Origin of the sequence: Exiguobacterium sp. s149, from assembly GCF_018618395.1 — a bacterium.
Classification (GTDB): Bacteria; Bacillota; Bacilli; order Exiguobacteriales; family Exiguobacteriaceae; genus Exiguobacterium; species Exiguobacterium chiriqhucha.
This window is the reverse complement of sequence record NZ_JACSLZ010000001.1, coordinates 230,355-345,697: the sequence shown is the minus strand read 5'-3', so window position 1 is coordinate 345,697 and position 115,343 is coordinate 230,355. Positions and strand designations below refer to the sequence as shown.

Sequence of the window (115,343 nt, the reverse complement as noted above, 5' to 3'; positions counted from 1 at the left end):
CCTCGCCGACACGGACTCGCTCAAAGTCGGCGACTACGGTGAGGCGGTGTCGAACCTGCATACGGTCTTGTCGGGCATCGGCTATGATCCGGGCGGACAGCCGGGATATTACGGTGACACGATGGCCCGTGCCGTCAGCGACTTTCAAGCCGCCAACAATTTGCCGGAAGACGGGGTCGTCAATGAGGCGACGGCGTCGGCGCTCGAGTCACGCTTACTCGAGGTGATTCAAGATGAGGCGAACGATGCCCAATTGAACCGAGCGCTCGAAGAAGCTGCAAAATAAGGATTAGGGAAAGGATTGGACAAGTGTGGACGTTCTACGAATGAGTTTTACTGCTTTGTTGACCTTGATCGGTAGTCCGCTACTCTGGGCGACGCTCGTCGCCCTCGCTTACATATCCATGACGCGCATCAAACGGGAGCGGGGCATGTTCCGCTCACGGCGACGTTCGCCGAAGTCGGACTGGCGCCATTTTGTATGGCCGAGCCTGTTGCTCGCCGTCATCGGTTCAGCCGCATTGATTTTGCTCGAGACGACCGTCAACTGGGAATGGCTCGTGACGTTCAGCGTGCTGTATGCGCTCATCGTCTTGACGATGCACCCACGTTTCAGCAGCCCGGCGTTCCCGTTCCTCTTCATGCTGACGGCGGTCGCGCTGCGTGACGTCGTCGACTATGGCGCCGTCTCGGGCTGGATGGACCGGCTATCCGAGGTCGAGTGGCCGGTCTATGCGCTCGTGTTCGGCGTCGTCACATTGGCGGAAGCGATTTTGTTACGTTGGAACGGGTCGATTGAGACATCACCGACGCTCATCTTGTCCAAACGTGGCCAGTTCATCGGCGGACACGTCGTCAAACGGCTTTGGTTTTTCCCGCTCGTCGTCTTTTTGCCACCGTCGTTCGGTCTTGACATGCCGGTGCCGGTCATCTTGCCGATTCCAATCGGGGTCAGTCTGTTATCGACCGGAGCCTTGCCAGGGACGCTCCTCGGTCGCCTGAGCCTGTATCGCGGCCTGCTTGCGCTCGTCGCCCTCGGTTTGTTCGGGGTGTCGTACGTCACCGACGTGCCGTATGCGGCCTATGGATTGCTCGTCGTGTTCGTCTTGTATGAGCTAGCGCTTCAAATGATCAAGCGGGAGAACCGCGGGACGACACCGGTGTTCATCAACGGCAACCGGGGCGCGGTCATCATCGACACGCTCCCAGGCTCGCCGGGTGAATCGATGCAACTCATCCCGGGCGAGTCAATCTATAAAGTGAACGGCACGGTCATCACGGGCGGGAGCAGCTTCTATGAGGCGCTCCAGCTCCATAAGCCATACATCAAGCTCGAAGTGCTCAATTTGAACGGAGACATCCGATTCGTGCAACGGGCGATGTATGAGACCGACCCGCACGAGCTCGGCATCTTGTTCGTCGCGGAGCCGGCGAGTCCGCGTCTGCGGTTAAGGAAATTATAAAAGGGAGCATCCTTGGCGGATGCTCCCTTTCGTGCGTTCGATTAAAGTTCAAGTTTCGACGGTTTAAAGCCCATCGTCGCTTCGACGGCGTGTTGCCAGCCTTTATACAGATTTTCGCGGTGTGCCTCGTCCATGTTCGGTTCGAACTGGTGGTCGAGTTTCCACTGCTGTTTAATCTCAGCTTGGTCTTTCCAGAACCCGACGGCGAGTCCAGCGAGGTAGGCGGCACCGAGGGCCGTCGTCTCGCTCACTTCCGGACGTTCGACCGGCACGTTCAAGATATCCGCTTGGAACTGCATGAGGAAGTTGTTGTTGACCGCACCACCATCGACGCGGAGTGTCTTCAACTCGATGCCAGAATCTTGTTCCATCGCCGTCAAGACGTCGCGCGTCTGATAAGCGAGTGACTCGAGCGTCGCCCGGACGAAGTGTTCTTTCTCCGTACCGCGTGTGAGGCCGAAGATGGCACCGCGGACGTCCGAGTTCCAATACGGCGCACCGAGACCGACGAAGGCAGGGACGACGTAGACGCCGTCAGTCGTTTCGACACGGTTAGCGTACTGTTCCGTATCTTTCGCCGACTTGAGCATGCGGAGTCCGTCACGAAGCCATTGGATGGCTGAACCAGCGACGAAGATTGATCCTTCGAGCGCGTATTCGACTTTGCCGCCGTAACCCCAAGCGATTGTCGTGAGCAACCCGTGGTCCGATTTAACGGCTTCTTCGCCCGTGTTCATGAGCATGAAGCAACCTGTCCCGTACGTATTTTTCCCTTCGCCAGACTCGAAGCAAGCTTGACCGAAGAGGGCAGCCTGTTGGTCACCGGCCGCACCGGCAATTGGTACTTCGAATCCGAAGAAGTGGTACGGGATTGTGTTGGCATATACTTCACTCGACGGTTTGACTTCTGGGAGCATCGATTTTGGTACTGTCAAAATCTCGAGGAGCTCATCGTCCCACTTCTGTTCATAGATGTTGTACATGAGCGTCCGTGAGGCGTTCGAGTAATCCGTGACGTGGGCGTGACCGCCTGACAGTTTCCAGATGAGCCATGTGTCGATTGTCCCGAAGAGGAGGTCGCCGGCTTCCGCTTTCTCGCGCGCACCTTCGACGTTGTCGAGAATCCATTTGACTTTCGTTCCTGAGAAGTAGGCGTCAATCAAGAGGCCTGTCTTGTCGCGGAATAAGTCACCGTGTCCGGCCGCGTTCAGCTCGTCACAGATGCCAGCCGTTTGCCGCGATTGCCAGACGACCGCGTTATAGACTGGGCGTCCTGTCGACTTCTCCCAGACGACGGCCGTTTCCCGTTGGTTAGTGATTCCGATGGCCGCGATCTCTTTTGGATCGATATCAGCCGACCCGAACGCCTCGGCCATGACGGCGAGGACAGAACCCCAAATCTCGTTGGCGTTATGCTCGACCCAGCCCGGTTTCGGGAAGTATTGTTTGAACTCACGTTGCGCGACTGTGACGATTTTCCCGTCATGGTCGAAGATGATGGCCCGTGAGCTTGTCGTTCCTTGGTCAAGTGCTAAGATATAACGTTTTTCTTTCTCCATATGAGAGTGCCTCCTTAGAAATTAGAAAGATTATGGGACAAGAATGCCGTAAACCAATGCGGCGATGACCGCCCCGATGATTGGTCCGACGACCGGAATCCATGAATAGCCCCAGTCCGACGTCCCTTTGCCTTTGATTGGAAGAATCGCATGCGCAATCCGCGGCCCGAGGTCACGTGCCGGGTTGATGGCATATCCCGTTGTACCACCAAGTGAGAGACCGATTGAGACGACGAGGAAACCGACGATGAGCGGATTCAAGCCGTCCGTGAACGTGTTGGCCCCGAATGACAAAATTCCGAAGACGAGAACGAACGTACCAATGATTTCCCCGATCAAGTTGAACGGCGTGCTACGAATCCCTGGTGCGGTCGAGAAGGTGGCCAGTTTGGCACCTGGATCGTCGGTCACATCATAGTGCGGTTTGTAGTGCACGAACACGAGGACGGCCCCGATGAACGCCCCGATAAACTGTGCCAAGATGTAGGCTGGCACATCAGCCCAAGGGAATGAGCCTGCTGTCGCGAGCCCGACCGTGACGGCAGGGTTCAAGTGCGCCCCTCCATAAATTCCGGCTGCGTATACCCCGATCATAACGGCGAAGCCCCAACCGAACGTGATGACGACCCAACCTGCGTTCTCCGCTTTCGAATGACGGAGGACGACGCCGGCGACGACACCGTTACCGAGCAAAATGAGTAGCATTGTACCAATAATTTCGCTGACGAATGCTGACATGTGATACTCCCTTCCTTCCATATTAAATTTGGCTTACCACTTCATTATATGCCCCAAATGTAAGCGTTTCAAAACTGAATATGCAAAAAAATCCACTTTTCTTATGAAAAGTGGTTTTGATTGACAATACGCCGTCTGAAGTCGAGTCCAATCCCGACAAGAAAAGCGAGCAGGATCGCCAAACTGACGTATGCAAGCGGCGCGTAGAGGGCGGCACCGAGCTCGAGCGCAATCGAGACGATGACGGCCACATACAACCAGGCGAGCCGGGTGGAAATCTCTTTATCGTGATAACGATTCGTGAGCGAAGCGCCGAGTGGGGCCCCGATGAACGCCCCGACGACCAACGCGAGCGGTGTCATATAGTCGAGCGACAGCGACGGGAGATAGCCGACGAGTCCGCCAAGCGAGATGAACAGGACGGCGGCCAGGCTCGTCCCGACCCCGCGATGCGTCGAGAAGTCGAGCCAACTGACGAGGAGCGGGACGATGATGAAGCCGCCACCGATGCCGAGCAGAGCCGACAACAGTCCGGCCATCATCCCGAGGACGAGAGCCGCGACGAGCGATGATTTTTTCGGCTTCTGCGGTTTCGATGTTTTCTTTAATAGCGTAACGGCAAAATAAGATAGGATAGCCAGATAAAATAGGTTAAGCAACCAGTCGTATGTCCCCGAGATCGAGAGGACGAGCCGGCTAGACAGTTGCGCCGTGACGGCACCGGCCAAACCGACCGTGATGCCTGTCGACCAGGACACGTTGCCGAGCGATGTATGTTTCTTGGCGCCGGACAGGCTCGTCCCGACGACGAACAAGAGCGACGTAGCGACGGCCTCGGCCGCCGAGTATCCACTAAAGAGCAGCACCGGGACGATGATGACACCGCCGCCGATGCCGAAAAATCCGGACAAGGCGCCGACAATGGCACCGAGCGGGATAAAGAGAAGCGACCACATGACGACCAACTCGTTTCTGTTTAGATTCACTCTCCATGATAACGAAAAGCGGAACGATTTGGGAAGCATGTCAGAAGCGAATATTTGTTCGTGTATGTGATATAATCAAGGTACTATGCAAGGTACAGAAAGCGAGGAATATACATGGATAAGATTAGCGTTCCGTTTGACTTACAATCAGAATATAAGCCGGCCGGCGACCAACCGGAAGCGATTCGTCAGCTCGTCGAAGGAATCAATCGCGGCGACCGATATCAGACGTTGCTCGGGGCGACCGGTACAGGGAAGACGTTCACCGTATCAAACGTCATCCAAGAAGTGAAGAAGCCGACGCTCGTCTTGGCCCACAACAAGACGCTCGCCGGACAGCTCTACTCCGAGTTCAAAGAGTTCTTCCCGAACAATGCCGTCGAATATTTCGTCAGTTATTATGACTACTATCAGCCGGAGGCGTACGTGCCGTCGACCGACACGTTCATCGAGAAAGACGCCTCGATTAACGATGAAATCGATAAACTCCGCCACTCGGCGACATCGGCCTTGTTCGAGCGCGACGACGTCATCATCGTCGCTTCCGTCTCCTGTATTTACGGTCTCGGTAACCCGGAAGAATATAACAGTCTCGTCTTGAGTCTCCGTGTCGGGAAAGAGATGGGGCGCGACCAGATGCTCCGCAAACTGATTGACATCCAATATGAACGGAACGATATCGATTTCCAGCGCGGCCGGTTCCGTGTCCGCGGCGATGTCGTCGAGATTTTCCCGGCGTCACGCGACGAACAGTGCTTGCGCGTCGAGTTTTTCGGTGACGAAATCGACCGCATCCGCGAGATGGACCCGCTCACCGGTGAGATTATCGCCGACCGCGAGCACGTCTCGATCTTCCCGGCGTCCCACTTCGTCACCCGTGACGAGAAGCTGCAAAAAGCGATCGTCAACATCGAGGCCGAGCTCGAGGAACAACTCGCGAAGTTCCGCGAGGAAGGCAAACTGCTTGAAGCTCAGCGTCTCGAACAGCGGACGAACTATGACCTCGAGATGATGCGTGAGATGGGCTACTGTTCAGGCATCGAGAACTATTCGCGTCATTTGAACTTGACGGAGGCCGGTGCGACACCGTACACGCTCATCGACTACTTCCCGAAAGACTTCTTGCTCATCGCCGATGAGTCGCACGTGACGTTGCCGCAAGTGCGCGGCATGTATAACGGGGACCAGGCCCGGAAACAAGTGCTCGTCGACCACGGTTTCCGCCTGCCTTCAGCTAAAGATAACCGTCCACTCAAGTTCGACGAGTTCGAGAAGAAGTTGTCGCAAGCAATCTTTATCTCGGCGACACCAGGTCCGTTTGAGCTCGAACACACTCCGCACATGATCGAACAGATTATCCGGCCGACGGGACTGCTCGACCCGACGATCGAGATTCATCCGATCAAAGGACAAATCGACTACTTGATGGATCAGATTCGCGACCGCATCAAACAGGACGAACGCGTCCTCGTGACGACGCTCACGAAAAAGATGGCCGAGGACTTGTCGGACTATCTACGGGAAGCGGGCATCAAGGTCAACTATATGCACTCGGAAATCAAGACGCTCGAGCGGATTGAAATCATCCGTGACCTGCGTCTCGGGAAATACGACGTCCTCGTCGGAATCAACTTGCTGCGGGAAGGACTAGACATCCCGGAAGTGAGTCTCGTCACGATTCTCGACGCCGACAAGGAAGGATTCCTCCGTTCAGACCGGTCGCTCATTCAGACGATTGGGCGGGCTGCCCGGAACTCGAACGGGCACGTCATCTTGTTCGCTGATAAGATGACCGATTCGATGACGCGTGCGATTGAAGAGACCGACCGTCGTCGCTCGATTCAACAGGCTTATAATGAAGAACACGGCATCACGCCGCAGACGATCCGCAAAGAAGTACGTGGCGTCATCCGCGCGACGGTCGACGCCGAGGAGGATGTGCTCGAATCACTCAGCTCGATGAAACCGGCTGAACGTGAGGAAGCCATCGCCAAGCTAGAAGAAGAAATGAAACAAGCGGCCCGCGACCTCCAGTTCGAACGGGCGGCCGAATTGCGTGACTTAATCTTGGAGTTGAAGGTAGGGAATTAAATGGCTGAAAAGAAAAATGCGATCGTCATCAAAGGGGCGCGCGTCAACAACTTGAAAAACATTGATATCGATATTCCACGGGACCAGCTCGTCGTCTTGACGGGCTTGTCCGGTTCCGGGAAGTCGTCACTTGCGTTCGACACCATCTACGCCGAGGGGCAACGCCGTTACGTCGAGAGTCTATCGGCCTACGCCCGCCAGTTCCTCGGACAGATGGACAAGCCGGACGTCGATACGATTGAAGGGCTGAGCCCGGCCATCTCGATCGACCAGAAGACGACGAGCCGTAACCCGCGCTCGACCGTCGGGACGGTGACGGAAATCTATGACTACTTACGTCTTTTGTTCGCCCGTATCGGGAAGCCGGTCTGTCCGCGTCACGGTATCGAAATCTCGAGTCAGACCATCTCGCAGATGGTCGACCAAGTGATGGAGCTGCCGGAGAAGACGCGCCTGCAAATCCTGGCGCCCATCGTCTCGGGCCGCAAAGGGACGCACGTCAAAGTGTTCGACTCGCTCAAAAAGGAAGGGTTCGTCCGCGTCCGTGTCAACGGCGAGACGATTGAACTGACAGATGAGATCGAACTCGATAAGAATAAGAAACATTCCATCGAAGTCGTCGTCGACCGTCTCGTCGTCCGCGCCGACGTCGAAGGCCGTCTTGCCGACTCGCTCGAGACGGCGCTTCGCCTTGCCGACGGTCGGGCCATCATCGATAAGATGGACGGCACCGAGCTCCTGTTCAGCGAGCATCACGCTTGTCCGATTTGTGGGTTCTCGATTGGCGAACTTGAGCCGCGCATGTTCTCGTTCAACTCACCGTTCGGCGCCTGTCCGACGTGTGACGGGCTCGGTACGAAACTCGACGTCGACCCGGAACTCGTCATCCCAGACCCATCGAAGACGCTGAAGGAAGGCGCAATCGTCGCCTGGCAGCCGACGAGTTCGCAGTATTATCCGCAACTGCTCGCCTCGATGTGTAAACACTTCGACATCGACATGGATGTGCCGTTCGAACGCCTGTCCAAGCGGGACCAAGACCTCGTCTTGCACGGAACGGATGAAGAGTCGTTCTTGTTCCGTTACGAGAACGATTTCGGACAAGTCCGGACGAACACGATCTTCTTCGAAGGGGTGCTCCGTAACATCGAGCGCCGCTATAAAGAGACGACGTCGGACTATATCCGTGAACAGATGGAGACGTACATGGCGACACACGCCTGTCCGACATGTAGCGGCTATCGGTTGAAGGAAGAAACGCTCGCCGTCAAAATCACGGGCCACCATATCGGCCAAGTGACGAACTTGTCGGTCGTCAACGCCATCGACCTGTTCGATTCGATCATGTCGGAACTGAGCGAGAAAGATATCGCCATCGCCCGTCTCATCTTGCAAGAAATTTGCGAGCGGCTCAGCTTCTTGAACAACGTCGGTCTCGACTATTTGACGTTGTCACGCGCCGCTGGGACGTTATCGGGCGGAGAAGCGCAACGGATTCGTCTCGCGACGCAAATCGGTTCGCGACTCACGGGCGTGCTCTACGTCCTCGATGAACCGTCAATCGGGTTGCATCAACGGGACAACGATCGCTTGATTGCGACGCTCAAACAGATGCGTGATATCGGCAACACGCTCATCGTCGTCGAACACGACGAGGACACGATGATGGAGGCCGATTATTTGATCGACATCGGACCGGGCGCCGGGGAGCACGGGGGTCAAGTCATCGCCGCCGGCACACCGAAGCAACTCATGAAAAACAAAAACTCACTGACGGGCCAATATTTGTCAGGCAAGAAGTTCATCCCGCTCCCGGCCGAACGCAAAGTGCCGGATGAACGCTTCTTGAAGATCTTGAAGGCGGAAGAGAACAACTTGAAAGGGGTCGACGTCTCGATCCCGCTCGGTATGTTCATCGCTGTCACCGGTGTGTCCGGTTCCGGGAAGTCGACGCTCATCAATGAGATTCTGTATAAATCGCTCGCCCATCACATCAACCGGGCCAAAGCGAAGCCAGGGAAGCATAAGAAGATTGAAGGGCTCGACCATATCGACAAAGTCATCGATATCGACCAGTCACCGATTGGACGGACGCCGCGATCGAACCCGGCGACATATACCGGCGTGTTCGATGACATCCGCGACGTGTTCGCCTCGACGAACGAGGCGAAGATGCGCGGCTACAAGAAGGGCCGCTTCAGTTTCAACGTCAAGGGTGGCCGCTGTGAGGCGTGTCGCGGGGACGGAATCATCAAAATCGAGATGCACTTCTTGCCGGACGTCTACGTGCCGTGTGAAGTGTGTCACGGGAAACGCTATAATCGTGAGACGCTTGAAGTGAAATATAAAGGCAAGACGATTGCCGACGTGCTCGATATGACGATCGAGGAAGGGCTCGACTTCTTTGATAAGATTCCGAAAATCAAGCGCAAGATTCAGACGATTTATGACGTCGGTCTCGGCTATATGAAACTCGGCCAACCGGCGACGGAACTGTCGGGCGGGGAAGCACAGCGCGTCAAGCTCGCCTCTGAGCTCCATAAACGTTCGACCGGCAAGACGATTTATATTTTGGACGAGCCGACGACGGGACTTCATGTCGATGATATCGCCCGGTTGTTGAAAGTGCTGCAACGCCTCGTCGAGAACGGGGACACGGTACTCGTCATCGAGCATAACCTCGACGTCATCAAATCGGCCGACTACTTGATTGACCTCGGACCTGAGGGCGGCGACGGTGGCGGTACAATCGTCGCGACCGGGACTCCGGAAGAAGTCGCTGAAGTGGCAGCCTCGTATACGGGCAAGTATTTGAAGCCGGTGTTAGAACGGGATTCGGCCCGAGCGAAACCAAAAGCAGGAAAACGGAAGTAAGGTATAGAAATGATGAGAAACGGGAACATGATTGACGTGTAACCAAATCGAAGGGGGAAACGAACAGTGAAACAAGAAATGCGTGAACTGATTCTCCAGCAAGTGAAAGATGGAAAGCTGACGATTGAAGAGGGCATGACCCAACTCGAACGACTGGAACGGCTCGAACCTGAGCGCGTCCAAGCGCTCGAGGAACGTCAAGAGACGGAGAAAGTCGATGCGTATTCGGTCGAGTCGCTCACGACGAAACTGACGTCGGCCGTCGAAGGACTCGTGACGAAACTTCGTGACAGCGACTTCACGTTCAGCTCGAACTTCGGACCGGAAGTGACATATTCGAAATCGTTCCCGTTTACCGGGAAAGACATCTCGCTCGACTTGTTCAACGCCTCGGCGACAATCGTCTCGTCCGACAACGACGAGTGCGAACTGATCGTCACCGGCCGTCCGCTCCGTCAACAAGACGCGGACAAGGCACTCGAACAGCTCCAATCGGCGGTCAAACACTCGGTCATCGGCGACCGTCTCGTCGTGTCGCTCCGTGATAAGCTCGTCCGGGCCCACGTCGAACTGTACGTCCCGCATCATCATTTCGATCACCTGCACGTGCAGACGCTCAACGGGGAAGTCCGCGCGGACGGCCTCGACGTCGAGAGCGTTCGCATCCAGACGGCGAACGGCCGGGTCGTGCTCCATGATGTGCACGCCTCAGAGCTGCTCCTCAATACGGGGAACGGCACGGTCGAGGTCGAAGCGGTCGAGTCAGAACTCGTCCACGTCCGGACCGGCAACGGTGCCGTCATCGTGAACGGGAAATATGACAAGGCATCGCTCAAGACCGGCAACGGGAATATCCGGGCCGAACTCGCGACGGCCCGCCCGGCCAAGTTCGAGCTCGTCTCGCTCGCCGGCAACATCCGCCTCGTCTTGCCGCACGGCGTCGAGGTGGAAGGGGAACTCGAGACGAACTTCGGTGGTCTCCACTGTAACTTGGACGAGCTCGAGTTGATCCGTGACCGGAAAGACGTCGCCCAGCGTCGTCTTGAATTCTTGTCGGGACGCGGTCAGACCCCGCGCATCGAAGTCGAGGCCGGAACACGTACCGGTACGATTGACCTCGAGCACGGCTCGCTCCACACGCCGTCGACGTTCCTCGAAGAGGACAAGCATGAACCGGTGGAACCGATCGACCCGGTCGACCCGGTCAATCCGGCCGACTTGAACAACCCGTTCCATCAGCAATGACCAACTACCCGAAGGCCTCTCGCCTTCGGGTTTGTTTCAACTTGATAGATGAGGAGGGACGGGATGAGGCGATTCGTGTCCTCGTACGGATGGATGATGATTGCGGTACTGTTGCTCAGCGGATGTGACGACGAACAGCGCATCGTCAATGGGAATGAGCCGGTTGACGATGAGGCAATCGTCGTCGCCTGGGCATATGTTACCGCGCGCAACTGGCAAGAACCTGCACTCGATGCGGGAGCAAGTGCCGAGGTGGACCGTGTCACGGTCGATGACGGCTATGAATTGTTGGACGATGTGTATGCGGGCACCGAAGCGCTCGCCGTCTCGTTCGAAGCGGACCCGAACAGCAGCGTCGGTGTCCCGACAATTTTAGTCGCACCGGAGTCGGATACCGTGATCGGCTATTTGCCGGGCGAATGATAAATCCAATCGAAAACCCGAAGGCGATTGCCTCCGGGTTTTTGTCATGTCATAGATTCATTTGATACTCCATCTGTTCCCAATCCATCATTTGACCGTCATACAGCGTGAATGAGCCGATGATGAACAAGATGAAAAGGACCGGTCCGGCGATGAGCAAGAAAATCCCGAGGTTCCGCATCGACTTCGACCGGTTCCAATAGAAGATGATGGCGACGATCATCGATAGGAGCGACCCGGACAAGAACAAGCCGACGATGTTCAAGATGAACAAGAGCAGCACCGTCTCGTTCTTTGTCGCGGCATACTCGCGCCACATGTCAAACAGTGACTTGACCAAGTAGACGAGCGCCGCGATCCCGACGATAAAAATAAAGACAATGGCAATCCAAAATAGTGAATTCATTTCATTTCACCTCCCTATTCGTCTATACCCGTTCTACGGATTTGCCACAATTTAGTTTCACCCCATTTTTTCGACACGCTTCGGCTCACTTTCGTTGACGCTTCTGAAGAAGAGCTATGATACAATAATGAGCGTGAAAGGGGCAGATTACTCATGCAAAATATCGTACGCACGGCTCAACTCGTTGAGCGCTTCAAACTTCAAGTCATCGCCGGGGAAGAGGGACTTCACCGTCCCGTCGCCACACCGGACCTCAGTCGACCGGGACTCGTCCTTGCCGGCTACTATACCCACTATGCGAAAAATCGGCTTCAAGTGCTCGGGAAGACGGAGCTCACGTTTTATGCGAGCTTGTCGGAAGAGAGCCGCCGCGAGCGGGCGAAGATTTTATGCACGGAATTGACACCGGGCATCCTCATCACGCGCGGCTTCGACATCCCGAAAGAGATTGAACAGGAAGCCGAGGCGGCGAACGTACCGCTCATGCGCACGAACGCGATGACGACGTCGATCGAGTCGCAAATCACGAACTTCCTCGAGATGGAACTTGCACCGATGACGGCGATGCACGGCGTGCTCGTCGATATCTACGGTGTCGGTGTCCTTATCAAAGGGCAGAGCGGCGTCGGGAAATCCGAGACAGCCCTCGAACTCGTCAAGCGAGGCCACCGCCTCGTCGCCGATGACTCGGTCGAGATTCGCCAGACCGGGGACCAGTTGCTCGTCGGTTCAGCGCCGAAGCTGATTCGCCATTTGCTCGAGATTCGCGGAATCGGTATCATCGACGTCATGACGTTGTTCGGCGCCGGCGCCGTCCGTTCCCACAAGAAAATCAGCTTGATCATCAACCTCGAGAACTGGGATGCGGGCAAAGTGTATGACCGCGTCGGGCTCGATCACAACACGATGAAAATCATCGACAGTGAAGTGCCGATTTTGACGATTCCGGTCCGTCCGGGACGTAACTTGGCCGTCATCGTCGAAGTCGCGGCGATGAACTACCGCCTGCAGAACATGGGCATCAACACGGCCGAAGAGTTCGCGGAACGGCTCGCGAACGCTATCCATGACAACGAAGGGGACGTGGAATAATGGTAGAGCCAACATTTGACCGCGTCGCGTTTGAAATCGGGTCGCTCCCGATTTATTGGTACGGCATGATTATCGCCTTCGGGGCGATGCTCGGCCTCGTTCTCGCCTTGTTCGAAGCGAAACGACTCAATTACGATTCAGAACGGGTCGTCGACGTCATCATCTGGTCGATTCCGATCAGTATCGTCTTTGCCCGGATTTACTATGTCACCTTCCAATGGGACTACTATAGTCAGAACCTCGGTCAAATCATCGACATCCGTCAAGGCGGCATCGCCATTCACGGGGCCATCTTCGGGGCGCTGCTCGTCGTCGTCATCTATTGCATGCGCAAGTCGATGTCGTTCTGGAAAATCACGGACATCCTCGCACCGTCGCTTCTCCTCGGACAGGCGGTCGGACGCTGGGGCAACTTCATGAACCAAGAGGCGCACGGGGCCGAGACGACGAGCCGTGTCTTGAAAGAGACGCTGTTCCTCCCGGACTGGATCGTCAACCAGATGTATATCGACGGGGCCTACTATTTGCCGACGTTCCTGTTCGAGAGCGTCTGGAACATCATCGGCGTCATCTTGCTCGTCGTATGGCGTATGGTCGGTAACCCGCCGCGCGGCTATATCTTCTTGTCGTATCTCGTCTGGTACTCGATCGGTCGCTTCTATATCGAAGGACTGCGGACCGATAGCTTGATGGCCGGTGATCTCCGGACGGCACAACTCGTGTCGATCGCGATGATCGTGTTCGGTATCGTCATGATGATCGTCCGCCGTAAAGCGAAACGATACGACGACCCTTCAGAGAAAGGACTGTTTGATTGATGGATACACTTCTATTCGATTTGGATGGCACGTTGCTCGATACGAACCCGCTCATCATCGCGAGCTTCCGTCACACGCTCGGGTATTACTTCCCGGACGAGACGTATCGCGACGAGGACATCTTCCCGTTCATCGGACCGACGCTCGAGAAGTCGTTCAAAGCGCTCAATGAGCCGGAATGGAAAGAGATGCAGGCGTTCTATCGCAGCTTCAACATCGCGATGCACGACCAGCTCGTCGCCGAATATCCGGGTGTGATCGAAGGGCTGTACCGCCTTCACGCCAAAGGCTTCAAGATGGGCGTCGTCACGTCGAAAGGCCGTCCCGTCGTCGAGCAAGGATTGCGCTTGTTCAACATCGACCACTTGTTCGACGTCGTCATCACGGCCGACGATGTCATTCATGAGAAACCGCACGCCGAACCGGTCGAGCGGGCGCTCCACGCGCTCGGGTCGACGGCGGACCGCGCCGTCATGGTCGGAGACAACGACACGGACATCTTCAGCGGCAAAAACGCCGGCACGAAGACAGTCGCCGTCGGATGGGCGCTCAAAGGCCGTGCGTTCTTAGAAGCGCTCGAGCCGGACGTCATCATCGACTCGATGGAACATTTCGAGGCGTGGCTCGACGAGGTCACGGTCCATGCGTAAGACGGAACGGTTTCGTCTCGACGGCCCGAACCCGCTCTGGCAGATGTATCGGACGATCCGATTCCTGCGCGTCTTTAAAAACACGACCGTCGTCTTGATCGGCCGCTACTTCCCATCCGTCAAAGCGAAACGCTGGTTGTACCGGACGTTCCTCGGCATGGAAATCGGCGAGTATAGCGCGCTCGCCCTCATGGTGACACCGGACGTCATGTTCCCGGAGCGAATCTCGATCGGCCGTAATACGGTCATCGGGTTCAATTCGACGATTCTCTGTCACGAGTACCTCGTGGACGAGTACCGGATCGGGGATGTCCGCATCGGGGACGAGGTGTTGATCGGGGCGAACGTGACGATCCTTCCTGGCGTCACGATTGGCGACCGGGCCGTCATCGGTGCCGGTGCCGTCGTGCATCGCGACGTCCTGCCCGGAGAGCGCGTCGTTGGCGCAAAGCTCCAAACCGTCGACACAAAATAGACACAATTTAGCGCGAAATCATTTTGAGGTCAAGACATGTCCGTCCTCATAAAATTACTAGAGCGGTATCACTTTTTTTAAAGGGGATGCCGCTTTTTTGTGTCTGTGGGCGCTGACACAAAACCCTCATATTTTTGTCAAAAAGCATTTAGTGGACCTAGCAAAATATATTCATTATAGAAGGAATATAGTCCCGATTTTTTTTAAGTTTTTCAGTTGCCCTCACTGAATGAGTGCGGTATTCTTAACCCTGCAACTAAAAAAAGATTTAGAGATGATGTGGAGGATTTAGAATATGGAAGCGAACTATGAAGCAGTAATGACGCTACCCGAACCAGAATCTCCGCTCGCCGCGGAGCTCCACTACTATAGAGGTCGTCGTGCGTTACGTGAAGGTCGCCTAGATGAAGCGACTTTTTTCATGGCTGAAGCCACTGCCGCTGCAGCCCACCGCGTCGACTATCACAAACAGTACGCTGAACTGTTATTTGAAGTAGGGGAGATCTACCACGCCAATGACGTGTGGAAACGGGTGCTTGAACTCGATGAAACGTCAACAGAGGCCTTATATCACCTTGCGAGCAACTGCGCCTATATCTCTTTATATGAAGAAGCAGCGATGTATGCAAACCGCTACCTCGAAGTCGAGGCACACGGACGCTACGCGGACTCGGTCCAATCCCTGTTAGAACTGATTGAACTCGAACAAGAACTCGAGGATGACGAGGAAGACGAGCTGATCACGTGGCACACCGAGGCCCAACAGCATATCGACAAAGGCCGCCTGTTCGCAGCCAAGTCGACGCTCGAACGGTTAATCGATCGCTATCCGCGCTTTTGGCCGGCGTTCAACAACTTGGCCGTCGTCAATTTTTATCTCGGCAACGATGAAGCGGCGTTCGAGACGCTCGAGTACGTGCTCGATGAGAACCCGGGCAACTTGCATGCGCTCTTGAACACGATTCTGTTGCTGCATGAAGCCGGACAATCGGACGCGGCGCTCCAACTGTCGGTCCCGCTGACACGTGTCCGTCCGCTCCAGTTCGATTTACGCTACAAACTCGCCACGACGCTCGCGCTCGTCGGTCAATATGACCGCGCGTACGAAGAACTTCGCCTGTTGAAGGAACGCGGATTCCGTGGGGATTCACTGTTCGGGCATTGGCTCAGCGTATCCGCCTACAAGACCGGGCGTCTTGAAGAAGCGGCTACCTATTTGAACAGTGACGAGTTGAAACGATTCGAAGAGAAGAGCCCGTACGACATCCGCGACAATCTCGAGTTCCGTTCGGCGCTCGTTCAAGGATTGCGCCAAGAAGAAGACGCGGCTCGAATCGAGATTATCCGAATCATCTCGAAGCTCGCCGATGACGAGGCGTTCGAAGCGCTCGCATTGACGAGCGGCATCACCGACAACGAGACGGTGATCGCGTTCGCCGAGAAGTGCCGCGCCGAGATTTGCCAGGCCCCGTTCACAGGCGACGTCCGCATCGCTCGGGCGTATGACGCGCTCCTGCTCGCCGAGACGGAAGTGTCGGAAGCAGAACAGATGAGCCTCGACGGCGACTTTTATGAACGGTTCGCGCTCTTGCTGCTCGCCGGTGCATCATTCGAGGACACAACGGCATCGGCCGCTGCCCTCGTCTGGATGTTCTATGCGAAACGGGACGCTCTCGTCCTCGACGACTGTGCCGACGCGTTCGGTATCGATGTCGCGACGCTCACGGAGACGATCCGTTCGTTCAAACAGACACTAGAACAAGCATAAAGATAGACGATACCTCCCTAGGTTTCTTATACTGAAGTCAATCAATTTCATGCAGAGGTGGAATCATTATGACAGAAGAAAAAATCTATGACGTCATTATCATCGGGGCCGGCCCAGCCGGAATGACGGCGGCACTCTACGCGTCGCGTGCCAACTTATCGACACTTATGATCGAACGCGGCATCCCAGGTGGACAGATGGCGAACACGGAAGATATCGAAAACTATCCGGGCTATGACAGCATCCTTGGCCCAGACTTGTCTCAAAAAATGTTCGACCACTCGAAAGCGTTCGGTGCGGAGTACGCCTATGGCGACGTCCAAAGCATCTCGGACGAGACAGAGTATAAAGTCGTCCACGCCCACAACCGCGACTATAAAGCGCGGGCGATCATTCTCGCCTCAGGCGCGCAATACAAGAAAATCGGTGTCCCGGGCGAAGAAGAGCTCGGCGGCCGCGGTGTCTCGTACTGTGCGGTCTGTGACGGAGCGTTCTTCAAAGGCAAGAACTTGTTCGTCATCGGTGGCGGTGACTCGGCAGTCGAAGAAGGCGTGTTCTTGACGCGCTTCGCTGACAAAGTCACGATCGTCCACCGTCGCGACGAGCTTCGTGCGCAAAAGATTCTTCAAAAACGGGCGTTCGACAACCCGAAAATCGACTTCATCTGGAACCACACGCTCAAAGAGATCGTGGAAGCAGATGGAAAAGTCGGTGGGGCGCGTCTCGTCAGCACGGTCGACGGGACCGAGTCGGACCATGAGATCGACGGCGTGTTCATCTATATCGGCATGAACCCGATCACTGGTTTCGTCAAAGACCTCGGCATCACGAACGAGCAAGGCTATATCGTCACGAACGAAGCGATGGAGACGACAATCCCTGGGATTTTCGCAGCCGGAGACGTTCGCGACAAGACGCTCCGTCAAGTCGTCACCGCGACGAACGACGGATCGATCGCCGCTCAAAACGCGCAACATTATATCGAGGGACTCCTCGAGGCGTTGCACGAACAAAACGCGTGACTAGAGACAGAAGGGATTGCGGGCGACCGCAATCCCTTCTCTTTTTTTCAGGCGTTCGTTATACTAAAGACAGAAGAGAGCTACACACACGGCTCGGTTGTCAATTTTAAGGGGGCGTCAGTGACATGGAAGACTTTAAAGGATTAGAAGAATTGATTATCATCAGCGGGATGAGCGGGGCCGGGAAATCGGTCGCGATGAACAGCTTTGAGGACCTCGGCTATTTTTGTGTCGATAACTTGCCGCCGGTGCTATTGCCGCAATTGATTGACGTCATCAGCTCGGTCCGACCGAAAATCGCCGTCGCCATCGATACGCGCACGCGTGACTTCATCGACAGCCTGTTCATCGTCATCGACGATTTGGAACAGAAGAACGTGCATCCGCACTTGCTCTATCTCGACACACGGGACGAAGTGCTCGTGCGCCGCTATAAAGAGACGCGCCGGTCGCATCCGCTCGCCCCGGAAGACGCACCGCTCGTCGGCATCGGTCTCGAGCGCTCGTTGCTCGAAGGCTTCCGTGACCGGGCCCATACGCTCTATGACACGACCGACTTGAAACCGCAGATGCTCAAAGACCGCATCCTGCTCCAATTCAACGAGGAACGGATTCCGTTCACGGTCAACTTCATGTCGTTCGGGTTCAAGCACGGCGTCCCGCTCGATATCGATCTATTGTTCGACGTCCGCTTCATCACGAACCCGTTCTATATCCCGGAGCTCCGTCCGCTCACCGGGCAGACGGAAGAAGTCCAGAATTACGTCATGTCGCACCCCGAGGCGCGGGCGTTCTATAAGAAACTGATCGACATGCTCGAATTCCTGTTACCGCAGTATAAGCGCGAAGGGAAGACACAAGTCGTCGTCGCCTTCGGCTGTACGGGCGGGAAGCACCGTTCGATCACGTTCGCCGAGAAAGTGTCGGCCCATTTCGCCGAGCGCTATAACGTCAAGACCGTCCATCGTGACCTCGCACATGCGACGAAGGAGAAGTAAGATGAGACGCGACAGAAAAGTTACGGCCATCGGTGGCGGTACGGGCCTCTCAACGCTCGTACGGGGCTTGAAACACTATCCGCTCGATATCACGGCCATCGTCACGGTCGGGGACGACGGGGGCAGCTCGGGACGCCTCCGGGATGAGTTCCACATGTTACCGCCGGGCGATATCCGGAACGTCATCCTCGCCTTGTCCGAGGTCGAACCGCTCATGGACAAGATTCTGCAATATCGGTTCGACAGCGGCTTTGGGCTCGAAGGCCACTCGCTCGGCAACCTCATGCTGACGGCGGCGACGCACATCTGTGAAGGCTCGTTCGTCAAGGCGGTTGACGTCTTGTCGCAGCTGTTGAACGCCCAGGGCAAGGTGCTCCCGGTGACAGAGACGCTCATGACGCTCGCGGCCGAGTTCGAGGACGGGACGATCGTCAAAGGCGAATCGAAAATCCCGCTCGTCGAAAAACCGATTAAGCGCCTATTCTTGCTCGAAGAGGGCATCAAGCCAGCGGCAGGTGTCGTCGAGGCGATTGAGGACGCGGATTTGATCGTACTCGGACCAGGGAGCTTATATACGAGTATCATCCCGAACCTGTTGATTCCGGAAGTGCGCGATGCCATCGTCCGCTCCGGGAAGCCGGTCGTCTATATTTGCAACGTCATGACGCAACCGGGCGAGACGAAAGGGTACGACGCGATGAAGCATTTGAAATCGATTGAGGCGTATCTCGGCAAGTCGACGGTCGACACGATTGTCGTCAATAACGAGCCGATCGAGGACATCTACTTGGAGCGTTACCTCGAGGACGGCTCGGAAGAGGTCCGTTTCGATCGCAAGAAGCTTCGGAACTATGGCACGAACGTGCTCGCCGGTGACATCGTCGACTATAACCGCGATTACATCCGCCACGACTCGGACGCCATCGCCGGCCTCGTCATGCAGCGCGTGTTGCGCATCAAGAAACCACGCTCGTTCCAAGAGCTCGAGCTGAAATAAGTTGTGATTGAACAGAAAGGAGGGGACTGACATGAGCTTTGCCTCTGACGTCAAAAAAGAACTGACGCAACTCGTTGTGACCGATGCCGAGGCGAAAGCGGAACTGTCCGCGCTCGTCCGGATGAACGGGGTCATCTCGCTCGCCTTAGGGCGGGGGATGACGCTCGACGTCTCGACCGAGAACGCCGCCATCGCACGCCGAATCTATTCCCTCATGAAACGGCTGTACGACCATCATCTCGATTTGTTCGTACGGAAGAAAATGCGGTTGAAGAAGAACAACGTCTATATCGTCCGGGTCGCCCAGCGCGCCGAGACGATGTTGAAGGACCTCGAGATTCTCGGGGAGAACTACGAGATGATTCGGACGCTCAACTCGGATATGACGCGCGACGAGAATCTGGCCCGGGCGTATTTGCGCGGGGCGTTCCTCGCCGGCGGGTCGATCAATCATCCGAAGACGTCATCGTATCACCTCGAGGTGTACAGCCTGTACGAGAACCATAACCAGGCGCTCCGCGACCTCGCCAACCGCTTCGGCTTGAACGCGAAGACGCTCGAGCGGAAGAAAGGACATATCCTCTACATCAAAGAGAGCGAGAAAATCTCGGACTTCCTGAAACTTGTCGGGGCGACGCGCGGCATGCTCGACTTCGAGGACGCGCGCATCATCAAGGACATGCGCAACTCGGTCAACCGGCTCGTTAACTGTGAGACGGCGAACTTGAACAAGACCGTCGGGGCGGCACTCCGCCAAGTCGAGAACATCAAGTTCCTCGAGCGCACGGTCGGACTCGAAATCTTACCGGTCAAACTCCGGGAAATCGCCGAACTCCGAGTCACTCATCAAGACGTCTCGCTCCAAGAACTCGGCGAGATGCTCGAGACGGGACCAATCTCTAAGTCAGGAATCAACCACCGGCTCCGTAAAATCGACCAGATCGCGGACAAGGTGCGCAACGGTGAAGAAATCAGCTCATCGTGACGTTGGTTGCGCCAAAACCATTCTTCCTATATAATTAGCAATTGTGTATAGGACTTTAGAAATGTAACTTAAAGGAGCTTCATGATTATGTCGAATGCAAAGAAAAGAATCTCGCTCACGATTGACGCTGACTTAGACCAGGTCATCACGGAGCGTGCGAAACAAATCGGAATCCCGAAAAGTGCCCTCGTCACGTTCGCGACAAGCCTCTTCCTCAACCAATTACGGGCCGAAGAAGTATTGTCAGGCGACACGAATGCCATCTATCAGGTCATCCGTAAAGACTATGAACTGCTCACGAGCGTTGATAACTTAGACAAATAATTGCGAAAGGCTGACTCCGGTCAGCCTTTTTTGGTTGCATCCCGCCCTGAAATTTGGAATAGTGGTTATATTGAATTCGAATGGAGGTCGTTCCAATGGGGCAAATCTTGCTCATCCTAGTATTACAACTCGTCTATGTACCGGTGCTGACGCTTCGTACCATCATGCTCGTCAAAGGAAAAACGATGATTGCAGGGCTGTTCGGTACGCTTGAGACGCTTATCTATATCTTCGCGCTCGGCATCGTGTTCCAAGATTTGACGACGCTCGGGATGATCGTCTATGCGGTCGGCTTCGGGCTTGGGATTCTCGTCGGCGGTTACGTCGAGCGGAAGCTTGCGATCGGCTACAACATGATTCAAGTGCATACGCAAGAGTTCCCGGCCGAGCTCATCCAGAAGATGCGTGACAGCGGCTACGGGGTGACGCACTACCAAGGTCAGGGACGTGACGGCATCCGCTATCGTCTCGATGTCTTGGCAGCGCGGACACGGATGAAAGATTTGCGCCAAATGGTCGAGGAGTATGAACCGAAAGCGTTCCTCGTTGCTTTCGATCCAATCGACTTCAAAGGCGGCTATATGATGAAAGGGCTCCGACGCCCGAAATGAACAGGACGACTCACGGAAGTGGGTCGTTTTTTCGTGGAACGGGGAATAGACGTACAAAGGGGATGAGCGGGTTGAGACGAAAAGGATTATGGATTGTCGTGATTGGGTTGCTCGTGGTCGGCGGGATTTTATATGCCACCTCGTTTTGGAAGTCGGAGTCGTCACTGAAACCACCGCTCCCGACGGTCCGGGTCGGAACCGTGACCGCGGAAGTGAAACAGTCGACATTCTGTTGGTCGGATGGGGGTGAGGCGGTATGCGAGGACCATGCTCTGCCGGAGGTGGACGACCTACAGCTCGTACCGGTCGAAGCAGGTGCCGAGATTGATGTCGAGTTCCACGCCGAGCCGTCGAACGCTTCGTTCCATCAAATCGTCGATGGGGAACTTGTCCCAGCTGAACCGGTCGTGCCAGACGAGCCGGGCGTTTATGTATTCGAGACGGGCGGGGATTGGCCGCAAGGCGATAGCCGCTATGTATTCGGGGTCGAGGTCAAAGAATAAAGATGTTGACCTGTCCGCTACGGCCGGCTTTATGATAAACGAGAAGGGGGGACGCCAATGATTCAAATCGGAAAAGTGGTCCATCTAACGGGGTTGTCCACTAAAGCAATAAAATGGTATGAAGCAAAAGGACTTGTCCAACCGACTCGTTTAGAGAATCAGTATCGGTTATACGGGATGGAAGAAATAAGGCGCCTGAACGAAATCAAGTTACTACGTCAAATGGGCATCTCGCTCGAACAAATTCAAGCGGCAGAAAGTGTGAGCGGGTTACTCGACAGCAGACTTGACGAGGTTCAACGTGAGATCGAGGCGTTGCGACAAGTCGAGCAACAAATTAAATGGATGCAAACAGGGGGAGATTCAATGAAAGTACGTTATGAGAAGTGGGACCAACCGAAAATCGTAAACGGCTATGTATCCGAACTCACCAAAATCCCATTCGTTTGGGAAAAACTGCAACCAGAGCTGACAACAGACGAATCATATGGCGTCTGTTTAGCGAAAGAAGAAGCCTATTTAGCAGGGATGACTAATCCTGTGACAGGTAAAGACGGAAGACAGGTTGAACTGTCGGCAGGACGGTATCTTGTCGCCACGGTCGAAGGGGGAATTCCAGCTATCCCTACGACATATAATCAACTTCTAGCATTGCCGGATGTAACGTTGCGAGATGCACTCGATTTTGAGCGCTATATTCATGGACAAGACGGAGCCGACGACTTGATTGAAATTTGGTTGCCCGTCCAATAACAAAGAAGTGCCTTTCCCGAAGTCGGGAAAGGCACTTTTGGATTAACGCGTCATGACTTTGTCGATGAGACCGTAGTCTTTCGCTTGTTCAGCTGACATGAAGTAGTCGCGCTCTGTGTCGCGCTCGATGACTTCAAGCGGCTGGCCAGTGTTGTCGGCCATGATTTGGTTCAATTTCTCACGCATCTTGATAATGCGCTCGGCATGGATTTTGATATCCGATGCTTGACCTTGCGTACCGCCGAGCGGTTGGTGAATCATGATCTCCGCGTTCGGAAGCGCGAAGCGTTTACCTTTTTCACCGGCTTGGAGCAAGAAGGCACCCATCGATGCGGCCATTCCGATACAAATCGTCGACACGTTCGGCTTGATGAAGTTCATCGTGTCATAAATCGCCATTCCGGAAGTGATCGAACCACCCGGGCTGTTGATGTAAAGTGAGATGTCCTTATCTGGGTCCTCGGCTGCAAGGAAGAGCAGCTGGGCGACAATCGAGTTGGCGACGTTGTCGTCGATCGCACTTCCGAGCAAGATGATGCGGTCCTTGAGCAAGCGTGAGTAAATATCGTACGCGCGTTCCCCGCGACCTGTTTGTTCGATAACTGTTGGAATTAACATTGAATCTGCCTCCTTTATGTAGGTTGTAAACTTATCATACCGCTATAGTCAATGTTGGTCAAACGATAGTCATCGTTTTTGACCTATTCCACGGTTTGACGATTCTAAAACGACAAAAGAGGCCAGGCATCTGCCTGACCTCTTGCTATGATACACCCGGAGAGATTCGAACTCCCGACACCTGGCACCGGAAACCAGTGCTCTATCCCCTGAGCTACGGGTGCATGTTCTCTGACACGATTTATTATACATTTGTTTTTTTAAAAAAGCAATCCTGTTCGACTCACTTTTTTTCGAGCACGATTTCGCGCTGTTCGCTACAATAGGAAGCGAGAGGGGTGTGACCGATGCAACGGCAAGAACAGCAACAACTTCAGACACAACAGCTGACCCAGGACATGGTTCGGCGGCTGCCGATTCTCGAGGCGGACCGGACCGCGATCGCCTTTCAGCTCGGCCGGTTGGCCCGACGCAATCCATGCATCGCCACGGGGAGCGGTGCGGTCGAATGGGTAGCCGATACGGCGAGCGGGTTCGAGGAGCGATTGTTCGAGCAAATCGAGGAAGGGAGCGGGACTGAGGCCCAGCGTGCGCTCCAGAAACGGCTCGTCCTCGCGCTCGACCATCGTGGTCTGCTACCGGAGAGCGACTTCGTGCTCGCTCATCGTTTCGAGGTCGATGTGGCGGACATTGAGGCGGCGCGCCAAGCGCTCTTGTTTCTAGAACCGACAGGGATTGGGGCGAAGAATGAGCACGACTGCCAATACCGGCATGCGATTGAACATGACGACCCATTCGTCTTGGACGTGTTCGAGGCGCTCGACGCGAACCTTGATGACATCCCGGGACGACTCGACATCTCGGTTGCCGAGTACGAACGGGTGACGCGTATCGTAGCGACGCTCCGGAAGACGCCATTATTATATGAAGGAACCGAACACGTCGTCCCGGAACTTGAAGTCGTCCGTCGTGACGGCGAACTCGTGACGACATGGTTCAGCCCGACGCTCGATGCGGCTCGAATAGGGGACGACCGCGAGGCGAAATGGTGGCACGAGACGCTCGAGATGCGGAACGCGACGCTTCGATTGGTATGGGCCGTCATCGCCGAACGCCAACGCGATTGGTTGGACGGGAAGCTCATCTTGCACCCGTTGACGCGAAAAGAAGTCGCCGAACAGATCGGCAAGCACGAATCGACCGTCGGCCGGGCGATTCAAGGCAAGTATGTGACGACCGAAGGCGGCGTGATGGCATGGCGTCACTTTTTCGTCCGGGCGACGCATGGGCAATCGCCGTTCATGGTGAAGAAGGCGCTCGCCGAACTAATTCAACAAGAGACGTCGCCGCTGAGCGATGCCGCACTCATGCGCGAGCTGGCCCGGCTCGGCTATACGGTGACACGACGGACCGTGGCGAACTATCGGGAGGCGCTCGGTTTTGGAAACTCGCGGGAGCGGGAACGACAACTATGGAAAGGAGGGGACTGACATGGTCCTGACGTTATACCGCCGCGCCAACTGTTCGCTTTGTGAGGAGGCGCTCGTCATGCTCGAATGGCTCATGGAAGACTATCCGTTTGAGCTCGAGCAGATTGACATCACCGGCAACGAAGAACTCGAGGCGAAGTACTTGTTTGAGATCCCTGTCGTCTTACACGAGGGGCGTGTCATTAGTCAAGGTCGATATGATGACAGTAAAGTTGAAGATTTTGTTAAGTATACGCTTACACCGAAAAAAAACGTTTGAAGGGGTTGCAAGACGGAAAGGTGATTGATAAGATGAAGTCGTAGCGGTGGGACGCAAATATAAAAGTGGGACAAAAATTGTCCATGCTTTAAGTCGAGGGGGAATGAGTATGATCCAGCAGCTGATTCAAGTTCAGAAGCAAATCGTTCCCGACATGCTCGATACGCTCCGACATCGTTACGATATCTTACATTATGTCCGTTTGATGCAGCCGATCGGCCGCAGGACATTGGCAACAAGCCTCGGACTGACGGAACGAATCCTAAGACGAGAAGTTGACTTTTTGAAAGACCAAGGTCTATTGATGGTCGCTACTCAAGGTATTTCCCTTACGGAATCGGGCCGAAACGTTCTCCGGGACTTGCACGAGGTCATGGGAGAGATTCTAGGCATCTCGGAAGTCGCACGAGAACTCGAGCGCAAACTAGGCGTTCGCCAAGTCGTTATCGTACCGGGTGATTCCGACGAGACGTTCTGGGTCCAGCGAGATATCGGTCGGGCCGCCGTCACGCAACTGAAAGCGAGACTGGCACCGGACGACAATATCATCGCGGTCACAGGCGGGACGACGATGGCATCGGTTGCGGCCATGATGTCGCCCGATAAAAAAGAACGGCCGATGCATTTCGTGCCAGCACGCGGCGGACTCGGAGAGACGCTCGAGTTACAGGCGAACACCGTCTGTTCTCGAATGGCCGACCGGGCCCATGCCGACTATCATTTACTCCACATTCCGGACGAGGTTTCGCAAGAGACGTTCGAGCGGATGGTGGAGGAACCTAGCATTAAAAATGTACTGGAAATGATTAGAGCGGCGCGAATTGTGGTACATGGAATTGGTGAGGCGGAAACGATGGCGAAACGCCGTCACGCGTCACCAGAGCATTTGCGGATGATCGAACGGCACGATGCCGTCGCCGAAGCGTTCGGATATTATTTCAACGCGGAAGGTGAAATCGTGCACCGGGTCAAGACGGTCGGGATCCAATTGGAGGAGCTCGACGATATGGACACGGTCATCGCTGTCGCCGGAGGGAAATCAAAGGCACAGGCGATCGCCGCATATGCGAAACACACGCCGAACATCATCCTCGTCACAGACGAAGGTGCGGCGACAGAATTATTAAATCGTTATTAAAGAGTTGACCCCCGTTGGCTCTTCAATAAATAGCTTCTACCCTAAGGAGGAAATTAACTATGGCAGTAAAAGTTGGTATTAACGGATTTGGACGTATTGGTCGTTTGGCATTCCGCGAGATCATCAAAAACGAAGGAATCGAAGTTGTTGCAATCAACGACTTGACTGACACGAAGATGCTTGCTCACCTTCTCAAGTACGACACGACTCAAGGTCGTTTTGACGGAGACGTTGAAGTACACGACGATCACTTCCTCGTAAACGGAGAGAAAGTCATCACACTTGCTAACCGTAACCCAGAAGAACTTCCATGGGGCGAGCTCGGTGTTGACATCGTACTCGAATGTACTGGATTCTTCACAGACAAAGAAAAAGCGGAGCTTCACTTGAAAGCTGGCGCGAAAAAAGTTGTCATCTCGGCTCCAGCTACAGGTGACATGAAAACTGTCGTTTATAACACAAACCACGACATCCTCGATGGTACAGAGACAGTAATCTCTGGTGCTTCATGTACGACAAACTGCTTGGCGCCAATGGCTAAAGTTCTCCAAGATCAGTTCGGAATCGTTGAAGGTCTCATGACAACGATCCACGCTTACACAGGCGACCAAAACACGCTTGACGCTCCACACCCGAAAGGCGACTTCCGTCGTGCGCGTGCGGCAGCAGCGAACATCGTACCGAACACAACTGGTGCGGCTAAAGCAATCGGCCTCGTTATCCCAGAACTTCAGGGTAAACTTGACGGTGCGGCACAACGTGTACCAGTTGCTACAGGTTCACTCACAGAGCTCGTAACAGTTCTTGAGAAAACTGTATCTGTTGACGAAATCAACGCAGCAATGAAAGCAGCAGCGAACGAGTCTTACGGTTACACTGAAGACGAAATCGTATCTTCTGACATCGTCGGAATCACTTACGGTTCACTCTTCGATGCTACGCAAACTAAAGTAATGACAGTTGGCGACAAGCAACTCGTTAAGACAGTTTCTTGGTACGACAACGAAATGTCTTACACTGCACAATTGGTTCGCACACTCAAGCACTTCGCTGAAATCGCGAAGTAAGTTCGTGAACTAAATAGAATCAAATAGGAGCGGAAACAAGAGATTGTTCTCCGCTCTATTTATGAAATTGACACGCACGACATATGGAGGCGAAGGTTATGAACAAACAGTCTATTCGTGACATCGATGTAAAAGGGAAACGCGTCTTTTGCCGCGTTGACTTCAACGTTCCACTCAAAGATGGCGTCATTCAAGATGAAACGCGGATTCAAGCGGCACTCCCAACGATCAAGCACTTGATCGACGGCGGCGCGAAAGTCGTTTTGGCGAGCCACCTCGGCCGTCCAAAAGGCGAGAAGAACCTCGAGTTCTCACTCGCACCGGTCGCTACACGTCTCGCTGAACTTCTCGGCAAAGAAGTACCCCTCGTCGAAGAGGCGTACGGTCCAGTCGCAGAAGAAGCCGTTTCAAAACTTGGTGAAGGTGACGTCGTCGTTCTCGAGAACGTCCGTTTCTACCCTGGTGAAACGAAAAACGATCCAGAACTCGCGAAAGGTTTCGCGGCACTCGCTGATATCTTCGTCAACGACGCGTTCGGTGCGGCTCACCGTGCCCACGCTTCGACAGAAGGCATCGCGCACCACGTCGACCACGCGGTTGCTGGTTTCTTGATGGAGAAAGAACTTGAAGTCCTCGGCAAGGCACTCTCGAATCCTGACCGTCCGTTCACGGCGATTATCGGCGGATCGAAAGTTGCTGACAAGATTGGGGTCATCGACCACCTTCTTGACATCGTGGATACACTCATCATCGGTGGCGGTCTCTCGTACACGTTCTCGAAAGCACTCGGGCACGAAGTAGGGACATCACTCCTTGAAGAAGACAAGCTCGACCTCGCTCGTCAGTTCATGAAAAAAGCAGAAGACAAAGGCGTGAAATTCTTGATGCCAGTCGACTGTGTCATCACGAAAGAATTCGGCGAAGAGACATACGTCGGACCAGTCGATATCGACTCGATCCCAGCGGATCACATGGGTCTTGATATCGGACCGAAGACAGTCGAACTTTACGCGGCAGCGATTCGCGAATCGAAACTTGTCGTTTGGAACGGACCGATGGGCGTATTCGAACTTGATAAGTACGCCAACGGAACGAAAGGTGTCGCTCAAGCACTTGCAGATAGCGATGCATATTCAATCATCGGTGGTGGGGATTCAGCGGCAGCAGCAGCCAAGTTTGGCCTTGCTGACCAAATGAGCCACATTTCAACTGGTGGCGGCGCTTCACTCGAATTCATGGAAGGCAAGAAACTTCCAGGCGTCGAAGCGTTGAACGACAAGTAAAACAGAGGAGGGTTATCGATGCGTAAACCGATTATTGCAGGTAACTGGAAAATGAACAAAACACTCTCGGAAGCCGTCGCTTTCGTAGAGGAAGTTAAAAACAATATCCCGTCAACGGACAAAGTTGACGCGGCGATTGGTGCACCAGCAGTATTCTTGGCCCCAATGGTAGAAGCGGCTAAAGGATCGAACTTGAAACTCAGTGCACAAAACATGTACGACAAAGACAGCGGGGCATACACAGGCGAAATCAGCCCGGCCATGGTCGCTGACCTCGGCGTGACATATGTCATCCTTGGACACTCAGAGCGTCGCGAATATTTCGGCGAATCAGATGCGTTCATCAACAGCAAAACGAAAAAAGCGTTCGAACACGGTCTTACGCCAATCGTTTGTGTCGGTGAGACATTGGAAGAGCGTGAAGGCGGCAAGTTCGAAGACGTCATCAAGACGCAAGTCGAAGGTGGCCTCGCGGACCTCTCTGCTGACCAAGTCAAACAACTCGTCATCGCGTACGAGCCAGTTTGGGCAATCGGCACTGGTAAATCAGCGGACGAAGCAGACGCGCAAAGCTCATGCAAATATGTTCGTGACGTGGTAAAAGGTCTTTACGGTGAAGACGTGGCGGCTGCGGTTCGCATCCAATACGGCGGTTCTGTAAAACCTGAGAACATCAAGGAGTATATGGCACAAGAAGACATCGACGGCGCGCTCGTCGGCGGTGCTTCACTTGAAGCTGCTTCGTTCCTCAAGTTGTTGGAGGCGATTTAAATGGCAAGACCAGTCGCCCTCATCATCTTAGATGGTTTTGGAATGCGGAACGAGACGTTCGGTAACGCGGTCGCTGCGGCGAACAAACCGAACTTCGACCGCTTCTGGGAGCAGTATCCACATACGCTCTTGAACGCGAAAGGCGAGTACGTCGGCCTTCCGGAAGGACAGATGGGGAACTCGGAAGTCGGTCACTTGAATATCGGTGCCGGCCGGGTCGTCTATCAGTCACTTTCACGCGTCAACAACGCCATCAAAGACCGTTCACTCTTCGACCGCCAAGCGATGAATCACTTGGCCGGACATGTGAAAAAGTATGACTCGAGTCTCCACATCATGGGCCTCGTCTCAGACGGTGGGATTCACTCACACATCAACCACATGTACGCCATCGTCGAGTTCGCGAAACTCCACGGCATCGAAAAAGTTTACATTCACGCTTTCACGGACGGCCGTGACTGTGATCCGAAATCAGGCGCTGGCTTCCTCGAACAGACAGAAGCGAAGCTCGCTGAACTCGGACTCGGTCAAGTCGCTAGCGTGTCTGGACGTTACTATGCCATGGACCGCGACAACCGTTGGGAACGCGTCGAGAAAGTATACGACGTGCTCGTCAACGCGAAAGGCGAAGTCGGTACGAATGCAGTCGACGTTCTTAAACAGTCATATGCAGACGGCTTGACGGATGAATTCGTTCTTCCGACGGTCATCGAGAAAGACGGTCAACCGATTGCGACGATTAAAGACAACGACGCAATCATGTTCTTCAACTTCCGTCCGGACCGGGCGATTGAACTGGCGAAAGTGTTCAAAGAGAAGACCGGCTTCAAAGGCTTCGAACTTTCGAGCGCACATCCAGAGAACATCTTGCTCGTCTCGATGACAAAATTCTCGGATGAAATCGACACGGACATCGTCTTCCCACCAGAAGATTTGAAAAACACGCTCGGTGAGACTCTCGCCGCGCAAGGGTACAAACAGCTCCGCGCTGCGGAAACTGAGAAATACCCGCACGTCACGTTCTTCTTGAACGGACAACAAGAAACACCGTTCGAAGGTGAAGATCGTTTCCTCGTACCGTCACCGAAAGTGGCGACGTACGACTTGAAGCCAGAAATGAGCGCATACGAGCTCACGGAAGGTCTTCTCGAACGCATCGAATCGGACACGTATGACACGTATATCATCAACTACGCGAACCCGGACATGGTCGGCCATTCCGGTATGCTCGAACCGACGAAGAAAGCTGTCGAAGTCGTCGACGAATGCCTCGGTAAAGTAGTGGACGCACTCATTGCCAAAGGCGGCGCGGCGATCATCACGGCGGACCACGGGAACGCTGACCTTGTCACGAACCCGGACGGCTCACCGATGACGGCCCACACGACGGAACCAGTACCATGTATCGTCACGAAAGAAGGGGTGGAACTGAAACCAGTTCTAGAAGGCGCCTTGTGCGACCTCGCCCCGACGCTCCTTCACCTTCTCGGTGGAGAGCAACCGGCAGAAATGACCGGCACATCAATCGTCACGAAGTAACTCAAAAAACTTTCCAAACAAAAAGGAGCGAATTTTCATGTCAATGATTACAGAAATTTACGCACGCGAGATTTTGGATTCACGCGGTAACCCAACAATCGAAGTAGAAGTCTTCACAGAAGACGGCGGTTTCGGCCGTGCCCTCGTCCCATCAGGCGCATCAACTGGTGAGCACGAAGCAGTTGAACTCCGTGATGGCGACAAGTCACGTTACCTTGGTAAAGGCGTACTCAAAGCCGTTGCTAACGTAAACGACACAATCGCACCAGAACTCATCGGCTACGATGTATTCGACCAAAACGCACTCGATAAGAAAATGATCGAGCTCGACGGTACGAAAAACAAAGGTAAACTCGGCGCAAACGCGATCCTTGGTGTCTCTATGGCAGCAGCACACGCAGCAGCAGACGAGCTCGGCCTTCCACTTTACACGTACCTCGGTGGATTCAATGCGAAGACGCTTCCAACTCCAATGATGAACATCATCAACGGTGGTTCGCACGCTGACAACAACGTTGACTTCCAAGAGTTCATGATCATGCCTGTTGGCGCGCCAACGTTCCGCGAAGCGCTCCGCATGGGTGCAGAAGTATTCCACGCCCTCAAATCAGTTCTTTCTGGTATGGGTCTTAACACAGCTGTCGGTGACGAAGGTGGTTTCGCACCAAACCTTAAGTCTAACGAAGAAGCGATCACAGTTATCCTTGAAGCGATCGAAAAAGCTGGTTACAAAGCTGGCGAAGACATCTACCTCGCAATGGACGTTGCGTCTTCTGAGTTCTACGACAAGTCAACTGGCAAGTACGAACTCGCTGGCGAAGGCAAGTCTATGACAACTGCTGAGCTCGTAGACTTCTACGCTGAGCTCGTAAGCAAGTACCCAATCATCTCAATCGAAGACGGTTGCGACGAAAACGACTGGGACGGCTTCAAATTGCTCACTGACAAAATCGGTGACAAAGTTCAGCTCGTAGGGGATGACCTCTTCGTAACGAACACTGAGAAATTGGCTGAAGGTATCGAAAAAGGAATCTCGAACTCGATCCTCATCAAAGTTAACCAAATCGGTACGCTCACAGAAACATTCGACGCGATCGAAATGGCTAAAAAAGCTGGCTACACAGCTGTTATCTCACACCGTTCTGGTGAAACAGAAGATGCGACGATCGCGGACATCGCTGTTGCGACAAATGCTGGTCAAATCAAAACTGGTTCGCTCTCGCGTACAGACCGTATCGCGAAGTACAACCAACTTCTCCGCATCGAAGACATGCTCGGCGATGTAGCGAAATACGACGGTATCAAGTCGTTCTACAACCTCAAAAAATAATTGATTGTTTCAGGTCCGCCTCGTGCGGGCCTGTTTTTTTTGTTGGTGGATCAGACGTTCATCAGACGGTGGGACGCTTTCCTGGGGTGATGCGGATGCCTCCGCAGCGCATGCGCGCTTTACGGGGTCATCCTTGCATCACTCTCCCCAAGGAGTCGCCCACCGTCTGATTCAGTCGCGCGCCAATCTATCGTCTTGCAGGATTCGACAATGGGTGTATGTATATTCCGAGATTCGCCTGTCCGCGCGGCAGCGATGCTTTCTGCAGGGAATCTACAGTGCCGCTTGGACGGGGCGCGAACGCTCCGTGTCGAGGCTCATGGTCATCGGTACCCCTTGTTGCGGTATACTGAACGTGACTGATGAAGAGTAGGGGGGATTAGATGGACCGATCAAATGAGCAAGAGGAGAGATTGCATGGCGGGAACGTGTCGACCGTCTATAAAAAAGGGAATCATGTCTATCGTACATTGAAAGACGGCAGTGAACACATCCATCGATTGTTAACGCACTTAGAGGCGAAGGGGATATCGGGCGTGCCGCGATTTGTCGGAGTGGATGAACAGGGCCGAGAGGTGTTGACGTATCTCGAAGGCGAGACGGCCGATTATCCGTTGAAAGCCTACATGTGGTCAGATGAGGCGATTCAAGACGCCGCTCGATTGATGCGCCGGCTGCATGACGCGACGGCGGATGTCGCATGGCCATCGGACTGGCAACCGCTCGACGATACGCCAGAACCGTTTGACGTGATTTGCCACAACGACTTTGCCGTCTACAATACGATTTTCCATGACGGCAAAATGGAAGGGGTCATCGACTTTGATTTGGCGGCACCTGGACCACGTGCCTGGGATATCGTCTACGCGCTCTATACGTTCGTTCCGCTCAGCCGGCGTCATCAAGCCGAGTCGGGAGAGGTCGTCCACTATGAGGCGGAGCGCGATGATGTGAGATACAAACGACGAGTCGCGCTCTTCTTAGAAGCGTACGGCTGGGAAGGTTCGACATCGGAGTTGTTGGACATGCTGCTATTGCGGATTGAGGCGCTCTATCGGTTAATCGAACGAAACGCCTCAGAAGGGGACGTCGCTTTCCAAACGATGATGGATGAAGGGCACCACACGCATTATCAAGAAGAATATCGTTTTATCGAGGGGCATGGACGGAAGTGGTTCTAAGAAAGGTTTGAGCCGAACGCTTGTCGAGTGCTCATTCCGGGAATAGAAGAGTGTAGGTGAAAGGAGGCGTTCGTCATGATGATCAGCGGTTTTCTCCTTCTTCTCATTGCGCTCGGTGTCGGTGGTTGGTTCCTGTATAAGTATATGGACGACCGGAAATGGTCGTGACGTATGTCACGGCCGTTTTTTTGTGTGCGTGAACGCTAGGAAATTGGGTATAATCATCAGATACAGCATAAAAAAGGAGAGACGTCCATGACACGCGTACGGAAAGCCATCATCCCGGCCGCCGGGCTCGGCACCCGCTTCTTGCCGGCGACGAAAGCGATGCCGAAAGAGATGCTCCCGATCGTCAACAAACCGACGATCCAATTTATCGTGGAAGAAGCCGTCGCTTCCGGCATCGAGGACATCATCATCGTGACCGGGAAGAACAAGCGCGCCATCGAGGACCATTTCGACCGGGCCATCGAGCTCGAACAGAACCTTGAGTCAAAAGGCAAGACCGAGCTCCTCGAGTCGGTGCGCCACTCTTCGAACCTCGCCAACATCCACTACATACGGCAACAGGAGCCGAAAGGGCTCGGCCACGCGATTTGGTGTGCCCGCAAGTTCATCGGCGACGAACCGTTCGCCGTCCTGCTCGGGGACGACATCATCGAGGCGGACGTGCCGGCGACGAAGCAATTGATTGACCAGTACGAGCAGTATGAGCGTTCGATTATCGGGGTACAGCGCGTCCCGTATGAAATGACGAATCGATATGGTATAATTGACCCGCTTGCCGTCGAAGGGAAGCTGATCCCGGTCCGGACGTTCGTTGAGAAACCGGCCGTCGGTGAAGCCCCATCGAACCTCGCCATCCTCGGCCGCTACATTTTGACGCCGGACGTCTTCGAGGCGTTGTCGGCGCAAGAAATCGGGACGGGCGGCGAGATCCAACTGACGGACGCCATCGCCCGCTTGAGCGAGGTGGAGACCGTCTTCGCCTATGAGTTTGACGGGCGTCGCTATGACGTTGGGGAACCGATCGGCTTCATCGAAGCGACGATTGCCCACGCGCTCTGCGACCCAGATTTAAAAGCCAACGTCCACACGCTCTTGAAGCGCTTCGTGGACGAACTCGAACAACAGTAAGGTGTGTTATTTTTGAAAACAATGTTAATGGTCTGTCAAAACTATTATCCGGAGATCGGCAGTGCCGGTAACCGGATGCAAAATATTACGCATCTCATGAAAGAACGCGGTTACGAGGTGGAGGTCATCACGGCCGCCCCGTCGTATCCGAACTTCAACTTGTATAAAGACGACCGCTTCTGGAACGACAAGGCGCTCAACAACCAGCCGTTCATCAAGCGTCTCATCACGAAGAAACGCAAGCATACGTCGAACATGGTGAGCCGGCTCGCTTTGTTTTTGGAACAGATGATTAAAGGCGTCGCTGCCGTCCAAAAGCTCGACTCGAAACCGGATGTCGTCTTTGCGACGACCCCGTCTTTTTTTATGGCGTTCGTCGGTGTGTATGCGAAACGCAAATACGGCGTCCCGTTCATCTTGGACGTCCGTGACCTCTGGCCAGAGTCGGTGAAAGGTGTCGGCGTGTTCAAACACGACTGGATGCTCGCCCCGGCGTTTTGGTTTGAGAAGCGGCTATATAAGGCGGCCGATGAAATCATCATCAACTCGGAAGGGTTCCGCAGCTATCTGCGCCAACGTGGCGTCGACAACGACATGATTCACTATATGCCGAACTCGATTCGAGAGAGCGAGCGCAACCTCGAGCGGACCGTCCCCGAGGACGACCGGATGGAGATTCTGTACGCCGGGAACATGGGTCTCGCCCAAGACGTATCGCTCTTGCTCGAACTTGCGGAGCGGTTCCGTGACGAGCCGCGCGTCCATTTCAAATTGATCGGCTACGGATACCGGAAGAACGAGTTGAAAGACATGATTAAAGCCCGCGGTTTCAAGAACTTCCTCTTCCTCGAGGCGATGCCTCGGACGGAGGCGTTCCAAGCCATCAAGAACGCGGATGTCGCGTTCGTCAGCCTGATCGAGCAAGAAATGTTCGATACGGTCATCCCGGGCAAACTGATCGATTATATGGCGGTCGGCAAACCGATCGTCGCGGCGGTGTCAGGCCATGCGGCGAATGTCATCGAAGCGGCCGAGGTCGGTTACGTGTCACGGAAGCGTGACATCAACGAGATCGAGCTCATGCTCCGGAAACTGCTCGAACGTCCCGAGTTGCGTGAGAAGTACGGCGTGAACGGGATCCGTTATGTGAAAGACAATCTGTGTTGGGAAAACAACATACACGTCCTCGAAGACGTGATAGAAAAAGTAACGATGGAGGAAACACGATGAAGTCAGTATGTATGTTTGTATGGAACCATTTTACGAATGATGCGCGCGTCTTGCGCGAATGCTCGGCGCTCGCCGAGGCGGGCTATGAAGTCGATTTGATCGCGCTCCAAGACCCGAAAAATCCGTCGCTCCCGAAAGAGGAGATGCGTCCGGAAGGATTCCGCGTCATCCGCGTCAAACGTCAGCCGTCGATTCTCGCCAACGGGATGAAGGCGCTCAAATCGGTCCGCACATGGGTCAGCGCAAAGAAGACGCGTCAACTCGGGGCCGGACTCGTCGGCGCGGGACTGCTCGTCCTCGCACCACTGACGATGCTCGGACTCGGCGCGGCAGCGGGTGCGATTTTGTTCCCACCGGTGCGTAAAAACATCGTCAACGCGAGCGCGATGCTCGAGATGGTGTTCACTTCGACGAAGAAGTCGTACGATTTCTATCACGCCAACGACTTGAACACGCTCCCGCAGGCATTGATCGCCGGGAAACTCGTCAACAAAGGTAAAATCGTCTACGATTCGCACGAAGTCCAGACGGACCGGACCGGTTACGGTTATATCCAAAGTAACCTCGAAGGCTGGCTCTTGCCATACGTCGACTCGATGATGGTCGAGAACCACACGCGCGCGGCGCACAACGAGGAGCTCTACGGCTTCTATCCGTACGTGCTCCACAACTATCCGTTCTATCGTCCGCTCGACTTCACGCTCCGCAAAGACTTGCATGCGCTCCTCGACTTGCCGAAAGATGAAAAGATACTCTTGTACCAAGGCGGCATTCAAGCCGGCCGCGGACTCGAGCAACTCATCCTCGCCGTCAAGGACTTCAAGGAAGGCACGCTCGTCATGATCGGGGACGGGAAACTGAAGCCGGTGATTAAACAGATGATCGAGGACGAAGGCGTCAGCGACCGCGTCAAGATGATTGACAAAGTACCGGTCGAGGCGTTACCGTACTATACGATGAACGCGTATCTCGGTTTCCAAGTGTTGAACAACGTCTGCTTCAACCACTACTCGGCGTCATCGAACAAGCTGTTCGAATATTTGATGGCCGAAGTACCGGTCGTCTCATGTGACTTCCCGGAAATCGAACGTGTCGTCGCCGGCAACGACGTCGGTGTCGTCGTCGATTCGCACGACCCACAATCGATCGCCGAAGGCGTCAACCGCCTGCTCGACGATCAAGCACTCTACGCCCGTGTCAAAGAGAACACGAAGACGGCGCGTGAGCAATATAACTGGGATTTGGAAAAAGAGGCACTCTTGAACGTCTACACGAACGTCGTGGACCGCAAGTTGCCGATTATGAAAGACGGTGCGCCAAAGCCAGTTCAACAGTAAGACTTAGACTGCGGCTTTGTGCCGCGGTCTTTTTTATATGGAAGGGGGACAACCAATGAAACGTCAACAACAACATCTATTGCGTCAACAAGTCTGGAAGAAGCTCCAATCGATTTCCTTGAAGGATATCGCCTGGATCGTCGCCGGCTCATTCATTCTCGCGTTCGGGGTGAACTACTTCACCGTGCCGAACGATTTCTCGGAAGGCGGCCTGCTCGGGGTCACCATCATCCTGTACTACATGTTCGGCTGGGACCTCGGGGTCACGTCGATTATCGGGAACGGGATTTTATTCATCGTCGGCTATAAGCTGCTCGACCGCCGGACGATGGTCTATTCGGTCGTCGCCGTCATCGCGACGTCATTCTTCCTCAGCTTGACCCATGACTGGGGCAGCCCGGCCGAGGACAAACTGCTCGCGGCCGTCTACGCCGGAATCATGATCGGTGTCGGCATCGGCATGGTGCTCCGTGTCGGCGGGACGACCGGGGGCGGGGTCATCATCGCCCGCCTCATGGAGCGGTATTTGCATATGAGCGTCGCCGTGTCGATGTTCATCATCGATGCCATCGTCGTCGGGGCGTCGGGCTTCATCCTCGGGGAACAGATCGTGCTCTATACGTTGATCGCCATCATCATCGGCTCGTGGGTCATCGACCTCGTCGCCGAAGGGCTCAATATCCGTAAGGCTGTCACGATCATCAGCGACAAGCAAGAAGAGCTTGCTGTCGTATTGACGGAGACGCTTGGCCGCTCGGCGACGATTATCCACGGTCACGGCTACTATACGAAGCAGGATAAGAACATGCTGTATATGATCGTCGACAAGCGCCAGGTCGGTCCACTCAAGAAAATCGTCGAAGTGACAGACCCACGTGCCTTCGTCGTCATCCACCAAGTGAAAGAGGTCATCGGGGAAGGGTTTAGCTACCCGTCCCGATAATTTGAAAGCTGGTGTTTTGACGCCAACTTCTATATAATAAGAAGCGTGTAAAAAGAAGGAGGAACTGACTACTATGCAAACGATCGCTACAATCAGCCTACTCGTCGTGGCTGTTTTATTGATTGTCGTCGTACTGCTCATGTCAGGTCGGTCGCAAGGTCTTGGGGCGATTGCAGGTGGCGCGGAGCAGTTGTTCGGCCGCCAGAAAGCGCGCGGCTTCGACGCTGTTTTGAACCGAACTGCAGCTGTACTAGGCACATTGTTTTTCATTTTAGGATTACTAGTCGCATCACTATGATGAAAGGCTGATCGTTCTCGATTTTCACGTGAGGCGGTCGGCTTTTGTTTTTTTCAATTATTTTTTGGGAATAATGGATTGTATGAGGAGATGACGTTAGCAATGAAGATTACAGCACCGAAACCGTTCTTCTTTGAAGGCGGACCACGTGCCGTGTTGATGTTACATGGCTTTACCGGATCGAGCGCGGATGTCCGCATGCTCGGTCGTTTCCTGCAAAAAGAAGGCTATACGTGTATGGGTCCCCAGTACCGGGGCCATGCCGTCCCGCCGGAAGAATTGCTTCAGTACGGACCGGCGGACTGGTGGGAGGACGTCTTGAACGCCTACCAGTCGTTGAAAGAGAAAGGCTATGAGGAGATTGCCGTCTGTGGCCTCTCGCTCGGCGGCGTCATGTCGCTACGCCTCGCTTCCCAGGAGAACGTCAAAGGCGTCATCCCGATGTGCGCCCCGACCGGAATCGATGCCGAGGACCGGTTATACAAAGGAGTCAAAGCCTACGCTCGAGAATATAAATCTCGAGAAGAAAAATCACCTGAACAGATCGAACAGGAGATGGCGGACTTCAAACCGATGCCGACGCTCAAAGACCTCCGTGCCTTCGTCCGTGACACGACGACAAAACTGGAAGATATTTTCGTCCCGGCGCTCGTCGTCCAAGGGGCGAAAGATCAAATGGTCGATCCTGAATCTGCACACGAAATTTACGAGGCGATTAACGCGTTCCAAAAAGAACTGCTCATTTACGAGGAGTCGGGACACGTGATCACGCTCGATAAAGAAAAAGAGAAACTGCACCAGGACGTGCTCGATTTTCTCGAAACGTTAGACTGGTCAGTCTAAAAAGGAGGTGTCACGTTGAATTTACGTGACCAACTACTAGAAATCATCCAAGCCAGTGATAAAGCACTGACAGTGGACCAATTGACCGAGCGTCTTGCGCTCGAGTCGACGGATGCCTTTAAAGAGCTCATCCGCACCTTGAACACCCTCGAAGAAGAGGGCTTAATCGGCCGCACACGGACGAACCGTTACGGGACGCTCGCCGTGCTCGGCCAAGCAGCGGGAATCATTTCGATTCACCAACGCGGCTTCGGCTTCTTATCGGTCGAAGGGGAGACGGAGGACGTGTTCCTTCCGCCCGACCAATTGAAAGACGTCTACCACGGGGACACGATCCTCGTCAAAAAACGCGAGGACAACCGAGGCAAGACCGAGGGCGTGCTCCTCAAAGTCTTGAAGCGCGGCTTGTCGGAGTTCGTCGGGACGTATACGCTCCCGAGCGGACGCCTCGACCAGTTCGCCTTCATCGAGCCGGACGACAAGCGCATCAACTTCTGGCCGGTCGTCAACCCGGACAAATCGCTCGGTGCCGTCGATGGCCATAAAGTCGTCGTCCGCATCACGAAATATCCGGACGGACGTTTCGCCGGAGCGTGTGACGTCGTCCGCATCATCGGACACAAGAACGACCCAGGCGTCGACATCTTATCAATCGTCTATAAGCATGGCATCCCGACGGAGTTCCCGGAAGATGTCATCGACCAGGCGAATGCCGTACCGGACGAGGCCGACGAGAAAGACTTCATGGGCCGTGTCGACCTTCGTAACGAGACGATCTTCACGATTGACGGCGAAGACGCGAAAGACTTGGACGATGCCGTCCACGTCAAAAAACTCGACAACGGTAACTATGAGCTCGGCGTCCATATCGCCGACGTGTCACACTACGTGACGGAAGGGTCACCGCTCGACGTCGAGGCGTTCGAACGGGGGACGAGTGTGTATCTCGTCGACCGCGTCATCCCGATGCTGCCGCACCGTCTCTCGAACGGAATCTGTTCGCTCAACCCGCACGTCAACCGGTTGACGCTCAGCTGCGTCATGGAGATCTCCCCGCAAAACGGGAAGGTCGTCAATCATGAGCTGTTCCCGAGTGTCATCAAGACGACGGAGCGGATGACGTATACGAACGTCCGTGAAATCATCGAACGCGATGACGAAGCGACGCTCGAACGGTACGAGCCGTACATCCCGTTGTTCGACCTCATGGCCGAACTCGCGGAAGTGCTCCGTACGCGCCGTAACTCGCGCGGTGCCATCAATTTCGATTTTGCCGAGGCGAAAGTCGTCGTCGACGAAGAAGGCAAACCGGCCGACATCGTCTTGCGTCCGCGCTCGGTCGCCGAGAAGTTGATCGAAGAGTTCATGCTCGCGGCCAACGAGACGGTCGCCGAACACTTCCATAAGATGGACGTGCCGTTCATCTATCGTGTCCATGATAACCCGAAACCGGACAAGCTCGATTTCTTCTTCGACTTCGTCGCGAACTTCGGTGTGCACATCGAGCGCTTCAAAGGACAGAAGGTCGAACCGAAGACGCTTCAGAAGATTTTGAAGGCAATCTCGGGTGAACCGGAAGAGCCGGTCATCAGCACGATCATGCTCCGTTCGATGCAACAGGCGAAGTACGATGACGTCTCGCTCGGCCACTTCGGCCTCGCGACCGACTTCTATACGCACTTCACGTCACCGATCCGCCGCTATCCGGACTTGATCGTCCACCGTCTCATGCGCACGTATGCTTTCAACGGCGACATGTCCGAGAAGACGATCGCCAAGTATGAGGACCGTCTCGGTTCGATCGCCGAACAGGCGTCGAAACGCGAGCGTCGTTCGGTCGATGCCGAACGTGAGACGCAAGCCTTGAAGAAAGCCGAGTACATGGAATCACGTCTCGGTGAAGAGTTCGATGGCGTCGTCAGCGGTGTCACGAACTTCGGGATGTTTATCGAGCTTCCGAACACGATCGAAGGACTCGTTCGTCTCCAGTCGATGGATGACTACTACCACTTCGACGAGTCGCAACTTATGTTGCTCGGCGAGCGGACGAAACGTCAGTTCCGCATCGGTGACGCGGTGCGCGTCAAGGTCGACGCCGTCAACTTGGACGAGCGCACGATCGACTTCACCGTCGTCGGCATGCCGAAACGGGAACAGTCGCGCCGTCGCCAACCGACGACGATCAAAGCGACGGAAGGCCGTCCGAAGAAAGACGACAAGCGCGGGGGACGCGGTCGCGATGACAAACGTCCGAAGCGCGGCAAGCCGGGCAAACCAGGGAAACCTGGTCAGGCCGGGAAACCGTCTAAACCAGGTGAGAAGCCGAAGTCGTCGCAAGGACGTTCGGCACTCGACTTGAAGAAGAAAGACGGTCAAAAACGAACAGGCGACGCCAAACGCGGAGCGAAAAAGCGTCGCTGACGGGAGGGGGCGACCCCTCCTCTATATTGAAGTAAAGGACTGAATGTCTATGGCCAAGAAGAAAGATTTGAACGCGCTCGCACAAAACCGAAAAGCGTCCTTCGATTATGCGATCGAAGATACGATTGAAGCCGGCATGGTGTTGACGGGGACCGAGATTAAATCGGTGCGCCAGTCGAAAATCAACATCGCCGACGCGTATGTCCGCTTTGACGGTGGCGAGGCGACGCTTCACAACTGTCATATCAGCCCGTTCGAGCAAGGGAACCGGTTCAACCATGAGCCGCTCCGTGTCCGAAAGCTATTGTTGCATAAGAAGCAAATCAATCAGCTCATCGGCGCGCAAGGCCGTGACGGGTATACGATCATCCCGCTCAAAGTGTATCTTAAGAACGGCTTCGCCAAATGTCTTCTCGGCATCGGGCGCGGGAAGAAGAAGTATGACAAGCGCGACGACTTGAAGAAGAAAGACGCGAAGCGTGACGTCGACCGGGCACTCCGGGACCGGCAAAAATACTGACAGCGAGACCTGATTGTGGTATAGTTGTTGTAGTACCAATTACCACCTCGGGGACGTTATGGATTCGACGGGGGTAGGTCGGTCGTATGTGGCGTGTCGAGGGGTCGGCCTCGTTAAAACGCAAACGCCTATAACTGGCAAAACTAACACACAACTCGCAGCAGCCTAAGTGCCCTGCGGATCCTGACATCCATCGCTTGTGTGGATGACTTTCAGGGTCTCAAACTAAGCAAGCTACGCTTCAACCTCGCCGTCTGAGGGCGCGAAGAAGAGATGAATCAGACTGGATGCGACAACGCCTGTTTATCGGCAGTGTCACATTGAGATCCAATAGATAAACTACACACGTAGAAGCATGCGTTACGATGCCTTCGGACGCGGGTTCGACTCCCGCCGTCTCCATTTTTAAACAGTCTACACGGACTGTGATCAATGATATTTCATGAAGACCTTCTAATTTCATTGAGATTAGAAGGTCTTTTGATTTTTATGGAGCAACTCAATCACAATGAAATGAAAGCAGGTGAATCGAATGGGAAAATATCAGTTAGATACGAAAAGTAAAGTGGCTGCTGCCAAGTATCAAGACGGTAAGAAACCAGCTGTGTCGAATAAAAAAGATAAGATCAATCAGATTCGAGAAGCATATTTGCAGAAGCAACAAGAGAAGAAAGAAGCTGGGGAATGATCAGACAGTTTAGCTGACTTTAAATGTCATGCTATAAGAAGTTGAGCTAAATGAAGAGGGTCATCCGTACGTAGTTTATGCATGGGTGGCCCTTTCTTGTTTCTCTATTCGTCAATCGGCAGTTTCTTATTGATGAAATCCATTACATAATCTACACATTAGTAGCATGTGTTACTATTCCTTTGGACGAGGGTTCGACTTCGACCCTCTTAAATAGCAGTACCAGAGTGAACTCATAACAACTTTAGTTTTGCTTTTTTTTGTTCCGGATACGTAATAATTAATGATATGAATCACAAATTTTAATTGTTTTTATTTTCGATCATTATTAATAAAATTTACGGTTAATATAGTGTACGATTTGATGCCTTTTGATAATCACACCTTAAAAAAGTAAGTAATATTATATACAAAAAATGTAAAACGGAGGTTTGATATGTTGAGAATTAAGGAAGTTATGATATAATTGAAAAGAAAAAGAGGGGAGTGAAATTGATTATGTTGACTAGTTTAAAACGTATTAGGGAACAACAGTCTTTAAGTATTGAATTTGTTACTTCAATCTTAAACATTGAGACAGATGTTTATTATTGTATTGAAAATGGCACTCAAGAAATTCCTAAAGAAATTAAAGATAATGTAATTAAGCTTTTTGGAATTGAAGAATCGGATTTGTACCCTAAGAAAATTGAACTTGAAGATTGCTCGAATATCGGATTGGCTAGAACATATTCAAATATCACTGAAAAAGATAAAATAGCAATCTCAAAATTACTCAACTTAAGAAGACACTACAATTACAACTAGAGGGTATAAAATGAAAAAAATTTTGGAAGAAGTAGGATATGATTTATTTCAACATAATGATACTCCTGAAAAATTAGCTGAAAAAGTTTTGCACAAAGCTTATTCTCCTGAAATTTCTATTTCTGACTTACCAATTGACCCCTTTAATATTTTGAAGTCTAGTGGTGTTAAATACACTTTATCTGACTTCGATAAATTAGAGGGGCTTTATTTGTTACCAGAGGATATGGAGTCGCCTCATTCGTATGGTGTTGTTGGTATAAACAAAAACAGGCCAATTAGCAGGCAGAGGTTTACTGCAGCCCATGAATTATGTCATCACTTGAAAGACTGTGAAAATATTATTTGCAAACAGGGCGATATGCACGATATAGAAATATACGCCAACAAATTTGCTGCTGAATTACTTATGCCAAGTTTTATTTTAAATATTTTGATTGAAGAGATGGAATTAACTTATCGCACGCCGGATTCAATCTTTTTGGAAAAAGTATTGAATTTGTCAGTTCTATTTGGAGTTAGTTTTCAATCGATTTTAATTAGAGTATCTTATACGGTAAACAAGAAATTTTCTTCATCGCTTGCCAATGTAAGTAAAAAGTTTAAACCTGAGTCTAAAAAGAAAGAATTAGACTTGAATAATGATTATACTCTTTATAGACAAGTCTTTGACAGTGTGGATTTTATTGGATGGGATCCAAATAAAAAAGTACAAAATGATTTCCTAAGACTACTTATTGTAAATGATCACAGAATGGAAAACGGAAACTTAGAAGTTTCAGAAATTTCTGAAGTGATTGCTAAAATTAGATTTTTTGATGATGGCTCGTACAAAGGGAAATTAAGCGATTCAGAATTGGACGTTTTAGGTCAATACAACATGTACTCTCTAGTCTTTAAAGAATTTGAAAGAAGTAAAGTATTTACTGAGTTAATTCTTTTACATAAAGAATTATATAGATTTGCACATTTTCCAGACGCAGGTGGAAGTTTTAGAAATGCTGGAGCAAGAATAAGCCAAAAAGCTGTTAAAACTAGTGACTATCGTGATATTCCTTTAAATATGTTTAATCTCGCTAATGAGTTTGAAGAGATTTTAAACAGTTTACCACGATACAGTAACAGCGATTTACTTGATATTTTTGTAAAAAATCATCATGACTTTACTGTTATACATCCATTTATTGACGGGAACGGTAGAACGTCTCGTGCATATTTTAATAAAAAATTGTACTCATGTGGTTTACCACTTTTTTATGTCGAAGCTGATAAAAAAGCTCAATATCAACATGCCTTGGAAAAATGTGATAGCTCAAATGACTACAGTGAATTATTTGTGTTTTTCGTCAAGGATATATTCAATGTATATGATAAAATAATCAAACCCTTTGCAGAAATTAATAATTCGAATAATGGGCTACTCGAAAAGTAGAACATTATTTTTTTGTAAAAAAAAAGAAAATTTGTTTGCTCTGCATCACGTGATAGTTATATATGAAAAGACACAGAGGCATGCTAAGGGACGGATTAAGCTGTATTTCGCTACTAACAGTCAATAATATTATGTTTATAGCTAAAGAAATGAAAACGAGTCGAACTTTGTTCAGAAGGTTCGACTCGTTTTCATTTTAGGCGCGAAGATGTAATGAACTTAATTCAGAATTTTAAACCTCACCACAAGTTAAACAAATCCGCCACAATCGCATCACTTCCATCTTGGAACATGAACAGTCCGAGAGCAATCAACAAACCTCCAATGACGAGTGTGCCGAACCGCATCAGTCCGTTCGTGCTCTTTTTGAATAAACCGCAAATTACGAGCGCTCCACCGATCAATAGCATCAAGAAATACCAAAACCCCATAGCCATTCCTCCTCTGCCAGTAGTTGAGTTTAGTTTACGTATATTTTCCAGTATATACTGTAGGGCGTGAGACTGATTTAATCTCAGTCCAAGACGGGTACAGTACCTTTATGTGTAAATGAAGGGGAGAGTGACCACTATGCGGAAAACGATCGTCATCGCGGGCGCGAGCGGCTATATCGGCTCGAACGTGATGGACCATTTAAAAGAAGAATACGACATCATCGCCTTATCCCGCTCGACGAAGAACAAAGAAGACGAGGACCACATCACGTGGCGGTCGTGCGATTTGTTCTCGTATGAACAGACACGTGAGGCGTGCGAGGGGGCGGACTACGCCATGTTCCTCGTCCACTCGATGATTCCGGACGGTGGGTTGACGCAGGCGACGTTCGAAGATATGGACGCGCTCATCGCCGACAACTTCGCCCGGGCGACGAAAGCGAACGACATCGAACAAATCGTCTACTTGAGCGGCATCATTCCGAAAGAGTCGAAGACGTTGTCACGTCACTTGAAGAGCCGGCTCGAAGTCGAACGGATTCTCGGCGGGCAAGGGGTGCCGGTGACGACGATTCGGGCCGGGCTCATCATCGGTCCAGAAGGCTCGTCGTTCCCGATTCTCGCGAAGCTCGTCAAACGGTTACCGGTCATGATTCTCCCGAACTGGACGAAGACGGAGACGCATCCGATCGATTTGCGTGAAGCCGTCCAGGCGCTCATCTCCGTCGTTGGGGCCGAGGCGCTGTACGACCATCATATCGACATTGGTGGACCGGAAGTGATGACATATCGCAAGATGATTGAAGATACGGCTGACGTTATGGGCAAACGTCGCGTCATGATCGACTTCCCGTTCCCGACGATCAAACTATCCCGATTATGGGTCATGGCTGTGACGGGTGAACCGAAAGACACTGTCTATCCACTCGTCGAGAGCATGGGCCACGCCATGGTCGCGAAAGACACGACCGGCGTCAAGCAAGGCGAGATCCCGTTCAAGGAAGCGGTGGAGCACGCACTCGAAGAAGAGGAGAAACAGAAATCAGGCGGCGGCAAGAAGAAAAAAGCGCCGCAACAGTATACCGTCCGCTCGATTCAACGGTTCGGCCTGCCGGAGAACAAGTCGGCGCTTTGGATGGCCGACACGTATTTCGAGTGGCTCGGCCGGCTCGCGTATCCGCTCATCCAGACGACAAAAGAAGACGATGACTGGGAGATTTCGTTGCTTCGTCCGTCATTCGTCGCGCTCCATCTGTCGCTCGAGGACGAGGCGACGGATGATATGGCATCGTATGAAATCGATGGTGGTCTGTTCACGAAACTGAGTGAGGACGACAAGACGGGACGACTCGAGTTCAGACGGCTTCCGGAGTCGGACGAAGGGCTCGTCGCCATCCACGAGTTTGTGCCGGCGCTACCGTGGTGGTTCTATACGAAGACGCAGGCGAAAGCCCATCTCGTCGTCATGTGGCTGTTCGGCCGTCACGTCCGTCTGCTCGGGGAAGATGCGAACGAGGGCGACCAAGTCGTCGAAGCACCGGCGAATTAACAAAGACGCATCCATCGCGTGATGGATGCGTCTTTTAGATTCTTTAAATTTTTTCGTACAAGCGCATAGTAGTACTCATTTTATTTTAAGGATTTTCGAACCAACTGTATGACTATCTTTACCGTCTTCGACAATTAAATAAATATGTTTTGCTCTAAATGGGGTCATCTGTATGAAGTTAACCAAGCTTTCGATTGAAAATTCAGGTCTAGTGTTCAATACAGGTGAGAATTGAAAGGTAGTGACACTGAAAATTAAAGAAATGCCTGTATAGTCTTTCATGGATTTGTTTTTAATATTGCTTTTTGTTCTCTCCATATAGGTTGCCATTCTATCTTCCAAATTCTCATAACTTCTTAAGCGTGAACTCCACACTCCAACCTCATTTAAAGCCTTAGCGATTTCTACCTCTTGCTCTCCGTCTATGTAAGAACTCACTTCGTATTTTTCCTCAACACCGTCAGGGCGTAAAACCACAAAATCGTAATTTTGATTTCCTATAATGATTTTGACTTTTGCATCTGCAGGAAAATAGGGGGAAAGTGAAAACACGTATGCTGGAACAAACTCTTCTTGAAACTCCTTAAACCAACCTTTACGTAACCTTGAAACTGCTAAAGCACGCCGATCACGTTTTAGAAGTTCAATTATTTCTTTGAAGTAACTATCCATTTCACTTGGAGAACGGTACTTTGAAAGGTCTTTTAGAATGTTTAGCTGGTTTTTCATAAGTAAATCCCTTTCTTGATTAATATTATTGCCGATATGTCCAAACAGTTTTTCTCATTGTATATCAATTCAGTTCTATACGTTTTGATTATAAGTAAGATTATTATCTCTGTTTGTTTTGTCGATTATGTTAACGTTTCGCTAGAGTCGTTTACAAAGGTAAGGGACAGGCGTACACTGAACTCGTTTTCGACCTCATTGAAAGAAGGAATGCAAGAATGGACAACTTCATGACATCACGCCAAGGATGGCAAAAAGACATCTCGGCCGGGATCACCGTCGGGGTCGTCGCCGTGCCGCTCGCGATGGCGTTTGCGATCGCCTCAGGTGTCGGACCGGTGTACGGCCTGTACACGGCCATCATCGCTGGGATTCTCGTCAGCCTGTTCGGGGGCTCGACGTTCCAAATCGCCGGACCGACCGGCGCCTTCATCCCGATTGTCTCGGGCGTCATGCTCGCGCACGGCTATGAAGGGCTGCTTGTGACGACGTTCCTCGCGGGGATCCTGTTGTTCCTCATGAGCGTACTCCGCGTCGGACGACTCATCCGCTTCATGCCGCGCGCTGTCACCATCGGGTTCACGGCCGGAATCGCCGTCGTCATCTTCGTCGACCAGCTCGATGAACTGTTCGGCATCACGTTCGAGAAGGCACCGCACTTCCACGAGAACTTACTGAAGCTCGTGACGTCGTTACATGAAGCGAGCTTATGGCCTGTCTTCATTGCCGCCATCGGTTTCTTGACGCTCTGGCTCGTACCGAAACTGCCCGTGAAATTGCCGCTGTTATTGATGGCGATGCTCGTGCCGACGTTCGTCAGTCTCGTCATCCCAGGGGAAGTCGCGACGATTGGTAGTGCCTATGGCGGCATCCCGAGCGGACTGCCTGAGTTCAACTGGCTCGTGATCGACCTCGATTTGATTGCGACGCTGTTGCCATCGGCGTTCGCCATCGCCTTCCTCGGGGCGCTCGAGTCGCTATTGTCGGGTGCGGTCGCAGACGGCATGGCCGGCACGAAGATGAACCCGGACAAGGAACTGTTCGGGCAAGGGCTCGCCAACGTCGTCGTCCCGTTCTTCGGCGGGATTCCAGCGACCGGCGCCATCGCCCGGACGGCGACGAACATTCAAGCCGGGGCCGTCAGCCGCCGCTCCGGTGTCATCCACGGGTTGACGGTGCTCCTCGCCGTGCTCGTGTTGGCACCGCTCGCGAGCTATGTCCCGCTGGCCGCACTCGCCCCAATCTTGATGCGCGTCGCTTGGAACATGTCGGAGCGGCACCACGTCTTCGAGATGCTCAAACATCGGTCGTCCGAATCGCTCGTCCTGCTCGTCACGTTCGGGCTGACCGTCTTCGTCGACCTCGTCGTCGCCGTCGAGGTCGGGGTCATCTGTGCACTCGCCTTGTTCGCGAAACGGATGGCCGATACGATCGACGTCCGCGAACAGACGGAACGGTACGTGACGCGCGACGGCCAAGTCGTCTTCAGCGTCGAGGGACCGCTCTTCTTCGGGGCGATTGAGATGTTCGAGCATGTGTTGAATCATATCCATGACGAGCCCGACGTGTTCATCTTCAACTTCCACCGTTGTCCGGTCATCGATGTGACGGCCGTCGAAGAGATTCGCCGCGTCGTGCGGGAATTGAAAGCGGCCGACCGTCGTGTCGTCTTTGCGCACTTGTCGACACCGGTGCGCCAGACACTCACGCATTACGGCGTGCTCGACCACGTCGACACGTTCGAGACGACGCAGGAAGCGATTGACGCGTCTTAACGGACGGACAGTATCTGACCGAACGGGATGCGGCGCACGTCCGTGTCGAACAGCTCGACTTCACGCTCCGCATAATAGATGGCATGAACGTAGCCGCGCACCGTATGGGTCATGCCGTTGTCGAACAGCGTCAGCTCAACGGCGTCACCTTCACGGATGGCGCGTTCGAGCTCGGTCTGCCACAAGTAGAGCAATTGCTCATCCAAGTCGGGCAGCTCAATCTTTTGGACGTGGGCGTAATATTTCTTCAGCAGCGCCACGTGCTCGGGCATGAGGAACGGAATCCATTTCAATTCACCGCGGTCTTTGTAGCGGGTCTGGCTCATGACGATTCACCTCCTTGTTTATGTCCGCCGATGAGGCGTTGCCGCGTCCGGAGCGGACTGTCTTTCAATAAACTCGATGCTGGGCGGATCGTGCCGCGTCCGAAGCGGACGTTCAAGCTATCGACGAGATCGAGGAAGTCGAACCGGCGCGCCCGGGCCCACTCATCCTCGAAGAAGGAGAGTTGGACATGGTCGCTCCTTGGCTCGAGCTTGCCGAGGGCGACCGAGACGTAACGGACTGCCTCCGTCTCGTCCCAGGCGTCGAGGAAAAGCGTCAACAACACCGGCAAGAACTCGCGCTCGTCCGCTGTGAAGCGGGCGAGCTTTTTTTGTTTGCTGAAGCCGCGCCGCTCGCTCGTCCGAGTGTAGCGGACGCCGAGATGGATGCTGCCGCCGACGAGTCCAGCCTGTCGCGTCCGCATCCCGACCTCGACGGCGATGGCTTGTAAGACGAGCCGGATGGCCGCGTACGTCGTATAGTCTTTCATGAGCGTGATGCCGTGGCCGATCGTCCGGGGCCGCTGCCGCTTCGCGCCGAACAAAGAGCTCGGTGGGAGGATTGTCGGCGACTCATCGATACCCCAGGCGTGATGCCACAGCTCGGCGCCAATGACGCCGAATTTCTCATGGAGCGTCTCGAGCGGATAGCGGGCGAGGTCGCCGATCGTGTCGATGCCGAGCCGCCGGAGATGGACTTCCATCTTCGCACCGACGCCCCACATCTTGCCGATCGGGGCCGGGTGAATTAATCGTTCGACGTCGTGGAGGAAACAGCTGGCGACACCCGTCTTCTTCCCATGAAGGTCGAGGACGAGCTTGGCGAGGACGTTGTTCGGACCGATGCCGATCGTGACCGGGATGCCGGTATAGCGGAAGACGGTCGAGCGGATGAGGCGGGCGAGGTGCGCATCGTTCCCGAACAGCCGCTCCGTCCCCGTCAAGTCGACGAGCGTCTCGTCGACCGAGTAGACGCGGATTGCCTCCGGGGGTGCGAACTGATGCAAGATGTGGACGATTTGCACGGATACGTTCAAATAGTGGCTCATCCGGGCCTCGGCGTAGATGATGTGCCGCCGCTCGTGCCACGGCAACCGGTCGATGTGGAAGCGCCGGGAGCCGGTCTTGATCCCGAGTTGTTTCATCGGCGGTGTCGCGGCGAGGACGAGGGCGCCGTGATCTTGGAGGTTTGATAAGACGACGAGCTTCGTCTTGTACGGGTTCAACTTGCGGGCGGCGCACTCGCAACTGGCATAGAATGAGACGCTGTCGATACAAAAAATCCGACGTCGCATAGCCACCTCTCCTTTTTTACGAACAAGCGTTCTGTTTTTCTCATCGTATCACGGTCTCACGCCGTCTCAAATAGAAATTGAAAAAGAATTTGTTAGATTTGAAATTTGAGGATTAATTTACAAAAAACAGATGGTTGCGTTTACAAGCTGATGATATAGTAAAAGATGTTGGGACATTTTTAGAAAAAGGGGAAATGGATATGAGAACAGCTTTAAAATGGACGATTGCGACAGCGCTCGTATTACCGGCGACGTTACCGCTCCACGCACCGAACGTGCTCGCGTCAGAAGACGTTGTAAAGCTCCGCTTCTTGGAGACTACAGACTTACATACGAACATCACGAACTACGACTATTTTCAGGACAAAGTCGACAACACAATCGGGTTGACGAAAGTCGCGACGTTGATTCAGCAACATCGCACGGACGCCGGCAAGCCGAACACGTTCCTATTCGATAACGGGGATACGCTTCAAGGGACGCCGTTCGGGGATTACGTCCGCGAGCAACACCAAAAAGCACCAGGCGCGTTCGAGCATCCGATGTATCAAGCGATGTCGGCGCTCGAGTTCGACGCCGTCACACTCGGGAACCACGAGTTTAACTTTGGGCTCCAGTTCTTGTATGACGCGATGCAAGGGTCGAAAGGAAAGCTTCGCTTCGTCAACTCGAACGTGAAGGACTTGTCAGGTGAGCCGATCGTCTCGAAATACAATGAAGACGGACAAGAAGTCCAAATCATTGAGCGCCAAGTCGTCGACGGGGACGGTGAGACACATACAATCAAAGTCGGTGTCTTCGGTGTCGTGCCGCCGAAAATCATGTCGTGGGATTCAGGGAACCTCCAAGGCAAGGTGACGGCAGATGATATGGTACCGGCAGCAAAAGCGGCCGTCGCCAAATTGAAAGAGCAAGGTGCGGACGTCGTCGTCGCGCTCGCGCACTCAGGGATCGGGGAAAGTGCGGCACTTGCGGAAGAACAGTCAGATGGGGAAGAGAACGTCGGCTATGCGCTCACGAAAATCGAAGGGCTCGACATGGTCATGACCGGTCACCAGCACGGTCGTTTCCCAGACGCGAATGGCATGTTCACTTCATTCCCGAATGTGGATATGAACAAAGGGACAATCAACGGCAAGCCGGTCGTCATGGCGAACAACCAGGGGAAAGACCTCGGTGTCATCGACCTCGACCTCGAGCTCGTCGACGGCAAGTGGAACGTGCTCGACGCGAACGCGAAACTCGATACAGTCAAGGCGGACACACCGGTCGACCCGACGATCGCCTCACTCATCGACGCGGACCATAAGGCGACAATCGAATACATCAACCGCCCGGTCGGTGAGATTCAAGACGACATCCAAAGCTACTTCGCGCTCGTCCGTGACGACGCGTCGGTCCAGTTCGTGACGAACGCGCAGAAATGGTACGTCGAGAAAGAACTCGCGACGAACCCAGAGCTCGCGGCGTATAAAGAGCTCCCGATCCTTTCAGCAGGGGCACCATTCAAAGCCGGTAACCGTCAGTTGACGGACGCCAGCTATTACACAAACATCCCGAAAGGCTCAATCGCATTGAAAAACGTGGCCGACCTATACGTCTTCCCGAACACGCTCGAAGTCGTCAAAGTGACAGGCGCGGACGTGATGGACTGGCTCGAGATGTCAGCTGGGGCTTACAAACAAGTGTCGGATACGAACGATGAATTGCTCAACTTGGAGTTCCGCAGCTACAACTTCGATATCCTTGACGGCCTCACGTATGAGATTGACGTGACGGGTCCAGCCAAGTTCGATGCGGGCGGGAAATTGATTCCGGAAAACAAAGATGCGAACCGCATCAAGAACGTGAAGTACAACGGCAAGCCGATCACACTCGACCAAGAGTTCCTCGTCGCGACGAACAACTATCGGGCTGGCTCGACATCGTTCCCAGGTCTCGGTGGCGGGAAGAACATCGTCTATCGTTCGGCGTATGAGACACGGAACGTCATCTCGGACTATATCGTCTCAGGCAAGCTCGAATACAAAGCGGATGACAACTGGAAGATCGTCGCTGATGCGAAACGGACAGCCAAGTTCGAGACGGCAGACGCCGGCAAACAGTACGTCGACCTGTATGAAGGCATCGAAGCGACCGAGACGACACGTCCGGATGCGGCGAATCGCTTGTTCCGCACATACACGATCGAACTCGATCAAGCGGCAGTCGAACTCGCCCTCACGGTGAACACGATCAAGCCTGGCGCAAAAGCGGTGACAGGGACGACGACACCGAACGCCAACGTCACGTTGAAAGATGGCGACAAAGTGCTCGCGACAGCGAAAGCGGATCAAGACGGCGCGTACACACTCGTGACGAAACCGCTCAAGCTCCGTCAACCGCTCACCATCGTCTCTGAACTCGATGGCGCTTCAGTCACGGAAACGAAAGTCGTCGGAGCTGGCTTCGTCGGCACGCCGGCGCTCGCGTCGAAGTTGACGTACGCCAACACGAACGTCATTACCGGTAAAGCGACACCGGAGACGAAGTTGACGCTCAAGCGTGACGGCAAGACAATCGCCTACGCGACGGCTGACAAGAACGGATCGTTCGAATTCACGAAACGGGCCGGCTTCATCTATGGCGACTATGAAGTCGTCGCCAAAGACGTGACGGGAACGGTCGTCAAAGCGAAGGCATTCACGCTCAAGAAAGCGGCCATCGCGACACCGAAGAACACGAAAGGTGTGAAAGCCGGCACGAAAGCAATCATCGGGAAAACGACACCGGGAGCCGTCGTCGTCTTGAAAGACGCGAAAGGCAAACAAGTCGCCAAAGTGAAAGCGAGCTGGGCCGGAACGTATACATTCACATTCAAAAAAGGTCTCGCCAAAGGAAGCTACGCGGTCATCGCGAGCGACTATACTGGCGCAGGGGCGAAGCAAGCGAAGTTCGCCTTGAAATAAGTGATTCAACCGAGACGGCGTCCTGCGGGGCGCCGTTTTTTCGTGTTCGAAAAAGTGTCAAAAAAATGAACGAAACCCCTTACAAAAAAGTGGTAACTGCTGTATAATCAGTCACGTAAGCGTTTACATTATACGCGTAAAACAACGGGATTCATTTTTCGGGGCCGACGGGGATCGGCTACATATGCACAAAAGGGGACAGCACACATGATTACATTCTTTATTGCCTTGGCGATTTTATTCGTCGGGTACAAAGTGTACGGCAGCTATGTCGAGAAGACGTTCGGCATCAAAGAAGAACGCACGACGCCTGCCTATGCGTCACAGGACGGCATCGACTACGTGCCGATGGGGAAAAAACGGAACTCGATGATTCAGTTGTTGAACATCGCCGGCGTCGGACCGATTTTCGGACCGATCATGGGGGCGCTATACGGACCGGTCGCTTTCCTCTGGATCGTCTTCGGGTCGATTTTCGCGGGAGCGGTACACGACTATTTGACGGGCATGATCTCGCTTCGTAACAACGGAGCGCACTTGCCGCAACTCGCTGAGAAGTTCCTCGGCCGCTCGCTCCGCCACGTCGTCAACGGGTTCGCACTTTTGCTTTTACTCTTGGTCGGGACAGTATTCGTCACATCACCGAGTAATATGATCAACAACTTGTTCGACGGCAATGCGACGACGCTCACAATCGTCATCTTCGCCGTGTTCGCCTACTACATCTTGGCGACGCTCCTTCCGGTCGATAAAATCATCGGACGCATCTATCCGTTCTTCGGGGCGCTCCTCATGATCAGCGCCGTCGGGATCGCTGTCAGCCTGTTCGCACAAGGCTACCAGATTCCAGAGATGACACTCACGAACATGCATCCGGATGGCTTGCCGATTTGGCCGCTCCTCTTCTTCACCATCTCATGTGGGGCGTTGTCTGGTTTCCACGCCACGCAGTCACCGATCATCTCGCGGACGACGATGAAAGAAAGCAATGGCCGTGAAATCTTCTACGGCATGATGATCGTCGAAGCGGTCATCGCCATGATTTGGGCCGCGGCAGCCATGGCCATCTTTGAGCCAGGCGAATTGCTCGGGTTGATTCAAACGGGTACACCGGCACTCGTCGTTCAAGAAGTGGCGACACTCATGCTCGGCAGCATCGGCGGCACACTCGCCATCCTCGGTGTCATCGTCTTGCCAATCACGTCAGGTGACACGGCGTTCCGTAGCGCGCGGATGATTATCGCCGACTACATGAGCATCGCGCAGAAGAAATTCTCGTCACGCCTTTGGATCGCACTTCCGTTGTTCGCGATCTCATACGTGCTCACGAACATGGACTTCCAGATGCTCTGGCAATACTTCAACTGGGCCAACCAGACGACGGCGGTCATCGCCTTGTTCGTCGGGGCGATGTACTTGTACATTAAAGGGAGCAATCACTATATCGCGCTCATCCCGGGGACGTTCATGTTGTACGCCGTCTGGTTCTACATTTTGACGGCGCCGATCGGCTTCAAGATGGACGGGGTCATCCCGTACGTCATCGCCACGATCGGCACAATCACGTTGCTCGTCTTGTTCCACATGCGCGCCAAAGCGATGCGGGCACAAAATATGGAATGTGACGTTCCGGTGAAGGATGTCGCATAATTCACGGACATGGGTCGCTACGGCCCATGTTTTTATTTGCGTTGAAACCGGGAAATGACCATACTAGAGGGATAAATGGGAAGGTGGGACGCGAATGGAACAAGAGAAACTAAAAGAGATGCTCCATGCGGATACGCTTGGGGAAGAGATTGCAAGCGCCATCACCCACGGGCTCGGCATCATCTTCAGTATCGTCGCGCTCGTCTTGCTCATCATGACGGCGACGGAGACGGGCAGTACCGGCAACGTCATCGCGGTGAGCGTGTTCGGGGCATCGATGATTTTATTGTACCTATTCTCGACACTCATGCATGCGATTCCGCATCCACGGGCGAAACGCGTGCTCCAAGTGTTCGACCACGCCGGGATTTACTTACTCATTGCCGGTAGTTATACGCCGTTCGCGCTCGTCTCGCTCAAAGGGACGCTCGGTTGGACGTTGTTCGGCATCGTGTGGGGTGTCGCCGTGCTCGGAATCGTCTGGAAGTTGTTCTCGACGGGCAAATACATGTGGGTGTCGAACGTGACCTATCTCGGCCTCGGCTGGATTTGTCTCATCGCCATCCGTCCACTGTACGAGTCGCTCGGTCATAACGGCTTCATGTTGCTCCTGGCCGGCGGGATTGCCTATTCGGTCGGAATCATCTTCTACGTATGGCAGAAGCTGCCGTTCAACCATGCGATTTGGCACCTGTTCGTGCTGGCAGGAAGCGTGTTCGTTTTCCTCAGCATCTTGCTTTACGTGGCACCGAATACGGGTCTTTGAAACGGACGTCCTGCGGGGCGTCTGTTTTTTCTAAATAGAGGGAAATGAAATCCTGAAAACGATTACAAAATTACAGACGAATTGACGTTTGTATGTCATAATAATTTCAGACATCGTCATAGAGATAGATGGGTGTAAACGTAAGGGGGAAAATCAGATGGAAAAAGTGTTGCGCGATGGATTTATCTACATGTCTCAAAACAAAACACTCAACAGTTTGGCTAAAAAATACGGGCTTCGGTTCGGGGCTTCGCGCTTTGTGGCGGGGGAAGATTTTAAGACGTCGGTGCCGACGATTCGCGAGTTGAACGCGAAAGGGTTGGCGGTCACGGTCGACCATTTAGGAGAGTTCATCACGACAGTCGCGGAAGCGAACGAGAACCGCGATGAAATCATTCGGGCGATTGAAATCATGGCAGAAGAGAAGCTCGACGCCTACATGTCGCTCAAGCTGACGTCACTCGGGTTCGACATCTCGGACGAGTTGATTGAAGACAACATGCGTCAAATCTTGACGGCGGCGAAAGCAGTCGGCGTGTTCGTCGCCATCGATATGGAAGACGAGACGCGCTGCGAGAAGACGCTCGACTTGTTCAAGAAGTTGAAAGCAGACTTCGACGGCCTCGGGACGGTCATCCAGTCGTACTTGTACCGCTCGGAAGATGATATCAACCATCTCGCACCGCTTAAGCCGAACCTTCGCATCGTCAAGGGGGCTTACAAAGAGCCGGCGACGGTCGCATTCCCCGAAAAGGAAGACGTCGACCACAACTACTTGAAGCTCGTCAAACTCCATCTTGCGAACGGGAACTACGCCTCTATCGCGACACATGACGACCACATGATCGATGCGGTCATCGAGCATGTGAAACTGAACAATATCCCACTCGACCAATTCGAGTTCCAAATGCTGTATGGCATCCGGGTCGAGCGTCAACTCGAACTCGTCCGCCAAGGCTACAAAGTCCGCGTCTACGTGCCATACGGCCGTGACTGGTACGGCTACTTCATGCGTCGCCTTGCGGAACGTCCGGCGAACGTCGCGTTCGTCTTAAAAGGAATGGTCAAGAAATGAGAAAAGCACGAACGTCCGTCGAGGGCGTTCGTGCTTTTTTGATGCGTTCTCTATTATTTGATGACGTCGATCCGTTCGGCCTTCCTTACAGTAAGATGGTCTTCCGCGACGGGACCGCCTAACCAGACGTTGATCTCGACCGGGCTGTGCAGCTGTTCCAACTCATCATTCAGGCCAGACACATCCACCCAGATTTGACCTTGCTTTTGATCTTCAACTAACATCATCGACTTATCAGCACTCACCTCTACAATGTGCCCTTGAAGATCAACCCCACTATAATCTGTGTCTTGGGTAGAAGAACAGCCTGCGATTAAACCGAAACAGAGTGGGGCTACAAGGAACAAGCTGATTCGTCCTTTAAAGAAGGTCGTGTCATTACGCATGAATGGATTCTCCTCTTTTGCGCGACGTCTGGAAGTGAGTATTCTTCTAAGTCGAATTCATATAACGCATGGATACATCTTAAGACAACAACGATTCCGTTACTGTACCCTGTCATTGTTTCTTGGTCTCGTCGTCATTCACCCAAAAATCGGGACCGATTTGATTGGATAGCCAAAAGAAAAGTTCTTTCTCGTATTCAGGGTTCACATCTTGCAAGGCGCCTGGTGTAAACAGGTACTGTTTATTTTGAATGAACGCATCTCGGATGTAATCGGTCATATGATATGGACCATACCCAATAGGAAGTATTTATGTCAGGCGAAGGATTTTCTTCCATGCGAATAGACATATGCGTTTCAGCTAAAAACGTGAACATTCTTGCAAGGGCGAGATAGCCTTCGGCGTTGCCGACGAAATTGACACCGGAATCGTTCAGATTGACTTCCGGTTTGGCTTCATGGGAAAAACGCGGGTCGAACTCTAAAATGTCTTCGTCGTACTCTTCTTCATCGTCATGCTGATTTGTCATCGATTGGCCTCCATTTTTACTTGTTAGCATTAGTGTACATGTGTAATGACAGAGGGTGTTGCTCGTTTTCAATGTCAGGGAAATGCGTCAGTCAACGTCCTGAAAGTATGGGCACCGACGGGATGCATGGCACAAAAAGAAGCCTCAGTAAATTACTGAGACTCCAAACATTCTTAGCCGTTAACGACCGTTCCACCGTTAACGTGAATGACTTGCCCGCTGACGTATGTCGAATCGTCACTTGCGAGATAGACATAGGCCGGGGCGAGTTCCGCCGGCTGGCCCGGACGTTTCATCTCGGCTGAGTCACCGAACGAGGCGACTTTGTCTGCCGGGAACGTCGAAGGAATGAGCGGTGTCCAAATCGGGCCTGGTGCGACACCGTTGACGCGAATCTTCTTCTCGGCAAGGTTGCTCGCGAGCGCACGCGTGAACGATGTGATTGCACCTTTCGTCGACGAGTAATCGATCAACTGGTCGTTTCCTTGATACGCTGTGATGGACGTCGTATTGATGATGCTCGCGCCTTCGTTCAAATATGGAAGGGCGGCTTTCGTCAAATAGAACATGCTGAAGATGTTCGTCCGGAACGTCTGCTCGAGTTGCTCATCCGAGATGTCAAGGAGCGACTCTTGTGGATGTTGCTCGGCGGCATTATTGACGAGGATATCCAAGTGGCCGAACGTCTCGAGCGTCTGTTTGACGACATCTTGGCAGAAGTCCGAATCGCCGATGTCTCCTTGCAACAAGAGGCAGGCCTGCCCGAGTTCCTCGATGCGCTCTTTCGTCGCCTCGGCGTCCTCGAGCTCGTTTTGATCTTTATAGACGATGACCGTGTTCGCGCCTTCGTGGGCGAAGAAGATGGCGACCGATTTCCCGATTCCCGAGTCGCCGCCTGTGATGATGGCCACTTTGTCTTTCAGTTTGTCGCTTCCTTTATATCCTTCACGCTCATAGATCGGGAACGGCTCCATCTTCGAGTCGATTCCCGGTTGATGGGCCTGCTCTTGGCCGTCCTTTTTGAACGACTCAAAATCGTGTCGGTTCCCCACTGTGTTTAAACGATTCTCACTCATGTATACATTCCCCTTTCTCAAATTGACTCTTTCTGTCTATACCACACTCATCAAAATGTAATCGTCCTGAGCGAAATTGGAACGAATTTGAAAAATGAACGCTTGCGAATGAATTGTCATTCATTTATGATAGAAGAGTAAACACGATGGTGATTGCGATTTTTTTTACGCTTGAAATGAATCACTATTCATTCTCATTGAGGGGGGAACAATATGACGAGTCACATCGAACAATCAGCCGACCTCCGTTTGACGAGTAACATCCGTTTTGCGGTCGTCATCGGTTCAGGAGTAATGGGGGCGGGGATTGCGGCTCACTTGGCGAACGCGGGGATTCGTTCGCTAATGCTCGACATCGTACCACGTGAATTGACGTCGAAAGAAGAAGCGAAAGGGCTCACGCTCGAGTCACCAGAAGTGCGGAACCGCATCGCTTCCGAGAACCGTCAGAAGCTATTGAAACAGAACCCGGCACCGCTCGCGACAGCGGATCATTTGAACTTCATCGACGTGGGGAACTTAGAAGATGATCTCGAGCGCTTGAAGGAAGCGGACTGGGTCATCGAGGTCGTCGTCGAACGGCTCGACGTGAAACAACAGCTGTTCGAGAAAATCGCTCCTTACATCCGTGAAGACGCGATTCTCAGCTCGAACACGTCAGGCATCTCGATCGAGGCGATGGCGAGCGTATTGCCGGAAGGCTTGAAGACACGTTTCCTCGGGACACACTTCTTCAACCCGCCACGTTATTTGAAACTGCTCGAACTCATCCCGACGGAGCAGACGGCACGCCCGGTCATCGACTTCATGGCCCGCTTCGCGGAGGACCGTCTCGGGAAAGGCGTCGTCGAAGCGAAAGACACACCGAACTTCATCGGTAACCGCATCGGTACGTACGGACTCCTCGTCACGTTCGAAGAGATGCTCAAACAGAACGCCTCGATCGGCGAGATGGACTCGATCACCGGACCGCTCATCGGGCGGCCAAAATCGGCGACATTCCGCACGCTCGACGTCGTCGGCATCGACACGTTCGTCCACGTCGCCGGCAATGTCTATGAGACGCTCGACGCAGGTGAAGAGAAGGACACGTTCGACGTCCCAACTGAAATGAAGACGCTCGTCGAGAAGGGCTGGATCGGTCAAAAGGCCGGACAAGGCTTCTATAAGAAAGACGGCAGAGTCATCCAGGAGCTCAACCTTCACACGTTCGAGTACGAACAATTGAAAGCGATTACAGGTCCGGAGCTCGACCAAATCAAATCGCTCCCGGGCTCGAAGGCGAAGTTGAAAGGCGCCATCTTGAACAAAGGACGCATTGGACAACTGCTCTGGCCGGTCACGGCGAAGACGCTCGTCTACTCGGCGCGTCTCACAGGCGAAATCAGTGACTCGATCGTCGCCATCGATGACGCGATGAAGTGGGGCTTCGGCTGGAAGTTCGGACCGTTCGAGACGTGGGACGCACTCGGCGTCGAGAAATCGGTCGCCCGCATGAAAGCGGAAGGGTATGACGTCCCGGCGTGGATCGACGAGATGCTCGCTGCCGGACACACGACATTCTATAAGGGAGACCAGTATTACGACCAAGCGTCACAGACGTACGTTGAGAAGACCGTCAACCCGAAAGAAGTGAAACTCGCACCGCTCGCCAAATCGAACGGAATCGTGCTCGAGAACGGCGGGGCCCGCCTCATCGACATCGGTGACGACGTCGTCGCCCTTGAGTTCACGTCACCGAACAATGCGATTGGTGTCGACATTATGCAGATGATTGAACAGTCAATCGACCTCGTTGAGACCGACTTCAAAGGACTCGTCCTCGCCAACGACGGCAAGAACTTCTGTGTCGGCGCCAACCTCGCGATGATGCTCATGGAAGCGGAAGACGAGAACTGGTACGAGCTCGACTGGATCATCAACAAGTTCCAACAAGTCGTCCAGAAGATTCGCTACGCGGGTCGCCCGGTCGTCGTCGCGCCTTACGGCATGACACTCGGAGGTGGGACAGAAATCAGCTTGCCGGCCGCACGCATGCAGGCGGCGCTCGAGACATATATGGGTCTCGTCGAAGTCGGTGTTGGCCTCATCCCAGGTGGGGGCGGAAACGTCAACACGTACCGTCGACTCCTCGAGCAGACGCCGAAGTCGATGCAAAACATCGAGAAAGCGGCGCAACAGACGTTCGAAAACATTGCCATGGCGAAAGTATCGAAGTCGGCCTATGACGCGAAAGCGCTCGGCTATCACCGTCCGGTCGACGGCATCTCGATGAACCGCGACCACTTGACGTTCGATGCGAAACAGACGGTACTCGGTCTCGCTGACGGCTATACCGCACCGGTTCGTGAGAAGTTGCCGGTCGTTGGTCAAACGGGGAAAGCGACGCTCGAACTCGCGGCGTACGAGATGTTCTACGGTGGCTATATCTCTGAACACGATTTGAAGATTGCGAAAAAACTTGCCCACGTCATCAGCGGCGGCGATTTGGCATACGGCACGATGGTCGACGAGCAGTACTTCCTCGACATCGAGCGCGAGGCGTTCCTAAGCCTCATCGGGGAACCGAAATCGCAGCAACGGATGCAACATATGCTCGTCAAAGGCAAGCCACTTCGGAACTGACAAAAGGGGGACTTAACAGATGAGAGAAGCAGTCATCGTGGCCGGCGCACGGACGCCGGTCGGAAAAGCAAAACGCGGTTCGTTCCGAAACGTTCGCTCGGACGAACTCGCGGGTCATGCGATTAAAGCGACGCTCGAGCGGTCTGGCTACACGGGACCAATCGACGACGTCATTATGGGATGCGCCATGCCGGAAGCGGAGCAAGGCATGAATATCGCCCGCTACGCGGCCGTCCGGGGTGGCTTGTCGCACGAAGTACCGGCCATCACGATCAACCGTTATTGCTCGTCAGGCTTGCAAGCCATCGCCGACGCGGCAGCGAAAATCATGATTGGTCAAGCGACGGCGGTCATCGCTGGTGGTATGGAATCGATGAGTCTCGTCCCAATGGGCGGACACGTCATCCGTCCGAACCCGACAATCATGGAGACGGCTCCGGAATACTATATGAGCATGGGCCACACGGCAGAACGTGTCGCGGCCGAATATAACATCTCGCGCGAAGATCAAGACTTGTTCGCGATCGACAGCCACCAAAAAGCGGCGGCAGCAATCGCCGGCGGCAAGTTCGAAGAAGAAATCGTCCCGGTCACGGTCGTCGAGCACGTGCTCGGTGAAGACGGGAAAGTCGCGGAACGTGAATTCGTCGTCAAACACGATGAAGGCGTTCGTGCCGACTCGACGCTCGAGGCGCTCGGTAAACTGCGCCCGGCCTTTAAAATCAAGGGTTCGGTGACGGCGGGGAACGCGTCACAAGTATCAGACGGCGCGGCAGCCGTGCTCGTCATGGAGCGCGAAGAAGCGGAACGTCAAGGCTTGAAGCCGATGGCAAAATTCCTCTCGTTCGCGGTCGGCGGTGTCCGTCCAGAAGTGATGGGCATCGGACCCGTCGTCGCCATCCCGAAAGCGCTCGAGATGGCCGGCGTGAAGTTGGAAGAAGTCGGATTGTTCGAATTGAACGAGGCGTTCGCGAGCCAATCGCTCGGCGTCATCCGTGAACTCGGCATCGACCCGTCGAAAGTGAACGTCAACGGCGGCGCAATCGCCCTCGGACATCCGCTCGGTTGCACGGGCGCGAAACTCGCGGTCTCGATTTTGCATGAGATGAAACGACGCAATGAAAAGTATGGGGTTGTGACGATGTGCATCGGTGGCGGTATGGGTGCTGCTGGCGTCTTCGAATTACTATAAGGGGGAATTGACAATGGAACGTACAGAACACGAATTGATTAAAGGCGGTAGCTTCGTCATCGACGCACTCGACGCGGATCGTTTGTTTACACCGGAAGACTTCTCAGATGAGCACAAGATGATCGGCGACACGACGGCGAGCTTCGTCGACGACCGTGTCATGCCTGTCCTTGGACGCATCGAGAAACACGAGTTCGATCTCTCGGTCGAACTGTTGAAAGAAGCGGGCGAGCTCGGCCTCCTCGGCGCGGACGTGCCAGAAGAGTACGGCGGTTATCAGCTCGATAAAATCTCGTCATCGATCATCACGGAACGGTTCGCCAAAGCGCGTTCATTCGCCCTCAGCTACGGCGCCCACGTCGGCATCGGGACGCTCCCGATCGTCTTCTTCGGGACAGAAGAGCAAAAGCATAAGTATTTGCCTAAGCTCGCGACTGGTGAATGGATCGCCGCATACGCGCTCACAGAGCCAGGCTCAGGGTCGGACGCGCTCGGTGCGAAAGCGACGGCCGTCTTGAACGAGGCCGGCACGCACTACGTCTTGAACGGGGAAAAACAATGGATCACGAACGCCGGTTTCGCGAACGTGTTCGTCGTCTACGCGAAAATCGACGGCGACAAGTTCAGCGCCTTCATCGTCGAGCGTGACTTCAACGGTGTCTCGACAGGCGCCGAAGAACAGAAGATGGGCATCAAAGGCTCATCGACACGGACGCTCATCTTAGAAGACGTCGAAGTCCCGGTCGACAACCTCCTCGGAGAAATCGGCAAAGGCCACGTCATCGCCTTCAACATCTTGAACGTCGGTCGTTATAAACTTGCGGTCGGTGCGGTCGGTTCGTCGAAACGTGCGTTCGATCTCTCGGTTCAGTACGCGAACGAACGCAAACAGTTCAAGACACCGATCAGTCAGTTCCCGCTCATCCAAGAGAAACTCGCGACGATGGCGGCGAACATTTATGCGATGGAGAGCTCAGTCTACCGGACGGGCGGTCTGTTCCAAGACAGCCTCGACGCTCTCGGCGACGACAACATGCGTGACGGGTCGAAAGTCGCCCAAGCCATCGCGGAATACGCGATTGAATGTTCATTGAACAAAGTGTTCGCCTCGGAGACGTTCGACTACGTCGTCGACGAAGCGGTCCAAATCCACGGCGGTTATGGCTTCATGACGGAATATGAAGTCGAGAACTTGTACCGTGACTCACGCATCAACCGCATCTTCGAAGGAACGAACGAAATCAACCGCTTGATCGTCCCAGGTACGCTTCTCAAGAAGGCGATGAAAGGCGACTTGCCGCTCCTCGCGGAAGCGCAGAAGCTCCAAAAAGAGCTCATGAGCTACATGCCGCAAGAACTCGACGGGTCACCGCTCGCACGCGAGAAGATGCTTCTCTCGAACATGAAGAAAATCAACTTGATGATTGCCGGAACGTCCGTCCAGAAATATCAGCAGGCCCTCCAGAACGAGCAAGAAATCCTTGCGAAGATTGCCGACATCATCAGCGCTATCTATGCGCTTGAAGCGGCCATCGCGCGGACGGAGAAAGCCATCGCCCGTACAGGCGCTGAGAAGAACCAGCAGAAAGTCCGCTATACAGAAATCTTCGCCGAGCAAGTGTTCAAGCAAGTCGAACTCATGGCGAAAGAAGTCTTGTATGCGGCCGCATCGGGCGACGAGCAGCGCATGCTCTTGTCGGCGATGAAGAAGTTCAGCCGCTATCAGCCGATCAACGTCATCGGCACGAAGCGCGAAGTCGCAGCGAGCCTCATCAAAGCGAACAAGTTCATCGTATAAGCAAGCGAGAGAAAGGGTGGCCGGACGCGGTCGGCCCTTTCTTTTTGCTGTCTGCGGACGATACAATGGACAAAGGAGGGGATACGCATGAAACGAGATGACTTATTAGAACGGATGGATGCGATCGGCCGCTCGGTCGCCAAGCATGAGGGCACGCTCATGCTGCTCGCACTCGGTTCAATCGGACTTGAGATGGATCGGCTCGACGACTATTCGGACCTCGATTTCTTTTTGATCGTCGAGGACGGGCATAAGGCCCGCTTCATCGACAACTTGGACTGGCTCGCGGTCGAGCCGTTGGCGTACCAGTTCCAAAACACGAAAGACGGGCACAAGGTCATGTATGAGGACGGCATTTACGCCGAGTTTGCCGTGTTCGAGATTGTGGAGATGCCTGGCATTGCCTATACGCCGGGACGTGTCGTCTGGCAGCGTGATGAGGCGCTCGACACGTTCGCCACGCCGAAGCTTGTCACACGCCATGCAGACGCCGCACATCGTTACGAGGAGGCGCTGACGAACCTATACGTCGGACTGCTCCGGGAACGGCGCGGCGAACAGCTCGCCGGCTTTGAGCTGATTCAAGTCGCGGCTGTCAACAACGTGTTAATCGCGTATGGCGAGACGAGTGACCCGTTCAACCCGACACGTCGGGTCGAAGTGACGCATCCCGAACTCGTCGCACGGCTACAGGAGTGGTTACCCGGTTACGGAAAATCGGTCGAGGCGGCCGCGGCCATCCTCCACCACATCGAGGCGCACCACTCGGTCAATCCGGCGCTCAAGCATGAGATTGTGCGCTTGCTTGAAGCGTGAAGGGTTGAAGCGGAATATGCTACAGTAACAGGAGAGGTGATGAACATGGTGACACTATATGGCTATCCGCCATGCAGTACGTGTAAAAAAGCAGAGAAGTGGTTGAAAGAGAACGGCATCGACTATACATATGTCCATATCGTCGAGGCGACGCCGTCGCAAGACGAGTTGGCTGAGCTATGGAAACAGTCGGGCCTGCCGCTCAAAAAATTCTTCAATACGAGCGGACAAGTGTATCGGAACGAAGGCATCAAGGACAAGCTACCAAATCTGTCAGAAGACGAACAACTCGAGCTTCTTGCGAGCAATGGTATGCTTTTAAAGCGTCCAATCGTGACAGATGGTCAAAAATCAACTGTCGGATTTTCAGAAAAGTCGTTTACAGACGTTTGGGGCGAAGTGCTATAATACTCGTGTGAGTCTAATTCATTTGAGGGGGAAGTTAAGATGAGCAAAGTACCTGCCAATCTACGTTATTCAAAAGAGCACGAATGGGTTGAAGTGAATGGAAGCGTCGCCCGCATCGGGATCACGGATTTCGCACAAAGCGAACTAGGGGATATCGTCTTTGTCGAACTTCCTGAAGTCGGTGGCACAATCTTACTCGACGAGCCGTTCGGTTCGGTTGAATCGGTCAAGACGGTTTCGGAGCTTTATGCACCGATCTCTGGGAAAATCACAGCGGTGAACGAATCACTCGCCGATTCACCAGAACTCGTCAACGAAGCACCGTTCGAAGGCGCTTGGATGATCGAAGTCGAGTTGAACGACGCGTCAGACGTCGACAAGCTCATGTCAGCCGAAGAATACGAAGCGATGATTCAAGGCTAAACAAAACCCGGTTTCTCTTTACGAGAAGCCGGGTTTTTTTGATTAATCGAAGTCGAGACGGTAATGATCAGGCTCGATGAGCGACGTCCGGTTGAACAAACGATAGAACAGAATCCCGAGTGTGATTGGGATGAGCCCGAATAAGACGACGACGAGCATGACGTTCCAGAGCGCGAATCCTCCCGGCATCAAATGCAAGGCGTTGACCGGACCGATTAGACCCGAGACGCCGAATCCGGCACTGATCGGTGTGCCTTCAATCCGAAGGATACCTGCGAGCGCTCCAAGGATGGCCGCATTGGCGAGTACCGGCAACATCATAATCGGACGACGGACGAAGTTCGCCATTTGAATCTTCGGTGAGCCGAGGAAGTGGGCGATCGACGTTCCGGTCGCGTTCATCTGCCAGCCAGCGATGGCGAGACCGAAGCCGGCAGCGACGACGCCAAGGTTGGCGGCCCCGGCAGCGACACCAGACAGGCTGATGGCTGTGGCAATTCCGACCGTCGAGATTGGCGATACGATGATGAGCGAGAACGCCATCGCGATTAACATGCCCATCACGATCGGTTGCAGTTCAGTCATCGTCATGATGATCGTTCCGACGTACGTCGTAATCTGTGAGATGTAAGTGAGTAGGAACGCGCCGATGCCTCCCGCGACGACGATGACCGTCATCGGCAAGACGAGCACCGTGTATGTCTTCAGGCGTGGCGACAACTGCATGACGAGGAACGTCGCGAGAGCGGCCGTCACACCGGCCGTGATGACGTCACCGATTCCGGCCATGAGGAACGCGCCTTCCTCGATGCGGATGGCGCCACTTCCGACCTGAGTCGCGATGCCGATCGTCCCGGCCTCGAGCGCCGATCGTCCGAACTGCATGGCGACAGCGACACCGATGATGACCGGTAAGAGGCGCATCGCAATCGTCGTCGCATCTAAGATGAACTGCAAGGACGGAAAATACGGCAAGATGGCTTTCGTTAATTCACCGAGCAAAGCGCTCGGGATGAGGGCGATGAGAATGGCAAGACTGAGGCCGTTCAAGACGTTCATTAAAAATTGTTTTCCGGTAAGCTTCTCTTCCGTCATTGGGGATTCACCTGTCCTTTTCTACTGGTTTGCTGTTATGTACAAAAGCGATAAAGTTAATGACCATACTATGCCTCTTTCTGCCGAGCGTCAACAAGAAATGTTGAAATGTTCAGAATTTTCCATTTGAGCACAACTTTTGAACCGATTGGCCTGGATTCATATACTTAGAAGAGAGGTGAGTAAAATGATGACAGACGGATTCTTATATATATACGCCCCAATGTGCGGTACATGCGCCGTGGCCGAGCGGATGCTCTCGGTCGTCGAGGCGGTCGACCCAGAATTGAAGATTGAAAAACGCGATGCCAACTTTATCCCGAACGAACTCGAGGCGTATCAGGTCATGAGCGTTCCGGCGCTATTGAAGCTGGAGAATGGCCAAGTTCGCGATCGTTTGTACGCATTTCAAAACGTCCAGCACGTCCTATCTTTCGTTAAGTGAGATAGGATGATTAGAATAATCTGAAAATTTTAAATAATCAGTTGACACAGAAAGTTCACGAATGATATATTCATTACAACATCTTACTTGAACACAACATAGGACGAGATTTTCCCGTCATCAAGACGTTTTCGAACAACCGCTGCATGAGCTTACGCGATTTCAGGTGGACCTTCCCTTCGATTGTCCCCCAAAAAAATCAAGCGTCGGGGCACCGGTCGCGTAATTGCATGGTCCGTTCGAAGACCGAGTGATGGTTGGGTAAAAGTCCCCCATATAAGGATGAATGCTCTGATCGGGCAAAAGAGGTTCATCTATGGGTTGTCCTTCAGTGACTCAAGGTGCTACGTTCTGTGTCATCCTCGGATGGCACCTTTTTTTATTTTGCTGAAAAAAATAGTTTGACATGAAAATAATGTGTCGCTATGATAAAGCTAATCAAATACGCAACCACTCTTATCAAGAGAGGCTGAGGGACTGGCCCTATGACGCCCAGCAACCGCGGAGCAATCCGAAATGGTGCTAATTCCAGCAAGGTGTATACCTTGGAAGATGAGAGCAATCGTTGTCCGTACGATAAAGTACGCACGTTTGCTCAAACGTGCGTACTTTTTTTGTTGTCAGGAGGGAAATGGATTGATTCAATTACGCAATGTGGCCAAATGGTTCGACACGAAAAACGGTCGGGTCCAGGCGGTCGATGATGTGTCGCTTACGATCGAAAGCGGCGAAATTTTTGGAATAATCGGATATTCAGGGGCGGGGAAGTCGACGCTCATCCGTTTGCTCAACCGACTCGAGGCACCGTCAAGCGGTGAAATCGTGGTCGCCGGCAGCGAGCTGACGAAGCTCACGCCGAAGGAACTGCGCGGGGTACGTAAAAACGTCTCGATGGTGTTCCAACACTTCAACTTATTATGGTCGCGCACGGTCGCTGAGAACATCAGCTTCCCGCTCGAGCTCATCGGGGTACCGGCGAGCGAGCGCAAACGCCGCGTCCAAGAACTCGTCGAACTCGTTGGTCTCGCCGGACGAGAAGACAGCTATCCGTCACAACTATCGGGCGGCCAAAAGCAGCGAGTCGGGATAGCCCGTGCGCTCGCTACGAATCCAGAAGTGCTCCTCTGCGATGAAGCGACGAGCGCACTCGACCCGAAGACGACGGATTCGATTCTCGAACTGCTCGTCAGCATCAACAAGAAACTTGGTTTGACGATCGTCCTCATCACCCATGAGATGCACGTCATCCAAAAGATTTGTCACCGTGTCGCCGTCATGGAGGCCGGAAAGGTCGTCGAGACCGGACAAGTCGCCGACGTGTTCCAACATCCGGAACAGCCGATTACGAAAGAGTTCGTCAAGCAGATCGGCGCGGTCGAAGACATGTCGCTCACGTTCGAACATTTGAAAGCTCGTTATCCGAGCGGTCAAATCGTCAAGCTCAAATTCTTGAACGAGACGGCCGAACAACCGATTCTGTCGGAAGTGTTGAAGCAGCATGACATCGGCTTCAACATCATCGGCGGAAAGGTGACGCAGTCACAAGTCGGTGCCCTCGGGACATTATTCATCCAATTGATCGGAGAGCCGGCTGAAGTCGAGCGGGCCATCGCCTCAATCCGATCACAGGCAGTGGAAGTGGAGGTAGAAAGCGATGTTTCCTAATGTAGATTGGCAAGTCATGTTAGAACAGACGTGGGAGACGCTCTATATGACACTCGTCGCCGGAGCCGCGACGTTCGTCATCGGTCTCGCGCTTGGGATGCTCCTATATGTCACGAACGAGCCGCTCATGATGAAGAACCGTCCGATTTACACGGTCATCAGTGCGGTCGTCAACATCTTCCGGTCAATCCCGTTCATCATTTTGATTATCTTGCTCATCCCGTTCACGTTACTCGTCGTCGGGACGATGCTAGGATCGACGGCAGCACTACCGGCACTCATCATCGGTGCGGCCCCGTTCTATGCACGGATGGTCGAGCTCGCGCTTCGCGAAGTCGACCGCGGTGTCATCGAGGCGGCCGAATCGATGGGAGCAACAAAATGGCAGATTGTCTATAAAGTATTGTTCCCAGAAGCATTGCCGGCCATCGTGTCAGGCATCACGGTCACGATCGTCGCGATCGTCGGTTACACGGCGATGGCAGGGGTCGTTGGCGGCGGGGGACTCGGGAACTTGGCTTTCCTCGAAGGGTTCCAGCGCTCACAAAGTGACGTCACGTTCGTCGCGACCGTCTTAATCTTGGTCATCGTCTTCGTCATCCAGTTCATCGGCGATCGACTCGTATCTGTAATCGATAAGCGTTCCGCTTAATCAAATAGAAAATTTGGAGGGGTTTTATAATGAAATCATGGAAAACAGTACTCGGTTTAACGGCAGCTTCAGCACTCACGATTCTCGCGGCTTGCGGCGGCGGGGATTCAGAATCAGGTTCGGGCGATGACAAGACGCTCGTCGTCGGTGCGTCAAACGTCCCGCACGCTGAGATTTTAGAGCACGTCCAAGATGAGTACGAAGAGAAGGGCTATACGCTCGAAATTAAGAAGTTCCAAGACTACGTCCTACCGAACAAAACGCTCGCAGACGGTGAATTGGACGCGAACTACTTCCAACACGAGCCGTACCTCGAGTCGCAAATGGCTGAAAACAAAGACTACAAATTCGCTTCAGCCGGTGGCGTCCACATCGAGCCGATCGGTGTGTACTCGAAAGACTATGCATCACTCGATGAGCTTCCAGAAGGCGCTGAAATCATCATGAGCTCGTCGGTCGCTGACCACGGACGTATCCTCACGATGCTTCAATCTGAAGGCTTGCTCACACTCGCGGAAGGCAAGACAACGGACGCGACGGTTTCAGACATCGTCGACAACCCGAAAAACTTGGAGTTCAAGACGGACGTCGAAGCGGCACTTCTCCCGCAAGCGTTCAACAACGGTGAAGGGGACGCGGTCCTCATCAACACGAACTACGCGATCGATGCCGGCCTCAACCCGCTCGAAGACGCGATCGCTCTCGAAGGCGAAGATTCACCTTACGTCAACTTGATCGTCACACGTGAAGGCGACGAAGATGACGAGCGCGTCAAGGCACTCCTCGAAGTCCTCACGTCAGAAGAGACACAACAGTGGATCTTGGATGAGTACAAAGGTGCAGTCGTACCGGTCAAACAATAATCTCGTCAAGGCCCGGGCTATCCCGGGCCTTTTTTGTTTGGAGTAGTTTTGGTTCATTAATAGAAGTACACTACATATATGTAGGAAAAGGGGGGATTCGGATGAACATACGACACATTCATCCGCTGACGCTGGGCGTCTTGTTCGGTACGTTTTTTGCCCGGCTGTCGACATTTTTTGTCATGCCGTTTTTTGCGATTTATCTCGCGACGCTCGGCTTCTCGGCGAGCGTGATCGGGACGGTGTTCGCCATCTCGGCGCTATCGGGGTTGTTCATGAGCTTTTTCGGGGGGACGCTGTCCGATCGCTATGGGCGCAAACAGTTGATGCTGATCGGCATCGTCTTGAACGCCTTGACGTTCAGCGGTTTCGCACTCGTGACAGAGTTATTTTGGTTTTATATGTTCTCGGTACTTATGGGCGTGTCACGGTCGTTCCTCGAACCGGCGTCCCGCGCCCTCATCAGTGATACGACGCAGCCGGACCAGCGCGTCATCGTCTATAACGTCCGTTACTTTTTAATCAACATTGCGGCGGCAATCGGACCATTGCTCGCGGTCGTCTTGTCGCTCACTGGCGCAAAGAGCGCCTTCTTCGTCGTGACGGGCGTTTACGTGATGTACGGACTCGTCATCTCGACGCTGTTCCGAAAGTATCCGTTCGAGGAAGGGGACGGCGTCAAAGTCCGGCCGCGCTTGACGGAGACGTTCCGTGTGTTACAACAAGATAAGACGTTCCGCTTCGTCATCATCGGAATGATTTTTGCCATCATCGGCTATAGTCAGTTCAATGCGACGTTGCCACAGTTCATCGCGTTCCATGACGGATTCGAGAATGGGTCCCGTCTGTTCGCGTATTTGTTGACGGTCAATGCAATCACCGTGCTCGTCGTCCAGTATCCGATTATGCGGTTCGGGATTCGCGTGTCACCGATTAAGTCGCTCTTTTTCGGAGTCGGCACGCTATCGACCGGGCTCCTGCTCATCGGTTTCGCGACCCAGACGTGGATTTTATTCGTCGCGATGGTCATCTTCACGGTCGGCGAGGTGCTCATGTTCACGATGACGGACGTGTTGACGGACGAATTGGCACCGGCCCATCTGCGCGGGACGTATTTCGGGGCGATGGGGTTGACGGCGCTCGGTCAGACGATTGGTCCTGTCATCGGTGGAGTGTTGCTTGATGGATTCGACAATGCAGCGTTGCCAGTGTTTGGAAGTTTGGCCGTATTGACGGCATGCGGCGCCTTCTTCTTCGCCGGCGCCTTGAAAGAACGAAAAGCAAGTTTAGCCTTAATCGAGGAAAAAGTTGGATAAAGTCTTGATTTCCCGATATTCTCATTCTCAACATTTATGTTTTATTGAGAATGAATAATAAGGTGAGTCGCTTGAAATAAAAAATTGCCTAGATTAAGATTAGAATATATCTAATCTACGCCAAAAATGGCGAGAAAACGGAAGGGGTATCCGAATGTCTAACGTACCACACATGAAAATTGATGACCTCCGCGTCTCAATCGAAGGAAAAGAGATCGTAAAAGGTCTTAATCTTGAAATTAAAGGTGGCGAAATTCACGCCATCATGGGTCCTAACGGAACGGGTAAATCTACACTCGCATCGGCACTTATGGGTCATCCATTGTATGAAGTCACAGGCGGAAGCGTTGATTTGAACGGCGAAGACGTACTCGACATGGAAGTCGACGAGCGTGCGCAAGCCGGAATGTTCCTCGCAATGCAGTATCCTGCTGAAATCAGTGGTGTCACAAATGCCGATTTCTTACGTTCAGCAATCAACTCGCGCCGTGAAGAAGGCCAAGAAATCTCACTCATGAAGTTCATCCGTGAACTCGATGCGAAGATGGACGTCCTTGAAATCCCTTCAGAAATGGCACACCGCTATTTAAACGAAGGCTTCTCAGGTGGAGAGAAAAAACGTAACGAGATTCTTCAGATGATGATGATCAAACCGAACATCGCCATCCTCGATGAGATCGACTCAGGTCTTGACATCGATGCGCTCAAAGTCGTCGCCAAAGGCGTCAACGAAATGCGTTCAGAAGAGTTCGGCTGCTTGATCATCACGCACTATCAGCGTCTCCTCAACTATATCGAGCCAGACTTTGTTCACATCATGATGGACGGGAAAATCGTCATGTCAGGTGGCAAAGAACTTGCACAACGACTCGAAGCAGAAGGTTACGACTGGGTGAAGCAAGATCTTGGAATGACAGTAGACACAGAAGCGTAAGGAGGCTGTACGATGACCGTACAATTTGAATTGGATGCACAAGCAGTAGCGGCACGTGCAGAGGCGCTCGGTGGACCTTCATGGATGGTCAACCGTCGCAAAGAAGCAGCAGAACTTGCGCCGACCCTCGCCTTGCCAAAAGTTGAAAAGATCAAGATTGATAAATGGGACTTCGTCTCTGGAGACGTCGAGCTCACGAAGCACGACGGCTTGACGCCTGAAATCGAAGCACTTCTTGGAGACCACCGTACAAACGTGCTCGTTGAACGCAACGGTCATGTCGTCTACAACGAACTTGCGACGCCAGAAGGTGTCCTCTTCATGGGCATCAACGAAGCGATGGAACAACATCCGGACCTCGTTGAGAAATACTTCATGACGGAAGGTGTCCGCGTGGACGAAGAACGTTTGTCTGCGTTGAACGCTGCCCTCATGAACGGCGGTGCGTTCTTATACGTACCGAAGAACGTCCAGTTGAAAGACCCGCTCCAAGCCATCTTCACGATGGAACAAGCGAACGGTGCGCTCTATCACCACACGATCATCGTCGCAGACGAAGGCAGTGAAGTGACGTATATCGAGAGCTTCCTCTCGAACACGAACGAGCCGCACACGGTCAACGCCGTGACGGAAGTATTCGCTGGTGCGAACGCGAAAGTCGTCTTCGGTGGTGTCGATCAGCTCGCTGAATCGGCCCTCTCGTTCATGAACCGCCGCGGTGTCGTCTATGAGAACGCACGCCTCGAATGGGCGCTCGGTCACATGAACGACGGCAACTCGGTCGTCGAGACGAAAACGCACCTCGTCGGAGACAACACGTTCTCAGATACGAAAGCCGTCACGATCGGTCGTGGCGCACAGAAACAAAACTTCAACATCCGGACGGACCATTTCGGGAAGTCTTCAGAAGGGTTCATCTTGATTCACGGTGTCCAAAAAGATTCGGCCACGGCCATCTTCAGCGGGACATCGATGATTCACCATGGCGCTTCGAAATCGAACGGCGTTCAAACGGAACGTGTCCTCATGTTGTCTGAAAAGGCACGTGGCGACGCGAACCCGATTCTCCTCATCGATGAGGACGACGTCATGGCAGGTCACGCCGCTTCGGTCGGACGCGTCGACGACGTGCAGCTCTACTACTTGATGAGCCGCGGTCTGTCACGCAAAGAAGCCGAACGGTTGATCATTCACGGATTCCTGAACCCGGTCGTCGAGCAACTCGCGATCGAGTCGGTCAAAGACCGTCTCCGTGAAGTCATCGAAGGGAAAGTACGTTAAGATGATTGATGCCTCGATTCGTAAACAGTTCCCGATTTTAGATCAGGAAATCAACGGTCATCCGCTCGTCTATCTCGACAGCGCGGCGAGCTCCCAAAAGCCGCTTGCTGTCATCGAGGCGATCGAGGATTACTATCGCCGCATCCACTCGAACGTGCACCGGGGCGTCCATACGCTCGGGACGCACGCGACGGATGCGTATGAAGGGGCGCGGGAGCGCGTCCGTTCATTCATCAACGCCGCCGTCCCAGAAGAAATCATCTTCACACGCGGGACGACGACGGCGATTAACCTCGTCGCGTCAAGCTACGGGGATGCCAACGTCGGCGCGGGGGACGAGATCGTCCTCACACCGATGGAGCACCACGCCAACTTGATTCCGTGGCAACAGCTCGCCAAGCGTAAAGGGGCCACGCTCCGTTACGTCGAATTGACGCCGGACGGTCGGGTCACGCTCGACGCGGTCCGTGCCGTCTTGTCGGACCGGACGAAAATCGTCGCCATGAGTCACGTCTCGAACGTGCTCGGCACGATTAACCCGATCGCCGACGTGGCGAAGCTCGCCCATGAAAAAGGCGCGGTCATGGTCGTCGATGCGGCGCAAAGCGCACCGCACCGGAAACTTGACGTGCAAGCACTCGATTGCGACTTCCTCGCCTTCTCAGGCCATAAGATGCTCGGTCCGACCGGAATCGGCGTCTTATACGGGAAGAAGCAGTTGCTCAAACACATGGAACCGGTCGAATTCGGTGGCGAGATGATCGATTATGTCGACTTGTATGAGTCGACGTGGAAAGACATCCCGTACCGGTTCGAAGCGGGGACGCCGATTATCGCTGGCGCCGTCGGTTTGGCAGCAGCCATCGACTTTTTAGAAGACCTCGGTCTTGAGAACGTCGAGGCCCACGAACGGGCGCTCGCGACGTACGCCATCGAACAGATGCGTACGATTGAAGGCATTGAGATTTACGGGCCTGAGGAACGCGTCGGACTCGTCACGTTCAACTTAGGTGACGTGCACGCCCACGACCTTGCGACCGTATTGGATATGCAAGGCATCGCGGTCCGGGCCGGCCACCACTGTGCCCAGCCGCTCATGCGCCTCCTGAAGCAATCATCGACAGCCCGAGCGAGCTTCTACTTGTACAATACGAAAGAAGAAGTCGACCGCTTCATCGAAGGGCTACGTCAAACGAAGGAGTATTTCAATTATGAGTTTTAACAATCTCGACATGTTGTACCGACAGGTCATCATGGATCATTATAAAAACCCAAGAAACCGTGGCGTCATCGAAGATGGCGTGACGGTCGACTTGAACAACCCGACGTGCGGGGATTCACTCCGACTCCAACTCCAAGTCGAGGACGGAATCGTGAAAGATGCCAAGTTCGAAGGTGAAGGCTGTTCGATCAGTCTCGCCTCGGCATCGATGATGACTCAAATCGTGAAGGGCAAGTCTGTGGACGAGGCTCTCCAATTGGCGAACATCTTCTCGGAGATGGTCCAAGGGAAAGACTACGATACAGACACGTTCGACCTAGGCGACATCGAAGCGTTGTCTGGCGTCTCAAAGTTCCCGGCTCGCATCAAGTGTGCCACGCTTGCGTGGAAAGCGCTTGAAAAGGGAGTCGACGAGGAAGCGTAAGCAGAAGGAGGAGACCGATATGGCGAAAAACATGCCTGACATTGGCGATTATAAATATGGCTTCCATGACCGAGACATCTCGATTTTCCGTTCAGGCCGCGGCTTGACGAATGAAATCGTAGAGACGATCTCGCGCATGAAAGAAGAACCGGCATGGATGCTCGAGTTCCGCTTGAAATCACTCGAACAGTTCCGCAAAATGCCGATGCCGACATGGGGCGGCGATCTCACGGCACTCGATTTCGATGAGATCACGTACTATGTCAAACCGTCTGAAAAGACAGAGCACTCGTGGGACGAGGTTCCTGAAGAAATCAAGCGTACGTTTGACAAGCTCGGAATCCCGGAAGCGGAGCAAAAATACTTGGCAGGCGTTTCGGCTCAGTATGAGTCTGAAGTCGTTTATCACAGCATGCAAGAAGACTTCGAAGCGAAAGGTGTCATCTTCAAAGATACAGACACTGCTTTGAAAGAAGATGAAGCCATCTTCCGTGAGTACTTCGGAAAATTGATTCCGCCGACAGATAACAAGTTCGCGGCACTCAACTCGGCTGTTTGGTCAGGTGGCTCGTTCATCTATGTACCAAAAGGCGTGAAGCTCGAGCAACCGCTCCAAGCTTACTTCCGCATCAACTCGGAGAACATGGGTCAGTTCGAGCGGACGCTCATCATCGTCGACGAGGGCGCTTCTGTCCATTACGTCGAAGGATGTACAGCACCGGTCTACACGACGAACTCACTCCACTCAGCGGTCGTTGAGATTTTCGTCAACAAAGACGCATACTGCCGCTATACGACAATTCAGAACTGGGCGAACAACGTCTACAACTTGGTCACGAAGCGTGCCGTTTGTGAAGCGGGTGGATCGATGGAGTGGATCGATGGTAACATCGGTTCGAAACTCACGATGAAATACCCGGCCGTCATCTTGAAAGGTGAAGGCTCACGCGGTATGACGCTCTCGATCGCTCTCGGCGGTAAAGGGCAGCACCAAGACGCGGGCGCGAAAATGATTCACCTCGCACCGAACACGTCGTCGTCAATCGTCTCGAAGTCGATCTCGAAACAAGGCGGAAAAGTCTCGTATCGCGGTATCGTCCACTTCGGTCGTAAAGCGAAAGGCGCACGTTCGAACATCGAATGTGACACGCTCATCATGGATAATCAGTCGACGTCGGACACGATCCCGTACAACGAGATCTTGAACGACCAAGTCTCACTCGAGCACGAAGCGAAAGTCTCAAAAGTGTCAGAAGAGCAACTCTTCTACCTCATGAGCCGCGGAATCTCGGAAGAAGAAGCGACGGAAATGATCGTCATGGGCTTCATCGAGCCGTTCACGAAAGAATTGCCAATGGAATATGCCGTCGAAATGAACCGTCTCATCAAGTTTGAGATGGAAGGATCGATCGGATAATCCTGCATAGATACTGAAAGACGGTTGACATGATTTCATGTCGACCGTCTTTTTGTGTAGGCTATGCCTGTAAACAGGGAATAGGGCATGGATAGCTGATGCGTGCCTGTAGATTCGAGAGGAGAAAATCACATGATGTTCTTAGTAACGGGATATTTCAACGCTGACAAAATGAACGAAAAGACCGACCTAGAAATCAATCAAATCATGGCGACGTGTGAACCACACTTACAGGAGCTGTATGCAAGTGAACAGGTGCTGATGGATATGGGGCTTGAAGCGAGCATGAAACAACTCAAGCGGGAGTTACATCAGATTTCGATTACGGATGGGCCTGTTACAGAATCGAAAGAAGTCATGGGAAGTGCGTTCCTGATTGAAGCGTTGGATATGGAGGATGCGGTCAGAATCGCTTCCATCCAACGACCCAAGTGCCCGAAGCGGAATCGTTAGGATGGAGGCTCGAAATTCGGCCGGTGCACTATTATCGAGAGCGAGAATGATATGTGTGATAAACATTGTTTTGTTTAGAAGCGAATTCCTCACAAGCGAGTTCGCTTTTTTTGTCGTGAAACGAAGGAGAGTCGGGTATGCTAAGAAAGAGAACACGTTTAGAAAGGGATGAAGCATATGGATCACTTGAACACGATTGACCCAGAAGACATCACCCGCATCGCCGTCGTCGGCGCCGGATGGGTTGGCGTCAGTTTCGCCTATCAACTGTCGATGGCCGCGCTCTGTGAAGAGCTCGTCTTGATTGACTCGAACCACGCCAAGGCTGAAGGGGAGGCGATGGACCTCAATCACGGGATATCATTCGCCCCGAGTCCGGTCCGAATTTGGGCAGGTGACTACTCGGACTGCCGCGACGCCGATATAGTCGTCATCACGGCCGGTGCCGCGCAAAAGCTCGGTCAGACCCAGATGGACCTCGCCGAACAAAATGCGAAGGTCATGCAACATGTCACGGAACAAATTATGGCGAGCGGATTCGACGGCATCATCGTCGTCGCGACGAACCCGGTCAATGTCATGGCACACGTCGTCTGGAAGGCGTCCGGCTTGCCGAAACATCGCGTTATCGGTTCAGGAACAGTCCTTGATACGGCACGTCTCCGTTATAAGGTAGGCGAGTACTTCGACTTGTCGTCGCGGAACTGTCACGTCTATTACATGGGTGAGCACGGTGCCGGGGGCTTCGTCGCCTGGGACAACGCCCGCGTTTACGGGAAGTCGATGAAGCAGCTACTTGAGGAGAATGAATCGTATCGCCAAGAAGATTTGGACGCCATCTATCAAGGAGTCCGCGATGCGGCGAATCAAATCATCGAATATAAGAGCGCGGCGTACTACGCGATTGGGCTCGGGCTCCTCCGTATCGTCCGCGCCATCGTCCGGAATGAGAACTCCGTCGTGACGATCGGTGCCCACCTCGATGGCGAATACGGTGCCTCAGGTCTCCATATCGGCGTACCGGCCTTGATTGATCGGACCGGCATCCGCCAAATCATCGAGATTGAACTGACGGACGAGGAACAGGGACAGTTCGATGCCTCGGTCGGACGGATTCGCCAAGCGATTGACAACATCGAATCATCAACATAAAAAGGACCCGGCTGCCCATGCAGCCGGGTTTGTCATTACGACGCCTTCTTCTCGGCGACGTCTTTCTTATAATATTTCTCGGACGTGAAGAACTCGGTCGTCAAGCGCTTCACTTCGCCGCTCAACATCAAGACAGCGATCATGTTCGGGATAAGAATCATCGCGAGCATCAAATCAAGGAAGTTCCAAATCATTTGGGCCCCACCGATTGCACCGATGACGATTGAGCCGATATAGACGACTTTCATCATGAAGCCGGCCTTCAAACCAAACAAGTACTCGGCTTGGCGCGACCCGTAGAAGATGATGACGATAATCGTCGACAAGACGAAGAAGATGAGCGAGATCGTTACGAGCAGGCTACCCGTGTAACCGAAGTACTGTTGGAACGCGATTGTTGTCAGGGCTGCTGGATCGTTCATCGCATCGGCCCGTGTCCATACCCCGGACGACAAGACAACGAACGCCGTCGTGCTACAGATGATGAGCGTATCGATGACGATCCCGATTATGGCCCAGAAGCCTTGCCGGACCGGATGATCCGTTTGCGCAGCGGCGTGGGCAATCGGTGCCGTCCCGAGTCCTGCTTCGTTCGAATAAAGACCACGGGCGAAGCCCCAACGAATCGTCTCGGCGATGGCGGCACCAGCGAAACCACCGAGCGCGGCCATCGGTTGGAATGCGTATGAGAAGATGAGCCCGAGTACTTCCGGGATTTGTGAGAAATTCATCAAGACGATGACGAAGCCGGCACCGACATAGACGAGGGCCATCGCCGGGACGATGACTTCCGTCACTTTCGCGATGCGTTTCATACCGCCGAAGACAACAAGGGCGACGAGCCCGGCGACGATAATCCCGGTCACAAGGGTATTGCCGTTGAACGTCTCTCGGACGGCCGAACTGACGGCGTTTCCTTGAACCATGATACTCGGGATGAGTTCGATCATGAGAGCGAAGGCGAACCATGAGGCGAGCCATTTCAGCTTCAAGCCTTTCGCCATATAGTAGACGGGACCGCCGACAAATTCACCGGCCTCGTTCTTCTCGCGGTAACGGACGGCGAGGACGCTCTCCGAGAACTTGATGGCCATGCCGACGACGGCGATGACCCACATCCAAAAGATGGCGCCCGGCCCGCCGAACATGATGGCGGCCGGTACCCCGATGATATTGGCGGCACCGATCGTCGAAGATAAGGCTGACGTCAACGCCTGGCGGGGACTGATGTCACCTTCACCTTTTGGTTTTTTAAAGACACTGCCTAACGTTTGTTGCATTATGTAGAGGGGGTATCGGAATTGGAAGAATCCTAAACGAATCGTCAAATAGAGTCCAGACAAAACGAGTAACGAGATGATTGGCACACCCCATAGCCAATCTGAAATTGTCGTCACCACAGTCACAAGTTGTTCCACATCACCACTCCTATCCAGTATTTTACTTATATATTGTTGCCTAACGAGACAGAGGCTAAACCCATTCTTTCAAATTAGAGGAGGAGACTTATATGAAACAGGCACAGCATCTTATCGTATCAGGCCGGGTCCAAGGGGTCGGCTTCCGTTACTTCGCGCAAGCGACTGCCCTTGAATACGGCATCACAGGTTGGGTCCGGAATTTGAATGATGGGACGGTTGAACTTCAAATCGAAGGAGACGCGGAGAGACTCGAATCCTATAAACGCGCCCTCTATAACGGGAATCGTTTTGTCGGGGTCGAACGGATTGAAGCGGAAGACACGACGGTCGAATCATTCCGGAAGTTTGATATCCGTTATTGACCATTTTTCTCATTTACAGCTAGTCAGTGAGTGCGACCAACCGATAATTTGTAAATTAAGGGAACGGTTCCATACAATAAATCCACATTTTAAAAAATTAAACATCATTTTTATGGATAGGGTGGTCAAAAAAATGAAAGTGTGTATAATGGAATAGACCAAGCGGTTTATTGTCAGAAAATTTAGTCATTTGATTCATTGGTAACACGGAAGGTATTACATGTATGTGGAGGTAGTTGTATGAAAAAATCGACATTATTCCCGTTAGCATTCACGATTTTCGCATTATTCTTCGGGGCCGGGAACTTGCTGTTCCCACCGATGCTAGGTGCGATGGCAGGACAGAACCTCGTCCCAGCCCTAGTCGGCTTCGTCATTACCGGCGTCGGGCTACCATTACTCGCGCTCTTCGCAGTCGCGCGGGTAGGCGGTGGATCTGACCAAATCGCTCGGTATATTCCGAAGCGACTTGCGCTCGTCTTGACGGGATTAATGTACGTGGCGATTGGACCGTTCTTCGGGATTCCACGGACGGCAGCAGTCACGTATGAGATGGGAGTCGTACCGTTCCTCGGTGCGCCATCTACACTCACGCTCGCAATCAGTTCAACTGTCTTCTTCGGTTTGACGTTCTTCTTGACGTTACGCGCTCAGAAATTGATTGAAGTCATCGGACGCATCATTACACCGATTCTCTTGCTCTTGCTTGCGGCAATCGGAATCACGAACCTCGTGGCTCCACTCGGGAAGCCGGTCGCACCAGCAGAAGGATATGAGACGTGGATTGGCGCTCTCGGGGAGGGCTTCAAACAAGGCTACTTGACGATGGACGTCTTCGGCGCTCTCGTCTTCGGCGCCATCGTGCTCGTCACGCTTAAAGCGAACGGGATGACGGACCAGAAAGAAGCATCTTCACTTCTTCGGACGTCTGGAATGCTCGCTGTCACGTGTTTGATGCTCGTCTATATCTCGCTCGGGTCGATTGGAGCGAACATGACAGGCCAAACAGGAACGACAGACGGAGCAAGCTTGCTTCAAGCGTTTGCAGGTTCATCTTTCGGACAAGTCGGAATGCTCGTACTCGGGGCTGCGGTCTTCCTCGCTTGTTTGACGACAGCGGTCGGACTCATCACTGAGTTCTCACGCTTCATCAGCAACACGTTCGAATCACTCAAGTATTACCAAGTCGTCATCGCGACGACATTGTTCGGCTTCATGATTTCACTCGTCGGACTTGGTATGTTGATTGAAATCGCAGTACCGCTCCTCACGCTCTTGTATCCGGTCATGATCGCACTCGTACTCGTCTCGATTACGGAGCGGATTCAACGCAACCCGCATGTCGCCATGAAGGCGACTGTATATACGGCCCTCGTTCTCTCGATCTTCGAGACGACACACGGATTGGCGCCGTCAGCAGCAACAGCTTGGATCACGAACTTGCCGATGGCTGAGATCGGACTTGCTTGGGCAGTTCCAACATTGATCGTGTATGTGATCACACTGTTTTTACCGAAAAATCGTTCCAACCAAGCACTCGCTCAATCACGCATCTCATAAGCAAGTGTTTGAACACCCATCCTCTGGTCAAGGATGGGTGTTTTGCTGTCTTATCGTTTGCTCATTTCATTCATCAACAAGTAAAATGAAAGGATGAAAAGGAAGTGACATACATTGACGACTAAACAAAAGAAACAATTGGCGATTCTCATGTTGAACATGTTCATCGCTGTAGCAGGATTCGGGATTATCATACCGATTATTCCTGATTATTTGAAGATGATTGGAGAAGGCGGCACCGCTGCCGGACTCATGATTTCTGTCTTTGCCGGGGCCCAGCTGCTCATGTCGCCGATTGCTGGGAAATGGGCGGACGTTTACGGCCGCAGGCTCATGATTATCCTCGGACTCATCGGCTTTACCATCTCGATGGGCGTCTTTTACTTATCAGACAACTTGACCGTCCTGTTGATTTCACGAGCAATCGGCGGCGTCGGGGCCGCTCTCTTGATTCCGGCCATCTTTGCTTACGTGGCCGATATCACGACGCTCAAACAACGGGCGAAAGGGAACAGTTATATTTCCGCGGCAATGTCGCTCGGGATTGTCATCGGCCCAGGAATCGGTGGATTCTTCGCCGAATTCGGGTTGAAGGCACCGCTCTTGTTATCGGCGATCGTATCATTCGTTGCCGTCATCTCGTCAATCATTCTATTGAAAGAACCGGACCGTGAACCGTATGTCCAAACGAGTGAGAGTGAATCGTTACCGCGTCAACTCGTGTCGTCGACACGGAAACCGTATTTCTTCGTGCTCGTCATCAACTTGGTCATGGCGTTCGGTTTGATGGCATACGAGTCGGTCCTCGGTCTGTTCGTCAGTGAGACGTTCAGCGCAACGCCGCAACAAATCGCGGTCATGATCACCGGGACGGGAATCGTCAGCGTCATCGTCCAGCTGTTCGCGGTCGACCGTCTTGTCTCGCTGTTCGGTGAGATTAAAGTCGTGCTCATCTTTATCATGCTCGCTGCGCTCGGCTTCTTGTTCTCACTGTTTGCCGGGTCTTACACGATTTTCTTCGCGGTCACGTTGATTATCTTCTTGTCGACGTCAATTTTACGACCGGTATTGAATACGCTCGTATCGAAAATGGCAGATAAAGAGCAAGGGTTTGCGATGGGGATGAACAATGCTTATATGAGCATCGGGAATATCGTCGGACCGACGCTTGCCGGAATCGCCTTCGATATCGATATGCGCTATCCGTTTGTGATGGGGCTCGTCCTGTTGCTCGTGACGTTCGCGGGAACGTTGAATTGGTCGAAACGTAACACGGCGGCCACGTTCGAACAATAAGTTGAGGAGGGAATGTGATGATTTATGTCGGTGTGACGGGGTGGGGAGACCATGATTTACTGTATACGACCCCAGAAGAACGAAAACATAAACTGTCGACCTATGCGGGGCATTTCCCGACCGTTGAAATCGATTCCTCGTTTTATGCGATTCAACCGGTAAAGAATTACGAGAAATGGAACCAGGAAACGCCGGAAACGTTCCAATTCATCGTCAAAGTTTCCAGGGAAATGAGCGGGCATGACCGGGAACCGAAGCTGCCCCTCGCCGAGCTGTTCGAGCGATACAGGACGTCCGTCGAACCGCTGAAACAGGCCGGGAAGCTACGAGCCGTGCTCGTCCAACTCCCGCCCTGGTTTGATGTCTCGAAGCCACATCTCGATTATTTACGGACAATCCGTGACGAGTTGCGCGACTATGACATCGCCATCGAGTTCCGGAACCCGACGTGGTTCTCGGAGGCGTTCCGGGAGCGGACGCTCGCGTTCTTGGCGGAACAACGTTTCATCAATACGATTTGTGATGAGCCGCAAACGAAAGAGAGCAGCATCCCGTTCGTCCCGGTCGTGACCAATCCGGATGTGGCCGTCGTACGTTTGCACGGCCGCAACACCGCCGGCTGGCTTCGAAAACCGGGCATGACGAGCCAGGAATGGCGTCACGTACGCTGCCTGTATCGCTATAGTGAGGATGAACTGCAGGAGCTCGCCGCGGCCCTCAAACAAGTCGACGAAACAGCGAAGTCGGTGTACGTCTACTTCAACAACAACTCGGCCGGCGACGCGGTACCAAACGCCAAACGGTTGATTGAGATTCTCGGTGCCGAATATGAACTCGCCCCGAGCCAAATCAGTCTGTTCTAGGAAGGGGGATCGTCTTGAGAACGATTACGATGTTTCATTATAATGACTTACATTCGAAATTCCATAACTGGCCGCGGTTCGTCTCGTTTTTGAATGAGCATCGGACGGACGAGACGCTCGTCTTCGATCTCGGCGACCATGCCGACCGCACCCATCCGGCGACAGAAGTGACGCGCGGACAAGTGAACGTCCGACTGCTCAACCGGATTCGACCGACGGCGGTCACGATCGGCAATAATGAAGGCATCACGTTCCCGCACGACTGGCTCGCCCATCTGTATGACGAGGCCGCGTTCCCAGTCCTATTAGGGAACGTCTATCAAGCAGCTGGTGAACGGCCAGAATGGGCGTCGGAGACGCTCATCGTCGAACGAGAGGGAATTCAGATCGGGCTGTTCGGGGTGACCGCGCCGTATGAAGAGCTTTATCCTGAACTCGGTTGGGCCATCGAAGCACCACATGGGGCAACGGCGCGTGCCCTCGAGACACTTCGAGACTGCGACGTCATCATCGCGCTCAGCCATCTCGGCTTTTATGCCGACGAGCGGCTCGCCGAGGCGTTCCCAGAAATCGATGTCATCCTCGGAGCCCATACCCACCACGTACTCGATGAAGGTGTCGTCACGAACGGCGTCCTGATCGCGCAGGCCGGTAAATACGGACAGTACGTCGGGCAAATCGAGTTGACTATCGAAGGAAAGCGGGTCATCGAGAAACGGGCTTGTCTCCACGATGTATCGGAGCGCGAACCTGATGAAGCGACGGTCGCGGTCCTAGCCGCAGAGTATGGTCAAGCCGAGCGTCTGCTCGATGTGACGATTGCCGAGACACCAGGTTATGAAAGTGACTGGTTCGGTCCGTCAGCCATCGGAGACCTATTGGCGAGCGGACTCGCGGACTGGTGTGACGCCGAGTTGAGTATCATCCCATCCGGTGTCTTGTTAGAAGGTTTGCGCCCGGGCCACGTCACGCTAAATATGTTGCACCGGATTTGTCCGCATCCGATCAACCCTTGTCTCTTGACGCTTGACGGGGCTACCCTCGTTCGATTTTTGAACGACGTCCAAGAAGATGCGTTCACGACAATGCATGTCCGTGGCCTCGGTTTTCGCGGGACGGTGCTCGGTAGCCCGATCCTCCATGGAATCGACAGCCGACACGGTCGCTATTCGATTAATGGTGAGGAAATCAAGCTAGACGGGACGTATCGTGTCGCCACGGTCGACATGTTCACGTTCGGACCGCTTCTTCCGTATTTGGCCGATCAGCCGAAGCGTTACTTTATGCCGGAACTGCTGCGTGACGTGTTACGCGAGACGATCGTGACCCGTCATAATGCCATCCGAAAAGGATAGGGACGGGACCGGTCGGCATGCTATGATAGAACAGTGGAGGTGTGAAACATGATTAGAGTGAATCGCCATGGCTATACCGTCATTGAAGAGAAACGTGACGGTTTTGACGAGGAAGCGTTCATCGCACGCTATAGCGACGTGCTTGATAAATACGATTATATCGTCGGGGATTGGGGCCACGGACAACTTCGGTTGAAAGGGTTCTATGAGACGAAGTCCAAGTTCGCGACGTATGATAATCGAATCGATCACGTGATGGATTACGTGTATGAATACTGTAACTTTGGGTGCCCGTTCTTTGTACTCAAAAAAGAGACGGAAATCGATGAGGCGGAAGACGGTCCAGTCTTCGGTGGCACGAAACAACCGCTCAAACTGAAACGCAAATTCAATAAATCGGAAGAAGTCGAGCCTTCGACCGGTACATGACGCGCTGATGACATCAGCGCTTTTTTGTTACATTTATTTTCCAAATGTTTCTTTTAGGTGAAAAGACGGTGTGACAGGTTTAGGGATAGGAAATCTGTGATAACTTATATTTAAGGTTATTGTTTCTGTTCGGGTTTTTGTGGGTTTTGGAAGTGAGGTGGAAGTATGCAACACGTACAAACGGCGACCGTCGGTGACCGCGATGACGTCCATAATCGAATTCATAATTTCGGCTTGGGCGTACTGGCGATGTTGTTCTTCGGGTTCGGGAGTATCATGACGTTTTACTTCACCGCCGCAGTCCTGATTTATGAGGTTGTCCACGTCTTGCTAATCCGCCGCTTTGAATATCGTCAGGCGTTTTTGAGAAGCCGCCTCTTTAAAATTATTTCGTTGGCGGTAGTGGCCACAGGTGTGCTCTTATTTATCGTATCGATGTCACAGTTTTTCATGGGCAACATCATGTATTGAAGGGAAAGGAAAAACCTTTTCCCTTTTTTCGTGTTTTTTTGAAACTTTTCGTGAAGTGATGACGTATACCGAAGAGAGAACTCAAAAAAAGGATGATGAAAATGACTGCACAACTTAAGCAACATGCACAACAAATGTTAACTGGTAAGCGTTGGCTACTCGCCGGGCTATTAATTTTGTTCGTAGTCTTGAACGGGATTCCACAATCGTTCGCGCCTCCTGTAGACCCTGAAGCGGTCCCAACAGCGGCGGACACGGGACTTACGTTCTTGTCGCTCCTCCTCACATTATTGATTGCGCCGCTCGCAATCGGTTGGTCTTGGCTCGTCCTGTCTGTATCGCGCGGTGACAAGCCTGCTGTCTCGACGTTGTTCGAGCCGTTCAAAACGGGATACGTCAAGCACGTGCTCGCCCCGTTCTTCATGGGATTGTTTATCTTCCTTTGGTCGCTGCTCCTCGTGATTCCGGGAATCATCAAAAGTTTCTCGTATTCTCTCACGTATTACATCTTACGTGACCAGCCGGAATTATCGGCTCTCGAGGCGATCACCGAATCACGCCGGATGATGGACGGGCATAAGATGGACGCGTTCAAACTCGTCCTCTCGTTTATCGGTTGGTTCCTTCTCGGGGTCATTACACTCGGCATCGGTTTCTTGTACGTCTATCCGTACTTCACGACGACGTATGCGACGTTCTACGATTCACTTCGGAAAGCAGAACAACCGCAGACGAACCATGTCGAGACAGATTTTGAACAAGGATTCTAAACGAAAACCTCCGCTCATCGAGAGCGGAGGTTTTGTATTAGGCGTTGACTTCTTGTTTTTGAAGGTAGGGCTTGAGCGATAACGTGTGTTCGGCGACGACTTTACGAATCGTCTTCGTCTTCGATCGCATGACGAGTGACGTCGTCTCGACAATATCGTCCGTCAAGAATTTTACGCCGTCCAGCAATTCGCCCGATGTGACGCCTGTCGCCGCAAAGATGCAGTCGTCGCTCTTGACGAGGTCGTCAAGCGTGAGCAATTGGAGCGGGTCCTCGATGCCCATCGAGATGACACGTGCCGTCTCTTCTTCATTCATCGGGTGGAGGCGTGCCTGCATGTCGCCACCGAGCGCTTTGACGGCCGCTGCCGTGATGACGCCTTCTGGTGCGCCGCCCGTACTGATGAAGATATCGATTGGGTTCGACTTGACGGCTGCTGCGATTCCCGCCGAGACGTCGCCGTCTTCGAACAGCTTGACGCGTGCGCCCATGTTCATCGCCGCTTGACGGAAATGTTCATGACGATCACGGTCTTGCATGATGACGGTCACTTCCTCGATGCGCTTGCCGTTATAAAGGGCGGCTTTCTCGATAATCGACTCAAGCGGTTCGTCGAGTGAGACTTTGCCTTTTAAATTCGGGCCGACGACGAGCTTATCCATATACATATCTGGTGCGTGGAGGAGGGCGCCTTTATCCGCGACCGCGATGACGACCATGGCGTCCCCGAGTCCTTTGGCGACGATCGATGTCCCTTCGAGCGGGTCAACGGCGATATCGACTTCTGGTCCGAACGTCGTCCCGAGACGTTCCCCGATGTATAGCATCGGTGCCTCATCGAGTTCACCTTCACCAATGACGACAGTTGCATCCATATTGATTGTACCGAGTACTTCACGCATGGCCGATGTCGCTGCGTCATCCGCTTCATTCTTCTGACCACGACCGATCCATTTCGATGAGGCCAATGCTGCTGCCTCGGTTGCTCGTACGATCTCTAACGCTAATTCTCGTTCCATAGTGTTGTACCCTCCACATGATATCTATTTAATGTGACATACTAATAGTTGTGTTAATCCGTGGATTAGTGTATCACAATTACGTAAATGATGTAAATAGGAGAGATTCTTTTCTCGAACGAGAAAAAGGATTACTATAGGAGGCAGGGGGGATTGCGATGTATTTTGTAAACAGAGAAAAGATTAACGAGACGTTGACCCATATGGAAACGATGCTCAGTCGACTCGACCAATTAGAGGGGGACGCGTTCACCATCGAGCTGGCGAAACAACGTTTGGCCGTTCACTTGATGGAGGGCGTGATTGACGTCGGCAACTCGATGATTGACGGGTTCATCATGCGTGACCCGGGCAGCTATGAGGATATTGTCGACATCTTGCTCGACGAGCGTGTGCTCGACGCCGAGACGGCCGAAGCGACGAAAGCGCTCGTCGGATTACGGGCGCACTATGTCAGGGAGTTCGTCACGGCAGATTCGGCCCGGTTCGACGCCTGGGTCGACCGTGATAAATCAACGTTCGAGGCATTCCCAGAGCAGGTCCGACGCTATCTCGAGGTGGAGCTCGGTCCTGTATCAGCATTTTTACCAGAAAGCGAGTGATTGGATGAATCCGATTAAAGGATACTTATTTGATTTAGATGGCACGATGTATGCGGGGACGGCCCCGATTCAAGCAGCGGTCGATTTCGTGAATCGACTCGAGGCGACCGGCTTCCCATACTTATTCGTCACGAACAACGCGTCGATGACGCCGGAGCAAGTGGCGGATAAACTTGTCTCGATGGGAGTGCATGTGACGCCTGAGCACGTATTGACAAGTGCGATGGCGACGGCCCGTTATATCGAGAAGATGACGCCAGGGGCGACGATTTACATGATTGGGGAAGATGGCCTGCGCCTGGCGCTCGAAGAACGCGGTTTCCATGTGACGGAAGAGGCGAAGGCGGATTACGTCGTCGTCGGGCTCGACCGAAACATCACATACGAAAAGTTGGCGAAAGGCGCGCTCACGATCCGCTCCGGCGCTCGTTTCATTTCGACGAACGGCGATATCGCCATTCCGACTGAACGCGGCTTTTTACCAGGGAACGGTGCGCTCACGTCCGTCTTGACGGTGACGACGGAAAAAGATCCGTTCTTTATTGGCAAACCGGAACCGGTCATGGTCGATATCGCGCTTGAGATGATTGGTCTCACGAAAGAAGAAGTCGTCATGGTCGGGGATAACTACCATACTGACATCTTGTTCGGGATCAACGGCGGGATTCGGACGCTCCACGTCAACTCAGGCGTACATGGTCCGGCTTTCATTCAGGAACAAGAAAAACTCCCGACCTATATGGTCGAGAGCTTGGACGAATGGACGCATGCATGAAAAAAAGGGATGACATGATTGTCTCCCTTTTTGTTTAGAATACTTGTTCGACTTCAACGATGCCAGGTACTTCTTCGATGAGCGCGCGCTCAATCCCGGCTTTCAATGTAATTGTTGAAGATGGGCAGCTGCCGCATGCACCCATCAAACGAAGTTTGACGATGCCTTCTTCTACATCAACGAGTTCGACGTCACCGCCGTCGCGAAGCAAGAACGGGCGTAATTTATCGAGTACTTCTTGGACTTGATCAAACATTTCCATGGTATCTACCCCTTTCTGGTTCTCTTTCATTCTAGCAAGTTTGAGATTGTTTCTCAATCATTAACGCTGAGCGTTTTGTGACGATGCCCCTTCTTGATTTTTGTATAATAGGAAAGAAGAGGGGGAATGGATATGAAAATCACCGTATATGGGGCCGAAGTACAGTGTGCGAGCTGTGTCGGGGCGCCGAGCTCGATTGAGACATATGAATGGTTGCAAAGCGCATTGGCACGGAAGTACCCGAATCAGGCGTTCGAATTCGAGTATATCGATTTTGAGACGGCGGACGATGACATCGCCGAAGCAATCAAGCAGGACGAGTGGTTCTATCCGCTCGTGCTCATCGATGGGGAAGTGGTGGACGAAGGGGTCGTCCAACTTCGGAAAGTCTATTCGGCCATCGAACAGACGACAGCATGAAAAGAGTCGAGCGACGATTGTCGTTCGACTCTTTTGCGTTATAGAAGACGGAACGACGACGTCGCCGAACCTGACGTGTAACCCGTGAGCGTCGCATCAGATTTCACTTGATACGTCCCACGTTGTGATGAAGAGGTTGTTGAGAGCGTGAACGTGATGGCGCCCGTTGAACTTGTCTTGCCTGTTCCTGTGAGCGTCGCGCCGTTTGGCTGTGTGACCGTCACACGGACGTCGGCGTTCGCGACCGCTTGGCCGTTCGAATTCCGGACTGTTGAAGAGATGGAGACGACTTCACCAGCGTAGTAAGTTGATTTCGATGTCGATACTGTCGTCGTGAGCGCTTGGACCGGTTGCGTCGTGCCGCCAGCCGTCGGTGCTTGCACGAGTCCGTTCCCGAACCATGTGTCACGTCCGGCCGTTCCGAGGTCGATTGAATCTTGTGATAGTTTCGTGCGGAGTTGCGAGCTCGACAACGTCGGGAACGCTTGCTTCATGAGTGCTAGGTTACCGGCGACGTAAGGTGTCGCCATCGATGTCCCGCTCATTTGACCGTAGCCGCCGTTCGCGAGTGTCGAGTTGATGCTCACACCTGGTGCCGCGACTTCGACCGTACTACCTGTCGCCGAGAACGAGGCGCGGTTATTGTTGATGTCCGTCGCCGCGACGGCGATGGCCGAGCTGTAACGGGCCGGGTAGTTGACGAGGTCGCCTGTACCGTCAGAGCGTCCGTTGTTACCGGCTGCCGCGACGACGAGGATACCCGCGTTATTGGCGCGATCGACGACTTGTTGGAGCGTCGTCGATGGACTTGTCGTCCCGAGACTCAAGTTGATGACGTCCATATCGTTCGTGATCGACCAGTCAATCCCGGCGATGATACTCGAGAGGCTACCACTACCGTTGGCTTCGAGTGCTTTAACGGCATAGATGCTCGCCTCATGGGCAATCCCGACCGTTCCGATGCTGTTGTTGCGGGCACCGATAATCCCGGCGACGTGCGTACCGTGACCGTTGTCATCCGCGTATGAGCTCGTGACTGTACTGAACGAGGCACCACCAGAAATCGTCAAATCAGGGTGCGGCGAGATTCCGGTATCAACGACCGATACTTTCACGCCTTTCCCGGTGTAGCCACTCTGCCAAGCTGATGGAGCTTTCAACTTCGGAATGCCCCAGTCTTGCGTCTGATTTTCGATTTGTACCGTTTGATCGACTTCCACGCGGGCGACGTTCGGGTTGTTCTTCAAGCCATTCAAGGCAGCCTTCGGTACTTCGAGCGCTGCGGCCGGAAGGTTTTTGTACTGTTGGCGAACTTCCATGCCTTCAATCGAGAGCGGGATGTTCTTCGCCGATTCCTTGAAGACGACGATGACACGTTCTTTCTCTTTGTTCGGGGCGGCTTCTGCGCCTCCTGGAACGGTTGACAAGACGAGCAGTGAGGCGAGGACAGTGCTGCAAACTTTTTTCAACTTGTTTCCTCCTTCGGGTTATGTAGGCGAGGTGACGCGATGTCGAACTGCCGTGCCCATAGAGTAACAAGTTTTCCCATCGGGTAGAATATGTCAATGGAATTAAAAATCTGAATATTTAGATAAGGATACAGGGGATTCAGATACAAGACTTTTGACTCAAGGAGATGGCCGCAGAACGTCAAATCGAACACGTTACACAAAAAAACGGGTGACCGTAAAGGTCGACCCGTTCATGTTATTTAATGACTTTATGTTTCCAAAGAATTCCGGACTTGAGTAGCCGAGCGACTTTGCCGGTGAGCGACTGTTTGCCCATGAAGACGCCGAAGCCGGCCTTCTTCCCGAGCGAGCCGAGCGTTCCTCGAAGTTTGATATCTGGTAAATCCGGATAACTGACGCCTTTCCATTTACAGAGCAACACTTGGACGATCTGTTCCGCTTGCGCTTCCGCAAGTTGACCGGAAGGTGCATACGGAAGGCTGGCGTTGTCTCCGACGACGAAGATGTCCGGCTGTTCCGGGACGTAATGGTGCGGTGTCAATTTGACGCGCCCGCCGCCATCGAGTTCCCATCCTTGATTTCGGACGACGGCGACCGGTTGAATCCCAGCCGTCCAAACCGTCAAATCAGACGGGAAGTGTTGCTCGTGATTCCATAGGCCGTCGGCGTCGACCCGGACGATATTCGACTGGTTGATGACCTCGACGCCGTGCTCTTCGAACCAAGACTGGACATACATCGAGACACGGCTCGATAGGAACGATAAGACCGATGGGCCACGGTCGAACAAACGGACCGTCAAATCGGGACGGCTCTCGCGTAGCTCGCTGGCGAGTTCGACACCCGATAATCCAGCGCCGACGATTGAGACGATTGAACCGGGTGACAGACCGTTGATGGCTTGTTGGGTCTTACGTGATTCTTCTAACGTTTGGATGCTGTACGTGAACTCGGCTGCACCAGGCACATTGTGATACTTGTCCTCGCAACCGAGTCCGATGACGAGGTCGTCATACGGTACTTTTTCACCGCTCGCGAGCAGAACCATCTTGTCGCCTGCGTCGATATCGGTGACTTGACCGTATATGTAATCGATCTCTTCTGGAAAATCGATACGGATATCGCGATCCGATACGGTCCCCGCCGCAAGTGCATAATACTCTGTTTTTAACCCATGGTAAGGTAGACGGTCGATGAGTGTGATCGATACATCCTTCAGCTGATGGCCGAGGACGCGTTCGATTACACGCATACCCCCGTAACCGCCTCCCAAGACGACTAATTTGCGCATAAAAATCCCCCTTTGTTACACTTCAACTGTATCATGTTATAATACGCCGTAGAAGAACCATTTTCCTGTTTTGAGGGAAAGGGGAAGGGTGAATGACATGATGAATCCGATCATTGAGTTCTGTGCCTCCAATTTGGCGATGGGCTCGCAAATCGCCCGGGCCAAACTAGAGTCCGATCCAGACCTGGATGTCGTTGAATACGGCTGTACAGGCTACTGTGGCGTCTGTTCGCTCGACTTGTTTTGCCTAGTCGATGGCGAGGTCGTGACGGGAGATACGCCAGAGCAACTCGTGACGAACGTATATGAAAAAATTGAAGAAATGGCTTGGTGAAAAAGTTTGAAGCAACTTCAAACTTTTTTTATTTTGACTGTTTTGACCCGTTGCATTTTTAAAAAGGGTCTGTTATATTCAAAGAGGTTCGAATGTAGGTTGTCTGACGTTTAACAACATAAAAAGAAAGCGTTTCAAACGGTAGGACATATCTCGATTCGGGTATATCACAATATCAGGTTTCCCCAATATGAAAGGAGCACAACACCAATGAATATCATGAGCGTGGTTGGTATTTTGGCACTAATTGGAATCGCTTACATCTTCTCAACCAACCGTAAAGCCATCAAATGGCGTACCGTTCTTGCCGCTTTCGCGGTACAGTTTACGTTCGCTTTCCTCGTCCTCTTCACATCAGCAGGACGTAGCGCGTTAGAATGGATCTCAGGAGGCGTTCAGAACGTCTTGAACACAGCAAATGACGGAATCGCCTTCGTTTTCGGTACAGCTGTAGGAGGGGACAACTTCGTCTTCGCATTCCAAGTGTTGCCGATTATCATTTTTATGTCTTCTTTAATCGCTTTGCTTTACTACCTCGGTGTCATGCAATGGGTCATCCGAATTCTCGGTACAGCCCTTGCGAAAGCTCTCGGCACATCACGTAAAGAGTCGCTCTCAGCGACGGCAAACATCTTCGTCGGTCAAACGGAAGCACCGCTTGTCATCAAGCCTTACCTTCCAACGATGACACAATCGGAGCTCTTCGCCGTCATGGTCGGGGGACTCGCGTCGGTTGCCGGTTCGGTTCTCGCTGGATACGCTGCCCTTGGTGTACCGCTCGAGTACTTGCTCGCAGCGAGCTTCATGGCTGCACCTGCTGGTCTCTTGTTCGCCAAAATCATCGTTCCTGAAACAGAAGAGTACAATGATGACATCGAAATCGCTGAAGATGAAGAGGACAAAGCAGCGAACTTCGTCGATGCAGCCGCTCGCGGTGCGTCTGACGGTCTCTTCCTCGCCTTGAACGTCGGTGCGATGCTTCTCGCCTTCGTTTCATTGATTGCGCTCGTCAACTTGATTCTTGGTGGAATCGGCGGCTTGGTCGGATTTGAGAGCCTCTCACTTGAATTGATTCTTGGTTACGTGTTTGCACCACTCGCGTTCGTCATCGGTGTACCGTGGGCTGATGCGGTTCAGTTCGGTAGCTTCCTCGGTCAAAAACTCGTCTTGAACGAATTCGTTGCCTTCTCTGAATTCGCACCAATCATCGGTACTGGTGAACTTTCAGCACGTACGGAAGCGATGATCGCCTTCGCACTTTGTGGATTCGCCAACATCTCGTCACTTGCAATCCTTCTCGGTGGTCTCGGTGGAATGGCACCGAACCGTCGGAACGACATCGCACGTATGGGTGTCCTCGCGATTCTCGCAGGTACGCTTGCCAACTTGATGTCAGCCACGCTTGCTGGTCTGCTTCTCTAATCAAATCCGATATACCCAGAGTGATCACTTCGGTGGTCACTCTTTTTTGTGAAGACGTTTATGAACGCACAGCAAAACCCGACCGTATCGGCGGTCGGGTTCTACAGTCCGTGACGAGTCACGTCCACTTCTTGAAGTTTCGGCCAAATGGCTTGCCAATTCTTATTTTGGATCCGCGCTTGATAAATGTGGTGATGCGGGGATACGTCTGCAAATGCTGGGGTCGGTCGCAGCCTCAATTCGATGATGTCATCAACACCGTAAGGCGCGGCCACGATCAAGCGGTCGTTCGCATCGAGGCTGACCCCGATGGCGGTGACGGTCTCGGGGAAATGGGCCAAGGCGTCGATCGCCGACTGATAGGGCGGCAATTGATTAACCAGATGCATCCGCGCTTGATTTTTGACCGACCACGGGACGGTCGGGGACAGGACGTGTAATTGTGCCTCATATTCTTTTTCAATCGCCTCGTCAATTTGAGACCGGTCAAAGTAGATGACATCGACGTCCTCGGTCGGCGTTGGTGTTGGATAGCCATGCACGTCATCCCATATCTTCGCCCGCACGTATCCGGCACAGATCCACCAGTCGGGTAGCTCGAGGGAAGCGACGTCTTTCAAGAGACCCCTCAATTCCGAATCATTCTCTAAAAAGTGAGTGACCTCTTCAATCGTTTTCAAGTGATTCCCTCTTATTCTTCCTCAAGCATAACGCAACCATACAAAAAAGCACCTATTTCTAGGTGCTTTTCGCATTAAGCCTGGAGTTGCATCCGCTGGCGTTCGATCCACGGCTTCAACTTGAGGAAGAGGGGGACGAACAAGGCGCTAATCAACAACGCTTTGATGAGGTTGAACGGCAAGATGCCGTAGAGGACGAGGTCCGTTTTAACTGCCGGTTGCGCCATCTCGGTCATGCCGAAGAAGAACGCGTAGGCTGGTAAGATGAGTAAATAGTTCAAAATCGCCAAGCTGAGTGCCATCGTGATCGTACCGGCCACGAGACCTGAAGCGAGCGCTTTATTCGTTTTACGTTTATGGTAGAACCATGCGACCGGATACATGAAGGCGACTCCTGCAAAGAAGTTTGCGACTTCACCGACCGGAACGCCGCCACCGTTAAAGACATAGTAGAGGACGTTTTTTAGAGCGACGACCACGACGCCTGCGAGTGGGGAGAAGACGATCCCGGCGACGAGCGCGGGAATGTCACTAAAGTCCACTTTTAGAAATGGTGGTAGGAAAGGCAGCGGGAAGTTAAAGAGCATGAGGACAAAAGAAATGGCCCCGAGCATCGATAGCGTCACCAGTGTTGTCAATCGTTTGTTGCGCGTTGTTTTCATCAAAATCTCTCCTTTTGTCGCTCCTTGATGAATGGCACCCGTCGCATAAAAAATCCCGATTGCATCATACAATCGGGAGAGGTTACGCGCATACGAAATAGATGTTTTCCGTCGCGGAAGAGACCACGTCAAAGAAAACATCCGGATATCGGTCGGATGCCGCCATCTTCTCCCATCCAGACTTTACTGTCGGCTTTCGAATCTCACGAAATCAGCAAGCAACGCCTTGCTCGCTCACGGGCTGAGAAGATCATGTCTTCAATACCGCCGGTCGGGAATTTCACCCTGCCCCGAAGATGGAACGATTTAATTTTTTTTGTTACAGTTTAGTTATACAAGATATTTCACAAAATCTCAAGTCAGTTGACTTGAAGTTAAGATAATGAAGGAGGAGTTCAGATGATTCATTTGACAGAGTCAGCTGCATTACAAGTCATCGATATGATGAAACAGACAGAACACCCCGAGAATCAGTACTTGCGCATCAAGGTCCAAGGCGGAGGCTGCACCGGTCTCTCGTACGGAATGGGATTCGATGAAGATAAAACGGATCGAGATATCCAATTCGACCATCACGGCGTCCGCGTCATCGTCGCCGAAGCCGACCATGGGGTCGTCGACGGGCTCGAAATCGACTATAAGCAGTCGATGCTCGGAGGCGGGTTCACGATTAAAAATCCGAACGCCATCGCCACGTGTGGATGTGGTTCGAGTTTCCGGACGGCGTCGAACGCCGGGACACCTGGAGATTGCTAAACGAAAGGCCAATCGTGTGGACGATTGGCCTTTTTCGATTCAGTCGGTTTCTTCCATCAAAATCAAGCGAATCACTTTGGATGTCGCATTCAATTCGATGTGATGTTGCCAAGGGCGGAACGCCGTGATTTTGCATGTGTCGGTCGTGATTTGGAACGAACAGACGCTCTCTTCTTCTTGGTCAAGCACTGAGTAGCGGCTGAAATCGGATAAGCTTTGGTAGATGGCGTATTGTTTCGGTAACTCACACGTCCATCCTTTTTCTAACATGATTTGATGCATGGGTCTCGCCTCTTTCTTCTATCATATATATAAGAATAACAAAAAAATTCAAGGATGTGGAAGATTAGTCGAGAGGAACCAAGGGAAAATGAAAAGAGATGTCATTTTTATGTAGGAGGGGTAGGGACGATGAGAAAAGTATTGATATTCGGTGGGTCACGCTATTTTGGAAAGCGGTTGGCGCTTCGCTTGGCGGAGACCGGTGATGATGTGACGATTGTGACGCGTGGACAGCTCCAAGTGCCAGAGGCGGAAGGCATTCGTTCCATCAAAGGGGACCGACAGTCGGTGGCGACGATGAAAGATTTATCGCGCGACCGTTACGACCTCGTCTATGACAATATTTGTTTCAATCCATATCAGGCGAAAATCGCATCGGACGCGTTCATGGATCAAGTTGGCAAATATGTGCTCACGTCGACGATGTCGGTCTATGCACCTGGCGCCGATTTGAAAGAAAGTGACTTCAATCCGCTTCATCATGACTATCATCTCGAGTCCGATCACGACTATGGACAAGGTAAACGAGAAGCCGAGTCCTACTTCTTTCACCGCGCCTCGTTCCCGGTCACGACCGTCCGTCTGCCGATCGTCTTAGGTCCAGACGACTATACGGATCGTCTCAAGTTTTATATCGATGCCGTCCGTCGAGAAGAGCCGATCGTCCTGCATCATCCCGAAGCAAAGATGGGCTTTATCTCAAGTTTTGAGGCGGCGTCGTTTTTAGAGTGGGTCGGTCGGGCCAATGTGACCGGTCCGTTCAATGCGGCGAGTGAGGGCATCATCTCACTCGGTGCACTCATGGAGCGGATTGGCCATCATTTAAATAAACCGGTCCAAATCATCAAAGACGGCGAGTCGTCGCCATATGATACGGACGTCGACTATTACATGTCGATTGCCGAGGCGAAAAAGGCCGGCTTCGTCTTTACCCAACTCGATGACTGGCTCGATCGGGTCATCCTCCAAACCATCCGTAAATGAAAATGGCCCTCATCGCGATGATGAGGGCCATATCTTTATTTCCCGGCAAATACCGAAGTTGAGTGTTGCGGGTGACGCGCTGTCGGGTCGACGAGCTGCTTCACTTGGTTGATGGCGATTGGGGCTTCTCCGAAGCCGGTCGCAATCAATTTCACTTTTCCTTCATACGTGGCGATGTCACCGCAAGCGAAGATGCCGGCGACCGTCGTCTCCATGCGTGAGTCGACGCGGATTGTGTTCTTCTCGAACTCCATGCCCCAGTTTTTGATTGGGCCGAGTGACGAGACGAAACCGTAGTTACAGATGAGGTCATCGATCTCGACGAATTTCGATTCGCCGTCTTTGTCCGTCAATTCGACCGACTCGATGTGCGTCTCACCTGAGAGTGATTCGATGTTATATGGCGTCCAGACGTTAATCGTCGAAGCTTTCATCTGTTCGACCGTATGCTCGTGGGCCCGGAAGCGGTCACGGCGATGAACGATATGGACTTCTTTGGCGATGCCTTCGAGCATGAGTGCCCAGTCGACGGCAGAGTCGCCGCCACCGGCGATCATGACGCGACGGTCACGGAACTTCTCCATGTTGTCGACGAAGTAATGAAGGTTCGCATAGTCTTCGCAACCATCGAGGCCGAGCGGTCGTGCGGCGAATGCCCCGTTCCCAGCCGTGATGATGATGGCTTTCGTATGGTACTCATCTTTATTCGTCGTAATCTGGAACGTGCCGTCTTCAAGACGCTCGACCGTTTCAACGGTCTCCCCGAGACGGTAGTCTTGTTCGAACTGATCAGCCTGGGCTTTCAATTGGTCAATCAAATCTTGGGCCTTCACTTTCGGGAAGCCCGCGATGTCGTAAATATATTTTTCTGGATACAATGTCGACAATTGTCCGCCGAGTTGTGGCAAACTTTCAATCAACGCCGTATCAAGTTGGCGCATACCTGCATAAAATGCGGTGAACAGTCCGACCGGGCCGCCACCGATGATGATCACATCTTTCGTCGATTTCATCGAATTCCTCCTCAAAACGTATACATCTATTATAGTGACAATCGTGAATTAAATCCATTCTGTACAAACATGCTACACATTCAAAAAAATTTCAAGAAGATATGCTTTTCCATTGAGAAAACAAAACAAACAGCGTACAATGAACGAGAAGCAATTGTGAACATTGGTTGAACAAGGTTTGGGCTTTATTGTGAACACTCATGTGAAAAAACACACAACATGATTGTTCAAGAAAACAAAACTATCAAAACAAGGTGGAAATGAACATGAAACGACCTAACATTGTTATTCTTGGCGCAGGTTTCGGTGGACTCATCACAGCGGTCAACCTCCAGAAGACGCTCTCAGCTGGCGACGCGAACATCACGCTCATCAACAAGCATGATTACCATTACCAGACGACGTGGCTTCATGAGCCAGCGGCCGGAACGATGAAACCGGATCAAGCTCGCATCTACATCAACGACGTCGTGAACCCGTCACGTGTGAAATTTGTCAAAGGGATCGTCGATCGCGTCGATACTACGGCAAAACAAGTCTTGCTCGTAGACGGTTCAGCAGTTGAATATGATTATGTCGTGTTCGCGCTTGGCGGCGTACCGGAGACATTCGGTATCCCTGGCCTTAAAGAGCATGCGATGACAATCAGCTCGCTCAACAGCGTCCGTAAAATCAAAGAACATATCGAGTACTCGTTCGCTCAATATAAAACGAACGGTTCAGCTGACCGCTCGTACGTGACGATCGTTGTCGGTGGCGCCGGCTTCACAGGAATCGAGTTCCTCGGTGAGCTCGTCAACCGTGTGCCTGAGCTTTGCAAACAGTATGACGTGCCACGTGAAGCGGTTCGCATCGTGAACATCGAAGCCGCTCCGACTGTACTTCCTGGTTTCGACCCAGAACTCACGACGTATGCGCAGAAATGGCTCGAACGAAACGGCGTCGAGATGAAACTCGGAAACGGCATCAAAGGCGTTGAGCCTGGTGTCGTCACGTTCGGTCCACTCCAAGGTGACACGACAGAGACGATTGAAGCGAACACGATTCTCTGGACAGGTGGCGTCAGCGGTAGCCCGATCGTTGAGAAGTCTGGTTTTGAAGCGGTCCGTAACCGTGTCATGGTCGAGGCGGACAACCGTGCCCCTGGTCACGACAACGTCTTCATCATCGGTGACTGCTCGGCTGTCATGGATCCGGTCTCAAACCGTCCATACCCGCCGACTGCCCAAATCGCGACACAACAAGCGCACAACGTGGCGAAAAACATCGCAGCACTCATCAACGGGAAATCAACTTCGAAGTTCACGTATGAGAGCAAAGGGACAGTCGCATCACTTGGCCATAACGACGGCATCGGTATCGTCATGGGCAAAAAGATCTTCGGTCGCAACGCTTCATTCATGAAGAAAGTGATCGACAACAAACACTTCCTCGAATTGAAGAAGTACGGTCTCGTCCTCAAAAAAGGTAAATTCTAAGCCATATATCTGAGTGGCCCGCTCCTAGGAGCGGGTCACTTTTTTATTGTCGGTAGGGTGCGGTTCACCTTTGACCTAAGCGCAGACGATTCGGTATAATAGACAACGGGAAAAGGGGGCAATCGCATGCATATCATCCAGGCTGTCATTGGGGCGATTCTTTATTTGGTCATCTTCTTCAGCATCGGCTTCATTTTGAACATGCTACTTAAAAAAACATGGACGCTCGTGTTCATCTATCCGATTTTCGTCATTATGATGATTGATAACGTCAAGCTCTCGAGTTACATCACGGAGACATCGACCGCGCTCGCCAACGTTTACGAACGGGTGCTCGGACTTCAGTTTTTGGATGTGTTCATGCTTGGTTTCGGACTGCTCGGTGCGATTTTGGCCGGCGTCACGATCCGCTACTTGCGTAAGAGTGGTTACTCAATGTTTTAAAGACGGCAGAAATGTTCGTCTTTTTTGTTTTCTGCCTACTTTTTTAGAAGGCGAACCGATATACTAGATAAGATAACGATTTAATTAGTAAGGGATGCGATGAGAATGACATTACCGATGTATACGATCAAGAAAGTGTTGAATAATAGCGTTGTCATTTGCCAACATGATCCGGAACCGGAAGTCATTCTACTCGGGAAAGGGATTGGCTTCGGCAAGAAAGCGGGCGATCTCGTCGACCCGGCCAGTGTCCCGGAGAAAGTGTATCAACTGACAGATAAAGAAGAGCAATCACAATACCGTGAGCTCGTCAAACACGTCGATGAAGACTTTATTGCCTTCATGCAAGAAATCGTCGGGTTTATCGAGAACAATACGGGCAAAAAAGTCGATCAACATATTCATATCGGTTTGACTGACCACTTGTTCTTCACGATGAAGCGGATTGAACAAGGGATGGAAGTCACGAATCCGTTCTTGCTTGAGACCGAATCGCTCTATCCGAACGAGTACGCGCTCGCCGAACGTATCGTCGATATGATTCACGAGCGGCTTGACGTGTTATTGCCGGACGCGGAAATCGGTTTCATCGCGCTCCACATTCATTCGGCGACGACGTTCAAAAACGTCCTCGAGGTCAATCGACACAACCAAATTATCGGGCAGATCGTTCAGACGATTGAGAGTCGTTTGAACGTCAAAATGGACCGGAGTTCACTCGATTATAAGCGCTTACTTCGGCACTTAAGGTACGCCGTTGAGCGGGTTGCGACGGGTGAGATGGTGGAGGCCCCACAAAAAATTGAAAAGGTATTGCGCGAAGAATATCCGCTATGCTATAGTACTGCTTGGGAGCTGATGGGCATCATGGAACGCGAATTAAAGCGTCCGGTCCCGCGAGGTGAAGCGACATATTTGACGATGCATCTCCAGCGCCTAACAAGTAGATAACTGATACCACGTATCTTACGTGTTACTGATTCGATCAGGCATGAGTAAGGAGTGGAACGCAACGATTTCTCTATTAGGAGAGGTCTACGTTCTATACCTTATTCATGCCTGTTTCTGTTTTTATAAACGTTTATTATGAAAACGTTTAGATACGTCGGTTGTCTGACATCTACAGTCGTCTTTCCACACGAAACAATCACAAAAAGGAGGATTTATCATGTTTAAGCAGATCTTTGGTGTTCTTCAAAAAGTCGGTAAAGCACTTATGCTTCCTGTTGCGATTTTGCCGGCAGCCGGTCTTCTTCTTGCATTCGGTAACGCGATGCAAAACCCGGCCCTTACATCACGCGCTGGTTGGTTAACGAACGAAGGCGTTGTGAAATTCGCTCAGCTCATGGAGCAAGCGGGTGGCATTATCTTCTCGAACTTAGCACTCTTATTCGCAGTCGGTGTCGCGATCGGTTTAGCAGGGGACGGCGTTGCCGGACTCGCAGCCATCGTCGGATTCCTCATCATGAACAAAGTTATGGGTGTTTGGCTCGAACTCACACCTGAAATCATCGCACAAGGTGATCCGGCTTACGCATCAGTACTCGGGATTCCAACGCTCCAAACTGGGGTATTCGGGGGGATCATCGTCGGTCTGATAGCCGCCTGGGCATATAATAAGTACTTCAACATCGAGTTGCCGCAATTCCTTGGCTTCTTCGCTGGTAAGCGTTTCGTCCCAATTGTTACTGCAGTATTGGCAGTTGTCGCTGGTTTCGTCATGCTTCTCATCTGGCCACCAGTTCAGCACGGCTTGAACACGTTCTCAAACTTCATGTTGACTGAAAACCGCACGTTCGCGGCATTCATCTTCGGTTTGATCGAACGTTCATTGATTCCATTCGGTCTTCACCACATCTTCTACTCACCATTCTGGTTCGAGTTCGGCTCGTACACGGATGCAGCGGGTAACATCGTTCGTGGTGACCAAGCCATCTTCTTCGCACAAATTCGTGATGGCGCTGAGCTCACAGCCGGTACGTTCATGACTGGTAAGTACCCGTTCATGATGTTCGGTCTTCCAGCAGCAGCACTCGCAATGTACCACGAAGCACGTCCTGAACGTAAAGCAGTCGTCGGTGGTCTCTTGGCATCGGCAGCACTTACATCGTTCTTGACTGGTATCACTGAGCCGATCGAGTTCTCATTCTTGTTCGTTGCTCCACTCTTGTTCGCAGTACACGCAGTCTTCGCGGGCCTTTCATTCATGGTCATGCACATCTTGAACGTCAAAATCGGGATGACGTTCTCGGGCGGTTTGATCGACTACCTTCTCTTCGGTGTACTTCCTAACCGTACAGACTGGTGGCTCGTCATTCCAGTCGGTCTCGTGTTCGCAGTCGTTTACTACTTCGGATTCCGCTTCGTTATCCGTAAGTTCAACCTTAAAACACCGGGCCGTGAAGATGAAGTCGTTGAGCAATCAACTGCTACAGGTTCGGAACTTGCACAAGATATCCTCGTTGGTTTCGGTGGTTCACAAAACATCAAACACCTTGACGCATGTATCACACGTCTCCGCGTCGAAGTAAAAGATAAGAGCCAAGTTAACAAAGAAGAGTTGAAACGCCTCGGGGCAGCTGGTGTCCTTGAAGTCGGTAACAACGTTCAAGCCATCTTCGGACCACGTTCGGATGCATTGAAATCAGAAATGCAAGCGGTCATCGCTTCAGGTAACGAAAAGAAAGCAAACTGAATGAAGCTATAAGCCAATCCATTATGGATTGGCTTTTTTTGTATGGGTGAAACGGTTTCAGCCTACTGGCAGATGGGGAAAAGTAAGTATTCTGACAAAAGGAGGGAACCATGATGTGGAAGAAAGTGTTTGGTGTTTTGCAACGAATCGGGAAGGCACTCATGCTTCCGGTTGCGATTCTACCGGCAGCCGGTCTATTACTCGCATTTGGTACCGCGTTCCAAAATCCTGATCTCGTTTCGCTCTTGCCTTTCTTGGCAAACGATTCACTCGTCCTCGTCTGGCAAGTTATGACAGATGCCGGGGATATCGTGTTTGCCAATCTAGGTCTATTGTTCGCCGTCGGTGTCGCCATCGGGCTAGCCAACGGGGACGGTGTTGCCGGGTTAGCAGCTATCGTTGGTTATTTGATTATGAACAAGGTTATCAGCACGTGGAACGGTATTACCGCGGAAATCGCCCAGGGAGACCCGGCCTATGCCACGGTACTCGGGATCCCGACGCTCCAAATGGGGGTATTCGGGGGTATTATCGCAGGTCTCATTGCCGCATTCGCGTACAACAAGTACTTCAACATCAAGTTGCCGGATTTCTTAGGGTTCTTTGCAGGGAAACGGTTCGTGCCTATCGCGACCGCCGCGTTCAGCTTGGTGATCGGGATTGCGCTCGCCTACATTTGGCCGCCGATCGGTTCAGCGATCAACACGTTCTCGAGCACGATCATTGAAGCGAACGTCGCCGTTTCAGCCTTTGTCTTCGGTTTGGTCGAGCGTTCCTTGATCCCGTTCGGTCTGCACCACATTTGGTACTCTCCGTTTTGGTTCCAGTTCGGGGAATATACGAACCAGGCGGGAGACCTCGTCCAAGGGGACCAACGGATCTTCTTCGCACAATTACGTGATGGAGTCGAATTTACGGCCGGTACGTATATGACCGGGAAGTTCCCGTTCATGATGTTCGGATTGCCTGCCGCTTGTCTCGCCATGTTCCACACGGTCCCGAAAGAGCGTCGCAAAGACGTCGAAGGACTTTACTTCTCAGCAGCCCTCACCTCATTCTTAACGGGAATCACCGAGCCGGTCGAATTCTCGTTCGTCTTCGTTGCACCTCTACTCTTTGGTATTCACGCCGTCTTTGCTGGACTATCCTTTATGACCATGCACTTGCTTAACGTTAAGATTGGGATGACGTTCTCAGGCGGACTCATCGACTATCTATTGTTCGGAGTGTTGCCGAACCGGACAGCCTGGTGGCTCGTCATTCCAGTCGGCCTCGTCTTCGCGGTCATTTATTACTTCGGGTTCCGCTTCGCCATTACGAAGTTCGACTTGAAAGTGCCGGGACGTGAAACCGTCGCCGAAGGCAAAGGCGCCCGTGCCGTCGTCGGAGACGATTTACCGTACGAAGTGCTCGTGGGTCTCGGCGGACCTGAAAACGTCAAACACCTCGACGCCTGTATCACGCGTCTTCGCGTCACCGTGAACGATGTGAAACAAGTCGATAAAGACTTGCTGAAAGATTTGGGAGCGGCCGGAGTACTCGAAGTCGGAGATAATATTCAAGCCATCTTCGGACCGAAATCGGATACGCTCAAATCGCAAATCGCGGCCATCATCGAGGGCGGCGAATACAAACCGAAAGAAAAAGCCGTCATCACACCAGAAGCGGCCGAACATGCCGATCATCGCTTCCTCGCCCCGATGTCGGGTGTCATCTTGTCACTCGATGACGTTCCGGACCAAGTCTTCTCGGGCCGTATGATGGGTGAAGGGTTTGCCATCGAACCGAGTTCAGGACAAGTCGTTGCGCCGGTCACGGGACAAATCACGACGTTCTTCCCGACGAAACATGCGATCGGTCTACTTGCGGACGATGGACGCGAGATTCTTATCCATGTCGGACTCGATACGGTCAATCTGAAAGGCGAAGGTTTCGTCGCCAAAGTGAAAGAAGGCGACCGCGTCGAAGCGGGGGATGTCTTGCTCGACGTTGACCTCAATTTGATTCGTGACAAAGTCCCATCGCTCATCACGCCGATCATTTGGACGAACGGAGACGGTAAAATCGTCGTCGTCCCATTCGGAGAGACGGTCGTCGCCGGTGAAGCGCTCGACTTCAGAACGGATGATAAAGGAGCCGAGTAAACAAAAAAGAAGCTCTCGCAGCTGCGAGAACTTCTTTTTTTTGTTACTTCTTAATATCGAATTTTTCACTGAGGAAGTTCACGACTTCTTCAGCTGTATCCATGTTGAGGACGTCGTTGACGATCGCTTCTGTTTCTGACTTCGTCAAACGCTTCACGAGGCTACGTGCGCGAAGGACGCTTGAAGCTGACATCGAGAACTCGTCAAGGCCAAGTCCGAGAAGGATTGGAATCGCGAGCTCTTCTCCAGCCATCTCGCCACACATGCCGACCCATTTGCCAGCTTTATGTGCTTCTGTGATGACGTTGTGGAGAAGGTTCAAGATGGCCGGGTTGAACGGTTGGTACAAGTACGAGACTTTCTCGTTCATGCGGTCCGCTGCCATCGTGTATTGAATCAAGTCGTTCGTGCCGACTGAGAAGAAGTCGACTTCTTTCGCGAATTGCTTCGCCATGACGGCAGTCGATGGAATCTCGACCATCATCCCTGTCTCGTAGTTACCGACAGCGATGCCTTCTGCTTTCAACTTCGCTTCTTCTTCGAGAAGGAGCGCTTTCGCCGCGCGGAACTCTTCAAGTGTCGCGATCATTGGGAACATGATGGCGAGGTCACCGTGCGCTGAGGCACGGAGAAGGGCGCGAAGTTGTGTGCGGAACAAGTCCGTCTCTTCGAGGCAAAGGCGAATCGCGCGATAGCCGAGGAACGGGTTCATTTCTTTTGGAAGGTCGAGGTAAGACAATTCTTTATCTCCACCGATATCGAGCGTACGGATGACGACTTGTTTGCCGTCCATACCTTCGAGTACTGCTTTATAGGCTGTATATTGCTCTTCTTCCGTCGGGAACGTTTCTGAGTCCATGTAGAGGAACTCGGTCCGGTAAAGGCCGATGGCGTCAGCGCCGTTTTTCAACACGCCTTCGAGGTCGTTCGGTGTACCGATGTTTGCCGCAAGTTTGACTTTATGGCCGTCGGCTGTGACTGACTCTTCGTTGACGAGTTGTTTCAACTCTTCTTTGTAAGCTTCGAATGAAGCACGTTTTTCAATATATTCATTGACGAGTTCTTCAGACGGGTTGACGAAGACGTCGCCTTCTGTCCCGTCGATGACGACGAGGTCGCCGTTCTTGATTTTTTCGAGCGCTACTTTTGTTCCGACGACAGCAGGAATCTCGAGTGAGCGAGACATGATCGCTGAGTGAGACGTACGTCCACCAATGTTTGTCGCGAAACCTTTGACGTATTTACGGTTGAGTTGCGCCGTGTCAGACGGTGTCAAATCTTCAGCGATGATGATGACTTCTTCAGAAATCGACGCAGGCGTCATGAATGTGACACCGAGGATATGCGCCATGACGCGTTTTGTGACGTCACGAACGTCGGCAGCGCGTTCACGCATGTACTCATTATCCATCGATTCAAAGATCATGACCATCATTTGAGCGACTTCATCGAGCGCCTTCGCAGCGTTCATGTGTTCGCTTTCAATTTTGTCGTTCACTTGTGAGACGATCTCAGGATCCTCGACGATGAGCAAGTGAGCCGAGAAAATCTCAGCCTTGTCTTCACCGAGCTCACGAAGCGTGATTTGACGGATTTCTTCGAGTTCTGTTTTTGACTGAGCGATGGCCGCTTGGAAACGGGCTTTCTCAGCTGCTACGTCCTCGATTTTGTTTGTCGGGATGTCGAATGAAGGTGTCTCCATGACGAATGCTTTCGCAACTGCGATTCCTGCAGATGCGCCAATACCTTTAATGTGTGACATAAGCGTAGTCCCTCTCTTCAAAGAAATAGTGGTTTCCAATGTTATCTCGTTAGTTCTTACCCGAAATGAAAAAGGAACTAACGAAAACCTGGAAGATTAAAGTAGCAACGGTCTACTACTAGGGGAAGCCTCGACCGAACAAAATGGCCTCGCCTCAACAGTGAGGGATGCCTGATTGCGTACTTTCTTATCCTATCATAAAATAAATCATCGTCACAACGAGGAGTTAACGCCTGAATTCGAAGAATTCATGACTCTTACGCATACTGTTTCATTATTTCGCCGAAGTTCGTTATGCTAACCATATATAAAGAAGGGAAGTGGCAAACATGTATCAAGTGAAGGATTTAGATTGGAACGGTTCATATGACACGATCGTCGTCGGAATCGGTGCTGCCGACACGATTGACGAAGGCCTCGATATGTTGTTTAACGGGCGCGTCAAGTCGCTCATCCAAGCGTCGGACATCTCGACGAAAACAGGGGAACTGTCCATCGTCCCGACGTTCGAAGGAACGGTCAAACGCATCCTATTCGTCGGTCTTGGACAACGCAACGAGAATACGCCTGAGAACGTGCGCAATTGGTTCGGGAAAGTCGCGAAACAAATTAAAGCACGCGCCTTCACAAACGTCGCGATCGCGCTCGACACGTTCGGACCGAACACGGCGAAACTGTTTGCCGAAGCGTATGAGATGGCGACATATGAGCACCCTACATACAAATCTGAACCGAAGCCGGCGAAGTCAGACGTGACGATCACGTTTTTCGGAGCTGGTATAGAGGAAGAGGCGTTGACGGGTGCTGCTTACGGACGCGGTGTCAATGTGGCGCGGACACTCACGATGATGCCGGCCAATATTTTGACGTCGGAAACACTCGCGGACTATGCGGTCGAATTGGCCGAACGTCATGGCTTCAGCCATCGCATCTTGGAGAAGGAAGAGATGGAGGCGCTCGGGATGGGTGCACTGCTCGCCGTCAATCAAGGGTCGACGATCCCGCCGAAGTTGATCGTCCTCGAATACCACGGTGCAGGCGATGCGGCGCCGGTCGCCGTCGTCGGAAAAGGGATCACGTTTGACACGGGCGGTTACTCAATCAAGCCGAAAGACGGCATCGTCGGCATGAAAGGCGACATGGGGGGCGCGGCGACCGTGCTCGGCCTATTCGAGACGCTTGCGACGACGAAACCGAATGTGAACGTCATCGGCGTCATCCCATCGACGGACAACATGATCTCAGGGGACGCGTTCAAACCGGATGATGTCATCACGGCGATGAGCGGGAAGACGATTGAAGTGCTCAATACCGACGCAGAAGGTCGTCTCGTCCTCGCCGACGCAGTCACGTTTGCCAAGACGTATGAACCACAAGCCATCATCGATGTGGCGACGCTCACGGGCGGTGTGCTCGTCGCACTCGGCACAGAAGTGACTGGTTGCCTGACGAACGATGCGTCGCTCTACGGCGCCTTAGAAGCTGCGAGCCGAGAGACGAATGAACTCGTCTGGCAAATGCCATACTTCGACGTCTTCATTAAACAAGTCCGGAAATCAGAAGTCGCAGATTTGAACAACTCACCGGGCCGTTATGGGCATATGATCTTTGGTGGCGCGTTCGTCGGTGAGTTTGTCGGCGACACGCCTTGGCTCCACCTCGATATCGCCGGGACGAGTGAACGTTCGGCGGCAAGCGATCTCGGACCAAAAGGACCGACTGGGGTCATGGTACGCACGCTCGCATTGATGCTCGAAGAGTGGAAACGTTGAAGTCAGGATTGTTATTGATTGGCTTAGCCGTCGTCTTCGGACTCGGATACACGGCTTGGCCGAGTCAATGGTTGTTGGGAGTGACCGTCTTATGCGCGGTGCTCGGAATATTGTTTTTGATGCAGGAGGGACGACGTGGTCGGAGTAGGAATTGATGGCGCGCGCGGGAGCTGGGTACGAATCACGTACGACAGCATCTCGCTCTGTTTGACCATTTCAGAAAAGTTGGAAGATTTATTGATTGAAGGGGCCGTCCATTTTGTCGACATGCCGAAAGACTTGGCGACGATCGATGCGCCGGACCGGTCGTGTGATGCCTGGATGCGGTCACAACTGAAGCAGCGGAAGTCGTCCATCTTCACGCCGCCGATTCAAGACGTGCTCATGGAGGCGTCCTATGCCGAGGCGAATGCGAAGAGTCGGGAACTGGTCGGAAAAGGGATCAGTAAACAGGCGTGGAACTTGGTACCGCGTATCCGTGAGTTTCAAACGATCACGGATGCGGATGTCTACGAGTCGCATCCTGAGGTGTGTTTTGCCGTCATGACGGGGAACGAGGCGGCCTTCAGCAAGAAGACCGAGGCGGGAGAGCTCGAACGGATCGAGTTGTTGCGCCGTTATTCGAACAGCTCGCCATGGAAATGGAAGATGTCGAACGTGCAAGTTGATGATATCATCGACGCCTGTATTTTGGCCGTTGCCGCCTATGAGGCGGGCACGACCGGGATGGTGACGCATCCGGACCAAACTGAAGGGGCACCGTTCGTGGCGGTACCGAAGACAAAAGAGCGATGACGTGTCATCGCTCTTTTGGTGTCGTCGGCCCGATGACGAACTTCCACATATAGTGGAACACTTGGGCGTTATAGAGGGCTTTGAGCAAGACGGCCAATACCGGCCCTAAAATGAAGCCGAGTACACCGAACAGCTGGAGCCCGACAAAAATCGAGATGAGGGCGGCGAGCGGGTCGAGGCCGATGTGAGAGCCGACGATTTTCGGTTCGGCCAGATTGCGTTGCACGATAACGACGATATAGAGGACGACGAGCCCGATTGCGAGGAACCATTCGCCCGTGACGGCGGCATAGGCGGCCCACGGCAATAACAGCGTCCCGACACCGAGATATGGCAACAAGTCAAAGATGGCAGCTAGCAGGGCGAACGAGAACGGGTTATCGACACGAAGGATGAACATGCCGATTAAGACGATTCCGAACGTGATCGAGATGAGCGTCAATTGCGCGCGGACGTAACCGAACAGCGCCGAGCGCAAATTCGTCATGACGAGCTCGAACTCTTTGAAACCTTTTCGTTCATTCAAGCGAGCGATGGACTTCATATAGTCCGGCCAGTCTTTTGTGATGAAGAACCAGGCGAGCACGATGACGATGAACAAGAGCAAGACGAGCGGCAACGCGCTCAAGATGCCCTGCAACAAGCCGGCGACCCCTCGGGACAAGACGCCGATCGCGGCGCCGAGCTGGACACCGATTTCGGTGATGCCACCTTCGAGCGAATTCGCCTGTCCAGGGTTGAGTCGTTGGATGCTGTCGTATGCATCGTTGACCCATGGGGCGAGTTTTTCATTGAATAGACGTTGTATGTATTCGGTAAACGTTTCAATCTGGGCAGGCAATTTTTCGGCGGCAATCGTCAAGTAGCGAATGAGTTGCGTCACGACGATGGCAATCACTCCGCTGACGATGCTCATGACAATCAATAAAGATACGAGAGTGCCGAGGGCGCGTGGCAACTTGGTCTCACGCTCGAACCAGTTGACGAGCGGGACCGTCAACAAGGATAACAAGAGAGCGAACACGAATGGATACGTGTACGTGAAGAGGACGCTCAGTCCCCAGATGACAAAGATGAGCCCGATGATGACGAGCAGGAAACGAAGTAGTTGCCATAGTCTGGCTGGCGACACGATGCATTGCCCCTTTCCTAACAATTGGATTGAGCATAGTATACCACGCAAGCGGTAAATATAGAGGATGGATAGGTGATTAAATATGAAGGAATTACAACGACGAATCGATCAAATGATTATTCATTTAGGTGGCTATTGGCGGCCGCTGTCGGGATTGGCCAGACTGCTAGAAGAAGTCGGTGAAGTCGGCGGAGCATTGTATGCGAACGACCAATCGGCGCTACGGGAAGAACTGATGGACGTGTTTGTCATTTCGACGTGTCTGGCGAACCAGTACGCCATCACGCTTCAGCGTCAAGAGGCCGGAAATGGTCAGGAGGCGCAGGACAAGACGTACTATCGGCTCGTTCGTGAGGCCGGGGAAGTCGGACGGATTTTAAACGCCTATGAAGGGGACAAAAAACTGAAGGCGTCCGCGACGCCGGGTTCGTTGCAGCGACATATCGAGGCTGTCCAACGAGCGGTCCTCGACCTTGCGTCCCAAAACGACTTTGATTTATATGCAGCGATTGGCTCACTCATCGAAGACAAGTCATCCCGGGACTTCGGACGTTTCGACCATACCCCGGACCCGATCACGGAAGCGTCGGTCCGCGCCTATGTGGCGTATGTAGAAGGACGCTATTGGGGTGGAGTAGCGGCTAAACCTTCTGAGGCGGCAAGCCGATATAGAGAGCGGGAACAACACTTGGCTCGATTTTTAAAAATTGCCCAAGTCGAGGGTCTCGACGGGTTCGTCATTCAACAGCCTGACCCGTCATTTTTGATTGAACATTCGATAAAAGGTGATTTCGGTATCCCGTCGTCTTTCACCGTGGAGATGGAGGATAATGAAGCGGGCACGTTTGTGGTGATTCGGAAAATGTAAATAAATACATTTACCTTATTGTTAAAATATTCAATTTATTATGCAAATTTTCACTTTTTTAATGCGGGCAGTATGCTAATATGAACATGTTATCAGTTCTGATGTCTCATGTAGAAAGGAATGTTTTGGATGATTATAAATTTTTTTAAAACAGTAATAATTCTTATTGTCATGCTGTTTTCTATCCAGATTCCGATAGCGGAAGCTGCTCCGTTAGAAGGGAAAACAACAGTTAATTTAAATTTACGCGCCTCACCGAGCACAGGTGGGAAATTGATTCAAACTTTGAAAAAAGGAACGACAGTAAAATACGCAACGCATAACAAATCATGGCATAAAGTATATGTTAAAAATCGAGTTTATTATGCTTCTTCAGCCTATATCAAACGAACGACAGGCTATGCAAACCCAAAAGTTAAGCCAATGGCAAAATTGCAAGGCGTCACCAAGGTCAACTTGAATGTGCGTACATCCGCTAATACAAAGGCTAAAATCATTAAGACTTTAAAAAAAGGTACTTCGGTTCAATACACGAATCACAATTCATCTTGGGCGAAAGTATATTTGAACGGTAAGACGTATTACGCTGCTAAAACATACATCGCACAAAAGGGCGCTGCTTCGAAACCGCCGGCAGCGAAACCGCCGGCAGCGAAACCGCCGGCAGCGAAACCACCGGCATCAAAACCTCCGGTCGTAAAAAAAGAACAAGGTTATACAAAGCAAAGTGTAAATCTGTATGAGCGGGCGCTTCAAGCATCTCCAATTGCTCGTGTATTACCGAAATCTACGGCAATAGTATACAGTAAATACGACGCGTCTTGGTCGATTGTATACATCGGGTCAGAGTCATTCTACACATTAACTACGGGTTTGTCTTCTGAGAAACCACAGACTACTCCAATCATGAAACCACATGGAAGTGTATACACAAACACGCCGGGAGACGTATTGAATGTGAGATCAAGTGCATCTCCTAAAGCGACTATTCTTGGAAAACTTGCTCATAGTACATTAGTTGAACATTATGGTTCAAAAAGTGGTTTTTACAAAATTAAGTACAATGGAAAAGAGGGCTATATCGCATCGACTCACACCATAACGACAAAACCGAAAATGACAGTGATTGTGCTCGACGCAGGGCACGGTGGTCGTGACCCGGGCGCTGTCAATGAATCCCTCTATGAGAAGACGATCGTGCTTGACGTGACAAAGCGGGTCGAGACGTATCTTCGCTCGAAATATGGATATCAAGTTCGGTTGACGCGCTCGACGGACGTCTATTTGACGCTCGATCAACGCGTTCAAACTGCTAAGACACTTCGCGGCAACTTGTTCGTCAGCTTGCATACGAACGCAGCGACGACACCGTACGCCAAAGGTGTTGAGACGTTTTATTCGTCATCATCTGCCCACAGTGGCAAAAGCCGTGTCCTGGCAACAAATATCCAATCCAATTTGATGGGGAACATGTCCGGGATGACGAGCCGTGGCGTCAAGACTGCGAACTATTATGTTATTCGTTATAATACGATGCCATCAGCGCTCGTCGAACTCGGTTTCATCTCCTCGCCTCAAGACGTTACACATTTAAGGAGTAATGCTTCACGTCAACGGATGGCAGAAGGAATCGCAGAAGGCATTGCCCAATACGTACATGCTTACCACTAAACCTCATCACAGTATAAAAATCCCCCAACTCATCGTGAGTCGGGGGATTTTTTGTACTTATAGGTCATCGAAGCCATTGGCGTCGGTGACTTTGGCGTATGAGCGTGATTTCTGTTCGAAGAAGTCAGATTTCGTAGCATTCAATGAGTCGTCTGAATAGGCGCGAATCCAAGGCATGACATCTTCATTGAACCCTTCATACAGATCGTTCAAACCGATGACACGGAGGCGCTTGTTGGCGAGGTATTT

The 115,343-nt window shown here is 52.7% G+C and carries 110 protein-coding genes, 1 tRNA gene, 1 other RNA gene, 3 pseudogenes and 2 riboswitches (2 of these 117 cut by a window edge); of the genes and pseudogenes, 89 read left to right on the top strand and 26 right to left on the bottom strand.

Going from position 1 to position 115,343, the window contains the following annotated elements:
- Both KNP81_RS01720 and KNP81_RS01715 read left to right on the top strand, forming a co-directional pair.
- Positions 1 to 286, top strand: the 3' portion of a protein-coding gene (locus KNP81_RS01720; RefSeq protein ID WP_214717769.1) for a S41 family peptidase. The gene continues 1,118 nt to the left of window position 1, outside the view; the window shows 286 of its 1,404 coding nt (coding positions 1,119-1,404); its start codon lies beyond the left edge, outside the window; the stop codon is at positions 284 to 286.
- Between the two features lie 40 nt (positions 287 to 326).
- Positions 327 to 1,463 carry a PDZ domain-containing protein gene (locus KNP81_RS01715; protein WP_214717760.1) on the top strand — a complete coding sequence of 379 codons (1,137 nt, stop codon included), beginning with the start codon at positions 327 to 329 and terminating at the stop codon, positions 1,461 to 1,463.
- A 41-nt stretch (positions 1,464 to 1,504) separates the two neighbouring features.
- Here the strand turns inward: KNP81_RS01715 and glpK are convergent, their stop codons facing one another.
- From glpK to KNP81_RS01700, 3 genes are all read right to left on the bottom strand, one after another.
- On the bottom strand, positions 1,505 to 3,022 hold the full coding sequence (gene glpK / locus KNP81_RS01710) for a glycerol kinase GlpK (RefSeq protein ID WP_058764147.1): 1,518 nt from the start codon (positions 3,020 to 3,022) through the stop codon (positions 1,505 to 1,507).
- 30 nt (positions 3,023 to 3,052) lie between these two features.
- Complete coding sequence (locus KNP81_RS01705; protein ID WP_029334585.1) at positions 3,053 to 3,760, bottom strand: MIP/aquaporin family protein; 708 nt, start codon at positions 3,758 to 3,760, stop codon at positions 3,053 to 3,055.
- Between the two features lie 101 nt (positions 3,761 to 3,861).
- Positions 3,862 to 4,746, bottom strand: coding sequence for a sulfite exporter TauE/SafE family protein (locus KNP81_RS01700; protein WP_214717758.1), 885 nt, complete (start codon positions 4,744 to 4,746; stop codon positions 3,862 to 3,864).
- Positions 4,747 to 4,860: 114 nt separating this feature from the next.
- On the opposite strand from KNP81_RS01700, the gene uvrB reads away from it, so the two are divergent.
- From uvrB to KNP81_RS01680, 4 genes are all read left to right on the top strand, one after another.
- Complete coding sequence (uvrB, locus tag KNP81_RS01695; RefSeq protein ID WP_251130222.1) at positions 4,861 to 6,837, top strand: excinuclease ABC subunit UvrB; 1,977 nt, start codon at positions 4,861 to 4,863, stop codon at positions 6,835 to 6,837.
- On the top strand, positions 6,838 to 9,711 hold the full coding sequence (gene uvrA, locus KNP81_RS01690; protein WP_214717756.1) for an excinuclease ABC subunit UvrA: 2,874 nt from the start codon (positions 6,838 to 6,840) through the stop codon (positions 9,709 to 9,711).
- A gap of 66 nt (positions 9,712 to 9,777) precedes the next feature.
- Entirely contained in the window at positions 9,778 to 10,956 is a 1,179-nt protein-coding gene (locus KNP81_RS01685) for a DUF4097 family beta strand repeat-containing protein (protein WP_021065427.1), read from the top strand.
- Positions 10,957 to 11,019: 63 nt separating this feature from the next.
- On the top strand, positions 11,020 to 11,379 hold the full coding sequence (locus KNP81_RS01680) for a hypothetical protein (protein ID WP_214717748.1): 360 nt from the start codon (positions 11,020 to 11,022) through the stop codon (positions 11,377 to 11,379).
- A gap of 49 nt (positions 11,380 to 11,428) precedes the next feature.
- Here KNP81_RS01680 and KNP81_RS01675 read toward each other — a convergent pair whose 3' ends face one another.
- On the bottom strand, positions 11,429 to 11,785 hold the full coding sequence (locus KNP81_RS01675; protein WP_214717747.1) for a hypothetical protein: 357 nt from the start codon (positions 11,783 to 11,785) through the stop codon (positions 11,429 to 11,431).
- Between the two features lie 153 nt (positions 11,786 to 11,938).
- Between KNP81_RS01675 and hprK the strand changes: the two genes are divergently transcribed.
- The 13 genes from hprK (at position 11,939) to KNP81_RS01610 (ending at position 22,781) form a co-directional block, all read left to right on the top strand.
- A complete protein-coding gene (hprK, locus tag KNP81_RS01670) occupies positions 11,939 to 12,877 on the top strand; it encodes an HPr(Ser) kinase/phosphatase (RefSeq protein ID WP_214717746.1) in 939 nt (312 codons plus the stop codon).
- Complete coding sequence (lgt, locus tag KNP81_RS01665; RefSeq protein ID WP_214717745.1) at positions 12,877 to 13,695, top strand: prolipoprotein diacylglyceryl transferase; 819 nt, start codon at positions 12,877 to 12,879, stop codon at positions 13,693 to 13,695. Before hprK ends, lgt begins: the two co-directional genes overlap by 1 nt.
- Positions 13,695 to 14,345, top strand: a complete 651-nt coding sequence (ppaX, locus tag KNP81_RS01660) for a pyrophosphatase PpaX (protein ID WP_214717744.1) — start codon at positions 13,695 to 13,697, stop codon at positions 14,343 to 14,345. The genes lgt and ppaX overlap by 1 nt, the downstream gene beginning before the upstream one ends.
- Positions 14,338 to 14,820: an acyltransferase gene (locus KNP81_RS01655; RefSeq protein WP_214717743.1), complete on the top strand. Its 483-nt coding sequence runs from the start codon at positions 14,338 to 14,340 to the stop codon at positions 14,818 to 14,820. Before ppaX ends, KNP81_RS01655 begins: the two co-directional genes overlap by 8 nt.
- Positions 14,821 to 15,115: 295 nt before the next feature.
- Entirely contained in the window at positions 15,116 to 16,588 is a 1,473-nt protein-coding gene (locus KNP81_RS01650) for a tetratricopeptide repeat protein (protein WP_251128817.1), read from the top strand.
- Positions 16,589 to 16,656: 68 nt separating this feature from the next.
- Entirely contained in the window at positions 16,657 to 17,610 is a 954-nt protein-coding gene (gene trxB / locus KNP81_RS01645) for a thioredoxin-disulfide reductase (protein WP_021065435.1), read from the top strand.
- A 125-nt stretch (positions 17,611 to 17,735) separates the two neighbouring features.
- Positions 17,736 to 18,608 carry an RNase adapter RapZ gene (gene rapZ, locus KNP81_RS01640; protein ID WP_021065436.1) on the top strand — a complete coding sequence of 291 codons (873 nt, stop codon included), beginning with the start codon at positions 17,736 to 17,738 and terminating at the stop codon, positions 18,606 to 18,608.
- Position 18,609: 1 nt separating this feature from the next.
- Complete coding sequence (locus KNP81_RS01635) at positions 18,610 to 19,605, top strand: gluconeogenesis factor YvcK family protein (protein WP_214717742.1); 996 nt, start codon at positions 18,610 to 18,612, stop codon at positions 19,603 to 19,605.
- 31 nt (positions 19,606 to 19,636) lie between these two features.
- On the top strand, positions 19,637 to 20,590 hold the full coding sequence (gene whiA / locus KNP81_RS01630) for a DNA-binding protein WhiA (protein ID WP_021065438.1): 954 nt from the start codon (positions 19,637 to 19,639) through the stop codon (positions 20,588 to 20,590).
- A gap of 87 nt (positions 20,591 to 20,677) precedes the next feature.
- Positions 20,678 to 20,914 (top strand): hypothetical protein, encoded by a 237-nt coding sequence (locus KNP81_RS01625; protein ID WP_021065439.1) that lies wholly within the window; start codon positions 20,678 to 20,680, stop codon positions 20,912 to 20,914.
- A gap of 95 nt (positions 20,915 to 21,009) precedes the next feature.
- Positions 21,010 to 21,525, top strand: a complete 516-nt coding sequence (locus KNP81_RS01620) for a DUF2179 domain-containing protein (protein WP_021065440.1) — start codon at positions 21,010 to 21,012, stop codon at positions 21,523 to 21,525.
- Between the two features lie 62 nt (positions 21,526 to 21,587).
- A complete protein-coding gene (locus tag KNP81_RS01615) occupies positions 21,588 to 22,028 on the top strand; it encodes a hypothetical protein (RefSeq protein ID WP_214717740.1) in 441 nt (146 codons plus the stop codon).
- A gap of 57 nt (positions 22,029 to 22,085) precedes the next feature.
- A complete protein-coding gene (locus tag KNP81_RS01610) occupies positions 22,086 to 22,781 on the top strand; it encodes a MerR family transcriptional regulator (RefSeq protein ID WP_214717738.1) in 696 nt (231 codons plus the stop codon).
- A 42-nt stretch (positions 22,782 to 22,823) separates the two neighbouring features.
- Here KNP81_RS01610 and clpP read toward each other — a convergent pair whose 3' ends face one another.
- Entirely contained in the window at positions 22,824 to 23,399 is a 576-nt protein-coding gene (clpP, locus tag KNP81_RS01605; protein WP_138859072.1) for an ATP-dependent Clp endopeptidase proteolytic subunit ClpP, read from the bottom strand.
- Between the two features lie 151 nt (positions 23,400 to 23,550).
- Positions 23,551 to 23,623, bottom strand: a tRNA-Arg gene (locus tag KNP81_RS01600).
- Positions 23,624 to 23,746: 123 nt separating this feature from the next.
- Between KNP81_RS01600 and KNP81_RS01595 the strand changes: the two genes are divergently transcribed.
- From KNP81_RS01595 to KNP81_RS01495, 21 genes are all read left to right on the top strand, one after another.
- Complete coding sequence (locus KNP81_RS01595) at positions 23,747 to 24,889, top strand: RNA polymerase factor sigma-54 (RefSeq protein ID WP_214717735.1); 1,143 nt, start codon at positions 23,747 to 23,749, stop codon at positions 24,887 to 24,889.
- Between the two features lies 1 nt (position 24,890).
- The gene (locus KNP81_RS01590) at positions 24,891 to 25,148 is read left to right on the top strand and encodes a glutaredoxin family protein (protein WP_214717733.1); all 258 of its coding nucleotides are present in this window, start codon (positions 24,891 to 24,893) and stop codon (positions 25,146 to 25,148) included.
- 112 nt (positions 25,149 to 25,260) lie between these two features.
- Entirely contained in the window at positions 25,261 to 26,286 is a 1,026-nt protein-coding gene (locus KNP81_RS01585) for a sugar-binding transcriptional regulator (protein WP_034780023.1), read from the top strand.
- Positions 26,287 to 26,345: 59 nt separating this feature from the next.
- Positions 26,346 to 27,353, top strand: coding sequence for a type I glyceraldehyde-3-phosphate dehydrogenase (gap, locus tag KNP81_RS01580; RefSeq protein ID WP_214717731.1), 1,008 nt, complete (start codon positions 26,346 to 26,348; stop codon positions 27,351 to 27,353).
- Positions 27,354 to 27,451: 98 nt separating this feature from the next.
- Positions 27,452 to 28,636, top strand: a complete 1,185-nt coding sequence (locus KNP81_RS01575; protein ID WP_214717729.1) for a phosphoglycerate kinase — start codon at positions 27,452 to 27,454, stop codon at positions 28,634 to 28,636.
- Positions 28,637 to 28,654: 18 nt separating this feature from the next.
- Entirely contained in the window at positions 28,655 to 29,407 is a 753-nt protein-coding gene (gene tpiA / locus KNP81_RS01570) for a triose-phosphate isomerase (protein WP_131437841.1), read from the top strand.
- Positions 29,408 to 30,946: a 2,3-bisphosphoglycerate-independent phosphoglycerate mutase gene (gpmI, locus tag KNP81_RS01565; protein WP_214717727.1), complete on the top strand. Its 1,539-nt coding sequence runs from the start codon at positions 29,408 to 29,410 to the stop codon at positions 30,944 to 30,946.
- Between the two features lie 37 nt (positions 30,947 to 30,983).
- On the top strand, positions 30,984 to 32,276 hold the full coding sequence (gene eno, locus KNP81_RS01560; protein WP_021065450.1) for a phosphopyruvate hydratase: 1,293 nt from the start codon (positions 30,984 to 30,986) through the stop codon (positions 32,274 to 32,276).
- A 383-nt stretch (positions 32,277 to 32,659) separates the two neighbouring features.
- Entirely contained in the window at positions 32,660 to 33,457 is a 798-nt protein-coding gene (locus tag KNP81_RS01555) for a phosphotransferase (protein WP_214717725.1), read from the top strand.
- A 255-nt stretch (positions 33,458 to 33,712) separates the two neighbouring features.
- Positions 33,713 to 34,594: a UTP--glucose-1-phosphate uridylyltransferase GalU gene (gene galU, locus KNP81_RS01550; RefSeq protein ID WP_214717723.1), complete on the top strand. Its 882-nt coding sequence runs from the start codon at positions 33,713 to 33,715 to the stop codon at positions 34,592 to 34,594.
- A 21-nt stretch (positions 34,595 to 34,615) separates the two neighbouring features.
- Positions 34,616 to 35,824 carry a glycosyltransferase family 4 protein gene (locus KNP81_RS01545; protein ID WP_251130250.1) on the top strand — a complete coding sequence of 403 codons (1,209 nt, stop codon included), beginning with the start codon at positions 34,616 to 34,618 and terminating at the stop codon, positions 35,822 to 35,824.
- A complete protein-coding gene (locus KNP81_RS01540) occupies positions 35,821 to 37,161 on the top strand; it encodes a glycosyltransferase (RefSeq protein WP_214717719.1) in 1,341 nt (446 codons plus the stop codon). The genes KNP81_RS01545 and KNP81_RS01540 overlap by 4 nt, the downstream gene beginning before the upstream one ends.
- A gap of 55 nt (positions 37,162 to 37,216) precedes the next feature.
- Positions 37,217 to 38,104: a YitT family protein gene (locus tag KNP81_RS01535; RefSeq protein WP_251128816.1), complete on the top strand. Its 888-nt coding sequence runs from the start codon at positions 37,217 to 37,219 to the stop codon at positions 38,102 to 38,104.
- Between the two features lie 73 nt (positions 38,105 to 38,177).
- Positions 38,178 to 38,402 (top strand): preprotein translocase subunit SecG, encoded by a 225-nt coding sequence (secG, locus tag KNP81_RS01530; protein WP_012726902.1) that lies wholly within the window; start codon positions 38,178 to 38,180, stop codon positions 38,400 to 38,402.
- 90 nt (positions 38,403 to 38,492) lie between these two features.
- Positions 38,493 to 39,245, top strand: a complete 753-nt coding sequence (locus tag KNP81_RS01525; protein WP_380082374.1) for an alpha/beta hydrolase — start codon at positions 38,493 to 38,495, stop codon at positions 39,243 to 39,245.
- Between the two features lie 15 nt (positions 39,246 to 39,260).
- Positions 39,261 to 41,666 (top strand): ribonuclease R, encoded by a 2,406-nt coding sequence (rnr, locus tag KNP81_RS01520; protein ID WP_214717712.1) that lies wholly within the window; start codon positions 39,261 to 39,263, stop codon positions 41,664 to 41,666.
- A 49-nt stretch (positions 41,667 to 41,715) separates the two neighbouring features.
- Complete coding sequence (gene smpB / locus KNP81_RS01515; RefSeq protein WP_214717708.1) at positions 41,716 to 42,186, top strand: SsrA-binding protein SmpB; 471 nt, start codon at positions 41,716 to 41,718, stop codon at positions 42,184 to 42,186.
- 49 nt (positions 42,187 to 42,235) lie between these two features.
- Positions 42,236 to 42,591, top strand: a transfer-messenger RNA (tmRNA) gene (ssrA, locus tag KNP81_RS01510).
- A 127-nt stretch (positions 42,592 to 42,718) separates the two neighbouring features.
- The gene (locus tag KNP81_RS01505; RefSeq protein WP_214717702.1) at positions 42,719 to 42,874 is read left to right on the top strand and encodes an alcohol dehydrogenase; all 156 of its coding nucleotides are present in this window, start codon (positions 42,719 to 42,721) and stop codon (positions 42,872 to 42,874) included.
- Between the two features lie 498 nt (positions 42,875 to 43,372).
- A complete protein-coding gene (locus KNP81_RS01500) occupies positions 43,373 to 43,681 on the top strand; it encodes a hypothetical protein (RefSeq protein WP_214717700.1) in 309 nt (102 codons plus the stop codon).
- 10 nt (positions 43,682 to 43,691) lie between these two features.
- Entirely contained in the window at positions 43,692 to 45,113 is a 1,422-nt protein-coding gene (locus KNP81_RS01495) for an ImmA/IrrE family metallo-endopeptidase (RefSeq protein WP_214717698.1), read from the top strand.
- A gap of 239 nt (positions 45,114 to 45,352) precedes the next feature.
- Here KNP81_RS01495 and KNP81_RS01490 read toward each other — a convergent pair whose 3' ends face one another.
- The gene (locus tag KNP81_RS01490; RefSeq protein ID WP_214717690.1) at positions 45,353 to 45,544 is read right to left on the bottom strand and encodes a hypothetical protein; all 192 of its coding nucleotides are present in this window, start codon (positions 45,542 to 45,544) and stop codon (positions 45,353 to 45,355) included.
- A 139-nt stretch (positions 45,545 to 45,683) separates the two neighbouring features.
- Between KNP81_RS01490 and KNP81_RS01485 the strand changes: the two genes are divergently transcribed.
- Positions 45,684 to 47,096 (top strand): NAD-dependent epimerase/dehydratase family protein, encoded by a 1,413-nt coding sequence (locus KNP81_RS01485; RefSeq protein WP_214717688.1) that lies wholly within the window; start codon positions 45,684 to 45,686, stop codon positions 47,094 to 47,096.
- A 75-nt stretch (positions 47,097 to 47,171) separates the two neighbouring features.
- On the opposite strand, the gene KNP81_RS01480 is transcribed toward KNP81_RS01485, so the two are convergent.
- Positions 47,172 to 47,825 (bottom strand): hypothetical protein, encoded by a 654-nt coding sequence (locus KNP81_RS01480; RefSeq protein WP_058764094.1) that lies wholly within the window; start codon positions 47,823 to 47,825, stop codon positions 47,172 to 47,174.
- A gap of 218 nt (positions 47,826 to 48,043) precedes the next feature.
- On the opposite strand from KNP81_RS01480, the gene KNP81_RS01475 reads away from it, so the two are divergent.
- Entirely contained in the window at positions 48,044 to 49,600 is a 1,557-nt protein-coding gene (locus KNP81_RS01475) for a SulP family inorganic anion transporter (RefSeq protein WP_214717686.1), read from the top strand.
- Here KNP81_RS01475 and KNP81_RS01470 read toward each other — a convergent pair.
- Both KNP81_RS01470 and KNP81_RS01465 read right to left on the bottom strand, forming a co-directional pair.
- The gene (locus tag KNP81_RS01470) at positions 49,597 to 49,926 is read right to left on the bottom strand and encodes a YolD-like family protein (protein WP_131437869.1); all 330 of its coding nucleotides are present in this window, start codon (positions 49,924 to 49,926) and stop codon (positions 49,597 to 49,599) included. The two genes, KNP81_RS01475 and KNP81_RS01470, sit on opposite strands and share 4 nt — an antisense overlap.
- Entirely contained in the window at positions 49,923 to 51,218 is a 1,296-nt protein-coding gene (locus KNP81_RS01465) for a Y-family DNA polymerase (protein ID WP_214717684.1), read from the bottom strand. The genes KNP81_RS01470 and KNP81_RS01465 overlap by 4 nt, the downstream gene beginning before the upstream one ends.
- 200 nt (positions 51,219 to 51,418) lie before the next feature.
- On the opposite strand from KNP81_RS01465, the gene KNP81_RS01460 reads away from it, so the two are divergent.
- From KNP81_RS01460 to KNP81_RS01445, 4 genes are all read left to right on the top strand, one after another.
- Positions 51,419 to 54,166 carry a bifunctional 2',3'-cyclic-nucleotide 2'-phosphodiesterase/3'-nucleotidase gene (locus KNP81_RS01460; protein ID WP_214717682.1) on the top strand — a complete coding sequence of 916 codons (2,748 nt, stop codon included), beginning with the start codon at positions 51,419 to 51,421 and terminating at the stop codon, positions 54,164 to 54,166.
- Positions 54,167 to 54,373: 207 nt separating this feature from the next.
- A complete protein-coding gene (locus KNP81_RS01455; RefSeq protein WP_214717681.1) occupies positions 54,374 to 55,816 on the top strand; it encodes a carbon starvation CstA family protein in 1,443 nt (480 codons plus the stop codon).
- Positions 55,817 to 55,910: 94 nt separating this feature from the next.
- Entirely contained in the window at positions 55,911 to 56,582 is a 672-nt protein-coding gene (gene trhA, locus KNP81_RS01450) for a PAQR family membrane homeostasis protein TrhA (protein ID WP_214717679.1), read from the top strand.
- Positions 56,583 to 56,739: 157 nt separating this feature from the next.
- Positions 56,740 to 57,657: a proline dehydrogenase family protein gene (locus tag KNP81_RS01445; protein ID WP_214717675.1), complete on the top strand. Its 918-nt coding sequence runs from the start codon at positions 56,740 to 56,742 to the stop codon at positions 57,655 to 57,657.
- A 53-nt stretch (positions 57,658 to 57,710) separates the two neighbouring features.
- On the opposite strand, the gene KNP81_RS01440 is transcribed toward KNP81_RS01445, so the two are convergent.
- The 3 genes from KNP81_RS01440 to KNP81_RS01430 form a co-directional block, all read right to left on the bottom strand.
- Positions 57,711 to 58,043, bottom strand: coding sequence for a hypothetical protein (locus tag KNP81_RS01440; protein ID WP_214717669.1), 333 nt, complete (start codon positions 58,041 to 58,043; stop codon positions 57,711 to 57,713).
- Between the two features lie 242 nt (positions 58,044 to 58,285).
- Positions 58,286 to 58,573 carry a hypothetical protein gene (locus KNP81_RS01435; RefSeq protein ID WP_251130221.1) on the bottom strand — a complete coding sequence of 96 codons (288 nt, stop codon included), beginning with the start codon at positions 58,571 to 58,573 and terminating at the stop codon, positions 58,286 to 58,288.
- 173 nt (positions 58,574 to 58,746) lie between these two features.
- Positions 58,747 to 59,649: an SDR family oxidoreductase gene (locus KNP81_RS01430; RefSeq protein WP_214717667.1), complete on the bottom strand. Its 903-nt coding sequence runs from the start codon at positions 59,647 to 59,649 to the stop codon at positions 58,747 to 58,749.
- A gap of 213 nt (positions 59,650 to 59,862) precedes the next feature.
- Between KNP81_RS01430 and KNP81_RS01425 the strand changes: the two genes are divergently transcribed.
- The 6 genes from KNP81_RS01425 (at position 59,863) to gcvH (ending at position 66,911) form a co-directional block, all read left to right on the top strand.
- Complete coding sequence (locus KNP81_RS01425; RefSeq protein ID WP_214717665.1) at positions 59,863 to 62,274, top strand: 3-hydroxyacyl-CoA dehydrogenase/enoyl-CoA hydratase family protein; 2,412 nt, start codon at positions 59,863 to 59,865, stop codon at positions 62,272 to 62,274.
- A gap of 19 nt (positions 62,275 to 62,293) precedes the next feature.
- Complete coding sequence (locus KNP81_RS01420) at positions 62,294 to 63,466, top strand: acetyl-CoA C-acetyltransferase (protein ID WP_214712823.1); 1,173 nt, start codon at positions 62,294 to 62,296, stop codon at positions 63,464 to 63,466.
- A 13-nt stretch (positions 63,467 to 63,479) separates the two neighbouring features.
- Positions 63,480 to 65,264 (top strand): acyl-CoA dehydrogenase family protein, encoded by a 1,785-nt coding sequence (locus KNP81_RS01415; RefSeq protein WP_214717663.1) that lies wholly within the window; start codon positions 63,480 to 63,482, stop codon positions 65,262 to 65,264.
- An 87-nt stretch (positions 65,265 to 65,351) separates the two neighbouring features.
- Positions 65,352 to 66,080: a hypothetical protein gene (locus tag KNP81_RS01410; RefSeq protein WP_251130220.1), complete on the top strand. Its 729-nt coding sequence runs from the start codon at positions 65,352 to 65,354 to the stop codon at positions 66,078 to 66,080.
- A 45-nt stretch (positions 66,081 to 66,125) separates the two neighbouring features.
- Entirely contained in the window at positions 66,126 to 66,488 is a 363-nt protein-coding gene (locus tag KNP81_RS01405; protein ID WP_214717661.1) for an arsenate reductase family protein, read from the top strand.
- 39 nt (positions 66,489 to 66,527) lie between these two features.
- Complete coding sequence (gene gcvH / locus KNP81_RS01400) at positions 66,528 to 66,911, top strand: glycine cleavage system protein GcvH (RefSeq protein WP_021065488.1); 384 nt, start codon at positions 66,528 to 66,530, stop codon at positions 66,909 to 66,911.
- A 42-nt stretch (positions 66,912 to 66,953) separates the two neighbouring features.
- Here the strand turns inward: gcvH and KNP81_RS01395 are convergent, their stop codons facing one another.
- Positions 66,954 to 68,006 (bottom strand): PTS sugar transporter subunit IIC, encoded by a 1,053-nt coding sequence (locus tag KNP81_RS01395; protein ID WP_214717659.1) that lies wholly within the window; start codon positions 68,004 to 68,006, stop codon positions 66,954 to 66,956.
- 187 nt (positions 68,007 to 68,193) lie between these two features.
- Between KNP81_RS01395 and KNP81_RS01390 the strand changes: the two genes are divergently transcribed.
- From KNP81_RS01390 to KNP81_RS01335, 12 genes are all read left to right on the top strand, one after another.
- Complete coding sequence (locus tag KNP81_RS01390; RefSeq protein WP_021065490.1) at positions 68,194 to 68,451, top strand: thioredoxin family protein; 258 nt, start codon at positions 68,194 to 68,196, stop codon at positions 68,449 to 68,451.
- A gap of 453 nt (positions 68,452 to 68,904) precedes the next feature.
- A riboswitch (SAM riboswitch) is annotated at positions 68,905 to 69,010 on the top strand.
- A 77-nt stretch (positions 69,011 to 69,087) separates the two neighbouring features.
- The gene (locus KNP81_RS01385) at positions 69,088 to 70,116 is read left to right on the top strand and encodes a methionine ABC transporter ATP-binding protein (RefSeq protein ID WP_138859104.1); all 1,029 of its coding nucleotides are present in this window, start codon (positions 69,088 to 69,090) and stop codon (positions 70,114 to 70,116) included.
- A complete protein-coding gene (locus tag KNP81_RS01380) occupies positions 70,106 to 70,768 on the top strand; it encodes a methionine ABC transporter permease (protein ID WP_021065492.1) in 663 nt (220 codons plus the stop codon). The genes KNP81_RS01385 and KNP81_RS01380 overlap by 11 nt, the downstream gene beginning before the upstream one ends.
- A 29-nt stretch (positions 70,769 to 70,797) precedes the next feature.
- Positions 70,798 to 71,631 carry a MetQ/NlpA family ABC transporter substrate-binding protein gene (locus KNP81_RS01375; RefSeq protein WP_029595094.1) on the top strand — a complete coding sequence of 278 codons (834 nt, stop codon included), beginning with the start codon at positions 70,798 to 70,800 and terminating at the stop codon, positions 71,629 to 71,631.
- Positions 71,632 to 71,732: 101 nt separating this feature from the next.
- Positions 71,733 to 72,947: an MDR family MFS transporter gene (locus KNP81_RS01370; protein WP_214717657.1), complete on the top strand. Its 1,215-nt coding sequence runs from the start codon at positions 71,733 to 71,735 to the stop codon at positions 72,945 to 72,947.
- A gap of 172 nt (positions 72,948 to 73,119) precedes the next feature.
- The gene (sufC, locus tag KNP81_RS01365) at positions 73,120 to 73,881 is read left to right on the top strand and encodes a Fe-S cluster assembly ATPase SufC (RefSeq protein ID WP_114166887.1); all 762 of its coding nucleotides are present in this window, start codon (positions 73,120 to 73,122) and stop codon (positions 73,879 to 73,881) included.
- 12 nt (positions 73,882 to 73,893) lie between these two features.
- Positions 73,894 to 75,162 carry a Fe-S cluster assembly protein SufD gene (gene sufD, locus KNP81_RS01360; protein ID WP_214717655.1) on the top strand — a complete coding sequence of 423 codons (1,269 nt, stop codon included), beginning with the start codon at positions 73,894 to 73,896 and terminating at the stop codon, positions 75,160 to 75,162.
- Between the two features lies 1 nt (position 75,163).
- Entirely contained in the window at positions 75,164 to 76,384 is a 1,221-nt protein-coding gene (locus KNP81_RS01355; protein WP_128122090.1) for a cysteine desulfurase, read from the top strand.
- On the top strand, positions 76,374 to 76,808 hold the full coding sequence (gene sufU / locus KNP81_RS01350; protein WP_029595098.1) for a Fe-S cluster assembly sulfur transfer protein SufU: 435 nt from the start codon (positions 76,374 to 76,376) through the stop codon (positions 76,806 to 76,808). Before KNP81_RS01355 ends, sufU begins: the two co-directional genes overlap by 11 nt.
- A gap of 19 nt (positions 76,809 to 76,827) precedes the next feature.
- Positions 76,828 to 78,225, top strand: coding sequence for a Fe-S cluster assembly protein SufB (sufB, locus tag KNP81_RS01345; protein WP_214717653.1), 1,398 nt, complete (start codon positions 76,828 to 76,830; stop codon positions 78,223 to 78,225).
- Positions 78,226 to 78,357: 132 nt separating this feature from the next.
- Positions 78,358 to 78,678 (top strand): YciI family protein, encoded by a 321-nt coding sequence (locus KNP81_RS01340; protein WP_214717651.1) that lies wholly within the window; start codon positions 78,358 to 78,360, stop codon positions 78,676 to 78,678.
- 177 nt (positions 78,679 to 78,855) lie between these two features.
- The gene (locus tag KNP81_RS01335) at positions 78,856 to 79,830 is read left to right on the top strand and encodes an L-lactate dehydrogenase (RefSeq protein ID WP_021065501.1); all 975 of its coding nucleotides are present in this window, start codon (positions 78,856 to 78,858) and stop codon (positions 79,828 to 79,830) included.
- A gap of 35 nt (positions 79,831 to 79,865) precedes the next feature.
- On the opposite strand, the gene KNP81_RS01330 is transcribed toward KNP81_RS01335, so the two are convergent.
- On the bottom strand, positions 79,866 to 81,248 hold the full coding sequence (locus KNP81_RS01330) for an alanine/glycine:cation symporter family protein (RefSeq protein ID WP_214717649.1): 1,383 nt from the start codon (positions 81,246 to 81,248) through the stop codon (positions 79,866 to 79,868).
- Between the two features lie 92 nt (positions 81,249 to 81,340).
- Here KNP81_RS01330 and KNP81_RS01325 point away from each other — a divergent pair, with 92 nt between their 5' ends.
- The 8 genes from KNP81_RS01325 (at position 81,341) to KNP81_RS01290 (ending at position 88,357) form a co-directional block, all read left to right on the top strand.
- Positions 81,341 to 81,613, top strand: a complete 273-nt coding sequence (locus KNP81_RS01325) for an acylphosphatase (protein ID WP_214714519.1) — start codon at positions 81,341 to 81,343, stop codon at positions 81,611 to 81,613.
- A gap of 240 nt (positions 81,614 to 81,853) precedes the next feature.
- The gene (brnQ, locus tag KNP81_RS01320) at positions 81,854 to 83,173 is read left to right on the top strand and encodes a branched-chain amino acid transport system II carrier protein (RefSeq protein ID WP_214717647.1); all 1,320 of its coding nucleotides are present in this window, start codon (positions 81,854 to 81,856) and stop codon (positions 83,171 to 83,173) included.
- A gap of 114 nt (positions 83,174 to 83,287) precedes the next feature.
- Positions 83,288 to 84,469: an MFS transporter gene (locus tag KNP81_RS01315; protein ID WP_021065505.1), complete on the top strand. Its 1,182-nt coding sequence runs from the start codon at positions 83,288 to 83,290 to the stop codon at positions 84,467 to 84,469.
- Between the two features lie 17 nt (positions 84,470 to 84,486).
- The gene (locus tag KNP81_RS01310) at positions 84,487 to 85,332 is read left to right on the top strand and encodes a DUF72 domain-containing protein (RefSeq protein ID WP_214717645.1); all 846 of its coding nucleotides are present in this window, start codon (positions 84,487 to 84,489) and stop codon (positions 85,330 to 85,332) included.
- 14 nt (positions 85,333 to 85,346) lie between these two features.
- Positions 85,347 to 86,687, top strand: a complete 1,341-nt coding sequence (locus tag KNP81_RS01305; protein WP_251130219.1) for a bifunctional metallophosphatase/5'-nucleotidase — start codon at positions 85,347 to 85,349, stop codon at positions 86,685 to 86,687.
- A 48-nt stretch (positions 86,688 to 86,735) separates the two neighbouring features.
- Positions 86,736 to 87,116 (top strand): YutD family protein, encoded by a 381-nt coding sequence (locus KNP81_RS01300; RefSeq protein ID WP_058764068.1) that lies wholly within the window; start codon positions 86,736 to 86,738, stop codon positions 87,114 to 87,116.
- A 165-nt stretch (positions 87,117 to 87,281) separates the two neighbouring features.
- Positions 87,282 to 87,587: a hypothetical protein gene (locus tag KNP81_RS01295; protein ID WP_214717642.1), complete on the top strand. Its 306-nt coding sequence runs from the start codon at positions 87,282 to 87,284 to the stop codon at positions 87,585 to 87,587.
- A 101-nt stretch (positions 87,588 to 87,688) separates the two neighbouring features.
- A complete protein-coding gene (locus KNP81_RS01290; protein WP_214717640.1) occupies positions 87,689 to 88,357 on the top strand; it encodes a DUF975 family protein in 669 nt (222 codons plus the stop codon).
- Between the two features lie 37 nt (positions 88,358 to 88,394).
- Here KNP81_RS01290 and glpX read toward each other — a convergent pair whose 3' ends face one another.
- On the bottom strand, positions 88,395 to 89,375 hold the full coding sequence (gene glpX / locus KNP81_RS01285; RefSeq protein WP_021065511.1) for a class II fructose-bisphosphatase: 981 nt from the start codon (positions 89,373 to 89,375) through the stop codon (positions 88,395 to 88,397).
- A gap of 158 nt (positions 89,376 to 89,533) precedes the next feature.
- Between glpX and KNP81_RS01280 the strand changes: the two genes are divergently transcribed.
- Both KNP81_RS01280 and KNP81_RS01275 read left to right on the top strand, forming a co-directional pair.
- Entirely contained in the window at positions 89,534 to 89,977 is a 444-nt protein-coding gene (locus tag KNP81_RS01280; RefSeq protein ID WP_214717638.1) for a DUF86 domain-containing protein, read from the top strand.
- 4 nt (positions 89,978 to 89,981) lie between these two features.
- Entirely contained in the window at positions 89,982 to 90,752 is a 771-nt protein-coding gene (locus KNP81_RS01275) for a TIGR01457 family HAD-type hydrolase (RefSeq protein WP_214717636.1), read from the top strand.
- Positions 90,753 to 90,786: 34 nt separating this feature from the next.
- Here KNP81_RS01275 and KNP81_RS01270 read toward each other — a convergent pair whose 3' ends face one another.
- Positions 90,787 to 91,044 (bottom strand): NifU family protein, encoded by a 258-nt coding sequence (locus KNP81_RS01270; RefSeq protein ID WP_228617585.1) that lies wholly within the window; start codon positions 91,042 to 91,044, stop codon positions 90,787 to 90,789.
- 96 nt (positions 91,045 to 91,140) lie between these two features.
- Here KNP81_RS01270 and KNP81_RS01265 point away from each other — a divergent pair, with 96 nt between their 5' ends.
- Positions 91,141 to 91,434, top strand: coding sequence for a DUF1462 family protein (locus KNP81_RS01265; protein ID WP_029595112.1), 294 nt, complete (start codon positions 91,141 to 91,143; stop codon positions 91,432 to 91,434).
- A 38-nt stretch (positions 91,435 to 91,472) separates the two neighbouring features.
- On the opposite strand, the gene KNP81_RS01260 is transcribed toward KNP81_RS01265, so the two are convergent.
- Positions 91,473 to 92,903 carry a S8 family serine peptidase gene (locus KNP81_RS01260; protein WP_214717634.1) on the bottom strand — a complete coding sequence of 477 codons (1,431 nt, stop codon included), beginning with the start codon at positions 92,901 to 92,903 and terminating at the stop codon, positions 91,473 to 91,475.
- Between the two features lie 238 nt (positions 92,904 to 93,141).
- Positions 93,142 to 94,197: an NAD(P)/FAD-dependent oxidoreductase gene (locus KNP81_RS01255; protein ID WP_021065516.1), complete on the bottom strand. Its 1,056-nt coding sequence runs from the start codon at positions 94,195 to 94,197 to the stop codon at positions 93,142 to 93,144.
- 97 nt (positions 94,198 to 94,294) lie between these two features.
- On the opposite strand from KNP81_RS01255, the gene KNP81_RS01250 reads away from it, so the two are divergent.
- Both KNP81_RS01250 and KNP81_RS01245 read left to right on the top strand, forming a co-directional pair.
- On the top strand, positions 94,295 to 94,531 hold the full coding sequence (locus tag KNP81_RS01250) for a YuzB family protein (protein WP_021065517.1): 237 nt from the start codon (positions 94,295 to 94,297) through the stop codon (positions 94,529 to 94,531).
- Between the two features lie 210 nt (positions 94,532 to 94,741).
- Positions 94,742 to 95,953, top strand: a complete 1,212-nt coding sequence (locus tag KNP81_RS01245; protein ID WP_214717632.1) for a NupC/NupG family nucleoside CNT transporter — start codon at positions 94,742 to 94,744, stop codon at positions 95,951 to 95,953.
- Positions 95,954 to 96,054: 101 nt separating this feature from the next.
- Here KNP81_RS01245 and KNP81_RS01240 read toward each other — a convergent pair whose 3' ends face one another.
- Together KNP81_RS01240 and KNP81_RS01235 are read right to left on the bottom strand one after the other, a co-directional pair.
- The gene (locus KNP81_RS01240; RefSeq protein ID WP_214717631.1) at positions 96,055 to 96,633 is read right to left on the bottom strand and encodes a nucleotidyltransferase family protein; all 579 of its coding nucleotides are present in this window, start codon (positions 96,631 to 96,633) and stop codon (positions 96,055 to 96,057) included.
- 74 nt (positions 96,634 to 96,707) lie between these two features.
- A complete protein-coding gene (locus KNP81_RS01235) occupies positions 96,708 to 97,295 on the bottom strand; it encodes an ECF transporter S component (RefSeq protein ID WP_031199812.1) in 588 nt (195 codons plus the stop codon).
- Between the two features lie 160 nt (positions 97,296 to 97,455).
- Positions 97,456 to 97,597, bottom strand: a riboswitch (FMN riboswitch).
- A gap of 97 nt (positions 97,598 to 97,694) precedes the next feature.
- Here KNP81_RS01235 and KNP81_RS01230 point away from each other — a divergent pair.
- Entirely contained in the window at positions 97,695 to 98,051 is a 357-nt protein-coding gene (locus tag KNP81_RS01230; protein WP_021065521.1) for a HesB/IscA family protein, read from the top strand.
- A gap of 39 nt (positions 98,052 to 98,090) precedes the next feature.
- Here the strand turns inward: KNP81_RS01230 and KNP81_RS01225 are convergent, their stop codons facing one another.
- The gene (locus KNP81_RS01225) at positions 98,091 to 98,333 is read right to left on the bottom strand and encodes a hypothetical protein (RefSeq protein ID WP_214717630.1); all 243 of its coding nucleotides are present in this window, start codon (positions 98,331 to 98,333) and stop codon (positions 98,091 to 98,093) included.
- 129 nt (positions 98,334 to 98,462) lie between these two features.
- Between KNP81_RS01225 and KNP81_RS01220 the strand changes: the two genes are divergently transcribed.
- Positions 98,463 to 99,317 carry a Rossmann-fold NAD(P)-binding domain-containing protein gene (locus KNP81_RS01220; protein WP_214717629.1) on the top strand — a complete coding sequence of 285 codons (855 nt, stop codon included), beginning with the start codon at positions 98,463 to 98,465 and terminating at the stop codon, positions 99,315 to 99,317.
- Positions 99,318 to 99,352: 35 nt separating this feature from the next.
- On the opposite strand, the gene KNP81_RS01215 is transcribed toward KNP81_RS01220, so the two are convergent.
- On the bottom strand, positions 99,353 to 100,330 hold the full coding sequence (locus KNP81_RS01215) for an NAD(P)/FAD-dependent oxidoreductase (RefSeq protein WP_034778371.1): 978 nt from the start codon (positions 100,328 to 100,330) through the stop codon (positions 99,353 to 99,355).
- 266 nt (positions 100,331 to 100,596) lie between these two features.
- On the opposite strand from KNP81_RS01215, the gene KNP81_RS01210 reads away from it, so the two are divergent.
- The 5 genes and pseudogenes from KNP81_RS01210 to ptsG (KNP81_RS01190) form a co-directional block, all read left to right on the top strand.
- Entirely contained in the window at positions 100,597 to 101,808 is a 1,212-nt protein-coding gene (locus KNP81_RS01210) for an NAD(P)/FAD-dependent oxidoreductase (protein WP_214717628.1), read from the top strand.
- A gap of 126 nt (positions 101,809 to 101,934) precedes the next feature.
- Positions 101,935 to 102,252, top strand: a complete 318-nt coding sequence (locus KNP81_RS01205; protein WP_021065526.1) for a YuiB family protein — start codon at positions 101,935 to 101,937, stop codon at positions 102,250 to 102,252.
- Between the two features lie 105 nt (positions 102,253 to 102,357).
- A complete protein-coding gene (gene glcT / locus KNP81_RS01200) occupies positions 102,358 to 103,203 on the top strand; it encodes a glucose PTS transporter transcription antiterminator GlcT (protein WP_021065527.1) in 846 nt (281 codons plus the stop codon).
- 217 nt (positions 103,204 to 103,420) lie between these two features.
- Positions 103,421 to 104,920 (top strand): annotated as a pseudogene (ptsG, locus tag KNP81_RS01195) (glucose-specific PTS transporter subunit IIBC); the annotation flags it as partial.
- A 140-nt stretch (positions 104,921 to 105,060) separates the two neighbouring features.
- Positions 105,061 to 106,998: pseudogene (ptsG, locus tag KNP81_RS01190) on the top strand (glucose-specific PTS transporter subunit IIBC); the annotation flags it as partial.
- 136 nt (positions 106,999 to 107,134) lie between these two features.
- Here ptsG (KNP81_RS01190) and ptsP read toward each other — a convergent pair.
- Complete coding sequence (gene ptsP, locus KNP81_RS01185) at positions 107,135 to 108,853, bottom strand: phosphoenolpyruvate--protein phosphotransferase (RefSeq protein WP_214717627.1); 1,719 nt, start codon at positions 108,851 to 108,853, stop codon at positions 107,135 to 107,137.
- Between the two features lie 329 nt (positions 108,854 to 109,182).
- Here ptsP and KNP81_RS01180 point away from each other — a divergent pair, with 329 nt between their 5' ends.
- A complete protein-coding gene (locus tag KNP81_RS01180) occupies positions 109,183 to 110,625 on the top strand; it encodes a leucyl aminopeptidase (RefSeq protein WP_214717625.1) in 1,443 nt (480 codons plus the stop codon).
- Between the two features lie 135 nt (positions 110,626 to 110,760).
- Positions 110,761 to 111,420 (top strand): DUF429 domain-containing protein, encoded by a 660-nt coding sequence (locus tag KNP81_RS01175; protein ID WP_058764053.1) that lies wholly within the window; start codon positions 110,761 to 110,763, stop codon positions 111,418 to 111,420.
- A gap of 4 nt (positions 111,421 to 111,424) precedes the next feature.
- Here the strand turns inward: KNP81_RS01175 and ytvI are convergent, their stop codons facing one another.
- On the bottom strand, positions 111,425 to 112,552 hold the full coding sequence (ytvI, locus tag KNP81_RS01170; RefSeq protein ID WP_214717623.1) for a sporulation integral membrane protein YtvI: 1,128 nt from the start codon (positions 112,550 to 112,552) through the stop codon (positions 111,425 to 111,427).
- 85 nt (positions 112,553 to 112,637) lie between these two features.
- Between ytvI and KNP81_RS01165 the strand changes: the two genes are divergently transcribed.
- From KNP81_RS01165 to KNP81_RS15200, 3 genes and pseudogenes are all read left to right on the top strand, one after another.
- Positions 112,638 to 113,423 (top strand): MazG nucleotide pyrophosphohydrolase domain-containing protein, encoded by a 786-nt coding sequence (locus tag KNP81_RS01165; RefSeq protein ID WP_214717622.1) that lies wholly within the window; start codon positions 112,638 to 112,640, stop codon positions 113,421 to 113,423.
- 120 nt (positions 113,424 to 113,543) lie between these two features.
- Positions 113,544 to 114,500, top strand: a pseudogene (locus KNP81_RS15205) (SH3 domain-containing protein); the annotation flags it as partial.
- A gap of 39 nt (positions 114,501 to 114,539) precedes the next feature.
- Entirely contained in the window at positions 114,540 to 115,094 is a 555-nt protein-coding gene (locus tag KNP81_RS15200; RefSeq protein WP_251130248.1) for an N-acetylmuramoyl-L-alanine amidase family protein, read from the top strand.
- Between the two features lie 57 nt (positions 115,095 to 115,151).
- On the opposite strand, the gene KNP81_RS01155 is transcribed toward KNP81_RS15200, so the two are convergent.
- Positions 115,152 to 115,343: the final stretch of a ribonucleotide-diphosphate reductase subunit beta gene (locus KNP81_RS01155; RefSeq protein WP_214717618.1), read on the bottom strand. Its footprint extends 849 nt past the window's final position; the window shows 192 of its 1,041 coding nt (coding positions 850-1,041); its start codon lies off the right edge, out of view; the stop codon is at positions 115,152 to 115,154.

Bases quoted from the DNA above. Each gene is read 5' to 3' on its own strand.
- KNP81_RS01270 (WP_228617585.1), bottom strand. From the start codon at position 91,044: ATGAAAGAGAACCAGAAAGGGGTAGATACCATGGAAATGTTTGATCAA.
- KNP81_RS01505 (WP_214717702.1), top strand. From the start codon at position 42,719: ATGGGAAAATATCAGTTAGATACGAAAAGTAAAGTGGCTGCTGCCAAG.
- KNP81_RS01655 (WP_214717743.1), top strand. From the start codon at position 14,338: ATGCGTAAGACGGAACGGTTTCGTCTCGACGGCCCGAACCCGCTCTGG.
- KNP81_RS15200 (WP_251130248.1), top strand. From the start codon at position 114,540: ATGACAGTGATTGTGCTCGACGCAGGGCACGGTGGTCGTGACCCGGGC.
- KNP81_RS01500 (WP_214717700.1), top strand. From the start codon at position 43,373: ATGTTGACTAGTTTAAAACGTATTAGGGAACAACAGTCTTTAAGTATT.
- whiA (WP_021065438.1), top strand. From the start codon at position 19,637: ATGAGCTTTGCCTCTGACGTCAAAAAAGAACTGACGCAACTCGTTGTG.
- KNP81_RS01275 (WP_214717636.1), top strand. From the start codon at position 89,982: ATGAATCCGATTAAAGGATACTTATTTGATTTAGATGGCACGATGTAT.
- glpX (WP_021065511.1), bottom strand. From the start codon at position 89,375: ATGGAACGAGAATTAGCGTTAGAGATCGTACGAGCAACCGAGGCAGCA.
- KNP81_RS01650 (WP_251128817.1), top strand. From the start codon at position 15,116: ATGGAAGCGAACTATGAAGCAGTAATGACGCTACCCGAACCAGAATCT.
- KNP81_RS01340 (WP_214717651.1), top strand. From the start codon at position 78,358: ATGATGTTCTTAGTAACGGGATATTTCAACGCTGACAAAATGAACGAA.
- KNP81_RS01445 (WP_214717675.1), top strand. From the start codon at position 56,740: ATGGAAAAAGTGTTGCGCGATGGATTTATCTACATGTCTCAAAACAAA.
- KNP81_RS01440 (WP_214717669.1), bottom strand. From the start codon at position 58,043: ATGCGTAATGACACGACCTTCTTTAAAGGACGAATCAGCTTGTTCCTT.
- KNP81_RS01495 (WP_214717698.1), top strand. From the start codon at position 43,692: ATGAAAAAAATTTTGGAAGAAGTAGGATATGATTTATTTCAACATAAT.
- rapZ (WP_021065436.1), top strand. From the start codon at position 17,736: ATGGAAGACTTTAAAGGATTAGAAGAATTGATTATCATCAGCGGGATG.
- KNP81_RS01325 (WP_214714519.1), top strand. From the start codon at position 81,341: ATGAAACAGGCACAGCATCTTATCGTATCAGGCCGGGTCCAAGGGGTC.
- KNP81_RS01355 (WP_128122090.1), top strand. From the start codon at position 75,164: ATGATTGATGCCTCGATTCGTAAACAGTTCCCGATTTTAGATCAGGAA.
- KNP81_RS01635 (WP_214717742.1), top strand. From the start codon at position 18,610: ATGAGACGCGACAGAAAAGTTACGGCCATCGGTGGCGGTACGGGCCTC.
- KNP81_RS01380 (WP_021065492.1), top strand. From the start codon at position 70,106: ATGTTTCCTAATGTAGATTGGCAAGTCATGTTAGAACAGACGTGGGAG.
- KNP81_RS01295 (WP_214717642.1), top strand. From the start codon at position 87,282: ATGCAACACGTACAAACGGCGACCGTCGGTGACCGCGATGACGTCCAT.
- KNP81_RS01435 (WP_251130221.1), bottom strand. From the start codon at position 58,573: ATGACAAATCAGCATGACGATGAAGAAGAGTACGACGAAGACATTTTA.
- KNP81_RS01415 (WP_214717663.1), top strand. From the start codon at position 63,480: ATGGAACGTACAGAACACGAATTGATTAAAGGCGGTAGCTTCGTCATC.
- ppaX (WP_214717744.1), top strand. From the start codon at position 13,695: ATGGATACACTTCTATTCGATTTGGATGGCACGTTGCTCGATACGAAC.
- KNP81_RS01425 (WP_214717665.1), top strand. From the start codon at position 59,863: ATGACGAGTCACATCGAACAATCAGCCGACCTCCGTTTGACGAGTAAC.
- uvrA (WP_214717756.1), top strand. From the start codon at position 6,838: ATGGCTGAAAAGAAAAATGCGATCGTCATCAAAGGGGCGCGCGTCAAC.
- KNP81_RS01480 (WP_058764094.1), bottom strand. From the start codon at position 47,825: ATGAAAAACCAGCTAAACATTCTAAAAGACCTTTCAAAGTACCGTTCT.
- KNP81_RS01675 (WP_214717747.1), bottom strand. From the start codon at position 11,785: ATGAATTCACTATTTTGGATTGCCATTGTCTTTATTTTTATCGTCGGG.
- KNP81_RS01335 (WP_021065501.1), top strand. From the start codon at position 78,856: ATGGATCACTTGAACACGATTGACCCAGAAGACATCACCCGCATCGCC.
- gcvH (WP_021065488.1), top strand. From the start codon at position 66,528: ATGAGCAAAGTACCTGCCAATCTACGTTATTCAAAAGAGCACGAATGG.
- KNP81_RS01280 (WP_214717638.1), top strand. From the start codon at position 89,534: ATGTATTTTGTAAACAGAGAAAAGATTAACGAGACGTTGACCCATATG.
- KNP81_RS01300 (WP_058764068.1), top strand. From the start codon at position 86,736: ATGATTAGAGTGAATCGCCATGGCTATACCGTCATTGAAGAGAAACGT.
- KNP81_RS01610 (WP_214717738.1), top strand. From the start codon at position 22,086: ATGATTCAAATCGGAAAAGTGGTCCATCTAACGGGGTTGTCCACTAAA.
- KNP81_RS01705 (WP_029334585.1), bottom strand. From the start codon at position 3,760: ATGTCAGCATTCGTCAGCGAAATTATTGGTACAATGCTACTCATTTTG.
- KNP81_RS01250 (WP_021065517.1), top strand. From the start codon at position 94,295: ATGATGAATCCGATCATTGAGTTCTGTGCCTCCAATTTGGCGATGGGC.
- KNP81_RS01405 (WP_214717661.1), top strand. From the start codon at position 66,126: ATGGTGACACTATATGGCTATCCGCCATGCAGTACGTGTAAAAAAGCA.
- KNP81_RS01620 (WP_021065440.1), top strand. From the start codon at position 21,010: ATGGGGCAAATCTTGCTCATCCTAGTATTACAACTCGTCTATGTACCG.
- KNP81_RS01215 (WP_034778371.1), bottom strand. From the start codon at position 100,330: ATGAAATCGACGAAAGATGTGATCATCATCGGTGGCGGCCCGGTCGGA.
- KNP81_RS01420 (WP_214712823.1), top strand. From the start codon at position 62,294: ATGAGAGAAGCAGTCATCGTGGCCGGCGCACGGACGCCGGTCGGAAAA.
- KNP81_RS01410 (WP_251130220.1), top strand. From the start codon at position 65,352: ATGAAACGAGATGACTTATTAGAACGGATGGATGCGATCGGCCGCTCG.
- KNP81_RS01395 (WP_214717659.1), bottom strand. From the start codon at position 68,006: ATGACGGAAGAGAAGCTTACCGGAAAACAATTTTTAATGAACGTCTTG.
- hprK (WP_214717746.1), top strand. From the start codon at position 11,939: ATGCAAAATATCGTACGCACGGCTCAACTCGTTGAGCGCTTCAAACTT.
- sufC (WP_114166887.1), top strand. From the start codon at position 73,120: ATGAAAATTGATGACCTCCGCGTCTCAATCGAAGGAAAAGAGATCGTA.
- brnQ (WP_214717647.1), top strand. From the start codon at position 81,854: ATGAAAAAATCGACATTATTCCCGTTAGCATTCACGATTTTCGCATTA.
- KNP81_RS01205 (WP_021065526.1), top strand. From the start codon at position 101,935: ATGCATATCATCCAGGCTGTCATTGGGGCGATTCTTTATTTGGTCATC.
- galU (WP_214717723.1), top strand. From the start codon at position 33,713: ATGACACGCGTACGGAAAGCCATCATCCCGGCCGCCGGGCTCGGCACC.
- lgt (WP_214717745.1), top strand. From the start codon at position 12,877: ATGGTAGAGCCAACATTTGACCGCGTCGCGTTTGAAATCGGGTCGCTC.
- sufD (WP_214717655.1), top strand. From the start codon at position 73,894: ATGACCGTACAATTTGAATTGGATGCACAAGCAGTAGCGGCACGTGCA.
- KNP81_RS01290 (WP_214717640.1), top strand. From the start codon at position 87,689: ATGACTGCACAACTTAAGCAACATGCACAACAAATGTTAACTGGTAAG.
- KNP81_RS01265 (WP_029595112.1), top strand. From the start codon at position 91,141: ATGGATATGAAAATCACCGTATATGGGGCCGAAGTACAGTGTGCGAGC.
- glcT (WP_021065527.1), top strand. From the start codon at position 102,358: ATGACATTACCGATGTATACGATCAAGAAAGTGTTGAATAATAGCGTT.
- KNP81_RS01455 (WP_214717681.1), top strand. From the start codon at position 54,374: ATGATTACATTCTTTATTGCCTTGGCGATTTTATTCGTCGGGTACAAA.
- gap (WP_214717731.1), top strand. From the start codon at position 26,346: ATGGCAGTAAAAGTTGGTATTAACGGATTTGGACGTATTGGTCGTTTG.
- KNP81_RS01625 (WP_021065439.1), top strand. From the start codon at position 20,678: ATGTCGAATGCAAAGAAAAGAATCTCGCTCACGATTGACGCTGACTTA.
- uvrB (WP_251130222.1), top strand. From the start codon at position 4,861: ATGGATAAGATTAGCGTTCCGTTTGACTTACAATCAGAATATAAGCCG.
- KNP81_RS01210 (WP_214717628.1), top strand. From the start codon at position 100,597: ATGAAACGACCTAACATTGTTATTCTTGGCGCAGGTTTCGGTGGACTC.
- KNP81_RS01245 (WP_214717632.1), top strand. From the start codon at position 94,742: ATGAATATCATGAGCGTGGTTGGTATTTTGGCACTAATTGGAATCGCT.
- trxB (WP_021065435.1), top strand. From the start codon at position 16,657: ATGACAGAAGAAAAAATCTATGACGTCATTATCATCGGGGCCGGCCCA.
- KNP81_RS01715 (WP_214717760.1), top strand. From the start codon at position 327: ATGAGTTTTACTGCTTTGTTGACCTTGATCGGTAGTCCGCTACTCTGG.
- KNP81_RS01590 (WP_214717733.1), top strand. From the start codon at position 24,891: ATGGTCCTGACGTTATACCGCCGCGCCAACTGTTCGCTTTGTGAGGAG.
- KNP81_RS01390 (WP_021065490.1), top strand. From the start codon at position 68,194: ATGATGACAGACGGATTCTTATATATATACGCCCCAATGTGCGGTACA.
- KNP81_RS01540 (WP_214717719.1), top strand. From the start codon at position 35,821: ATGAAGTCAGTATGTATGTTTGTATGGAACCATTTTACGAATGATGCG.
- KNP81_RS01225 (WP_214717630.1), bottom strand. From the start codon at position 98,333: ATGCATCAAATCATGTTAGAAAAAGGATGGACGTGTGAGTTACCGAAA.
- KNP81_RS01165 (WP_214717622.1), top strand. From the start codon at position 112,638: ATGAAGGAATTACAACGACGAATCGATCAAATGATTATTCATTTAGGT.
- KNP81_RS01310 (WP_214717645.1), top strand. From the start codon at position 84,487: ATGATTTATGTCGGTGTGACGGGGTGGGGAGACCATGATTTACTGTAT.
- KNP81_RS01525 (WP_380082374.1), top strand. From the start codon at position 38,493: ATGACGTTAGCAATGAAGATTACAGCACCGAAACCGTTCTTCTTTGAA.
- gpmI (WP_214717727.1), top strand. From the start codon at position 29,408: ATGGCAAGACCAGTCGCCCTCATCATCTTAGATGGTTTTGGAATGCGG.
- KNP81_RS01460 (WP_214717682.1), top strand. From the start codon at position 51,419: ATGAGAACAGCTTTAAAATGGACGATTGCGACAGCGCTCGTATTACCG.
- secG (WP_012726902.1), top strand. From the start codon at position 38,178: ATGCAAACGATCGCTACAATCAGCCTACTCGTCGTGGCTGTTTTATTG.
- glpK (WP_058764147.1), bottom strand. From the start codon at position 3,022: ATGGAGAAAGAAAAACGTTATATCTTAGCACTTGACCAAGGAACGACA.
- smpB (WP_214717708.1), top strand. From the start codon at position 41,716: ATGGCCAAGAAGAAAGATTTGAACGCGCTCGCACAAAACCGAAAAGCG.
- ptsP (WP_214717627.1), bottom strand. From the start codon at position 108,853: ATGTCACACATTAAAGGTATTGGCGCATCTGCAGGAATCGCAGTTGCG.
- KNP81_RS01180 (WP_214717625.1), top strand. From the start codon at position 109,183: ATGTATCAAGTGAAGGATTTAGATTGGAACGGTTCATATGACACGATC.
- tpiA (WP_131437841.1), top strand. From the start codon at position 28,655: ATGCGTAAACCGATTATTGCAGGTAACTGGAAAATGAACAAAACACTC.
- sufB (WP_214717653.1), top strand. From the start codon at position 76,828: ATGGCGAAAAACATGCCTGACATTGGCGATTATAAATATGGCTTCCAT.
- trhA (WP_214717679.1), top strand. From the start codon at position 55,911: ATGGAACAAGAGAAACTAAAAGAGATGCTCCATGCGGATACGCTTGGG.
- KNP81_RS01465 (WP_214717684.1), bottom strand. From the start codon at position 51,218: ATGCGACGTCGGATTTTTTGTATCGACAGCGTCTCATTCTATGCCAGT.
- KNP81_RS01375 (WP_029595094.1), top strand. From the start codon at position 70,798: ATGAAATCATGGAAAACAGTACTCGGTTTAACGGCAGCTTCAGCACTC.
- KNP81_RS01680 (WP_214717748.1), top strand. From the start codon at position 11,020: ATGAGGCGATTCGTGTCCTCGTACGGATGGATGATGATTGCGGTACTG.
- KNP81_RS01490 (WP_214717690.1), bottom strand. From the start codon at position 45,544: ATGGGGTTTTGGTATTTCTTGATGCTATTGATCGGTGGAGCGCTCGTA.
- KNP81_RS01595 (WP_214717735.1), top strand. From the start codon at position 23,747: ATGCAACGGCAAGAACAGCAACAACTTCAGACACAACAGCTGACCCAG.
- KNP81_RS01545 (WP_251130250.1), top strand. From the start codon at position 34,616: ATGTTAATGGTCTGTCAAAACTATTATCCGGAGATCGGCAGTGCCGGT.
- KNP81_RS01575 (WP_214717729.1), top strand. From the start codon at position 27,452: ATGAACAAACAGTCTATTCGTGACATCGATGTAAAAGGGAAACGCGTC.
- KNP81_RS01255 (WP_021065516.1), bottom strand. From the start codon at position 94,197: ATGCGCAAATTAGTCGTCTTGGGAGGCGGTTACGGGGGTATGCGTGTA.
- KNP81_RS01220 (WP_214717629.1), top strand. From the start codon at position 98,463: ATGAGAAAAGTATTGATATTCGGTGGGTCACGCTATTTTGGAAAGCGG.
- KNP81_RS01485 (WP_214717688.1), top strand. From the start codon at position 45,684: ATGCGGAAAACGATCGTCATCGCGGGCGCGAGCGGCTATATCGGCTCG.
- KNP81_RS01230 (WP_021065521.1), top strand. From the start codon at position 97,695: ATGATTCATTTGACAGAGTCAGCTGCATTACAAGTCATCGATATGATG.
- KNP81_RS01235 (WP_031199812.1), bottom strand. From the start codon at position 97,295: ATGAAAACAACGCGCAACAAACGATTGACAACACTGGTGACGCTATCG.
- KNP81_RS01535 (WP_251128816.1), top strand. From the start codon at position 37,217: ATGAAACGTCAACAACAACATCTATTGCGTCAACAAGTCTGGAAGAAG.
- KNP81_RS01555 (WP_214717725.1), top strand. From the start codon at position 32,660: ATGGACCGATCAAATGAGCAAGAGGAGAGATTGCATGGCGGGAACGTG.
- KNP81_RS01475 (WP_214717686.1), top strand. From the start codon at position 48,044: ATGGACAACTTCATGACATCACGCCAAGGATGGCAAAAAGACATCTCG.
- KNP81_RS01430 (WP_214717667.1), bottom strand. From the start codon at position 59,649: ATGAGTGAGAATCGTTTAAACACAGTGGGGAACCGACACGATTTTGAG.
- KNP81_RS01470 (WP_131437869.1), bottom strand. From the start codon at position 49,926: ATGAGCCAGACCCGCTACAAAGACCGCGGTGAATTGAAATGGATTCCG.
- KNP81_RS01370 (WP_214717657.1), top strand. From the start codon at position 71,733: ATGAACATACGACACATTCATCCGCTGACGCTGGGCGTCTTGTTCGGT.
- clpP (WP_138859072.1), bottom strand. From the start codon at position 23,399: ATGTTAATTCCAACAGTTATCGAACAAACAGGTCGCGGGGAACGCGCG.
- KNP81_RS01615 (WP_214717740.1), top strand. From the start codon at position 21,588: ATGAGCGGGTTGAGACGAAAAGGATTATGGATTGTCGTGATTGGGTTG.
- eno (WP_021065450.1), top strand. From the start codon at position 30,984: ATGTCAATGATTACAGAAATTTACGCACGCGAGATTTTGGATTCACGC.
- sufU (WP_029595098.1), top strand. From the start codon at position 76,374: ATGAGTTTTAACAATCTCGACATGTTGTACCGACAGGTCATCATGGAT.